This window comes from Streptomyces chlorus, assembly GCF_042655885.1.
Lineage (GTDB): Bacteria > Actinomycetota > Actinomycetes > Streptomycetales > Streptomycetaceae > Streptomyces > Streptomyces chlorus.
This window is the reverse complement of record NZ_JBHSOA010000139.1, coordinates 1-103,793: the sequence shown is the minus strand read 5'-3', so window position 1 is coordinate 103,793 and position 103,793 is coordinate 1. Positions and strand designations below refer to the sequence as shown.

At 70.6% G+C, this 103,793-nt stretch carries 84 protein-coding genes and 3 pseudogenes; 35 read left to right on the top strand and 52 right to left on the bottom strand.

Annotated features, from left to right (window positions below; all coding sequences use genetic code 11):
- Positions 1–138 precede the first annotated feature (138 nt).
- Entirely contained in the window at positions 139–672 is a 534-nt protein-coding gene (locus ACFPZI_RS36645; RefSeq protein ID WP_381371483.1) for an alkyl hydroperoxide reductase, read from the top strand.
- An 80-nt stretch (positions 673–752) separates the two neighbouring features.
- Here the strand turns inward: ACFPZI_RS36645 and ACFPZI_RS36640 are convergent, their stop codons facing one another.
- The 4 genes from ACFPZI_RS36640 to ACFPZI_RS36625 all read right to left on the bottom strand — a co-directional run bounded on the left by ACFPZI_RS36640 (position 753) and on the right by ACFPZI_RS36625 (position 6,060).
- Positions 753–2,279, bottom strand: a complete 1,527-nt coding sequence (locus tag ACFPZI_RS36640; protein ID WP_381371482.1) for an AI-2E family transporter — start codon at positions 2,277–2,279, stop codon at positions 753–755.
- A gap of 145 nt (positions 2,280–2,424) precedes the next feature.
- Positions 2,425–3,159 carry an aggregation-promoting factor C-terminal-like domain-containing protein gene (locus ACFPZI_RS36635; RefSeq protein WP_417801266.1) on the bottom strand — a complete coding sequence of 245 codons (735 nt, stop codon included), beginning with the start codon at positions 3,157–3,159 and terminating at the stop codon, positions 2,425–2,427.
- 448 nt (positions 3,160–3,607) lie between these two features.
- A complete protein-coding gene (locus ACFPZI_RS36630; RefSeq protein WP_381371480.1) occupies positions 3,608–4,933 on the bottom strand; it encodes a PhoH family protein in 1,326 nt (441 codons plus the stop codon).
- A gap of 353 nt (positions 4,934–5,286) precedes the next feature.
- Positions 5,287–6,060 (bottom strand): isoprenyl transferase, encoded by a 774-nt coding sequence (locus ACFPZI_RS36625; protein ID WP_381371479.1) that lies wholly within the window; start codon positions 6,058–6,060, stop codon positions 5,287–5,289.
- A 667-nt stretch (positions 6,061–6,727) separates the two neighbouring features.
- Between ACFPZI_RS36625 and ACFPZI_RS36620 the strand changes: the two are divergent.
- Positions 6,728–7,521 (top strand): annotated as a pseudogene (locus ACFPZI_RS36620) (DNA glycosylase AlkZ-like family protein); the annotation flags it as partial.
- Here the strand turns inward: ACFPZI_RS36620 and ACFPZI_RS36615 are convergent.
- From ACFPZI_RS36615 to ACFPZI_RS36605, 3 genes are all read right to left on the bottom strand, one after another.
- Positions 7,402–9,108: an alpha/beta hydrolase gene (locus ACFPZI_RS36615; RefSeq protein WP_381371478.1), complete on the bottom strand. Its 1,707-nt coding sequence runs from the start codon at positions 9,106–9,108 to the stop codon at positions 7,402–7,404. The pseudogene ACFPZI_RS36620 and the gene ACFPZI_RS36615 overlap by 120 nt on opposite strands.
- A gap of 295 nt (positions 9,109–9,403) precedes the next feature.
- Positions 9,404–10,438: a hypothetical protein gene (locus ACFPZI_RS36610; protein WP_381371477.1), complete on the bottom strand. Its 1,035-nt coding sequence runs from the start codon at positions 10,436–10,438 to the stop codon at positions 9,404–9,406.
- Positions 10,426–11,097: a hypothetical protein gene (locus ACFPZI_RS36605; RefSeq protein WP_381371476.1), complete on the bottom strand. Its 672-nt coding sequence runs from the start codon at positions 11,095–11,097 to the stop codon at positions 10,426–10,428. The genes ACFPZI_RS36610 and ACFPZI_RS36605 overlap by 13 nt, the downstream gene beginning before the upstream one ends.
- A gap of 304 nt (positions 11,098–11,401) precedes the next feature.
- Between ACFPZI_RS36605 and ACFPZI_RS36600 the strand changes: the two genes are divergently transcribed.
- Positions 11,402–12,943 carry an alpha-1,2-mannosidase gene (locus tag ACFPZI_RS36600; protein WP_381371475.1) on the top strand — a complete coding sequence of 514 codons (1,542 nt, stop codon included), beginning with the start codon at positions 11,402–11,404 and terminating at the stop codon, positions 12,941–12,943.
- Positions 12,944–12,979: 36 nt separating this feature from the next.
- Positions 12,980–13,396, top strand: a complete 417-nt coding sequence (locus tag ACFPZI_RS36595; protein WP_381371474.1) for a DUF192 domain-containing protein — start codon at positions 12,980–12,982, stop codon at positions 13,394–13,396.
- 57 nt (positions 13,397–13,453) lie between these two features.
- On the opposite strand, the gene ACFPZI_RS36590 is transcribed toward ACFPZI_RS36595, so the two are convergent.
- A complete protein-coding gene (locus ACFPZI_RS36590) occupies positions 13,454–13,969 on the bottom strand; it encodes an ATP-binding protein (RefSeq protein WP_381371473.1) in 516 nt (171 codons plus the stop codon).
- Between the two features lie 300 nt (positions 13,970–14,269).
- Between ACFPZI_RS36590 and ACFPZI_RS36585 the strand changes: the two genes are divergently transcribed.
- Positions 14,270–15,121, top strand: coding sequence for a helix-turn-helix domain-containing protein (locus ACFPZI_RS36585; protein ID WP_381371472.1), 852 nt, complete (start codon positions 14,270–14,272; stop codon positions 15,119–15,121).
- A gap of 10 nt (positions 15,122–15,131) precedes the next feature.
- Positions 15,132–15,323 (top strand): hypothetical protein, encoded by a 192-nt coding sequence (locus ACFPZI_RS36580; RefSeq protein WP_381371471.1) that lies wholly within the window; start codon positions 15,132–15,134, stop codon positions 15,321–15,323.
- Positions 15,324–15,546: 223 nt separating this feature from the next.
- Here the strand turns inward: ACFPZI_RS36580 and ACFPZI_RS36575 are convergent, their stop codons facing one another.
- Positions 15,547–17,001, bottom strand: a complete 1,455-nt coding sequence (locus tag ACFPZI_RS36575) for a hypothetical protein (RefSeq protein WP_381371470.1) — start codon at positions 16,999–17,001, stop codon at positions 15,547–15,549.
- Between the two features lie 340 nt (positions 17,002–17,341).
- Here ACFPZI_RS36575 and ACFPZI_RS36570 point away from each other — a divergent pair, with 340 nt between their 5' ends.
- A complete protein-coding gene (locus ACFPZI_RS36570) occupies positions 17,342–17,659 on the top strand; it encodes a transposase family protein (protein WP_381371469.1) in 318 nt (105 codons plus the stop codon).
- A gap of 156 nt (positions 17,660–17,815) precedes the next feature.
- Here ACFPZI_RS36570 and ACFPZI_RS36565 read toward each other — a convergent pair whose 3' ends face one another.
- The 14 genes from ACFPZI_RS36565 to ACFPZI_RS36500 form a co-directional block, all read right to left on the bottom strand.
- A complete protein-coding gene (locus tag ACFPZI_RS36565) occupies positions 17,816–18,421 on the bottom strand; it encodes an OmpA family protein (protein ID WP_381371468.1) in 606 nt (201 codons plus the stop codon).
- 50 nt (positions 18,422–18,471) lie between these two features.
- Entirely contained in the window at positions 18,472–19,053 is a 582-nt protein-coding gene (locus ACFPZI_RS36560; RefSeq protein ID WP_381371467.1) for a hypothetical protein, read from the bottom strand.
- Positions 19,054–19,087: 34 nt separating this feature from the next.
- Positions 19,088–19,687 (bottom strand): pilus assembly protein TadG-related protein, encoded by a 600-nt coding sequence (locus ACFPZI_RS36555; RefSeq protein WP_381371466.1) that lies wholly within the window; start codon positions 19,685–19,687, stop codon positions 19,088–19,090.
- Entirely contained in the window at positions 19,687–19,884 is a 198-nt protein-coding gene (locus ACFPZI_RS36550; RefSeq protein WP_381371465.1) for a Flp family type IVb pilin, read from the bottom strand. The genes ACFPZI_RS36555 and ACFPZI_RS36550 overlap by 1 nt, the downstream gene beginning before the upstream one ends.
- 160 nt (positions 19,885–20,044) lie before the next feature.
- On the bottom strand, positions 20,045–20,956 hold the full coding sequence (locus ACFPZI_RS36545) for a response regulator (protein WP_381371464.1): 912 nt from the start codon (positions 20,954–20,956) through the stop codon (positions 20,045–20,047).
- Positions 20,944–22,608, bottom strand: coding sequence for a sensor histidine kinase (locus ACFPZI_RS36540; protein WP_381371463.1), 1,665 nt, complete (start codon positions 22,606–22,608; stop codon positions 20,944–20,946). Before ACFPZI_RS36540 ends, ACFPZI_RS36545 begins: the two co-directional genes overlap by 13 nt.
- Before the next feature lie 25 nt (positions 22,609–22,633).
- Complete coding sequence (locus ACFPZI_RS36535) at positions 22,634–23,521, bottom strand: DUF5936 domain-containing protein (RefSeq protein WP_381371462.1); 888 nt, start codon at positions 23,519–23,521, stop codon at positions 22,634–22,636.
- Between the two features lie 54 nt (positions 23,522–23,575).
- Positions 23,576–24,520 carry a type II secretion system F family protein gene (locus ACFPZI_RS36530; protein ID WP_381371461.1) on the bottom strand — a complete coding sequence of 315 codons (945 nt, stop codon included), beginning with the start codon at positions 24,518–24,520 and terminating at the stop codon, positions 23,576–23,578.
- A gap of 10 nt (positions 24,521–24,530) precedes the next feature.
- The gene (locus ACFPZI_RS36525) at positions 24,531–25,868 is read right to left on the bottom strand and encodes a CpaF family protein (protein WP_381371460.1); all 1,338 of its coding nucleotides are present in this window, start codon (positions 25,866–25,868) and stop codon (positions 24,531–24,533) included.
- Between the two features lie 99 nt (positions 25,869–25,967).
- Complete coding sequence (locus ACFPZI_RS36520) at positions 25,968–26,288, bottom strand: TadE/TadG family type IV pilus assembly protein (RefSeq protein WP_381371490.1); 321 nt, start codon at positions 26,286–26,288, stop codon at positions 25,968–25,970.
- Positions 26,289–26,481: 193 nt separating this feature from the next.
- Positions 26,482–26,814, bottom strand: coding sequence for a pilus assembly protein (locus ACFPZI_RS36515; RefSeq protein ID WP_381371489.1), 333 nt, complete (start codon positions 26,812–26,814; stop codon positions 26,482–26,484).
- 115 nt (positions 26,815–26,929) lie between these two features.
- The gene (locus ACFPZI_RS36510; RefSeq protein WP_381371459.1) at positions 26,930–28,198 is read right to left on the bottom strand and encodes a CpaE/TadZ family protein; all 1,269 of its coding nucleotides are present in this window, start codon (positions 28,196–28,198) and stop codon (positions 26,930–26,932) included.
- Between the two features lie 9 nt (positions 28,199–28,207).
- Complete coding sequence (gene cpaB / locus ACFPZI_RS36505) at positions 28,208–28,915, bottom strand: Flp pilus assembly protein CpaB (RefSeq protein ID WP_381371458.1); 708 nt, start codon at positions 28,913–28,915, stop codon at positions 28,208–28,210.
- A 116-nt stretch (positions 28,916–29,031) separates the two neighbouring features.
- Positions 29,032–29,955 carry a hypothetical protein gene (locus ACFPZI_RS36500; RefSeq protein ID WP_381371457.1) on the bottom strand — a complete coding sequence of 308 codons (924 nt, stop codon included), beginning with the start codon at positions 29,953–29,955 and terminating at the stop codon, positions 29,032–29,034.
- Between the two features lie 481 nt (positions 29,956–30,436).
- On the opposite strand from ACFPZI_RS36500, the gene ACFPZI_RS36495 reads away from it, so the two are divergent.
- The 7 genes from ACFPZI_RS36495 to ACFPZI_RS36465 all read left to right on the top strand — a co-directional run bounded on the left by ACFPZI_RS36495 (position 30,437) and on the right by ACFPZI_RS36465 (position 36,150).
- Positions 30,437–32,164, top strand: coding sequence for a chitinase (locus tag ACFPZI_RS36495; RefSeq protein WP_381371456.1), 1,728 nt, complete (start codon positions 30,437–30,439; stop codon positions 32,162–32,164).
- Between the two features lie 227 nt (positions 32,165–32,391).
- Positions 32,392–32,652 carry a hypothetical protein gene (locus ACFPZI_RS36490; protein WP_381371455.1) on the top strand — a complete coding sequence of 87 codons (261 nt, stop codon included), beginning with the start codon at positions 32,392–32,394 and terminating at the stop codon, positions 32,650–32,652.
- A gap of 334 nt (positions 32,653–32,986) precedes the next feature.
- Positions 32,987–33,169, top strand: a complete 183-nt coding sequence (locus ACFPZI_RS36485; protein WP_381371454.1) for a hypothetical protein — start codon at positions 32,987–32,989, stop codon at positions 33,167–33,169.
- A gap of 9 nt (positions 33,170–33,178) precedes the next feature.
- Positions 33,179–33,370: a hypothetical protein gene (locus ACFPZI_RS36480; RefSeq protein WP_381371453.1), complete on the top strand. Its 192-nt coding sequence runs from the start codon at positions 33,179–33,181 to the stop codon at positions 33,368–33,370.
- Positions 33,371–33,457: 87 nt separating this feature from the next.
- Positions 33,458–34,231, top strand: coding sequence for an SDR family oxidoreductase (locus ACFPZI_RS36475; RefSeq protein ID WP_381371452.1), 774 nt, complete (start codon positions 33,458–33,460; stop codon positions 34,229–34,231).
- Positions 34,232–34,309: 78 nt separating this feature from the next.
- Complete coding sequence (locus ACFPZI_RS36470) at positions 34,310–34,819, top strand: SigE family RNA polymerase sigma factor (protein ID WP_381371451.1); 510 nt, start codon at positions 34,310–34,312, stop codon at positions 34,817–34,819.
- Positions 34,820–34,881: 62 nt separating this feature from the next.
- Entirely contained in the window at positions 34,882–36,150 is a 1,269-nt protein-coding gene (locus tag ACFPZI_RS36465; protein ID WP_381371450.1) for a hypothetical protein, read from the top strand.
- A 23-nt stretch (positions 36,151–36,173) separates the two neighbouring features.
- Here the strand turns inward: ACFPZI_RS36465 and ACFPZI_RS36460 are convergent, their stop codons facing one another.
- A complete protein-coding gene (locus ACFPZI_RS36460) occupies positions 36,174–37,511 on the bottom strand; it encodes an Nramp family divalent metal transporter (protein ID WP_381371449.1) in 1,338 nt (445 codons plus the stop codon).
- Positions 37,512–37,836: 325 nt separating this feature from the next.
- Between ACFPZI_RS36460 and ACFPZI_RS36455 the strand changes: the two genes are divergently transcribed.
- Entirely contained in the window at positions 37,837–39,057 is a 1,221-nt protein-coding gene (locus ACFPZI_RS36455; RefSeq protein ID WP_381371448.1) for an RNA-guided endonuclease InsQ/TnpB family protein, read from the top strand.
- A 172-nt stretch (positions 39,058–39,229) separates the two neighbouring features.
- On the top strand, positions 39,230–40,567 hold the full coding sequence (locus tag ACFPZI_RS36450; protein ID WP_381371447.1) for a M14 family metallopeptidase: 1,338 nt from the start codon (positions 39,230–39,232) through the stop codon (positions 40,565–40,567).
- Between the two features lie 57 nt (positions 40,568–40,624).
- On the opposite strand, the gene ACFPZI_RS36445 is transcribed toward ACFPZI_RS36450, so the two are convergent.
- From ACFPZI_RS36445 to ACFPZI_RS36425, 5 genes are all read right to left on the bottom strand, one after another.
- Positions 40,625–41,488 (bottom strand): hypothetical protein, encoded by an 864-nt coding sequence (locus ACFPZI_RS36445; RefSeq protein WP_381371446.1) that lies wholly within the window; start codon positions 41,486–41,488, stop codon positions 40,625–40,627.
- 128 nt (positions 41,489–41,616) lie between these two features.
- Positions 41,617–43,104: a GntP family permease gene (locus tag ACFPZI_RS36440; protein WP_381371445.1), complete on the bottom strand. Its 1,488-nt coding sequence runs from the start codon at positions 43,102–43,104 to the stop codon at positions 41,617–41,619.
- Positions 43,105–43,247: 143 nt separating this feature from the next.
- Positions 43,248–43,667 carry a RidA family protein gene (locus ACFPZI_RS36435; protein ID WP_381371444.1) on the bottom strand — a complete coding sequence of 140 codons (420 nt, stop codon included), beginning with the start codon at positions 43,665–43,667 and terminating at the stop codon, positions 43,248–43,250.
- 31 nt (positions 43,668–43,698) lie between these two features.
- Positions 43,699–44,457 carry an IclR family transcriptional regulator gene (locus tag ACFPZI_RS36430; RefSeq protein WP_381371443.1) on the bottom strand — a complete coding sequence of 253 codons (759 nt, stop codon included), beginning with the start codon at positions 44,455–44,457 and terminating at the stop codon, positions 43,699–43,701.
- The gene (locus ACFPZI_RS36425; protein ID WP_381371442.1) at positions 44,454–45,638 is read right to left on the bottom strand and encodes a sugar kinase; all 1,185 of its coding nucleotides are present in this window, start codon (positions 45,636–45,638) and stop codon (positions 44,454–44,456) included. The genes ACFPZI_RS36430 and ACFPZI_RS36425 overlap by 4 nt, the downstream gene beginning before the upstream one ends.
- Before the next feature lie 248 nt (positions 45,639–45,886).
- Here ACFPZI_RS36425 and ACFPZI_RS36420 point away from each other — a divergent pair, with 248 nt between their 5' ends.
- Positions 45,887–47,164: an amino acid deaminase gene (locus tag ACFPZI_RS36420; protein WP_381371441.1), complete on the top strand. Its 1,278-nt coding sequence runs from the start codon at positions 45,887–45,889 to the stop codon at positions 47,162–47,164.
- A gap of 180 nt (positions 47,165–47,344) precedes the next feature.
- Positions 47,345–48,955: an N-acyl-D-amino-acid deacylase family protein gene (locus ACFPZI_RS36415; protein ID WP_381371440.1), complete on the top strand. Its 1,611-nt coding sequence runs from the start codon at positions 47,345–47,347 to the stop codon at positions 48,953–48,955.
- 77 nt (positions 48,956–49,032) lie between these two features.
- On the opposite strand, the gene ACFPZI_RS36410 is transcribed toward ACFPZI_RS36415, so the two are convergent.
- Positions 49,033–49,989, bottom strand: a complete 957-nt coding sequence (locus ACFPZI_RS36410) for a S1 family peptidase (RefSeq protein WP_381371439.1) — start codon at positions 49,987–49,989, stop codon at positions 49,033–49,035.
- Between the two features lie 394 nt (positions 49,990–50,383).
- Here ACFPZI_RS36410 and ACFPZI_RS36405 point away from each other — a divergent pair, with 394 nt between their 5' ends.
- Positions 50,384–51,595, top strand: coding sequence for a pyridoxal phosphate-dependent aminotransferase (locus ACFPZI_RS36405; protein ID WP_381371438.1), 1,212 nt, complete (start codon positions 50,384–50,386; stop codon positions 51,593–51,595).
- A gap of 174 nt (positions 51,596–51,769) precedes the next feature.
- On the top strand, positions 51,770–52,192 hold the full coding sequence (locus ACFPZI_RS36400; RefSeq protein ID WP_381371437.1) for an SCO4983 family protein: 423 nt from the start codon (positions 51,770–51,772) through the stop codon (positions 52,190–52,192).
- A 163-nt stretch (positions 52,193–52,355) separates the two neighbouring features.
- Here the strand turns inward: ACFPZI_RS36400 and ACFPZI_RS36395 are convergent.
- Positions 52,356–52,883: pseudogene (locus ACFPZI_RS36395) on the bottom strand (peptidoglycan recognition protein family protein); the annotation flags it as partial.
- Positions 52,884–53,059: 176 nt separating this feature from the next.
- On the opposite strand from ACFPZI_RS36395, the gene ACFPZI_RS36390 reads away from it, so the two are divergent.
- Positions 53,060–54,460, top strand: coding sequence for an SMI1/KNR4 family protein (locus tag ACFPZI_RS36390; protein WP_381371436.1), 1,401 nt, complete (start codon positions 53,060–53,062; stop codon positions 54,458–54,460).
- A gap of 761 nt (positions 54,461–55,221) precedes the next feature.
- Here ACFPZI_RS36390 and ACFPZI_RS36385 read toward each other — a convergent pair.
- Positions 55,222–57,042 (bottom strand): phosphoenolpyruvate carboxykinase (GTP), encoded by a 1,821-nt coding sequence (locus tag ACFPZI_RS36385; RefSeq protein ID WP_381371435.1) that lies wholly within the window; start codon positions 57,040–57,042, stop codon positions 55,222–55,224.
- 407 nt (positions 57,043–57,449) lie between these two features.
- Here ACFPZI_RS36385 and trhA point away from each other — a divergent pair, with 407 nt between their 5' ends.
- Both trhA and ACFPZI_RS36375 read left to right on the top strand, forming a co-directional pair.
- Complete coding sequence (gene trhA / locus ACFPZI_RS36380) at positions 57,450–58,181, top strand: PAQR family membrane homeostasis protein TrhA (RefSeq protein WP_381371434.1); 732 nt, start codon at positions 57,450–57,452, stop codon at positions 58,179–58,181.
- 81 nt (positions 58,182–58,262) lie between these two features.
- Positions 58,263–58,994 (top strand): Mut7-C RNAse domain-containing protein, encoded by a 732-nt coding sequence (locus tag ACFPZI_RS36375; protein ID WP_381371433.1) that lies wholly within the window; start codon positions 58,263–58,265, stop codon positions 58,992–58,994.
- A gap of 39 nt (positions 58,995–59,033) precedes the next feature.
- Here ACFPZI_RS36375 and ACFPZI_RS36370 read toward each other — a convergent pair whose 3' ends face one another.
- From ACFPZI_RS36370 to ACFPZI_RS36350, 5 genes are all read right to left on the bottom strand, one after another.
- The gene (locus ACFPZI_RS36370; protein ID WP_381371432.1) at positions 59,034–61,484 is read right to left on the bottom strand and encodes a galactose oxidase-like domain-containing protein; all 2,451 of its coding nucleotides are present in this window, start codon (positions 61,482–61,484) and stop codon (positions 59,034–59,036) included.
- Positions 61,481–62,794 carry a glycosyltransferase gene (locus ACFPZI_RS36365; protein ID WP_381371431.1) on the bottom strand — a complete coding sequence of 438 codons (1,314 nt, stop codon included), beginning with the start codon at positions 62,792–62,794 and terminating at the stop codon, positions 61,481–61,483. Before ACFPZI_RS36365 ends, ACFPZI_RS36370 begins: the two co-directional genes overlap by 4 nt.
- The gene (locus tag ACFPZI_RS36360) at positions 62,791–64,680 is read right to left on the bottom strand and encodes a phospholipid carrier-dependent glycosyltransferase (RefSeq protein ID WP_381371430.1); all 1,890 of its coding nucleotides are present in this window, start codon (positions 64,678–64,680) and stop codon (positions 62,791–62,793) included. Before ACFPZI_RS36360 ends, ACFPZI_RS36365 begins: the two co-directional genes overlap by 4 nt.
- Complete coding sequence (locus ACFPZI_RS36355) at positions 64,677–65,945, bottom strand: glycosyltransferase (protein ID WP_381371429.1); 1,269 nt, start codon at positions 65,943–65,945, stop codon at positions 64,677–64,679. Before ACFPZI_RS36355 ends, ACFPZI_RS36360 begins: the two co-directional genes overlap by 4 nt.
- 266 nt (positions 65,946–66,211) lie before the next feature.
- The gene (locus tag ACFPZI_RS36350) at positions 66,212–68,254 is read right to left on the bottom strand and encodes a thioredoxin domain-containing protein (RefSeq protein WP_381371428.1); all 2,043 of its coding nucleotides are present in this window, start codon (positions 68,252–68,254) and stop codon (positions 66,212–66,214) included.
- Positions 68,255–68,534: 280 nt separating this feature from the next.
- Between ACFPZI_RS36350 and ACFPZI_RS36345 the strand changes: the two genes are divergently transcribed.
- Positions 68,535–71,753 (top strand): tetratricopeptide repeat protein, encoded by a 3,219-nt coding sequence (locus ACFPZI_RS36345; RefSeq protein ID WP_381371427.1) that lies wholly within the window; start codon positions 68,535–68,537, stop codon positions 71,751–71,753.
- Between the two features lie 401 nt (positions 71,754–72,154).
- Here ACFPZI_RS36345 and ACFPZI_RS36340 read toward each other — a convergent pair whose 3' ends face one another.
- Together ACFPZI_RS36340 and mca are read right to left on the bottom strand one after the other, a co-directional pair.
- Positions 72,155–72,415 carry a hypothetical protein gene (locus tag ACFPZI_RS36340; RefSeq protein WP_381371426.1) on the bottom strand — a complete coding sequence of 87 codons (261 nt, stop codon included), beginning with the start codon at positions 72,413–72,415 and terminating at the stop codon, positions 72,155–72,157.
- Positions 72,408–73,289: a mycothiol conjugate amidase Mca gene (gene mca, locus ACFPZI_RS36335; protein ID WP_381371425.1), complete on the bottom strand. Its 882-nt coding sequence runs from the start codon at positions 73,287–73,289 to the stop codon at positions 72,408–72,410. The genes ACFPZI_RS36340 and mca overlap by 8 nt, the downstream gene beginning before the upstream one ends.
- A gap of 207 nt (positions 73,290–73,496) precedes the next feature.
- Between mca and ACFPZI_RS36330 the strand changes: the two genes are divergently transcribed.
- Both ACFPZI_RS36330 and greA read left to right on the top strand, forming a co-directional pair.
- Entirely contained in the window at positions 73,497–73,895 is a 399-nt protein-coding gene (locus ACFPZI_RS36330) for a DUF4307 domain-containing protein (RefSeq protein WP_381371424.1), read from the top strand.
- Between the two features lie 184 nt (positions 73,896–74,079).
- A complete protein-coding gene (greA, locus tag ACFPZI_RS36325) occupies positions 74,080–74,577 on the top strand; it encodes a transcription elongation factor GreA (RefSeq protein ID WP_381371423.1) in 498 nt (165 codons plus the stop codon).
- An 84-nt stretch (positions 74,578–74,661) separates the two neighbouring features.
- Here greA and ACFPZI_RS36320 read toward each other — a convergent pair.
- Positions 74,662–74,910 (bottom strand): annotated as a pseudogene (locus ACFPZI_RS36320) (ABC transporter permease); the annotation flags it as partial.
- 169 nt (positions 74,911–75,079) lie between these two features.
- On the bottom strand, positions 75,080–76,309 hold the full coding sequence (gene ilvA / locus ACFPZI_RS36315) for a threonine ammonia-lyase (protein WP_381371422.1): 1,230 nt from the start codon (positions 76,307–76,309) through the stop codon (positions 75,080–75,082).
- Positions 76,310–76,494: 185 nt separating this feature from the next.
- Here ilvA and ACFPZI_RS36310 point away from each other — a divergent pair, with 185 nt between their 5' ends.
- On the top strand, positions 76,495–77,001 hold the full coding sequence (locus ACFPZI_RS36310; protein WP_381371487.1) for a MarR family winged helix-turn-helix transcriptional regulator: 507 nt from the start codon (positions 76,495–76,497) through the stop codon (positions 76,999–77,001).
- 164 nt (positions 77,002–77,165) lie between these two features.
- Here the strand turns inward: ACFPZI_RS36310 and ACFPZI_RS36305 are convergent, their stop codons facing one another.
- Positions 77,166–78,323, bottom strand: coding sequence for a cystathionine gamma-synthase (locus ACFPZI_RS36305; RefSeq protein WP_381371421.1), 1,158 nt, complete (start codon positions 78,321–78,323; stop codon positions 77,166–77,168).
- A 106-nt stretch (positions 78,324–78,429) separates the two neighbouring features.
- Here ACFPZI_RS36305 and ACFPZI_RS36300 point away from each other — a divergent pair, with 106 nt between their 5' ends.
- Positions 78,430–79,548: a hypothetical protein gene (locus tag ACFPZI_RS36300; RefSeq protein ID WP_381371420.1), complete on the top strand. Its 1,119-nt coding sequence runs from the start codon at positions 78,430–78,432 to the stop codon at positions 79,546–79,548.
- 82 nt (positions 79,549–79,630) lie between these two features.
- Here ACFPZI_RS36300 and ACFPZI_RS36295 read toward each other — a convergent pair whose 3' ends face one another.
- A complete protein-coding gene (locus tag ACFPZI_RS36295) occupies positions 79,631–82,942 on the bottom strand; it encodes a S8 family peptidase (RefSeq protein ID WP_381371486.1) in 3,312 nt (1,103 codons plus the stop codon).
- 420 nt (positions 82,943–83,362) lie between these two features.
- On the opposite strand from ACFPZI_RS36295, the gene ACFPZI_RS36290 reads away from it, so the two are divergent.
- The 5 genes from ACFPZI_RS36290 (at position 83,363) to ACFPZI_RS36270 (ending at position 91,087) form a co-directional block, all read left to right on the top strand.
- Complete coding sequence (locus ACFPZI_RS36290; protein ID WP_381371419.1) at positions 83,363–83,866, top strand: hypothetical protein; 504 nt, start codon at positions 83,363–83,365, stop codon at positions 83,864–83,866.
- Complete coding sequence (locus ACFPZI_RS36285; protein ID WP_381371418.1) at positions 83,836–85,260, top strand: hypothetical protein; 1,425 nt, start codon at positions 83,836–83,838, stop codon at positions 85,258–85,260. Before ACFPZI_RS36290 ends, ACFPZI_RS36285 begins: the two co-directional genes overlap by 31 nt.
- The gene (locus tag ACFPZI_RS36280; RefSeq protein WP_381371417.1) at positions 85,257–86,789 is read left to right on the top strand and encodes a vWA domain-containing protein; all 1,533 of its coding nucleotides are present in this window, start codon (positions 85,257–85,259) and stop codon (positions 86,787–86,789) included. Before ACFPZI_RS36285 ends, ACFPZI_RS36280 begins: the two co-directional genes overlap by 4 nt.
- A gap of 156 nt (positions 86,790–86,945) precedes the next feature.
- A complete protein-coding gene (locus tag ACFPZI_RS36275; RefSeq protein WP_381371416.1) occupies positions 86,946–88,067 on the top strand; it encodes an ATP-binding protein in 1,122 nt (373 codons plus the stop codon).
- Positions 88,064–91,087, top strand: coding sequence for a DUF5682 family protein (locus tag ACFPZI_RS36270; protein WP_381371415.1), 3,024 nt, complete (start codon positions 88,064–88,066; stop codon positions 91,085–91,087). Before ACFPZI_RS36275 ends, ACFPZI_RS36270 begins: the two co-directional genes overlap by 4 nt.
- A gap of 334 nt (positions 91,088–91,421) precedes the next feature.
- Here ACFPZI_RS36270 and ACFPZI_RS36265 read toward each other — a convergent pair whose 3' ends face one another.
- From ACFPZI_RS36265 to ACFPZI_RS36250, 4 genes are all read right to left on the bottom strand, one after another.
- Positions 91,422–92,105 (bottom strand): ABC transporter ATP-binding protein, encoded by a 684-nt coding sequence (locus ACFPZI_RS36265; RefSeq protein ID WP_381371414.1) that lies wholly within the window; start codon positions 92,103–92,105, stop codon positions 91,422–91,424.
- A gap of 53 nt (positions 92,106–92,158) precedes the next feature.
- A complete protein-coding gene (locus ACFPZI_RS36260; protein WP_381371413.1) occupies positions 92,159–93,649 on the bottom strand; it encodes an ABC transporter permease in 1,491 nt (496 codons plus the stop codon).
- A gap of 170 nt (positions 93,650–93,819) precedes the next feature.
- Complete coding sequence (locus ACFPZI_RS36255) at positions 93,820–95,076, bottom strand: L,D-transpeptidase (RefSeq protein WP_381371412.1); 1,257 nt, start codon at positions 95,074–95,076, stop codon at positions 93,820–93,822.
- Between the two features lie 356 nt (positions 95,077–95,432).
- Complete coding sequence (locus ACFPZI_RS36250) at positions 95,433–95,852, bottom strand: hypothetical protein (protein ID WP_381371411.1); 420 nt, start codon at positions 95,850–95,852, stop codon at positions 95,433–95,435.
- 109 nt (positions 95,853–95,961) lie between these two features.
- On the opposite strand from ACFPZI_RS36250, the gene ACFPZI_RS36245 reads away from it, so the two are divergent.
- Positions 95,962–96,300, top strand: a complete 339-nt coding sequence (locus ACFPZI_RS36245; protein ID WP_381371410.1) for an LPXTG cell wall anchor domain-containing protein — start codon at positions 95,962–95,964, stop codon at positions 96,298–96,300.
- A 58-nt stretch (positions 96,301–96,358) separates the two neighbouring features.
- Here the strand turns inward: ACFPZI_RS36245 and hutH are convergent, their stop codons facing one another.
- From hutH to ACFPZI_RS36230, 3 genes are all read right to left on the bottom strand, one after another.
- Positions 96,359–97,960 (bottom strand): histidine ammonia-lyase, encoded by a 1,602-nt coding sequence (gene hutH, locus ACFPZI_RS36240; RefSeq protein ID WP_381371485.1) that lies wholly within the window; start codon positions 97,958–97,960, stop codon positions 96,359–96,361.
- Between the two features lie 151 nt (positions 97,961–98,111).
- On the bottom strand, positions 98,112–99,263 hold the full coding sequence (locus ACFPZI_RS36235; RefSeq protein WP_381371409.1) for a GGDEF domain-containing protein: 1,152 nt from the start codon (positions 99,261–99,263) through the stop codon (positions 98,112–98,114).
- A gap of 153 nt (positions 99,264–99,416) precedes the next feature.
- Positions 99,417–100,217, bottom strand: coding sequence for an enoyl-CoA hydratase/isomerase family protein (locus tag ACFPZI_RS36230; protein ID WP_381371408.1), 801 nt, complete (start codon positions 100,215–100,217; stop codon positions 99,417–99,419).
- 218 nt (positions 100,218–100,435) lie between these two features.
- On the opposite strand from ACFPZI_RS36230, the gene ACFPZI_RS36225 reads away from it, so the two are divergent.
- On the top strand, positions 100,436–101,146 hold the full coding sequence (locus tag ACFPZI_RS36225) for a hypothetical protein (protein ID WP_381371407.1): 711 nt from the start codon (positions 100,436–100,438) through the stop codon (positions 101,144–101,146).
- Positions 101,147–101,180: 34 nt separating this feature from the next.
- Here the strand turns inward: ACFPZI_RS36225 and ACFPZI_RS36220 are convergent, their stop codons facing one another.
- A complete protein-coding gene (locus ACFPZI_RS36220; RefSeq protein WP_381371406.1) occupies positions 101,181–102,341 on the bottom strand; it encodes an adenylate/guanylate cyclase domain-containing protein in 1,161 nt (386 codons plus the stop codon).
- Positions 102,342–102,552: 211 nt separating this feature from the next.
- On the bottom strand, positions 102,553–103,461 hold the full coding sequence (locus ACFPZI_RS36215; protein WP_381371405.1) for a biotin--[acetyl-CoA-carboxylase] ligase: 909 nt from the start codon (positions 103,459–103,461) through the stop codon (positions 102,553–102,555).
- Positions 103,462–103,793: the final 332 nt, after the last annotated feature.

Sequence of the window (103,793 nt, the reverse complement as noted above, 5' to 3'; positions counted from 1 at the left end):
CGCCCCTGGCAGCATGGACCGCGTCCGGCCCACGGGAAGCACAGGGAGCACGGGGAGCACGGGGAGCACGGGAAAGCCTTGTGATCCGGAGGCCCTCGTGGTCCGGGAACCTTCCCCGCCAAGAGGAGCGTGTCCGCCATGTCGCTCGAGTCCCTCAAGTCCCGTATCCCCGACTACGCCGGGGACCTGACGCTCAATCTGGATGCGGCCATCGGCGCATCGGACCTGCCGGTCCAGCGGCTGTGGGGCACGGTGCTGTCGACGGCGATCGCCTCGCGCTCGGCCGTCGTGCTGCGTGAGCTGGAGCCGGAGGCGAAAGCGGTCCTGTCGCCCGAGGCGTACCGGGCGGCGAAGACCACCGCCTCGGTGATGGCGCTGAACAACGTCTTCTTCCGGACCCGCCACCTGTTGTCGGACAAGGAGTACGGCAGCCTGCGCGCGGGCCTGCGGATGAACGTCCTCGGCAACCCGGGCGTCGACCGGGTCGACTTCGAGTTCTGGGCGTTCGCGGTCTCCGCGGTCAACGGCTGCGGCCTGTGTCTCGACGCGCACGAGTCGGTCCTGCGCAGGGCGGGCGTCGAACGCGAGGTCGTCCAGGAGGCGTACAAGATCGCCGCGGTGATCCAGGCCGTCGCCACCACCCTGGACGCGGAGGAGGCCCTCGCGGAGTGACTCCCGAGCAGCTCACGAGCAACTTCCGAGCGATTCCGCGCGCGCCGTTCCACGGGCGATCGCCCCTCGATCTTCGCCCTTCACTCCACCGGTGGGGCCAACGGGACCGGCGGGGCCAACGGGACCGGCGGGGCCAGCGGGACCGGTGGGGCCAGCGGGACCGGTGGGGCGGGTGGAGCCGATGAGACGTGCGGAACTGGCGGCACGGGGTGGGTCGTGGCCGCCGACACCGCCGTGGCGCCCCGCGGCTTCGGGGCGAAACGCGCGGCCGGCTCCTGGGCGTACGCGCGGAGATACACCACGACGGTGTTGGTCACCGCGACCAGCGGTACGGCGACCACCGCACCGCCGATCCCCGCCACCATGCCGCCGGTGGCGACCGCCAGCACCACCGCGAGCGGGTGGACGCGGACCGCGCGGCCGAGGATGAACGGCTGGAGGATGTGGCCCTCGATCTGCTGCACCGCCAGAACCACCACCAGCGTCAGGACCGCCGTGAACACGCCCTGCGTGACCAGCCCGACGACCACCGCGAGCGCCCCGGACACCACCGCGCCGACGAGCGGGATGAAGGCGAACAGGAAGATGAAGACGGCGAGCGGCACCGCCATCGGCACATCCAGGAAGTAGATGCCGAGGCCGATGAAGACCGCGTCGATCAGTGCCACCACCACCGTGCCGCGCACATACGCCGTCAGCGTCCGCCACGCGGCCGGTCCGGCGCCGGCGACCCCCGGACGGGCGGCGGCGGGCACCAGCTTCAGCGTCCACTCCCAGATGCGCTTGCCGTCGTAGAGCAGGAACAGCGTCGAGAAGACCGCGAGCAGGACGCCGGTGAGTGCCTCGACGACGACCGTCACGCCCTCGAGTCCCGCCGAGGTGATCTGCTCGGTGTTGGCGCCGACCGCCTCACGCAGGTTCTTGGCGATGTCGTTGATCTGGTGGTCGGTGACGTGGAAGGGGCTGTTGAGCAGCCAGATGCGCAGCTCGTCGATGCCGTCCTGGATCTGGTCGGAGAGGGTGTCGATGTTCTCCATGACCTGCCAGGTCACGAACCAGCCTATGAGGCCGATGATGACGAACCCGAACAGCGCGGTCAGCGCCGTGGCCGGTCCGCGCGGCAGCCCGATCTTCCGCAGCCGGGTCACCGTCGGCTGGAGCATCGCCGTGATCAGCAGCGCGGAGACGAAGGCCAGCACCACGAGCTGCACGGCGCCGATGACCCGCATGAGCACCCAGACCGTGCCCGCGAGCACCAGCAGGCGCCAGCCGGCCTCGGCGGCGACCCGTACTCCCCAGGGCACGGCCTGCGCGGGGTCGGGGCGGGAGGGGACGACGGTGATCGGGGCGGGTGCGGTGCCCAAGGCCGTCGCGGGTGCGGGCGCGGCCGCGGGGGCGTGGTCGCCCGGCGGCACGGGCACCCGGTCGGCGGGCTCGGAGGCGGTGACATCGGGTGCGTCGGGTCCGGCGGCCGGGACGGGCGTCGCGCCGGGCTCGGGGCCGTCCCGGCTCTCCCGTTCCATCGCGGCGCGGCGTTCCTCCAACCGCCTGCTCGCCTCGGTCAGTCCGGCTCCGATCCGGCCGAGCCATCCTGGCACGTGCGACATGATGCGTCCTTTTCCCCCGGTTCTCCTCATCGCTCCCCCTACTTTCCCCGGGGTCGCCGATCAGACCGTACAGGGCGAAAGCCCCACACCGTAGGACGGTGCGGGGCTCTGCCGAGGTTGAGCGGGGCTGGTACCGAGCAGGGCTCTAGTACCAGTTGTTGGCCTGCCAGAACGACCAGGCGCCGCAGGGGCTGCCGTAGCGGTCGTCCATGTAGTTGAGGCCCCACTTGATCTGGGTGGCCGGGTTGGTCTGCCAGTCGGCACCGGCCGACGCCATCTTGGTTCCCGGCAGGGCCTGGACGAGACCGTAGGCGCCGGAGGAGGGGTTCACAGCCTTGTAGTTCCACGTGGACTCGTGGTTCACGATGTTGCTGAAGCACTGGAACTGGTCGGCCGGAATCATCTGCCGGGCCATCGCCTGGACCTCGGCGACGCTGTACGAGCTCTGGACCGCGAAGTCGGAGGCGGACGCGGCGGCCGTCTTGGAACGGCTGGCGGCCTTCTCGGCCTCCTCGCGCTCCTTGGCTTCCTCCGCCGCCTTGGCTTCCTTGGCCGCCTTGGCTTCCTGCTCGGCGGCTTCCTGCTTCTTGGCGATCGCGGTATCGGCGGCAGCCTTGCGGGCCGCTTCCTCCGCGTCCTTCTTGGCGCTCGTGTCCGCGGCGATGGCCATCGTTTCGGCCTGCTGCGTCAGGGAAGCGGTCTGCACCTCGACCTGCTGGCCCGCGGGGATGTCCGCGAGCAGCGTGGTGCCGGCTGCCGTCGCCTCAAAGTCGTTGTTGGTCTGCGCGGTACTGCCCGACGCAACGCCGATGACGCTTCCGACAGCGGTGACCGCCGTGGCCGAAGCCACTGCGAATCCCCGGACCGAAATCCGGCTCACACGGTTTCCTTCCAGCATCGACCGCTTCGATGACCCTCGCGGACGCAATCGTGCCCCTGGCACTGGCCTCCCCAACTCGGGTCACGGAAGGCACGGGCCCGGTGGGCAACTCCCGAACGGGAGCGCCGCGTGGTGCTCGGGCGACATACGACAACGCTATGGAGTTGATGCTGGTACTCATGTGGCGCCCCACCGCTGGGGGTAAGGCTGTGTCGTATGCGGGGCCTGACAGGAGTGAGACTCTGCCGTAATACGGAGCCGGGAGGCAATTCCCTCGCGGGTGTGAAAGCTCACATCCCGTTTGGCCCAGGCGAATACCGGAAAGCCGCACGCACGCCGACGCCGCCCGGCTAGGCTCTTCGCCTTTCCGGACGGCGCCAACTACCAGACAGGGCAGACCCCTCAGACCGCCTCGGACGTCTCGGATCACCCAGACGCCTCAGACGGCTCAGATCTGCCCGTCCTCCAGCATTTCGGTCACAAGGGCGGCAATCTGGGACCTTTCGGACCGGTTCAGGGTCACATGGGCGAAGAGCGGATGTCCCTTCAGTTTCTCGACGACGGCGACCACTCCGTCGTACCGGCCCACCCTGAGGTTGTCCCGCTGGGCGACATCGTGGGTCAGGACGACCCGCGAATTGGCGCCGATCCGGGACAGAACGGTCAGCAGTACGTTCCGTTCCAGCGACTGGGCCTCGTCCACGATCACGAACGCGTCGTGCAGCGAGCGGCCCCGGATGTGCGTGAGCGGCAGGACCTCCAGCATGCCGCGCGCGGTGACCTCCTCGATGACCTCACGGCTGGTGACCGCCGACAGCGTGTCGAAGACGGCCTGCGCCCAGGGGCTCATCTTCTCGGCCTCGCTGCCGGGAAGATAGCCGAGCTCCTGCCCGCCCACCGCGTACAACGGGCGGAAGACCATCACCTTCTGGTGCTGACGGCGCTCCAGTACCGCTTCCAGACCCGCGCACAGCGCCAGCGCAGACTTGCCGGTGCCGGCCCGGCCGCCGAGGGAGAGGATTCCCACGTCGGGGTCGAGCAGCAGGTCGAGCGCGATCCGCTGCTCGGCACTCCGGCCCTTGATGCCGAACGCCTCCCGGTCACCGCGCACCAGACGGACGTTACCCTCGGGGGTGACCCGGCCGAGCGCCTTGCCGCGCTCCGACTGGATGGTCAGCCCCGTGTGCACGGGCAGGTCGGCCGCTTCGGGCACGTAGACACGGCCCTCCTCGAAGAGGATGTCCACCTGCTCGCCGGGCAGGGTCAGTTCGGACATTCCGGTCCAGCCGGAGGCGTCCGTGACGGCGAGCTCGGCGCGGTACTCCTCGGCGAGGAGTCCCACGGAGGACGCCTTGATCCTGAGCGGGAGATCCTTCGACACGACGGTGACGTCGAATCCCTCGGCCTGCAGATTGCGGGCGACCGCGAGGATGCGGGTGTCGTTGTCCCCCAGGCGGTAGCCGCTGGGCAGCAGGCTGGGGTCCGAGTGATTGAGCTCGACACGCAGGGTTCCGCCGAGGTCCCCGATCGGGAGGGGAGCATCGAGACGGCCGTACCGCACCCGGAATTCGTCGAGCAGGCGCAGTGCCTGCCGGGCGAAGTAGCCGAGTTCGGGATGGTGCCGCTTGGCCTCCAATTCCGTCACCACGACGATGGGAAGCACGACCTCGTGCTCGTCGAAGCGGCTCAGGGCGTTGGGATCGGCCAGCAGGACGCTGGTGTCGATGACATAGGTGCGCCGGTCGGGCTTGTGGCGCTTGGTGCTGGTCACCACGGAAGGACGTACCCCCTCGGAAGAGGTCGGGGAGCGACGGAGCGGAGTTGGACCGGTTGACGGCGCCGATGCACGGGCCGAGAACCGGCCCTCCGCTGCTTCGTCCGTGCCGTGACCGCACGGTCGGGCTGGTGCAAAGGGCCTCCCGGGCGGACGGCCCCGGGCCGTCCGCTGAGATCCGACACCCGTGGTTCGGGTGTCGACCTGTCTGACTTATGCCCTCGAACCATCGCGCCCATGCCCGAGCGCTCGGCGGCGCCCGGATGAACTCCTCGCTACGTCCGTTCCTCCGAACGGCTCACCAACCCCACCCGGGCACCGCTCGGCCGCCGAACGGTGCCGCGGCCGTGACCTCAGCCGCCGAAACGCCGGTGGCGGGCCGCGTAGTCGCGCAGGGCGCGCAGGAAGTCGACCTTGCGGAAGGCCGGCCAGAAGACCTCGCAGAAGTAGTACTCCGAATGCGCGGTCTGCCACAGCATGAATCCGGACAACCGCTGCTCGCCACTCGTACGGATGACAAGGTCCGGGTCGGGCTGGGCGCGGGTGTAGAGATGACGTCCGATCATGTCGACGTCGACGGCCTCGGCGAGCGCCTCCATCGAGGTGCCCTTCTCGTGGGCGTCGAGAATCATGGAGCGCACCGCGTCGGCGATCTCCTGGCGACCGCCGTACCCGATGGCGACGTTGACCACTATGCCGTCGACCTGCGCGGTGGCCGTCTCGGCCTCCTTGAGGGTGGTCTGCATCCCGGCAGGCAGCAGGTCGGGGGTGCCGACGTGGTGCACCCGCCAGCGGCCGTCGGCCGCGAGACTGCGTACGACGTCCTCGATGATGCCGAGCAGCGGGACGAGTTCGGCCTTCGGCCGGTCGAAGTTGTCCGTCGACAGCAGCCACAGGGTGACCACCTTGACATCCGTCTCGGAGCACCAGCCGAGGAACTCACCGATCTTGTCCGCGCCGACCCGGTGGCCGTGGACGGTGCTGGAACCCGAGGCCTTCGCCCAACGGCGGTTGCCGTCCATGATGACGCCGATGTGCTTCGGCCCCTGAGCGTGGTCCAGGCGGCCTCCCACCCGGCGCGTGTACAGCCTGACCAACAGGCCGCGCAGCTTGTCGCGCAGGTTCACGTGATCGTCAGCCCCTCCGTACGGATCGGACAGGGACGGCACTCGCCACGGTCCACGCCGTGCGGCCCGGTACTCCTCGGCCGCGGGCGGACCCTGTCTCCCTGTGGCAGTCCCCGGGGGCGAAGCCTACCCCTGCGGGGGCGGGGGGCCTCAACGTCGGGGGGTGACCGGCGGCACGCTCGGGGCTCGCTCGAGGGTCTGCCCGGATGGACGCAGGGGGCGCCCCGGCTCCGGGCAGGGGCCCACCCGATGACCGCCTGAGGCTGGGACGGGGAGCCGCGGCCGGACCAGCGGACGCCGGCAAAGAAAAACGGGCCGGTCCGTGGGGGGGATACGGACCGGCCCGAGGGGGGGAGTTCCACCATAACCCTTCGTGAGTGATGCTGCGTACATCGGCGTGCCACAACTACTCTCCGAAATCGTCCGGCGACGCCCCGACGGCCACGGAAGCACGCATTCCGGGCATCCCGGTGGCCGAAATGCGACGGTTCTTCCCGGAGGAAACGGGAAATAGCAGGTTATCCCGCCCGCGGTGACGCGGCACACCCTCAACAGGACCCCGCCACGACCACCCTCCCGGCCGTCCCCCCGACGGGTGACCCGGCGAGGAACGTCCACTTGACCCGCAGCCGAGTCGGCGGCCGGGCGGCGGTTCGAGCGGCAGTTCCTGGCCTCTCCTGCGCCGGGGAGCACGCCGGTCGCCGAGGTGGTGGCCACGATGCTCGGCGCGCACGCCCAGGTGCTGTCGGCGGCCGAGGTGTCGGTGGGGTTGCGCAAGTCCGGCGCGACGCGGGCGGACGTACGGGCCGCGCTGTGGGAGGACCGCTCACTGGTGAAGACGTTCGGCCCCCGCGGGACGGTCCACCTCCTCCCCACCCACGAACTGTCCCTGTGGTGCGCCGCACTGAGCGCGGTACCGACGGGACCGAGCGCTTTCGCCCCCGGCGCCCGGCTCACCGAGGAGCAGGAGCGCCAGGTCGTGGCGGCGATCGGGGACGCGCTCGACGGCACCTGTCTGACGATGGACGAGCTGAGCGAGGAGGTCGTGGCCCGCAGCTGAGCGAGGAGGTCGTGGCCCGCACCGGCCCCTGGGCGGGCGATCTGATGATGCCCGCGTTCCAGGGCATGTGGCCGCGCTGGCGGCAGGTACTGCACCGGGCGGGCTGGGCAGGCACACTGAGCTTTGGACCCCACCGCGGCCGCAAGGTCACGTACACCCGCCCGCCGGCCGTCGACACCGTGACGCCCTCTGACCCCGACGAGGCACTGAGCACCCTCATACGCCGCTACCTGCACGCCTACGGCCCCTCGACCCCGCAGCACTTCGCCAAGTGGCTGGCCTCACCGACGGGTTGGGCGGTAAAGGCGTTCCGGGACCTGGCGGTCGGGGGCGCGATCGAGGAGGTCGGGTTCGAGGGCAAGCCCGGCTGGTGGGTGACGGCGGGCGATACGGACTTCCCGCAGGACCGGGGCGGGAAGCGGAACCAGCCCCCTCCCCGGCCCGCCGCCGCCGGTGGCGACGCCGCCGGTCGGCTTGGGTGCGGAGAAGGGAGGCGTGTCCGGTCGGCACGTCGTTCCGGCCGGCGGGAGGGTGCCGTCGACCAAGTAGCGGCCGGTGTACCTGTTGACGCAGCTGCTGGGGTTGAGCAGTGCGGTGTGCCCGTACCCGTTGTGGGTGAGCAGGCGGGCGTTGGCCAGTTCCTTGGCCATGGCCTGCGCGTTCGTGTAGGGGGTGGAGGGGTCGTAGGTGGTGCCGACCACCAGGACGGGGTGTGCCGTCGGCTTGTTCCACGGACCGCGGTAGCGGTCGGCGGCGACCGCGGGCCAGGTCGAACACCCCTCGGTGGCCCAGGTCCAGAAGCGTCCGGCGTCGCCCGCACGGGCGGCGGCGGCCTCCTCCAGGCCGTGGTAGACGTTCGGGTCGCGCGGATTGGGACTGTCGCCGCACAGGACCGCGGCGGCCTGTTCCTCGCCCAGGTACGGATTCGGATTCGGGACCGCGGGTGAGGGCGGGAGCGGGGACGGCTTCGCGACGCGTCCCTGCCACAGGTCCTGCAGCCTGCCGGCGAGGTCCGTCCATCCGGGGTGGACGACGTAGAGGCTGTTCACCACGTCGGCGACCGTGCCGGCATAGGTCCACGCGCCCACAGGATGTTTGCGGAGCTTCTGCATCAGCTGGTCGAACTTGTCCCGGGTCGCTTCCGGGCTGCCGGCGGAGAAGGCGCAGCGGGCGGTGCTGGTGGACCCGCACAGGGTGAGGAACTGGTCCAGGGTTGCCGCAGCGGTGCGGTCCGAACCCATGCGCAGGAAGGTCGTGAGCCGGGGGTCGTCGTCCGACGCGTGGTTCGTCCAGGCCTGCGGGTCGATGTTGCTGTCGAGGACCATGGCGCGGACCTTGTCGGGGAAGAGGTTGGCGTAGGTGGCGCCCAGGATCGTGCCGTAGGAGATCCCTTGGTAGGTGAGCTGTGACTCCCCCACCGCCTGGCGGAGCTGGTCGAGGTCCCGAGCGGTGTCGGTGGTCGACACGTGGCGCAGAAGCTCGGGGTCACGCTGCTCACAACGCCGGGCCAGATCCTTGTAAGCGGCGATGAAGGCCGCCCGCTCCTTTTCTCCCACCGGGAAGCCCGCCGCTTTGCTCGCACTCCAGTCAGCGGCTTCCTTGGGACTCGCGAAGCAGTTCACCGCGGTGCTGCTGCCGATCCCGCGGGGGTCCCAGCTGATGATGTCGAACCGCTCCCGCACCTCGCGCGGGGAGCGCTCGTAGTTCTGTGGCATCTGCACCGTTCCGGGCCCGCCGGGGCCGCCCGGGTTGAAGAAGAGGGTGCCGATGCGCCGGCCGGGGTCGGTGGCCTTCCGTTTGACGACTGCCAGCTCGAGGGTGCGACCACCTGGGTTGTTGTAGTCCAGCGGCACCTTCGCGGTCGCGCAGTCGAACTCGCTGCCCGGAACGCACGGGCTCCAGTCCAACTTCGGGGCGGGCACGGAAGGTGGGGGCATACCGTCGGCTGCGGCGAGGTCCTGCCCGGTCAGTGTCGTCGAACAGGTCACCAACGCTGTGATGACCGCGGTATGACGTCGGCGACCCGCTCTGAATCCGCGTATAAGAGGCATGGGCGTACTCCGTCCCTCTCGCACTTCGTCGCTGAACGCCCGAGGCCCCAACCAATGCCCTGGGCCTCGGCACGCGTCCGTGTCAACGACACAGCGATCCGGCAGTGCACGCGAGGCAGTGCGGCCGAACGAGCGAATTACCCCGGCCCGGCGATACGCCTGGTGATGACCAGTCCCACCGGCCCTGCCCCGGCAGTGCGGATCTGCGCGACGGTGAGGAGGAGGGTGTGGTTCAGCGGTTGATGGCCTGGATCTCCTGTACGACGACGTCCTGGGTGGCGCCGAAGGTGCCGTCGGGAAGGTCACCGCCCGCGCCGCCGGTGCCGGTCCACTCGATCTCCCAGGTGACCGTGGCCTGGAGCGGGAAGGCGCCCTCACCCGAGGACCGCAGGTACTTCACACCACAGGGCGGGTCCTGCTCCGCCTTGCCCCTGGCGTACGGCTCCCCGATGCGTCCGCCGTCGATCTCGCAGACACCGGACGCCGGAAACGTCTCCGCGTCGGGCGTACCCGGCTCGATCTCCAGCGACACCGGCACCGCCGTGGCCGTCGCCTCAATACCGATCACCGGCACGGACGCGGTGACCGAGACCGGCCTGAACTCCGCCCCGTCCAGCCACGCCCACGTCGGAAGATTCACCTTGGCCGCCCCGGCAGGAGCCAACGTCACCTCCGTACCCGGCACACGAATCTCGGCATAGGCAAGCTCCGCGAGAACCTCCGGAGTCACCGCATTCTCGATGCCGGCCGGCGGAGGATCGCCCTGGTCCACCCAGAAGTAGTCCTCGTCACAGGAATCCCAGCCCGGGGGGTAGCTGTCGTTGACGTAAGAACCCCACCAGTGCCCCTCACCCGTCTTGTCCTTGTTGAAATCCTTCTCGGGTTCGTCCGGGTCGAGATACTTCTTCCGCTGCTCGGCGTCCCATTCATGCCCCGTCGACCCGGCCTCCCAGATCGGCTCCAAATACTTCTGCAACTGCTCCGGCGTGTACTTGGGGGCATACCAACAGGGCGGCGGCGCCCACGACGTGGACGACCTCAACACCCCCGCAGAACCATCACGCCCATTCTTCGAACGATCGAACACCACCCCACCCACAGTGACCGAAACAGTGCCGTCACCACCGACTTCGGCACTCTGCTCCGACCCGTCGCGCGTGCCGTTCTCCCCACGCCCGCCGGCAAACGCCACAGGCGCCATGAGCATGGGAATGGAAACTAGTGCGGCAAGAGCCGCGACCCTTACTGCCTTCCCTACGGCTGGCACTCCTTGCTCCCCCGGTTCGACGCGACATCGGTGGTTTGCCAGACCCCATCAGCACGCTTTTCGAGCTTGGTGTTGTAGAGGACGTAGCTGTCTGCCGTCGTCGGCGTATCCTCGACTTTCCCGGTTTTCTTGTTCTTGATGAACGAATCGCTTTCGTCGGAGCAGTAGGTGACGTAGGCGCCGTTTTCCCCAGACAGGCTCACCTTGTAATCGAAGTACCGAGTCTCACCAACCCAGGTGTCGTCCTTCTTGACGTATCCGAGCACATAGGTGATCGAGCCGCTCAGAGCCTTCTCGGTGTTGTAAAAGCCGAGCGCCTCGGTGTCCGCACTTCCGACGAAGATCGCTTCATCGACAGAGTTGACGCTCAATGCGCTGTCCGCGAGAACCGCGTCCTTCACAGGATCGCCCGTCTCCTCGTACTCGAAAATGTTCTTCGCGTCCGAGGGAAAATCGATCTTCGGGCGCCCCTCGGCGGCCGGGGCCGGTGATGCGCTCGGCGGAGCCGACTTCCCGCCCCCCGTGTCCGCGCCCGCGATCTTGTCGCTGTCCTTGTCCTCGGCGGAGCTGCCTTCGTCACTGCTGCCGCAGGCGGAGAGCGTCAGGGCTGCGGTGGCGGTCAGCGCGAGCGCTGTGAGCAGGGTGGGGCGGCGGTTCACGGTCGGCTCCCGGTGGGGCGAGGCGTCTCTCGAGCGAACCAACGCTATCCAGCGATGCGTAACGACACCAGAGAGAAGAGTGACGACTTGCCGGGCACATCCGGCCAAACCCATCGCCACCCAGCCCACTTGGAACGGACCCGTTACGCAAGCCGGCACCACCGATGTTCCAGTCGTCACCGTCGGCCAAAGGCGTTGTCACAGGAGGGCGCTAGGTTCACTGCTCATGGGGCCGACCGTGGCGCACTCGTCGCCATCTTTCCCCGTATCAAAGAGTATTGACGCTTCGTCAGGAGTTGTTGCCATGAGCATGGAAGCCACCTTCGCGGACTTCTCCGTCCACCCGGCCCGGCTGGCCAACGCCGAGGTTCGGCACGAGGACGGCCGGTTCGCCGGGTCCCATCTGGCGCTCGGTGCGGGCGGGTCCGTGACCATGGAGTTCGAGGTGGAGGATCCGGCGGACATCGCTCAGGCAACGCTCACCATGACCGCCCTCGTCTCCAAGCTCGGCCCCGCGCCGGGTTACGCCCCCGTCGACGTCCTGCTCCAGGGGGAGGCGCTGGCCGAGGGACTCACCGTGCCCGGCGGCGGCGACCTTCCGCAGGACAACGTCTTCGCGGTGCCCGGACATCTGCTCAAGGCCGGTACCAACACTCTGGAGATACGCTCCTCCGCCAAGGCCCGCAGCATGTTCTGGCTCTACCGGATCACGCTGGACCCTGTCGGCGAGCGCGGCCGCTCCGAGCGTGCGCGGACCGCGCAGGCCGCTCAGGACTCGGTCTTCACGTACCGGACCGAACGCCGCTGCGCCCATGGTTCCTCGTCCCGCTCCTGGGAGGCGGCTCCCCGGCTGCTGTTCCACATCGACCGGGACGAGCACTCACTGCCCGCGCAGCTGGGCTGGCAGGGCGACGACGGGACCGAGGCGGCCATCAGTTTCCAGTCCAACATGTCGGACTTCCACGGCGTCCACCGCACCGCCGACGGTACTGCGTACGAGTACCGGGGCCGTCTCACCGGCAGGTGGCCGTACGCGGAGGGCATGCCGAACGCCCCGGTCTCCGGCTCACACCGCCTGCACCGCTTCCACACCGAGGAGGGCTGGGGCGGCGGCTGGCACCGTTCCCACGACCTGCGGCTCCTGGTCGACGACGGCGGCCCCGCCCCCGCAGAGCGGGTGACCTGGCGCGACCAGCGCGGCAACTCCGGCGTGGCCGTGCTGCACACGCTGTCGCACGAGGTCGAGGCAACCGGTGTCGAGGCGAGCGACGAGTTCGAGGAAGCGGGAGAGATCGCGGAGAACCTCATCGACGAGTCCCGGAACAAGTGGCTGGCCGGTGACGACGTCGCGCTACTCGACTTCACCCTCGCCCGTCCCGCCGCCCTCACCTCGTACACCCTGACGTCCGCGAACGACTGCGCCGAGCGTGACCCACGCGACTGGACCCTCCTCGGCTCCCACGACGGCGATGCCTGGACGCCCCTGGACGTGCGCATCGGCGAGCGGTTCACCGACCGCTTCGAGACGAGGGAGTTCTTCCTGCGCCCCCACGCCGACATGCCCGCCTTCCGGTTCTACCGCCTCGACATCACCCGCAACTCCGGTGGCAACGAGACCCAGCTCACCGGGGTCCGCTTCATCGAAGCCCCCGCAGGCAAGGGGTTCACCGGCTACTACCAGCGCTACAACGAGGGCCCCATCGGCTACCGGGGTACGCCGGTTCCCTCCGCGTCCGCCGGCCTTCCGGCGCCTCGTCTCGCCTCGGACCTGGACGCCGCCGTGGCGAGCCTGACCGAGACCGCCCAGTCCCTGGCCGCCCTTGCGGCCCGCCTCCGCAACAACTGACCATAGGGGGAAGAAACAGAAGGGGCGGGAGTGGTGATGGCGGCATGGCGGGACGGGCGTGGGGTGTTGGTCGTGCCGGGTGACGAGGGGCGGCCGGACGTGCGCGTGCCTCTGGAGATCGCCGCCTCCTACCGTGCCCGCACCAAAGGGCTGTTGGGGCGGGTCTCGCTCGACGGCGCGCTGCTCCTCTCCCCTGCCAACAGCATCCACACCTTCCGTATGCGCATGCCGATCGACGTCGCCTATCTCGACCGGCGTCTCCGCGTCATCGCCGTACGCACCATGCCGCCGGGGCGGCTCGGGCTGCCGAGGGTGCGGGCACGGCATGTCCTCGAGTCCGAGGCCGGGGCGATGGCGAAATGGGGGTTGCGGAGCGGAGTGCGGGTGACCGTGGTGACGAGCCCTCCCGACCCCGATACCGGGCAGGCGACGCCCGCCACGCCGCGCGCCTAGAGTCTTTCGTTTGAATCGGGCCGGATCAGGCCCTGGCCGCGGCAGCCGCCCGGCAGTTCACGAGCGGGAGCCTTGAGGGCCGCCGGCCGCGTACGCACGTGCGCCGCCCCTGGGGAGAACCGCCCACATCCGGGTCCCACCACCCGGCTCCCGCGCGTCCCCGAAGCCCCACTCCCCCGCACAGGCCTTGACCACGCAGGCCAGCACACGGAGCGCCGCCCGGCGTCGGGCGTCGCAGGCCGCGAGCAGCCGGGGATGCGTGTGGCGGGGGTGGGCGTCGTAGAGGACCACGCGGAGGGTTTCGTCCCGGTACCGCAGGGAGACGTACACCTCGGCCGAGGGCGCCAACCGGCATGAGCAAGCGGCCAGTTCACCCACCACCTGCACCGCCGCGTCCATCACGTCGTCCAGGCCGTGGGCCCGCAGGATCGTCCTCGTCGCCGAGCGGGCGATCGCGGGGCTCCGCGGGGCGGCGGGGAGCGTGAAGCTGTAGGCAAGGGTGTCGGGGGCAGGCGGGGCAGGCGGCCGGTCGACGGGCGCGGCGATCGGACAGAGGGACGAGGGTTCAGGCATGACAACTCCCGAGGACTGACGACTGATTGCTGCTTGCTGCTTGCTGCTTGCTGGTCTGTGACGCGGTCCGGCCGGTGGCCCGTCTCCCTGACGCGGGCACACCCCTCCCAGGGCAGGAGGGTGCGGGTGAGCTCGCGTAATGCACTTCCAAACGTCACGGATCGCGACTACTGCATCGCCGACAGTAGACGGCGGTAGTGGCAAATTGCCACTCATCAGCTGAATTTGCCACTCATCTGGGTGGACCTACCGAACCGACAAGGGGCAGACTGACGCCGCGACCATTGGAGGAAGTGACAGATGCCGCCGAGGGCAACGCCCACTCAACGCCAGCGACGACTGGGCGCGGAACTACGGAAGATGCGTCTCGCAGCAGAGGTGTCGACGGAGTACGCCGCCGGGCTGCTCGGCCTCGATCGGGCGAAGATCTCCAATATCGAGGCAGGGGTCCGGACCATCACTCCCGAACGTCTGCGGACCCTCGCGTGCAACTACGACTGCCGCGACGAGGAATACGTCGAGGCCCTCGCAGGCATGGCCGGCGACCGGACTCGGGGCTGGTGGGAGTCGTATCGCGGTCACCTCCCCGCAGCACTGCTGGACATCGCCGAGATGGAGTGGCGAGCCAGACGAGTCCGGGGCGGACTGACCCTGCATGTGCCGGGCCTGTTGCAGACCGACGCCTATGCACGCAGGCTGTTCGTCGCCGCCCTGCCACCGTTGTCACCGGCCGAGATCGAACTGCGAGTGGCGCATCGCATGCAGCGTCAGCAGGTCCTGCATCGGGAAGCCCCGATCACGTACGTCGGCTACGTGCACGAGGCCGCACTGCGCGTCGAGTTCGGTGGCACGAAGACCATGCGCGCGCAGCTCGACCACCTCTGCGACCTCTCGGAACTCGCGAACATCGACGTGCGGGTGATCCGCTTCAAGGCCGGAGCCTTCCCCGGAGCCGGCCAGGGTCTCACCTACGCAGAGGCGGCAGTACCTCAACTCGACACGGCGGAACTGGACTCGGCTCACGGACCCGAGTTCCTTCACGGCCAGTCCCAACTGGCCAAGTACCGCGCGCACCTGGACTGGATGGAAGAGGCGTCGCTCTCGCCAGCCGATTCACGCGATTTCATCCACACCATCGCCAGCGACCTCTGAGGAGCACCCCATGGCAGACATCACCTGGGAAGAACCCTTCTGCGCCGAGGGCGCCAACTGCTTCCGCATAGGCACCGACACCGACGGCAACGCCTACATCGCCGTCGCCGGCCAGGAGGACACCCCCCTCACCGACACCCGAGAAGCCCTCCGCAACCTCATCCTCGAGATCAAGGCCGGCAAGGCCGACCACCTTCTGTAGGCCGCTCGGATGGTGGGACCGGCAGAGGTCGGCGACCCCATCGGGCGGGTCGACAGCTTCGGTGGGCTCCACTTCCCAGCCGGGACAACCCATGTCGAAAGCGCGGGAGCGTCCCCGTCGACGGGGCCCACCAGAGCGGAGGCGGTGCCCAGGACCCGGCACACCGGCAACCTTCGCCACCGCGTTCCGATCTCGCACTGCCGGGCGCGGTAGTGCCTCCCGGTCACGCCGAGGACAGCTGTTCTGCTATCTCCTTGACCCAAGCGGCGGTCTTCGCCGGGTCGTTGAGAGAGTCCGCCCACTCGTCGGGGGTCAGCCGGTGGTGGGTGGGGCCTGCTTTGAGAGCGATGAGGAGGGCTCTGGCCGAGTCCCGCATTTCGGCTGCTGTGTCGCCGCTCCCCTGGATGTCAGCACCCGCCGCCAGTCCGTAGATTTTACGCGCCATGGCCTGGCGTTCACCGTTCTCCACCTTCTTCCAGAACTTCAGGCCCTCCTTCAGCGCATCCTCGCGGGAGGCGGGCTCCGCCGGGGTCTTTCCCTCCGCCGCCCAGCGTTCGGGGTGGCGGGCCCCGTCGTAGCGCTTCTTGCCCGCGCGACCCGCCCTGTAGGCGGCGACGCTGAAGATGAGGCCGGCCGCACCCGCGGCGAGGCCCCAGCCGACCGGGTTGCTCGCCAGCCCGGCTGCTCCCGCTGTGGCGGCGACCGCCGTCACGATGCCGCCCGCCGCTTTGGTGGTCTCGCCCACGGCGGTGAACGCCTGCTTGCCCATCTTGTTGCGCTGCTTGCCGAGCGCGTACGTGTGCACCGTCTTCATCGTGTTCACGTCGTCTTCGGCGCGCTGGAGGTCCCTGGCGGCGTCACGGGCCTCACCCATCGCTGCCAAGGCCGCATCGATGGCCTCGGAAACGCCCTCCAGCCGGTCCTCTCCCTCGTTGTCCCAGGAGCTGTCCAGCCCGACGTATGCCTCGGCCGCGGCCCAATTGGCGTCGATCCGCGCCTGGTTCAACCGGGCCAGTGCGTCCTCGGCGATGAGGTCGGGCTTGTCGAGCCCCTTCAGGGAACGGTATTTGCGGGCCGTCAGCCCAAAGCGGCTCGCGGCACGGCCGCCCTTCACCATGCCGACGACACTGGAGCCGATACCGCTCGCCTCGGCCGCTGTCATGGCGTGCGCCGCCTTCTGGGCCTTGGTTAGCTCCTTGGCGATACCGAGGACGTAGTTTCCCGCGCCGGCGGCACCGACGACCGCGTCGGTCGTTTTTGAGGTGGACTTCTTGTCCGCTGTGTGGAAAGCGGCCCCGTTCTTGTGCTTCTTGGCGTCCTTTCTGGCTTTGGCCGCCTCCATGCCACTGAGCACGGTGCCGGCGGTCTCCGTGACGAGGTTCTCCGACGCGGCGGCGGTCCCCGAGGAGCCGGTGGAGTGTTTGAGGCCGTCGTTGACTGTGGCGGAGGCCTGCTGGGAGAAGCCCGCGTTGGCGGGGGCATGGACGCCCTTGACGAAGGTGTCGATCAATTCGAGATTCTTCTTGAGCCTGTCGAGGATCGCGGCGATCCGGTCGCGATAACTCTTCGATCCGGCGGCCGCGTTGCCGTTCTCCGGTGCCTTCCCTTTCGCCGTGCCCCTGGCGCGCTGCACCGCCGCGGTCGCGGCTCGGTTACCGGCGCTGGACTGGATCTCCAAGAGGGCGCGCTCCGCCGAGTTTCCAGACGGATTCCCTGCCCGGCTCCGGTCCCGGCGCTGCAGGGTCGACGCCAGGGAAGCCGCGGACTGCCGAGGTGAGGTGCGGTGGACCGGGGTGCTCATGGACGTACCTCTCCTGTGCCGGACCGGGCGAGGGGAGAGTAACCAGGCATGGCCAACAGAAGGGGAGCAGCGGGGAAACGACGCGCGGATGGTGCGGAACGCGTTGTGGTGGATTCAATCGGTCGTCGCACCACCTGATCGTGGAGGTGTTGCGCGGGGCGACCGCCGGGCTGGGCGAGGACGTTGACGGGGCGTCCGGCGATGCATTCGCCAGATTGTGCGGCGTAGTCCTGAGGTCTGGCCTGGTGCACGGACTCACGGCATCATCGATGCCCTCGTCGGCATGGACGTGAAGTGCTGGGCGGACAAGGCATACCAAGGCGCCGGCCGCCCGGTCCGGGCGCCGTTCCGAGGCCGACGGCTCAAGCGGTGGAAGCCACGGCACAACAGCACCCACGCCAGGGTCCGCTGTCTCGGCGAGCAAACCATGACCACCCTGAAGGGCCGGCGCCTCCTGCGGAAATTCCGCTGCGGCACCAACCGGATCACCGACATCGTGAAGGCCATCGCCGCCCTTCATCACGCCCCAACCTGAGGTGGGAAACGCTCACCTGTCTCGCCCGACGCGCTCTCGACCTGCCGATGTCGCAGGAACCTGCAGGTGCGAGGCGGCAGACGTCGGCGGCCGTCACGCTTACCGATACCAGTCTTCTCCGTCGCTTTCCAGCGCACTGCGGAATAACTCAGGACATCAATTGTCCGTGCGGGGGAAGGTGATCTCGACCCTGCGGTTCTTCTTGCGGCCGGCCTCCGTGGAGTTGTCGGCGATCGGGTACTGCTCGCCGTAGCCGCGCACCTCGTAGGTGATGTTGGGGTCGTTCAGTTCCTGGCCCAGGATGGTGTGAACGGCGTTCGCGCGTTTGCGGGACAGGACGTCGCCGTGGGCCGAGGAGCCCAGGTTGTCCGTGAAGCCGAAGACGCGGATCCTCGTCGCGTTCTGCTTCTTGATCTCCTCGGCGATCGTGCCGATACGGGCCTTCGCCTGGGCGCTGAGCTTCGCGCTGTTCTTGCCGAACAGCACCTCGGCCTGCAGCGCGAACGTCACCTCCGTGTTGGTGTCCTCGCGGCGCTCGTCACCGCTCTGCTCCTCGACGACCTGCTTGATGTCCAGGACCTTCGCTTCGGCGAGGGTGGCGCCGTCGGGGAGCTTCAGGTCCGGGTCGTTGGGGTCGAGTTCGACCGGGGCGGAGGCGGTGGCTTCGGTGCCGGGGGGGACGCTGGGGTTGTCGGCGGCGGCAGCGCCGGAGACGCCGTAGAGGCTGGTGGCCAGCAGGACGGTGACGGTGGTGACAGCCATGGAGAACCTTGGCTGTACCGGACTCAGGTGGGTACGTGTCATGGTCTGCCTCACCCAGAGATCTGGATGGTGCCGCTGGCGAACGTCGGCAGTTGGAAGGTGACTTCGGATGCATCTGCGGGCGGCGCGGGGAACTGCATGAAGACGGAGAGGTTCTCACCGGCCCTGATTACCGAGAAGCCTGTTGTCGTCAGTGGGCGGCCCTCGGTGTCGCGCAGTACGTAGTAACGCTTCTTGCTCTTCGAGTCGACCAGAGTAGCTCCACCGAGCGACCGGCCGTTTCGCACAATCTCGGTTTCATTGCCACTCAGCACAGCGGGAACCGTGACGCTCTTGGCACCATCGTTCTTCAGGATCGCGTTCACAGTGACGAAGCCGCCGGCGTCACGTTGTGCAGAAGTGACCTGAAGAATCAGTCCATCTGACCCCCTCAGTTCGGCGATGGGGTCGTCCGCCTGTTCCTCCTGGGCACTCGGAGCGGAACCGTTGCCCTTGGAAGCGGAGGCCGTGGCCGCCGTCCCCTTGTCGTCGTCCCCACTCCCACCGCAACCGACCACACCGAGGGCCAGTCCGGCCGCAATGGTGAGCGCGACCATCCCCCTCCGGGCCGTCGTTGTGAACCGAATGCTCATGCCACTGCTTCCTTAGTCACTCGTCGTTCGTTGGTCAGTCGGCCAAGTGGACGTCGAAAAGGTCCTCAGGCTGCGGAAGGAGTTCTACTGGATCTTCCGGATCCAGTTCCCACTTTTCGCCCTTGCAGGTGAGCAGCGGCAGGGTGTCCTCGGGAGCGTCCTCCACCAGGGGATCGAAGGTGCAGCGAGGGTCGATCACCGCAGTGGCCGTTTCCCGCGACTTCATGTTCTCGGTACCGGGCACGATGGAGTCCCCCACGGTGTCGGTCGTCTCGACCTCAACCGTGTAGCCCAGCAGCCCGTCCAGCTCACACCCCAGGACAGCCGCGTCGTTCCGCGCCGCGAGTTGCTGTGCGCGCCAGCACGACTCGTCGAGCCCTTCGGTACTGCCGTCGAAGATCGCCTGCCACTCGGTCGGATCGAGAAGGTCCTCGACCCAGGCGCCCGCGAGTTGGTCACGCCTGTCCTGAGCCGCAGCGAGCGCGGCCGCGTCCGCGGCCGTCTGAGCACCGTTCCTGTTGGCCGCTGCCTGCCCGACCGCCAAGTACGCGAACGCGAGAAAGAGCAGGCCCCCCACCACCGTGATGTAAATAGGGAAAGCCTGCCCTGCGTCGCCGTGCTTGCGGAATCGCATTAGCCTCCGGTGACCTTGCCGATTTGGGTTGTGATCGCGTCGAAGATCGTCTGACCGATGCTCGTCCCCGTGATCGCCAGCACGATCGCCACCACCACCGCGATGATGCCCAGGTACTCCACCGCCGTCTGGCCCCTGTCGTTGCGGGCGGTGCGGGAGTGGAGGTAGGTGACCGTGGTGTGGATCCAGTTGCTCATGGTGTTCCCCTCCGGCTGACGCGGTTGCGGCTTCCTTCAGGGTGCCGCATTCGATATCAGCAACGTACGGCGAATTTCCCGGTCCGCCAGAGGGCCCCAGGGCCCAATCCCGGGCCCAGTTGCCGGGCCGCCGCTTCGTCCCCCCTGTCGTCACCGCAGGTCACCCCAGTTCTCGTGCGGAGTCCGGGGCCGTGCCGAGCCACTTCGCGGCGGCTTCGGAACGGCTGGTGCTGTGGAGCTTGGCGAAGATGCGGTTGATGTGGTTCTTGACCGTCTTCTCGCTGATGAAACAAGTGGCGGCGATCTGTCGGTTGTTCATGCCGGATGCGATGTGGTTCATGATCTCCGCCTCCCTGCTGCTCAGTGGGAACCTCGACCTGTCGGGAACGGCTGCCGGACGACCACTTGTCCACCCTGACGACAACTGTCCCACATGCGGTTGCAGTTGCGAAAGGTTTTGTGAAGAAATAGGCGAGGGCGCGGGTAGCGGTGCAACTAATTGCCCTGGCAGTACGGCCTGTTGGAGGTTCTCATGCGGCAGCTTCGTCATGGAAACTTCGTATGCAGTCGCATCCGTGCGGCCTCCCAGGTCTTCCGGCAGGGGCGGGCCCGAGGGCGTCTTGCGGAGCTGGGCCAGCAGTGCTCCCGCCGCCGTGGGGGTGAAGTGGGGGCGGCCGTGGCTGATGTCCCGTACCGCCGACACCAGTTGGTCCGCCGTGAACTCGCCGTGGACCAGGTATCCGCCCGCTCCCCTGCGCAGTGCCTCCTCGACGATCTCCGACTCCCCGCTGTACGTCAGCATCACCACCGGGGCGATCCGCACCAGGTACGGGAGTGCCGAGATGCCGTCCATGCCCGGCATCCGGACGTCGAGGAGAATGACGTCCGGGCGTTGGTCGCGGGCCGTCTCGCAGGCTTCTCTGCCGTCTGCCGCCTCCGCCACGACCCTTATCTCCCCTCGGCAGGAGAGCAGGGCCGTCAGGCCCGCGCGGACCACCGGGTTGTCGTCGGCGACGAGGACCCGCAGGGCCGCGGTGGTCGGGGGCGTCCGGTTCGGCATCATCCGCGCCATCGGGATGCCTCCTCTCGAGGTGTACGGGGGTACAGGGTCCATCGGGCCGCCTCCCCTGTCGCGAACGTGCCTGTGCGTGGCCTTGTGGGCGCCAAGGGGAGTTCCAGGCGGACCTCCGTGCCGCGCGGGTGGGTGCCTCGGCCGACGCGGATGCGGGCGCCGATCGCCGCCGCGCGCTCGACCATGCCGACCAGGCCGAAGTGACCGTCCCTGCGGAGTTGTTCTAGGTTCGTGCCGGGCGGGAGGCCGCGGCCGTCGTCGTGGACGATGATGCGGAGCAGGCCGTCGTGGACGCCCGCGCCGACGGCGACCCGGGTCGGGCAGGCATGGCGATGGGCGTTCTCCATGGCCTCTCCGACGATGGTGAGGATGTGGCGGGCCACCGGGAGGGAGACCGCGGCGGGGCGGTGCGACTGGCCCGCGTTGTCGCCCGTCCGGCCGAATGCCGCCGGGAGGCCGGTGCGGGCGCTGAAGTCGCGTGTGTGCAGTGCCAGTTCGGCCAGTAGGTCCACGCTCTGCCCCGCGCCCGTTCCCGCGCCTGTTCCCGCGCCCGTCCCCGCGCCCGTACTCTCGCCCGTACTCTCGCCCGCCCCCGTGCCCGCCGCCGTGCCCCGGGCCGGTTCGCCGCGCAGGTCCGTCAGGAGTTCGCGGGACTCGGCGGCGGCTCTGCGGGCCGAGCGGGCGACCAGTTCCGCCTGTTGTCGTACCAGCGCCATGTTCACGTGCCTGGCGCTCGCCGAGCCGGCCAGGCCGTCGGCGGCCAGGGCGACGCCGTACAGGGTCTTCGCCACCGAGTCGTGCATCTCGCGGGCCAGACGCGCGCGTTCCTCGCTGACCGCCTCCGTGGCGGCCAGGCGGGCCTGGACCGCGGTCAGGGCCCGGGTGGCCGTGCCGAAGCGGAGCAGGAGGTTGCGGAGGCTGGAGCCGACCGCGCCCGCGATGACGCAGAGGCCGGGCAGGAACAGGGTTTCCGTGAGGTTCGCGTGCGGGTCCGCCAGGGTCGCGTGGACCAGGAGCAGGACCAGGCCCTGGAGGGAGGCGAACGCAGCCGCTCCCCGCCAGCCGTAGACCAGACCGGCGAGGAGCGGGGTGCAGACGCCGGCGTGGGCGAGGAGGCTGTCGGGGCCGGCGGAGATGAGGAGGAGGGAGCCGAGGAGGGTGTCCACGGCGAGCAGGCTGGGGTGGCGCAGGAGGAGGGGGCCGAAGCGTTCCCAGTCCCGTACGAGGATGTAGGACGCCATGAAGGTGACCACGACCGCGCTACCGACCAGGCGCACTCCCCAGCCCGGCCCCGCGTTGAGGAGGGCGGCGGGAGCGGCGAGCGCGATCATCGCCAGCCGGAAGCCGAACACCTGCCGGCACAGGGCCTGGAGGGCGTTGATCTGGAGGTCGACGTCCGGTGCGGGTGGTTGGGGGGTGCCCCGGTCCCTCGCGGGGCGGCTGTCGTTCACCGGTGGCACCGGCGGCATTGGGGCGTCCGGCACGCTCCTGACGACATACTCCGGGAGGGCCGAATACTCCGAGAGGGCCGGGACGCCCGCCGAGGACCCGGTGATCCGGGGCGTCCGGGCGCGGCACCACAGCCCTCTTCGGCCCCTCCGTCGGCCCCTACGCCCTAGGCGCCGCCCGCTACGCTCCCCGGTCGTCGTCATCCCACCGTCCACCGTCCCCTGCCCCTCACTCGCCCGTGATCGAGCCGAAGTCGGTGCCGGAGCCCAGGATCAGGCCCGCGCCGAGGAGGATCATCGTGGCCGGGACCATGAACGTGGTGATCATCATGGTGGCCTTGGGGACCGCGCGGGCCGCCTTGCGGCGGGCGTTCTGCGCGTCCGTACGGCGCATGTCCTTCGCGAGGGCGACCAGCGTCTCCACGATGGGGGCGCCGAGTTCCTCGCCCTGCTGCAACGCGGTGACGAACATGGCGACCTGCTCGGAGTCGTTGCGTCGGCGCAGTTCCGTGAAGGCCTGGCGGCGGCTCATGCCGAGGTCCATCTGGCGGAGCGTGATGCGTAGTTCGTCCGCCCACGGGCCCTCGTACTTGGTGGCGACCCGGTCCAGGGCCTGCCGGAAGCCGAGGCCCGCGCTGACGACGACGGCGAGGACGTCCAGGAAGTCCGGCAGGGTCCGCTCGATCACGTCCCGGCGGATCCGGATCGCCGACCAGATGCCGACCTCCGTCCAGAACGCGCCGAAGGCGAGCAGCAGCAGGGCGACGAAGAACTGCCCGCGCATCAGGAAGACCAGGAAACCGATGCCGCCGAGGAAGCCGTAGACCGCGCGGCGGGCGGCGTAGCGGTCGATGGTGAGGCCGCCGGGGTTGCCCGCGAGGTCGATCCTGCGGCGGTACTGGGCGACCCGCTGGGGGCCCATGACGCGCAGGACGGCCGGGGCGTAGCGCATGCCCATGCGGTCGACGAGCGAGTCCACCGCGCCGGTGCGGGTGGCGCCGACCTCCAGGGCGAGGACCAGGTCGGCGGGGAGTTTCGCGTCGGCGCGGTACATGCGCACACCGGCGAAGACGCCCCATACGGCGACGGCCATGACCAGCGCCAGCAGAAGTCCCATGTCAGTCAGTCCCTCCTCTGCCAATTCACGATTGCCGATCCACGATCCGGCTGCTCAGACGTCGATGCGGGACAGGCGGCGGATCAGGATGAAGCCGATCGCGTACAGGCCGAAGGCGACGATCACGGCGCCCTGTCCGACCGGGGAGTCGGTCATGCGTTCCAGGGCGCCGTCCTTCACCCCGTTCATCAGGAACAACGAGCCGACCCCCAGGACGGGGACGGCGTACGACGTCATGCTCACCTGGGAGAGCTGGGTACGGACCTCGCGCCGGGTCTCCTTGCGTTCCTCCAGGGTGTCGGTGAGGTTCCGCAGGGCGCTCACCACCTGGCCGCCCGCCCGGTTGGACAGCACCAGCGTGGTGACCAGGACGACCAGTTCGCGGGACGGGAGCCGCTGGGCCAGCTCGCCCAGCGCGTCGTCCATCGAGGCGCCGAGAGCCAACTGGTTGTCCACCTTGGCCAGTTCCTCGCCGGCCGGGGCCTCCAGCTCCTCCGCCGCCATGCCGATCGCCGTCCGCAGGGCGAGGCCGGCCTGGGTGGCGTTGGCCAGGATGCGGGCGAGTTCGGGGAGTTGGTTGATGAACTTCTCGATGCGTTTCTGGCGTTGCCAGTCGAGGAACTGGAACGCCAGCCAGATCCCGAGCAGTCCGGCCAGCGGGCCGAAGAACGGGGCCAGGACGGCCTGGCCGGTGAGGAGGAGGCCCAGGCCCAGGGCGATCATGCCGGCGAAGAACTCGCCCGGGGTGATGTCGAGGCCGGTCGCGGTCAGGCGCAGTTCCAGTTTCCTGCCGAACGCGGTGCGGCGCAGCCTGCGGTCCAGGGTGGGGAAGTGGCGCCGGCGCCCGTTGACCGTGACCCGGCCGGTGTACGCCAACCGGTCCACCAGCGCCTGCCGCTGGGCCCTGCCCGCGGCGTACAGGTGCACGCCGACCACCGTGAGGACGCAGGTCAGCAGGGCGATGCCGGTGGTCAGCGTGATCAGGTTCTGCAGCTCCATGGCGGCGGTCCTACCTGGCTTCTCGGGTGGTGAGCTGGTCGAGGGAGCGGGCGATACCGAAGGCCTGCGGGACGGGCTGACTCGCCATGTAGAGGCGTTCGGCGGTCCGGCGCGGGATCGGGTGATGCTCGTACGCGCCGTAGATACGGCCGTCGGAGGCCATCGGCTGCGCGTTGAACCGGGAGACCGTGGCCAACCGGTACGGCTCGCCCCCGTGGCTCTCCAGCAGGGCGATCTCGGTGATGCGGCGGGCGCCGTCGGCGAAGCGGGTGAGCTGGACGAGGACGTCGACGGCGCTGTTGATCTGGTCGTGCAGCGCGACGAAGGGGATCTCCACCTCCGACATGGAGGCGAGGGTCTGGAGCCGCATCAACGCGTCCTCCGCGCTGTTGGCGTGGACGGTGGCGAGCGAGCCGTCGTGGCCCGTGGACATCGCCTGGAGCATGTCCAGGGACTCGCCGCCGCGGACCTCACCGACGACGATCCGGTCGGGACGCATGCGCAGCGAGTTGCGCACCAGGTCGCGAATGGTGATGCGGCCCTTGCCCTCGACGTTCGGCGGACGTGCCTCCAGGCGGATCACGTGCGGCTGCTGGAGCTGGAGTTCGGCGGAGTCCTCGATGGTGATGATGCGCTCGCCCTCGGGGATCAGGCCGGAGAGGGCGTTGAGGAGGGTCGTCTTCCCGGTGCCGGTGGCGCCCGACACGATCACGTTGAAGCGGGCCTGCACCAGGCCCGCCAGCAGGTACAGCATGTGCTCGTCGAGCGAGCCGAGGCCGATCAGCTCGTGGAGGGTGAAGGAGCGGGGGAAGCGGCGGATGGTGAGGGTGGCACCGGTCAGGGACAGCGGCGGGATGATGACATTGACGCGCTCGCCGGACGGCAGGCGCGCGTCGACCATCGGATTCGACTCGTCCACGCGGCGGTTGACCGTCGAGACGATGCGCTCGATGGTCTGCATCAGCTGGTCGTGGGAGGCGAAGCGCATCGGCAGCTGCTCGACCCGTCCGCCGCGCTCGACGAAGATCGCGTCGGGGCCGTTGACCATGATCTCCGTGATGGAGGGGTCCTCGAGGAGCGGTTCCAGGATGCCGAGGCCGAGCGCCTCGTCGACGACCCTGCGGATGAGCTGCGAGCGCTCCACGGTCGACAGGACCGGTCCCTCGCGGCTGATGATGTGCCCGAGCACCCGCTCCAGTCTCGCCCGGCGCTCGGCGGCGGCCAGCGAACTCATCTCCGCGAGGTCGATCTCCTCGAGGAGCTTGGCGCGGTAGGAGGCGACCAGATGGCCGTCCTCGCCCCGGCTGCCCTTCTCCTCGGGGGAGTTGATACGTGCCCGCAGACTCATGAGTCCGGCGCTCCTCGTTCCTGGCTCGTGGTTCGTGGTTCGTGGTTCCTACTGCTGTGGTCGGTTTCCGGCGGGTGGTGGGTGGCAGGTGGTGGGTGGTCAGTGGTCGACGGGCATGGTGGCGGTCTTCCGGGCCCGGCCGAAGTCCCAGCCCGGCACGATCGACGGGATGTCGATCGTCGCCGTGACGGTGACCTCGTCGCCGCCCCCGGACGCCCCGCAGTCGGTGCGGCCGGCCAGCCAGCCGCTGACCGCGACGGTGCAGGCCGGCCCCGCCGCCCCGTCGAGCGAGGCACTGCGCGCCCCCGCACGGGCCGCGGTGCCGGCCTGCTGGGCGGTGTACGCGATCAGGCCCAGCTGGACGGCGGCCATGGCGACGATGATCAGGACCGGCAGGAAGCCCAGGTACTCGATCGCCACCTGCCCGCGGTCCCGGTGTCGCGTGCGCTCGTCCCGCGAGCGGCCGTCGGTGCGCGCTTGCTCGTCCCGCGAGCGGTCGGTCCGCGTTTGCTCGTTCCGCGAGCGGTCGGTCCGCGTTTGCTCGCCCCGCGCGCGGTCGGTCCGCGTGCGGTCGGTCCGCGTGCGCTCGCCCCGCCTGTCGTCGTACGCCATGTCAGTCCCCCACCTCCTCCTCCACCGCGCCCGCGTGGCCTTTCACCTCGAAGGGGAAGTTGGCGGTGCCGGGGAAGAGGACAGGGACGCGCAGCGTCACGTCGGCGGTGACATAGCCGCCCCCGGTTCCGCAGGTCACCGTCGCCGCTCCCTCCCAGGCTCCGGGCAGCTTGTCCAGCCCTGCCGCCTGGCAGGCGCCTTGGCGCGCGCCCGGGTCCGCGGCGGTGGCCGCCCGTACCGCCTCGTCCGCAGCATTCCCCGCGAGGGTGAACGTGTATCCCAGCAGCACTAGTTGCCACAGCACCACGAGCGTCACGAGGATCGTCGGGATCATGCCGAGGAACTCGATGGTGACCTGGCCCCGGTCACGGCCCCGGCCTCCGTCCAGATCGCGGCCCCGGTCCGAGTGGGCGTGCTTCTCCTCCCCTTTCACCTCATCCCTCTTCACCTCATCCCCCTCCGTCCTTGCGTCGCCGGATGCTCACCGCTCCGCGGTCGCCGCGCAGCCGGTCTCCCCGCAGCCGGCCGGACTTGTGGGCGCCCTCGGCGGGTTTGACCAGGCCGAGTTCTCCGGCCAGGGTCCACAGGGCCTGCTTCACCGTGCTCTTGTTCTCCAGTTCGTGGACCCGGCCCGCGTCCACGACTTGCTGGAGTTCCTTGAAGTTGGCGGGGATCACGGTGGCCGCGACCGCGGTGCCGGTGATCTTCTGGATGAGCGGGGGCTGGATCTCCGTACTCCGGGTGTGGCGGTTGACGACGACCGTGGTCTCCTCCGCTTTGCGGATCTGGAGCCGGTCCCACATCCGTACCGTCCGTTTGGCACCCCGGACGGAGACCACGTCCGGGGTGGTGACCAGGAGCGCGGTGTCGGCGGTCTCGACGGCGGCCGCGCCGGCCCCGACGAGCTGGGCGCCGGTGTCGACGACCACGACCTCGTACCGGGAGCGCAGGGCGCCGACGATGTGGCGGGCGGCCCGGTCGGTGACCTCCTCGCCGCGTTCGCCCTCGGCGGGGGCGAGGAGCAAGGTGACACCGGTGTCGTGACGGAAGACGGCGTCGGCCAGGACGCGCGGGGAGATGTCGGTGATCGTCGCGAGGTCCACGACGGAGCGCCGGAACTGGACGTCCAGGAAGGAGGCGATGTCGCCGCTCTGGAGGTCCAGGTCGACCAGGGCGGTGCTGCGGCCGGACGCCTGGGCGGCGAGGGCGAGTTGGATGGCGGTCAGGGTCGCGCCCACGCCGCCCTTGGCGCCGCTGACGGTGACGACCGTGCCGCCGACGCCGGTGAACACGTCGCCGCCGGTGCCGAGATGGCGGCGCACGCCGGACGACCACTGGGCGACGGCGTGGACGCGGTTGGCGAGTTCCTCGTAGCTGAGCGGGAGGGCGACCAGGCCACGGGCTCCGTAGTCCATGGCGGCCTGGAACAGGCCGGGGCTTGCGTCGGAGGTGACGAGAATGACCCCGACAGCGGGGAAGCGCAGGGCCACTTCGCGGATCAGTTCCAGCGCGGGGACCGGGCCGATCCGCTCGTGCACGACCACGACCTCGGGCAGCTCGTCGATCGACTCGGCGGCCAGGCGCGCGAGGGTGTCGACGAGCTGGGTGGAGTCGACCACCGGGATCATCGGCTCGGCGTCCGGGAGCTGGCTGAGCAGCGTGGTGATGGACCGGACGGCGTCCGCGTCACCGACTGCCGGGAGGATCCTCGTGGGCATGCGGGCCTCTCACTTGTCCTTCGCGAGTTCGTACGTACGGTCCTGCTCGGGGACCGTGGTGTCGCCGCCGGGGGCGACGAGCGCGAGCCTGACCCGCTGGGCGAAGGACTCGGCATAGGTGATGCGCTGGGCGTCGATGGTGGACAGCGCGAAGGTGATGGGGACGGCGTCCGTGGGCTGCCGGCCGCGGTCGTTCTCGTCGGGCTCGAGGGCGGTGATCCGGCCGACGTCGAGGACCTTGGCATTGGTCACGATGATCTTGGATTGGGCGGCGGCGCCCTCGCGTTCCCCTTCGAAGGTGGCGTAGACGTTGACCGACGAGCCCGGCGTGATCTTTCCGGCGACGCCGGTGGCCGCGTCGATCATGATGGCGACCTCCTGCTGCCCCGGTTGCAGGGCGGGCTGGTTCACGATCATGTCGCTCTGCAGCAGGGAGCCCTCGCGCAGCGTGGTGACGGCGATCTTGCCCCGGATGTCGCCGAGGTCGGTGACCGCGTTCTCCGACAGCCAGCGCTCGGGCATCTCGATTTTCTCGAACTGGCCCGTGCTGAGGGGCGTATACGGTGCCACATTTGATTTCAGCCGGTACGCGCTGACCTCGGGACCGACCTTGGACTCCACGTCGTTGATGACGGAGAGCACGCCGGCGAACGCGGCGAGGGCGCACAGGATCGACAGGAGCAGGAGTATCACGCCGCGGCGCTGACGGGAGTTCATAGACCGGGCAACCTCATTGGGGGATGTGGGCCGAGCGGATCGAGTGGGACGGTCGGGCGGGACGGCCGGGACGGTGTGTCGGCGAGGGCGCCGTCCCGGCCGTCCGGCCGCCCGGGTCAGGTGCGCCGGGCGAGGGCTCTACTGGCGCTCCTGTCGCTGTTGCTGCTGCTGCTGTTGTTGTTGTTGCTGTTGCTGCTTCTGTTGCTGTTGTCGTGGGCGGGTACGGACGGTGGCGTGGCCGAACAGAACACGCACCGGTCGCCGATGACGTCGATGCCGCACCAGTGACAGATGCCGCGCCGCACACTCGTGACCAGCTGGTAGAGGACGGAGAGGTCGGGCAGGTAGCTGCAGAACTCGATGACCTTGCCGGTCCCCCACCAGCTCGGGGACTCGGCGGGAAGCGGCGCCTCGCGCAGCCCCTGCACCTTCCAGGACGGCGCCAGGGTGCCGGCGACCCAGTCGGACTGGAGCTGCCCCTTGGCGACGAGCATCCAGGTGCCGAACTCCGGTCCGTCCAGGGCGGCTTCGGGTCCGAGGCGAACGAGTTGCGGCTGCGGGTGGGCGAGGACGGCGAACTGGCTGCCGGGCATCCAGGACTTGGCGTGCTGCTTCAGGTTCACCGGGATCCGGTCGAGCCGGGTGACGGAGCCGAGCACGGCGCCGGAGTGGATGTAGTGGACCAGTAGCCGGCCTGCCGAGGCGAGCACGCCGGGGCTGAGATCGCAGGAGCCCAACTGCCGTAACTGGCGGGCCAGTACGGCGAGTCCGAGCGGGGGCAGATCGGGACTGAAGAGGGCGATCCGGTCGCTCTCCAGCAGGGAGCGCAAGGTGTGCAGCCGCCGCAGGACAGCGACGGGTGTCGCCTGGGAGCAGACCACGATGACGTGCCCGTGCTGCTCGATGAGCGTCTGGAGTTCGGTCAGGGCCTGTTCGAGCGGCAGGGTGGCGATGTCCCGCAGCACCACGGCGGGCAGGGTTCGTTCGTCCTGTGGTGGCAGCGCCAGGTCGGCACTGGTCACGGCAATGGCAGTTGGCACGCGCGGCTCCCCGTTCTCCCCATGCCCCTCGGTCCACCGGGGATCACTCCGGCGCACCCTGATGACTTCGCTGCGTGACTATGCGAGCACTGTAACCACGGCTCCATGGCCGGAGAGCAGCGTTTGTGTAGCTCGTAAGCAACTGGCGTTGCACAAGTTGCGCCAAAACGGGGCACGTTGAGCATCTTGCCGGTCTCGATATGACTCTCAGGGTGGAGATCCGGTGCACCGCCTTGACGCCGGAACCCCGACGTGGAGGCGACCGGTGGGTCCGGGAGCCGGACGACCGGAGGTGGCCCCGCTCCCCGAAGTTGGTCTGGACCCATTGACAACCCGATTGGTCTGGACCACCTTGTTGGTTCAGTGGCGACGCCCGTCATCCCCATGGCGCTCTCCCCTCCTGTTCTCTCCCCCCATACCTCTGTACCCCCGTATCCCGCCCCTTCCCCCACCGGAGGCTTCAGTGGACCGCGCACCAGCCATGACCGAAACCAGAGACAGAGGCACGGGCAGAAACCCGGCCGGCGGCAAGGGCCGCCTCTGGGCGGGCGCCCTCGTCTCGGCCCTCGCTCTCACCCTCCCCCTAGTGGGGGCGGGCCAGGCGTCCGCGGCGGACGTGAACAACGTCAAGAACGCCGGTTTCGAGTCGGGTCTGAGCAACTGGACCTGTTCGGCGAACAGCGGGACGACCGTCTCGTCCCCCGTGCACGGCGGCACGGCCGCGCTCAAGGCCACTCCGGCCGGCCAGGACCATGCCCGCTGCACGCAGACCGTCGCCGTGCGGCCCAACTCCACGTACTCGCTGAGCACCTGGGTGCAGGGCGGCTACGCCTACCTGGGCGTGACCGGCACCGGCACGACGGACGTCTCGACCTGGACCCCGGACTCCAGCACCTGGAAGCAACTGACGACGAGCTTCCGCACCGGCTCCGCGACCACGTCCGTCACGGTCTACACCCACGGCTGGTACGGGCAGCAGCCCTACTACACGGACGACCTGTCGGTCTTCGGCCCCGACGGAGGCGGAGGCGGTGACCCGGACCCGACCGTTCCAGGCACGCCGGGCGGCCTCAGCGTCTCGGGCACGACGTCGTCGACGGCGTCGCTGAGGTGGAACTCCGTTTCAGGCGCGACGGGTTACACCATCTACCGCGACGGTACGAGGATCACGGCGGTGACGGGCACGTCCGCGACGGTGACCGGCCTCGCGGCCTCCACCTCGTACTCCTTCCAGGTCGCGGCGACCAACGCGGCGGGCGAGTCCCCGAAGTCGACGGCGGTGACGGCCCGCACGACGGAGGGCAACGGCGGTGGCGGCGGTGGCCTGCCCCGGCACGCGGTGACCGGCTACTGGCAGAACTTCAACAACGGCGCGGCCGTCCAGCGCATTTCGGACGTGCCCGGCCAGTACGACATCATCGCGGTCGCCTTCGCGGATGCGACGGGCACACCGGGTGCGGTCACCTTCAACCTGGACTCGGCGGGCCTGAACGGTTACACCGTCGCCCAGTTCAAGGCGGACGTACGGGCGAAGCAGGCGGCCGGGAAGAAGGTCATCATCTCGGTGGGCGGCGAGAAGGGCACCGTCTCGGTGAACGACTCCGCCTCCGCGACGAACTTCGCGAACTCGGTGTACACGGTGATGCAGGAGTACGGCTTCGACGGCGTCGACATCGACCTGGAGAACGGTCTCAACACGACCTACATGACGCAGGCGCTGCGGTCGCTGTCCGCGAAGGCCGGCCCGGGCATGATCCTGACGATGGCTCCGCAGACCATCGACATGCAGTCCACGTCCAACTCCTACTTCCGGACCGCGCTGAACGTGAAGGACATCCTCACGGTCGTCAACATGCAGTACTACAACAGCGGTTCGATGCTGGGCTGCGACGGCAAGGTCTACAGCCAGGGCTCCGTGGACTTCCTGACCGCGTTGGCCTGCATCCAGCTGGAAGGCGGCCTCGACCCGTCCCAGGTGGGCCTCGGCCTCCCGGCCTCCACCCGTGGGGCGGGCAGCGGCTACGTCTCCCCGACCGTGGTGAACAACGCCCTGAACTGCCTGACGCGCGGCACCAACTGCGGCGCCTTCAAACCGTCCAGGACCTACCCGAGCCTGCGCGGCGCGATGACCTGGTCCACCAACTGGGACGCCACCGCCGGCAACGCCTGGTCCAACACGGTGGGCCCCCACGTCCACGCCCTGCCGTAAGGGGCCGCGTCCCAACCGATTGCGGAACGGGCGGATCGAACAGGATTCCCGCCGGAGCGATCTTCCCGTTGGGCGGGCATGAAGACAGGGCCTCTCGGTAGCTCGGGAATGCGACACCAAAGGGCTGACAAGCCCCTGACCTGCACGACATAGGGTGGGTGCCCGGCAGCGCAAAGCTCGCAGGGCACCCATCCGCACGTCGGCCCTGATCACAGACACGGGAAGCCATGCTCTTCGTCATCGCCCTCATAGGCATCGCCGTATTCGGCATCACCCTCTGGTGCGCAATAGCCGTCGCACGGATCCGCGACATCCCGACATGGCGCCGCTTCCTGCCGCTTGCGCTCCTTATCATCTCCAACGCCGCCAGCCTGCTGCGTGCCTTCGACATACCCCAGCCGGCGAATACGATCGCCTTCCCATTGAACGTCGCTGTGATCCTCCTCGGCTTGTGCGAAATCCGCGCCCACCGTCGGCGGCACGCGTAACCACCACCGTCGCGACGGGCGAGCCTCTCAGCGTTCAAAAGCCCCCACGGCCAAGTGGCGGGCGGGGTGTGCTTCGGTGTCTGCCCTGCGGACAGGTCACCTTGATGGCAGGGGTGCAGTGGCGTGTAGGAGGCCGTACGACCTCGCGCCCGCACTGGGCAGGGTGGCCCACATGCGGGTGCCACCGTCCGGCTCGCGCGCCTCGCCGAAGCCCCAGGTGCCGTCGCAGGCTCGGCAGACACAGGACAGGAAGCGCAGGGCCGCGCGACGACGCGTTTCACACGCAGTGACCAGGCGGGGATGTGCACGGGCGCAGCTCGAGCATGTGATCGCCATGTCCGAACGGCCCGCCGTACGGCTGCTGGTCGTGCCGTTCACCTCTGGCACGTTTCCCGGGTCCGGGCAGATCTTCACCTACCTGGAAGGGCCGGTCCCGCACCTGGACTGGATGGAGCGCATTGCCCTCTCGCCTCAAGCATCCCGCGACTTCATCCGGGACATCGCCAACAGCTTGTGAGGAGACAGCATGGACGACATCACCTGGGAAGCCCCCTTCTGCGGTGAGGGAGCCAGTTGCTTCCGCCTCGGTACCGATCAGGACGGCAACGGCTACATCGCCATAGCCGGCTCCGAGGACGACCACCTCACCGACAGCCGGGACGCCCTGCGGCGCATGATCCTCGACATCAAGGCGGGGAAAGCAGACCATCTGCTGTGAAGCCGGTGCCGGTGGGGTCGGCCGGGTCAGCGACACAGGGGATGTCATCCTCTGTGTCGCTGGTCATCTGTGCGCATCGTGGAAGACATGACTACGAACCCTGAAGCACCCGCACCCGCACCCGCATCCGCACCCGCTCGCGTCGCCGTCGTGACCGGCGGATCGCGCGGCATCGGCCGGGCGGTCTCCCTGAAACTCGCCCGGGACGGTCTGGCCGTCGTGGTGAACTACGCCGGCCATACGGCCGCCGCCGAAGAGACGGTCGAGGCGATCACCGCCGAGGGCGGTCGGGCGATCCCCGTACAGGCGGACGTGGCGGACGAGCATGCGGTCGCCGCGCTGTTCGATCGGGCGGAGGGCGAGTTCGGCGGCGTGGACGTCGTCGTGAACGCCGCCGGCCGGCTCGCGCTCTCCCCCATCGCCGACCTCGACCTGGCGGTGCTCGACGCCATGCACCGCACCAACATCCGCGGCACCTTCGTGGTCGCCCAGCAGGCCGCCCGGCGGCTGCGTGCGGGCGGCTCGTTCGTGGGTTTCTCGACCTCCGTGGTCGGTACGCAGCTCCCCGCCTACGGTGCGTACACGGCGAGCAAGGGCGCCGTCGAGGCGATCACGCTGATCCTCGCCCGCGAGCTGCGCGGGCGGGACGTCACCGTGAACACGGTCGCCCCCGGACCCACGGCCACCGACCTGTTCCTCGACGGCAAGACCCCTGAGCAGATCGCCGCGCTCGCCAAGGCCCCGGCGCTGGAGCGGCTCGGCACCCCGGAGGACATCGCCCAGGTGGTCGCCTTCCTCACCAGCCCGGAGGGCCACTGGGTGAACGGCCAGATCCTGCGGGCCAACGGAGGCCTGGTGTGACGTGGGGGTGAAACATTCCCCCGGGTCCGGCGCATCAATGAGGTGAGAGCCGTGGGATGAGCCGAGGGGGATGCGCGCATGGGGCAGGACGGTCGCGAGGGCGAGTACGGGGACTTCGCGGTGGCGCGGGCCGGACATCTGTACCGGTCCGCGTGTCTGCTCACGGCCGGGGACACGCACCTCGCCGAGGACCTCGTCCAGGAGACACTCGGGCGGGTGTACGTGCACTGGGGGCGGGTTTCCCGCATGGACAACCCCGCCGGGTACGCGCAGACCGTGCTCACCCGCGCGTTCCTCACCCACCGGCGGCGGCGCAGCAGTACCGAGCGCTCGACCGCCGTGTTCCCGGATCTGCCGGGCGCCGACGCCGACCCGTCCCTGCGGCTCACCCTGCTCGACGCCCTCGCCCGCATGCCCGCGAAGGACCGCGCGGTGATCGTCCTGCGGTACTGGGAGGACCGTTCGGTCCAGGAGACCGCCGACGCGATGAACGTCAGCTCGGCGGCGGTGCGCACGCGCAGCCTGCGCGCCCTGGCCCGGCTGCGGGAGCTGCTCGGCGAAAACCTCGGTGAGTACGCCCGGTCCTGACCGGACTCAGGCCGTCCCCTCCTCACTTCTCCATGTTCACCTCACGGAAGCGGTGGTTCGTCATGTCCGTCGACCAGCACAGCAACCCCTTCGAGGAGCGGCTCTCCGCCGCTCTGCACGACACCGGCAGCACCTTCGAGGCCGACCGGGGCGCCCTCACCGACGGGGGGCGGACCCGGGGAAGGCGGATGCGGGTGCGGCGGCGGGCCGCCGTCCTCGGGGGTGCGGCCGGGATCGCGCTCGTGGGGGTGGGCGGGGCACTGCTCCTGCCGGGCGAGGGCCGGGAGAACGAGCGCGCGACGGTGGCCTCGGGAGCCGAGGTCACCGCCACCGCCAAGGACACTCCGGCGCCCGTCTCCGGTGAGGAACTCATCCGCACGCTGAAGGAACTCCTCCCCGACGGGAAGTTCAGCGGGGAGCAGGGGCGCGGCACCGACTCGGTCCTCGGGCCGTTCGCCCAGGTCGTGTACGACGACGGCGAGGGGCCCGCAGCCGTCGGCATCGGTCTCCACCGCGTCGAGCCGGGAAGCTCCCAGGCCCGCGAGGCCACCCGGTGCCCGGACCAGGTGTTCACCCCGCACGACAGTTGTGCCACCAGCACTCTGGCGGACGGGTCGAAGCTGATGCTGTTCAAAGGGTACGAGTATCCGGACCGGCGCGTGGACACCAAGTGGTGGAACGCCGTACTTGTCACGCCCCGGGGACAGCAGATCAGCGTGAGTGAGTGGAACTCGGCCGCAGAGAAGGACGAGCTCATCAGCCGGCCCGCGCCCCCGCTGTCCGCCTCGCAGCTGAAGGAACTCGCCATGGCCCCGCAGTGGCGGGCGGCCGTCGACGCCATTCCGGAGAGGACCGGGACGCCGTCCGAGGCCCCCACTGCGCAGCCGCCGCGCGTCGACGGCCCGGCGGTCCGGGAGACACTCGCCAAGCTGGTCCCCGACCGTGTCGAGGTGGTGTCGAAGGGCGGTCAGGAGGAGGGGTACGCCTATCTCGTCGTCGACGACGGCAAGGGGAAGAGCTTCGTCCAGATCAACGTCCAGCGCCGCATGCTGGATGACGCGGGCCAACTCTACGGTTCCGCCGAGACGCTGGACGACGGAACCCGGGTCGCGACCCGGCAGGGGCCGGGTGAGAAGGGCGCCGCCGGTGTCGTCATGTGGACCGTCGACATCATGCGGGCCGACGGCAGGCGTGTGGTGATCAGCGCCTTCAACACCGGCGCCCAGCACGAGGACGCCACGCGTGAGGCCCCCGCGCTGAGCATGAAGGAACTCCGCGCGATCGCCCTCAGCCCCCGGTGGGACGACCTGAACCGGCCCGAACCGACATGACCTGACCCGACCCGACCCGACCGCTAGAAGAACTCCGACCAGGGCTGGTCCCAGACCTGCTTGACGCACAGGACCAGAAAGAGGAGGCCCGCGATGACGAGCATGCTGTTGCTGAGGGCCCCGTTGCGCCATTCGCGGGGTGTGCGGGCGGAGTTGAGGAGCCAGAGCAGGGTCAGGGCGAGGAAGGGCATGAAGGCGGCGCCCAGGACGCCGTAGATGATGATGAGGCGGAAGGGCTGGCCTTCGAACAGGAGGATCATGGGTGGGAAGGTCAGCCACAGCAGGTAGGCGCGGAACGGCCAGGACTTCTCCGGGCGGCCCGACGCGATGGCCTCGCCCGTCGACGCCTTCGCCTTCCTCCGTCCGCGCGTCACGAAGTCGGCGAACATCAGGCTCACCCCGTGCCACACGCCGATCAGCGACGTGAACGACGTGGCGAAGAAGCCGATCAGGAAGAACTTCGCCGTCGCGGCGCCGTACCTGTCCTCCAGGATGTCGCTCAGCTGCACCAGGCCCTTGTCCCCCTTCTCCAGCGCGAGCCCCGCCGAGTGCAGGAGCTCGGCGCCGACGAGGAGCATCGCGACGACGAAGATGCCGGTGGTGAGGTACGCGACGCGGTTGTCGAGGCGCATCACCTTCATCCACCCCGCGTTGGTCCAGCCCTTGGCGTTGACCCAGTAGCCGTACGCGGCCAGCGTGATCGTGCCGCCGACGCCGCCGATCAGGCCCAGGGTGTAGAGGACCGAGTCGTCCGCGTCGGGAAGGACCGGGAGCAGTCCGGCGAAGGCGTCCCCGAGGTTCGGGGCCACCCTGATCGCCAGGTAGACGGTCACCACGAACATGACGCCCACCAGGACCGTCATGACCTTCTCGAAGACCGCGTACCTGTTGAACCAGACGAAGGCCAGTCCCACCAGGGCGCAGGCGATGCCCCACCACTCGAGGTCCATCACGTCCGGGAAGAGGGCCTGCAGGGGCAACGCGCTCGACGACATCGCCGCCGCGCCGTAGACGAAACCCCAGATGACGACGTAGACGCCGAAGAAGTACGTCGTCCAGCGGCCCAGACTCGCCCAGCCGTCGAACAGGGTGCGGCCGGTGGCCAGATGCCAGCGGCCCGCCGCCTCGGCGAGGGAGATCTTCACCAGGCAGCCGAGGACCGCCGCCCAGAGGAGGGTGTAGCCGAAGTTGCTGCCGGCGATGAGGGTGGCGACCAGGTCGCCGGCCCCCACACCGGTCGCGGCGACGACGATGCCGGGGCCGATGTAGCGCCAACTGGACTTACGGGGCCGGGGGCCGGGGCCCTGGAGTGGCGCCCCGGTGTCCTGGATGCTTCCCGTGTTTCCCGTGGTGTCCGCCATAAAGGTCAAGAAAGCGGACGGGTACCGACGGGGCAAGGGGGCGTGCGGGGATCTTCACCTGTTTCTTGCGAGGAGGCCCCGGCGTTCACGTCGGGGAGGAATCGCATCCGGGTGTCGCGACGTGGAGCGTCGCCGCATCCGGTCCAGGGCGTGGAGCGCCCGTACTGCTGTCGCTGTCGCTGAGGTGACGCGAACGCGTGTGCCCGTGGTCGCCGGTGGGGGTGGTGACTGTGGGATCGGGGTGCGTCTGTGCGGCTGTCGTACGTATGGTCCTTCGGAGGGTTCGGGGGGACGGAGTGTCCCGGGCGGGGCCGTGAGGGGGCGAGTGGCGCAGGTGAGGGCGGATGCGGGGGCCGGGCATGCCCGGTACACCTACCGGTTGCGCGTGTCGTCCGCTGCCCGTACCGTCCTGGCGGCGGAGTGGGACCGGTGCCGCTGGGTGTGGAACGAATGCGTCGCCAAGTCCAGGGCCGTGCACCTGCGCAACAAGTCCACAGGCCGGAAGGCCACGTGCGGTCCGGCTCAGCTCGACAGGATGCTGACCGAAGCCCGTGCCCGTACGCCGTGGCTGCGTGCGGGCTCGTCGGTGCCCCAGCAGCAGGTCATCCGCGACTTCGGCCGCTCCCGCGCCAAGGCGCACAAGGACATCAAGGAGCGCCTGCCCAGGGCGCGCCGGGCCGGGATGCCGAAGTGGAAGACCAAACGCGAGGCACTGCCGACCCTCAACTACACGAAGCGCGGGTTCCGGTTGAAGGACGGCCGGCTGCACCTGGCGGGCGGCGTCGTCCTGGCGGTGGTCTGGTCGCGGGAACTGCCGGCCGAGCCGTCCTCGGTACGCCTGTACCAGGACAGCCTCGGGCACTGGTACTGCTCGTTCGTCGTCCCCGCCCAGGTCCAGCCCCTGCCGGAGACCGGCCGCGTCCTCGGCCTCGACTGGGGCGTGAGGGAGACCGCGACCACCACGTCCGACGCGCACGACCTGCCGCACGCCGAGCACGGCAGGAAGGCCCAAACGAAGCTGGCCCGGTACGACCGGATGACGGCCCGCCGCAGGCCGAAGAAAGGAAAGCCCGCATCGAAGGGCTACCGCGAGGCGAGGAAACTGCGGGCGAAGGCCCACAAGAAGGTCGCCCGGCAGCGGGCGAACACCGGGCGCAAGTGGGCCAAGAAAGTCGTCCGCGACCACGACGTCATCGCGGTCGAGAACTTCCGCCCGAAGTTCCTGGCCAAGACCACCATGGCCCGCAAGGCAGCCGACGCCGCCATCGGCGCCACCAAGGCCGCCCTGATCGAGATGGGCCGCAAGCACGGGCGGGACATTCGTCTCGTCCATCCCGCGCACACCACGATGGACTGCGCGCACTGCGATGCGAGAGCCAAGCACGCACTGCCGCTGGGTGAGCGCACCTACACCTGCACCGCCTGCGGAACCGTGTCCCCACGGGACAAGAACTCCGCACGCGTCATGCTCGTCCGGGCTGCTCTCCACCCGGCTGGTGCCGATGGCGGAAGACCTCCTGGAGCGCTGCTCCGGGAGGCGGCCTGAGCCAGGAATCCCCTTCCTTTCAGGGAGGGGAGGATTCAACGGATGCACCTGGTCGAATGACCGACCGACATGACGGTATTGACCTGATCATGTCATACGCGCAAAATTGCGGCACCGCACACCGCACCAGGCACGTCGCCATGGACAACCCCACCTCCCACAAGGAGACTTCATGCGACTTCGCACACGCGGCAGACGCTCCGCCGTGCTCGCCGCACTCCTCGCCCTCACCCTCGCCGCGCCCGTGTCGATGACGGCCACGGAGGCCGGCGCCGACAGCGGGAAACGGGCGGCGCCTTCGGCCGACGACATCCGTCAGTACGAGATCCATCAGCACACGACTCCCGTGACCCGTACGGCGATCCAGCGGGCCGGGGTCACCGTGGACGAGGCCGACGAGGAGACGGTGGTCGTCTCCGGCCGGGCGGAACAGATCCGCACACTGCGCCAACAGGGGTACGAGGTCACGCCGTTGGGCGCCGCCCCCGACCGTTCGTCGGCCGCCGACGATCTGCGTCTGTTCGACTTCCCCTCGGCCGACTCCCGCTACCACAACTACGCCGAGATGAACGCGGAGATCGACCAACGGCTGGCGGCGTACCCGAACATCATGAGCAAGCGGGTGATCGGCCGGTCCTACCAGGGCCGGGACATCGTCGCCATCAAGATCAGCGACAACGTGACGGCGGACGAGAACGAGCCCGAGGTCCTGTTCACCCACCACCAGCACGCGCGCGAGCACATGACCGTGGAGATGGCGCTGTATCTGCTGCGCGAACTCGGCGCGGGATACGGCAGCGACTCGCGGATCACCAACATGGTCAACGGCCGGGAGATCTGGATCGTCCCGGACCTCAACCCGGACGGCGGCGAGTACGACATCGCCACCGGCTCCTACCGCTCCTGGCGCAAGAACCGGCAGCCCAACTCCGGTTCGTCGAACGTCGGCACCGACCTGAACCGCAACTGGGACTACCGCTGGGGCTGCTGCGGCGGCTCCTCCGGCTCCACGTCCTCCGAGACCTACCGGGGTTCGGCTCCCGAGTCCGCGCCCGAGGTGAAGGTCGTCGCCGACTTCGTGCGCAGCCGGGTCGTGGGGGGCGTGCAGCAGATCAAAGCGGGCGTCGACTTCCACACGTACAGCGAGCTGGTGCTCTGGCCCTTCGGCTACACCTACTCCGACACCACGACCGGGATGACGGCCGACGACCAGGCCGCCTTCCGGACGGTCGGTCAGAAGATGGCGGCGAGCAACGGCTACACGGCCCAGCAGTCCAGCGATCTGTACATCACGGACGGGTCGATCGACGACTACCTGTGGGGCACCCACAAGATCTTCGGTTACACCTACGAGATGTATCCGCGGTCCTCGTCGAGCGGCGGTTTCTACCCGCCCGACGAGGTCATCGAGCGGGAGACGTCCCGCAACCGGGATGCCGTCCTGCAGCTCCTGGAGAACGCGGACTGCATGTATCGCTCCATCGGCAAGGCGGCGCAGTACTGCGGCTAGCGCGGCCTGACCGCGTAGCCGCGGAGCGGCGCCGCCCGCCGTGAGGAGGGGTGGCGCCTACTCCACTGAGGCGACGTCCGGCTTGGACTTGTCCTTGCCGGCGTCCGACTCGGGCTCGTCCTTGTCGGCGTCCGACTCGGGCTCGTCCGCGTCGTCGGACGAGTCCACTTCGGCGCCAGGCTTGGGCTTGTCCGTGCCTGCCTCCGGCTTGGACTCCCCGGCGTCGGCGCCCGCGTCAGACGCGTTCGCATCGGAAACGTCCGTATCGGAAACGTCCACGTCGGACGTCTCCGGCTCGGCTGCCCCGTCGTCGAAGTACGCGTCCAGGACCGCGTCCAGTTCCGTGTCCCACGTGGCGAAGCAGCCGCGGGACGTGGCCTCGATCTCCAGCGGGTACCAACGGCGTTCCGTGGTGTGGACGGTGACCGTGTACCGCTTGCCGAATCGGGCGGTCTCCGTCTCCACCGCACCGATCTCGTCCCAGCGGAACTCGCACGCCTGGTCGTCCAGCCGGAGCCGTACGCCGCTGTGATCGGCGACGATCTCGGCGCGACGGTCGGACGCCTCGAAGACGGGGCCGTCGGGGACGGGCTCCGCCTCGGAGGAGCCCGCAGCCTCGGACTTCTCCAGCGAGGGCGAGGTCGCCTTCGCGGACGCCGTCCCGGCCTCCGGCTCCTTCTTCGTCGCCGGTTCCTTCCCCGATTCCGTGGCCGGGTCCGCGTCCGTCTCGGGCGCCGCGTCCTCCGGCTCCGAGGCGGGCTCCGTGTCCTCGCGTTCCTCCTCGCCCTTCGCGTCCTTCACGTCCGCCTTGCGGTCGGAGGTGCCGGACACGGGTGCGGTGAGCCCGGGGATGAAGGCCGGGTCGAATCCGGCGCCTTCCAGGGGCTGGGGCTGGCTGCTCGAACCTATGCGCTGCTCCACACCGGATGAGTATGGTCGACGATCCTGTGTGGAGCACAGCCAGCCCCTCACTTCGTTATCAGACGCCTACATGCGCCCCACCGTTCGTACGAATCGGACGATGATCCGACAGGAGTCGCGGGCCGGCGTCAGACGAACAGGCTGAGTGCCGCCGCGACCACGAAGCCCGCGACCGACAGGACGCTCTCCAGCACCGTCCATGTCTTCAGCGTGTCCCGCTCGCTGATGCCGAAGTACTTGGCGACCATCCAGAAGCCGCCGTCGTTGACGTGCGAGGCGAAGATGGAGCCCGCCGAGATCGCCATGATGACCAGGGCCACGAACGCCTGCGAGTGGTCCCCCTCGGACAGCAGCGGGGCGACGATGCCCGCCGTCGTGACGATCGCCACCGTTGCCGAGCCCTGCGCGACCCTGAGCACCACGGAGATCAGGTACGACAGGACGATCACCGGCAGGCCGACGTCGTTGAACGTGTCGGACAGCGCCTGGGCGACACCGCTCCCCTTGAGGACCGCGCCGAAGACACCGCCGGCTCCGACGACCAGCAGGATGTTGCCGACCGGCTTCAGCGAGGACGTCGAGACGGTCTCCAGGGACTTGCGGGACCAGCCGCGCCGGATGCCGAGCAGGTAGTACGCCATGAACAGGGCGAGGGTGAGCGCGACGAACGGGTGGCCGAAGAACTCCACGACCGAGCGCAGTGTGGACTCGTCCAGGGCGATCGAGGAGAACGTCGAGGCGAGGATCAGGATGAGCGGCGTACCGATGATGCCGAGGACGGTGCCGAGCGGCACAGGCGTCTCACGCGGAGCCACGCCTGCGGCGCGCTGCTCGTCGAGGACGGCCTGACGGGACTCCTCGGCGGCCTCGACCATGTCCTGCGGTACGGCGACGAAGATCCGCTTGCCGATCCAGGCGGAGTAGACCCAGGCGGCGACGACGGCCGGGAGGCCGGTGACGACGCCCATGAGGATGACCCAGCCGAGGTCGACGTCGAGCAGTCCGGCGGCGGCCACCGGGCCGGGGTGCGGGGGCAGGAAGGCGTGGGTGACGGACAGGCCCGCGAGCAGGGGCAGGCAGTAGAGCAGGATCGACTTGCCGGAGCGTTTGGCGGCGGCGTACACGATCGGCGCGAGGACGAAGATGCCGACGTCGAAGAAGACCGGGATACCGAAGATCAGGCCGGTGAGGCCCATGGCGAGCGGGGCCCTCTTCTCGCCGAACAGGCCGAGCAGCCGCGATGCCAGTACCGCGGCGCCGCCGCTGACCTCGAGGATCGCGCCGAGCATGGTGCCGAGACCGATGATGATCGCGACATGGCCGAGGATGCCGCCCATGCCGGACTCGATGGTGGACACCGCGTCCGAGCGCTGGACCGTGCCGAAGAGTTCGGTGACCGACAGGCCGGCCATCAGGCCGACGGCTATGGAGACGCCGAGCAGGGCGACGAACGGCTGGAGCCGGACCTTGATGATCAGGAAGAGAAGCAGGGCGATACCGATGGCGGCGACGGTCAGCAGACCGGCGGTGCCGTCGATGAGAAGGAGCAGCCCGCCGGTGTGCGGGGGCGTCCCGGCCGCCGCGTCGGCGGCGAGCGAAAGGGATGGTGGGGACATTCGGGGGTCCTCTGCTTGAGCGCATAAAGCTTTCGGGCATGGGGGATCGCGGCACGGCGTCCCAGGGGTGGCGGACGCCGTGCCGTGGCATACGGGGTGCGGGGTGGTGACCGAAAAGGTGAGGGGTGAGGGGTGAGCGCGCGTCAGCCCAGTACGGCCAGGGCGTCGATCTCGATGAGGAGCCCTGCGGGCAGGCCGACGTAGACGGTCGTGCGCGCGGCGGGCGGCTGGGTGAGGCCCTGCTCCTCGAAGTAGGTGTTGTAGATGCCGTTCATCTCGGCGAAGTGGTCCACGTCGGTGAGGTAGACGCGGATCATCATCGCGTCGTCCCAGGTCGCGCCGCCCTCTTCGAGGATCGCCTTGACGTTGGCGAGGGTCTGGAGGGTCTGCTCGCGCAGGGTGGGGCCGGCGGGCGTGGGCGGCCTGCCCTCCTCGGCGGGCAGGAACCCGACCTGGCCGGCGACCTGGAGGATGTTGCCCTTGCGCACGCCGTGGGAGAACTTCGCGGGCGGGGTGGTGTGCGTGCTGGGGGTGAGGGCGACTTTCTCGGTTTTCTCGGTCATGCGGGGCGGTCCTTCGCTGGGGTCGTTGGAGTCACTGGAGTTCTGCCGGAGTCCGGCCGGAGTACTCGCCGCTGATCGCGTCCGCGGTGCGGCGGACCAGCGGGAGCAGGGTGAGGAGTTCGTCGGCGGTGACGACGACGTTCGGCGCGGAGACCGACATCGCTGCGACCACCCGGCCGTCGGCGCCGCGGATCGGCGCGGCGACGCAGTTGATGGACTCCTCGTGGCCGCCGAGGTCGGTGGCCCAGCCCTGTTCGCGCACCTTCTCCAGCTCGCGCAGGAACGCGGCCGGGCCCGGCGTCGAACGGGACGTGTACAGGGGGTAGTCGAGCTTCTCCGCGAGGGCGCGGCGCTCGTGTTCGGGCAGGTCGGCGAGGAGCAGCTTGGCCACGGCGGCGACGGTGATGGCGACGGGCTTGCCGATCCGCGAGTACATGCGGACCGGGTAGCGGCTCTCCACCTTGTCGATGTAGAGGACCTCGTTCTCCTCGTGGACGGCGAGGTGCACGGTGTGGCCGCACTGCTCGTTGAGGCGGACGAGGTGGGGGTGGGCGATCTCCCGGACGTCGAGGTTCTCCATCGCCTCCTGGGCGAGGGCGAAGAGGCGGGCGCCGAGCCGGTAGCGCTGGTCGGACTGGCGGTAGACGAGTCCGTGCCCGTGCAGGGTGCGCAGCAGCCGCAGGGCGGTGGACTTGTGCACGCCGAGCCGGTCGGCGACCTGCCCGAGGTCGGCGGGGCCTTCGGCGAGCAGCGGCAGGATGCTCAGTGCGCGGTCGACGGTCTGGCTCATGGGGTGCGTACCTCCTCCTCGGCCCGGTCCGCGCCCGCGTCCGTGTGCGCGCCCGCGGTGGCGGTCTCGGTCCAGCCGGGGCCGAGACGCAGTCTCCCCCACGCCGTGTCGTCCAGGGCGGCCAGCCGGTCGGCCAGGTCACGGGCGGGGGGTGTGGCGAGGTCGCCGGGGACGGTGAGGGCGGCGGCGGCCATGAGGTGGCCGTGCCGGAGCCGGTCCCGTACGGGCAGGGCGCGCAGGGTGGCGGAGAGAAATCCGGCGGCGAAGGCGTCGCCGGCGCCTACCGTTGCCACGATGTCGACGGTGAGGGCGGGGACGAAGGTGGCCGGTGCCGGTGCGGGCCGGGCGTGGGTCGCGCAGCCCCGCGCTGACGGGGTGCCGCCCGCACCCACCCTCCCCCCAGCGGCACGACTGCCCGCGGATGTGCGGTGGAAGGCCGTGGCTCCCCGTGCGTCTTGCTTGACCACCAGGACCTCCGGCTCGGGCAACGCCTCGCGGATCGACGACGGGCCGCCCTTGATGCCCCAGGCGGACTCGGCCTCGTCCTCTCCCACGAAGACGATGTCGGCCCCTCGGGCCAGTTCCAGCAGCACCTCGGGGCCGTGGGCGTCTCTGTCGCGCCACAGTCCGGGCCGGTGGTTGACGTCGAAGGAGACGAGCGGACGGCCGGGGCGACGGGCGGTCAGCTCCCGTACGAGGTCCAGGCAGCCGGCGGAGAGGGCGGCGGTGATACCGGACAGGTGCAGGACGCGGGCGGCGCGGGCGGCGGCCAGATCGACGGTGGCGGTGGTCATCGCGGAGGCCGCGGAGCCCGCCCGGTAGTAGGCGACCTCGTGGGCGTCGGTGCCGCGGTCGCCGGCGGTGCGGAAGTAGATGCCGGTGGGGCGGTGCGGGTCGCGGCGGACGGACGACACGTCGACGCCGTACTCCCCGATCGCCCGCAGGAGGTGGTCGCCGAAGCCGTCCTGGCCGACCGCGCTGATCCAGCGTGCCGAGTGGCCGGCCGCCGCGAGGACGCAGACGGTGTTGGACTCCGCGCCGCCGATGCCGCGGTCGAAGGAGGGGACATCGGCAAGGGGGCCCGGCCGGGAGGGCAGGAACGTCACCATGGACTCGCCCAGCGCGACCACATCGACGGTCTCCACGACGTCGGGGGCGGTGCGGGGTCCGGTGGCGGTCACGGTGGGGTGGCTCCTCGGTGCGACGGGGTCGGGCGATGCCGGTGGTGCGGGACGGGTGGCGCCGGTGGTGCGGGACGGGTGGCGCGGGGCCGGGTGGGTACGGATCGTCGGTGTCCGCCCGCATTGTCCTCGTCGGCCGCCGGGAACCGGTTCCATTGACCCCGTGTGGCCGAGATGTTAGACAGCGGTAAGCGATATACGCAACGGGTGTTGCAGAGGATGCAACATGCCAGATCAGGGAGGCTTTGATGGTCCTCGACCCCGGCTCCGACGCCTACACGCAGCTCACGGAGGAACGCGTCGACCACCGTTTCAAGGGCCTCCCGCCGGACGCCGACGGGCTGACCGTCGGCGAGCTGGCCGCCCAGCGCCGGAACCTGTTCACCGGAGGTTTCACCACCCCGGTGCTCGCACTGTCCGCCGAGCGCCTGGAGCACAACCTGAAGCTGATGGAGACGTACGCGGTCCGGCACGGCCTCGCCTTCGCCCCGCACGGCAAGACGTCCATGGCCCCGCAGCTCTTCCGGCGCCAGATCGAGCACGGCGCCTGGGGCATCACGCTCGCGGTGCCGCACCAGGTGCGGGTGGCGCGGGCGTTCGGCGTGCGGCGGGTGTTCCTCGCCAACGAGCTGGTGGACGCGGCGGCCCTGCGGTGGATCTCCGGTGAGCTGGACGCCGACCCCGGCTTCCGGTTCGTCTGCTACGTCGACTCCGTGCGCGGTGTCGAGCTGATGGACGCGGCCCTCGCCGGGTCCGCCCGCCCGGTGGACGTCGTGGTCGAACTCGCCGGGGGCGAGGGCGCGCGGACCGGGGTGCGGACGGAGGCGGAGTGCGCCGCCGTCGCCGACGCGGTGGCGGGTGCGCGCGGTCTGCGGCTGGTCGGGGTCGCCGGGTACGAGGGCGAGGTGCCGGACGCCGACCCGGAGCGGGTGCGGGCGTGGCTGCGGCGCCTGGCGGCCCTGGCGGTGGACTTCGACAAGGCCGGGCGGTTCGCGGGCCTCGACGAGATCGTGGTGAGCGCGGGCGGCAGCGCCTGGTTCGACGCGGTCGCCGACGTCTTCGCGGAGATCCCCGAACTCTCCCTGCCCGTACTGAAGTTGCTGCGCTCGGGGGCGTACGTCTCGCACGACGACGGGCACTACCGCAAGCTGACCCCGTTCAACCGGGTACCGGAGGAAGGCGCGTTGGAACCGGCGTTCCGGCTGTGGACGCAGATCGTGTCCCGGCCGTCCGCCGAGCAGGCCTTCGCCAACGCGGGCAAGCGGGACGCGGCCTACGACCTCGACCTGCCGTTCGCCCAGGTGGTCCGCCAAGGCGGCACGGAGCGCCCGGCGGCCGGGATCTCGGTCGTCTCCCTCTCCGACCAGCATGCCTGGCTGCGTACCGCCGCGGAGGCCGATCTGGAGGTCGGCGACTGGCTGGGCCTCGGGCTCTCCCACCCGTGCACCTCCTTCGACAAATGGGTACTCATTCCCGTGGCGGAGGCGGACGGCACGGTGGTCGACTACATCCGTACGTTCTTCTAGGCCCGCACTTCGCGGGTCACCCGTTAGTGAAGGCTCAGCGCATGATCACCGACCGGTTCCCGCCGCGATCGGTTGCCCGATGACCATCACGCCGCCGGGCCGACCGCCCGTGGACCGATCCCGATCACTTGATCTTCACGATCGAGGGACCCGCGAAGTACGGGTCTAGGAGGCCGTGGCATGGAAGAGCTCGTCATCCGGGATGCCGACGTCGTGGACGGCTCCGGCGACAGCGCGTACCGCGCGGATGTGGTCGTCGACGGCGGCCGTATCGTCTCGATCGTGAAGGAAGCGGCGGCAGCGGGCTGTCAGCGCCCGAAGGCCCGCCACGAACTGGACGCGGAGGGGCTGGTCCTCTCCCCCGGCTTCATCGACATGCACGCCCACAGCGATCTGGCGCTGCTGCGCGACCCCGACCACAGCGCCAAGGCCGCGCAGGGCGTCACCCTCGAGGTGCTGGGCCAGGACGGCCTGTCGTACGCGCCGGTCGACGACCGCACGCTCGGCGAGGTCCGCCGCGCGATCGCCGGGTGGAACGGCGGCGGGGACGACATCGACTTCGACTGGCGGTCGGTGGGCGAGTACCTGGACCGGCTCGACCGTGGCATCGCGGTCAACGCCGCGTACCTGATCCCGCAGGGCACGGTCCGCGCGCTCGTCGTCGGCTGGGAGGACCGGGAGGCCACCCCCGCCGAGCTGGACCGGATGCGCCAACTGGTCGCCGAGGGCATGGAGCAGGGCGCGGTCGGCATGTCGTCGGGGCTGACGTACACGCCCGGCATGTACGCCAAGGACGCCGAACTCACCGAACTGTGCCGGGTGGTGGCCCGGTACGGCGGCTACTACTGCCCGCACCACCGCTCCTACGGCGCGGGCGCGCTCCAGGCGTACGAGGAGATGGTGACGCTCACCCGGGAGGCGGGCTGCCCGCTGCACCTGGCGCACGCGACGATGAACTTCGGTGTGAACAAGGGCAGGGCGCCCGAGCTGCTGGCACTGCTGGACGACGCGCTCGCCGCCGGCGCCGACATCAGCCTCGACACATACCCGTACACGCCGGGCTGCACCACGCTGGTCGCCATGCTGCCGAGCTGGGCGGGCGAGGGCGGCCCGGAGGAGACCCTCAGGCGGCTCGCGGAGGACGCGACGGCCGAGCGGATCCGGCACCACCTGGAGGTCACCGGCTCGGACGGCTGCCACGGTGTGCCCATCGAGTGGGACACCATCGAGATCTCCGGGGTGGGCGACCCCGCGCTCGGCGAGTACGTGGGCCGCACGGTCCAGGAGTCGGCCGCGCTGCGCGGCGAGAGCCCGTGGGCCCTCGCCCGCGAGCTGCTGCTCAAGGACAGGCTGGCCCCCTCGATCCTCCAGCACGTCGGCCACGAGGAGAACGTACGGGAGATCATGCGGCACCGGGTGCACACCGGCGGCTCGGACGGCATCCTCCAGGGCGCCAAGCCGCACCCGCGCGCGTACGGCACCTTCCCGCAGTATCTCGGGCGGTACGTACGGGAGTTGGGCGTACTGTCGCTGGAGGAGTGCGTCGCGCGTCTGACGTCCCGGCCGGCCGCCCGGCTGCGGCTCGCGGACCGCGGGCTGGTCCGCGAGGGCTACCGGGCGGACCTGGTGCTCTTCGATCCGGAGACAGTGGCCGCCGGCTCCACCTTCGAGCAGCCCCGGACGCTGCCGACGGGCATCCCCTACGTGCTGGTCGACGGGCGGTTCGTGATCGAGGACGGGCGGCGCACCGACGTACTGGCGGGACGGGCGGTCCGCAGGTCACCCCGCTGACCTCCCGCCCGGTCCCGCTCGCGTCCGATCCGCCTCGCGCCCGGCCCACCTCGCGTCCGGTCCGGCCGGCCCTTCGCCTACGGCTTGGGCAGGGTGCAGCCGCTCGCGCCGAGGTCGAGCCTGCTGCCCGCGCCGAAGCACGCGGTGAACGGGTAGGTCTGCTGGGCGTAGTTGATTCCCTGGCGGACTGTGACGGCACCGTTCGCGTCGACCTCGCACGGGTTGTTGACCGTGCAGCGCGCGCCGTCCTCGTTGCCGGTGTTGTTGACGGCGACCACCTTGCCGGTGGCGACGTCGACGACCGGTGAGCCGGAGGTGCCGCCGATGGTGTCGCAGGCGGGGGTGTACCGGACCGAGTCCTTCCAGGTCCAGTTCCCCTCCTTCAGCCGGTAGGCGAATCCGTCGACGGAACAGGTGTAGATCCGCTTCCAGTACCCGGAGACCACGCTGATGGCGGTGCCGGCGGCCGGGCGGGCGCTGTCGAGGGTGAGCGGGTCGATGCCGTACGTGCTCTTGATCTGCGCGTAGCTGGTGCTGAGCCGGTAGACCGCCGCATCGGTGTCGGTCATGGTCGCGTAGACGAGCCGGTTGGCGCGCAGGGTGGCGACCCGGGTGCCGGCGGAGTTGAGCAGTCCGAAGGTACGGCTGGACGCCCGGTCGACGAGGACCTCGCCGGCCGCGGGGAAGCCGCTCTCCAGGCAGTGACCGTTGGTGAGCACCAGCGCGGGGTCGCTGCTCGCCGACTGGGGCAGGCGGACGACGGAGCCCGAGCAGTTGCTCAGCGAGACGGTGCCCGCGAAGTTCACCGCGGCGGCCTTCGGCCCGGTGAGACCGGACAGAGTGTCCGCCGCGGTGCCGGCGATGCCGTCGACGAGGTCGAGCACCGCGGTCGAACCCGAACCCGTGCCCGCACCGGTACCCGTGGCCGTGTCCGTGTCCGCGCCCGTGGGGGTGGGCGCGGCGGCGACCGCGGGGGTGACGCCCGCCCCGGCCAGGGCCAGGGCACAGAGCGCGACGACGAGAGATTTTCTCATGTGGGGGTCCCCTCCTGCGACGAATCCTGCGAAAGGCGGCGGATTCCTCCGGTCACCCACAGGATTGATTGACATGCACATTGTCAGTACGTCACAACCGGGGGACAAGACGCTGTTTCAGGCCTTCCGGCCGGAAGGTTCCGCCGCCCGGACCACCCTCCCCGCGCAGGCGGCAGGAGAGGCGCCCGCGACGGGGAGGCCCGGTGTGGAGGTGATGGAGGCGGCTTCCGCGGCGGCTTCAACGGCGACACCCGGGGCCGCTCCCAGGACAGCCTCCGGAACCACTTCCGGGACCACTTCCGGGGCGAGCCGCCGGACACACCACCCGAACCGGAGCACCCCACGTGGCGGATCACACGCCGCAAACGGCATTACCGGGCCGTAAACTCCCAGCATGCAGGTGATCCAGTCGACCAAGCTCGCCAACGTCTGTTACGAGATCCGGGGCCCGGTGCTCGAGGAGGCGATGCGGCTGGAGGCGGCCGGGCACCGCATCCTCAAGCTCAACACCGGCAATCCGGCCGCGTTCGGGTTCGAGTGCCCGCCCGAGATCCTGGAGGACGTCCTTCGCAACGTGTCGTCGGCGCACGGCTACGGCGACGCGAAGGGACTGCTGGCCGCACGCCGGGCGGTCGTGATGCACAACCAGACCCTCGGCATCGAGACCGACGTCGAGCACGTCTACATCGGCAACGGCGTCTCCGAGCTGATCGTGATGGCGATGCAGGCGCTGCTCGACGACGGGGACGAGGTACTGGTCCCTTCGCCGGACTATCCGCTGTGGACGGCGGCCGTCGCCCTGTCCGGCGGTACGGCGGTGCACTACCGCTGCGACGAGCAGTCCGACTGGATGCCGGACCTCGCCGACATCGAACGCAAGGTCACCGACCGCACCAAGGCGATCGTCATCATCAACCCGAACAACCCGACCGGCGCGGTCTACGACGAGGCGATGGTCAGGGGCCTGACCGACATCGCCCGCCGGCACAACCTGCTGGTCTGCTCGGACGAGATCTACGACAGGATCCTCTACGACGGCGCCACGCACACCCCCACCGCCTCGATCGCCCCCGACCTGCTCACCCTCACCTTCAACGGCATGTCGAAGGCGTACCGGGTGGCCGGATACCGGGTGGGCTGGATGGCGATCTCCGGGCCCCGCGCGCACGCCGACTCCTACCTCGAGGGCCTGACGATCCTGGCGAACATGCGCCTGTGCGCGAACATGCCGGGCCAGCACGGAGTGGTCGCGGCGCTCAGCGGACGCCAGACGATCAACGACCTGGTGCTACCGGGCGGCCGACTGCGCGAACAGCGGGACGTGGCGTACGAGCTGCTGACCCAGATCCCGGGCGTGACCTGTGTGAAGCCGAAGGGGGCGCTGTACCTCTTCCCGCGCCTCGACCCCAATGTCTTCAAGATCAAGGACGACCGGCAGATGGTCCTCGACCTGCTGCGCAGCGAGAAGATCATGGTCGTGCACGGCACGGGCTTCAACTGGTCCGAGCCCGACCACTTCCGGGTGGTGACCCTGCCGTCGGCCGACGACCTGAGGGACGCGGTGGGCCGGATCGCCCGCTTCCTGGACGGTTACCACCAGCCCTGACCGGCGCCCGGCCCGAAATCGCACGGACGCGATGCACCCCGTTCCCGTCGGCGCCGTGGACGGGCACATCGGCACCCTCACCCTGCGTGTTCACTCTGTCCGATTCTGTCAACCGCTCAACTTTAGACGAATTCTAAGCTAGGATGGGTTCCTGTTAGTTCTAGGAGGCCATCCATGTATGAACCGATCCGCACCAAGTCGGTCCACCGCACGATGGCCGGCACTCCTCACGACTTCCCCCGCCGCTCCCGCGAGGAAGAGCTGGACACTCAGCTCGCGGGCCATCTCGACGCACTGCTCGCCGTCACCGACGAGCTGCGTGTCGCGGCACCCTCGGCCGATCTGGACACCGCGGCCGAGCGGCTCGCCGAGCAGGTGACCCGCCTGCGGGGAGGACGTAAGCCGGCCCGCGCGTCGGCGACCACCAGCGGGAGCGCGCCCTGCGTCACCGCCCTGCACCGACAGGCGCACGCCCTCGCGGGCCGCGCCCTGGTCGTCGCCGCGTCCCGCGCCGACACGGTGGCCGCGATCCTGGCCGCCGAGCGGATGGACGCGCACACCGCGGCCCTCGAGTCACGCGAACTCGCGGCCCGCTGAGCCCCACCCCCGGGGCTCCCGCCAACGGCCCCGGTCCGCGTGCACCCACAGCGAGGCGCGGACCGGGCGCCTCGCACCGCCCCCAGCCGAAGGGGCACTCCGCGCAGTCCGCCCGAAGTGCCCCTTCGCCGTTTCCCCTCGGGATCAGCTCGCGTCCGCGGAATCAGCCCGCGTACTCCGACGCGCCCGCCGTGCGGCGGATCTCCGGCAGCGCCGAGTAGAGCGCGACGCCCGGACAGAGCGTGGCGAAGCCGTCGCGGTGGCCGGAAATCGTGTTCAGCGTGGCCTTGTCGCCGTTCTTCCAGACTCCGGTGTCAGCCGCGGCGGTGAGTGTCACCTTCGCCTCCGGGTCGACGCCGTACAGGCCGAGCTTCCAGGCGGAGAGGTCGGCGATCGCCTGCTTGGCCGCGGGGGTCGGCGTGCCGCCGTTCTCGTAGTCGCCGAGCAGCGAGATGCCCGACGAGTAGCCGTTGAAGCCGTAGGTGTGAGCGCCCCGGACGGGCTTGCCGGTGCCGCCCGCGCGGCCCTCGAAGACCGTTCCGCACTTGTCGACGAAGAAGTTGTAGCCGATGTCGCTCCAGCCGTTGGTCTCCACGTGGTACGTGAGAATCGCCCGGATGATGGCGGGCGAGTCGGCGCACTCGTAGCTGTTCGTCCCGGCGGTGTGGTGCACGAAGACCGCGTCGGCCTTGTCCACGATCAAGGGGAAGCTTCACTGACAGCCGATCGCAGCCCGGTCCAGCAGCTGCGCCGCCCACTGTCAGTGGCCAGCCCTAGGATCGCGCCAGATTCATGACCGAGGGGGGCGACTGAGCCGCCCCTCCGTGACCGACCGCTTCCCTGTCTTCAACCGACCGGAGAACACCGTTGTCCTCTCTACATGACTTCGCGACCTGGGAGCCGCTGCTGCGGCTCGTGCGGGCGTCCAACGCGGAGCAGCTTGCCGCGCCGAGTGGTTTCGTTACGGGTCATATCAGCCTCGGCAGTTGGAGCGTGCCGGTGCAACGGCCACGCCCTGTGCCGTGGCGTGCCTCCCAGGTGGAGGACGTGCAGGACGAGTTCACCGCCGTGGAGCGTGTGCAGGCCGCCCTCAAGGCCGACGGCGCGAACGGTGTCTCGTTCATGGTGGAGACGGCACCGGGCGGAAAGACCCTGCTCCATATCGTCGAGCCGGGCCCTGCCGTGGAGCCCGGCTTCATGAGCCCCTTCGTGGGTGCCCTGCTCCTGGTCGACGACGCCGTCCCCGAACCCTGGCGGCGCCTGCCCGAGATGGTGCCGGGCGCGGCGCCGGCCCCGTCGGCGGACCCGGCGCTGCTGGAGCGCACCCTCCGCGAGCGGCTCCCCGACGCCATCGGTGCCACCGAGACGGAGATCGCGGAGACGGAAGCCCGCCTCGGCATCCCACTGCCCGACGAACTCAAGGCGCTCTACCGCGTGACCCGGGCACGTTGGCAGGACTGGAGCGGCGACTACGAGACGGCGGAGCGCCATGGCGACGCGGTCGGCTGCGAGCTGTTCTCCCTGGACGGGCTGTACATCGCGGACGCGCGGTCCCGTCCGTGCCCCTGGCAGTTCGCCGCCACGGACGCGGTCGTCACCCCGTCGGACGCCGCCGTGCAGGGCCTGGTCGGCTCGCCCGGCTGGATCGTCTTCGGCGACAACGGCGGCGGCGACCGGCTGGCCCTCGACCTGACACCGGGCCCGGGTGGACACACCGGGCAGGTCATCGTGATCGACCACGAGCGGAACGTCGGCGCCGGACTGCGCGCAGACTCCCTCACCGACATGGTGCTCAACCGCCCCGACGGCTGGTACTCGGGCCGTGACGCGGACAGCCCGCCGGTGGTGGCCCGGGTGAACGTCCGCAGTCTGGACAGTGTGGAGGCCGCCGCCCATCCCGAGCTGGAGGTGCTCGGCATCGGCGTGTGGGAGGGCGAGCCGCTCAGCCTCGCCCCGGTCGTCGGGCTCCCCCGTCTGCGGACCCTCACCGTCTACCCGGGGACGCTGGCCGACCCCCTGGAGATCGCCGGGCTGACCGGTCTGGAGTACCTGAGCCTCGGCCCCGAGGAGTGGCGCGTGCTGCTCGACGCGGGCGCTGTGCCACGGAGCCTGTCGGCGGCCGCCATCGAGGTGTGGGGCGGACAGCACCCGCTTCCGTTCCTGGCCCTCGCGAACGAGCTCCTCGCCCTGTGGGACCGTCCCTTGATCACCCGGACCGTCCTCGAAGCCGGCCTGGACACCGGCCGGAGGGCTGGGGGCATCCGGTGAGCGACGGCGGAGTGGAGGAGATGTGGGCGGCGCTGCCCGCCTACAAGGTCGAGATCGGTACCGAGCCGCTGGACCGGCCGGCGCGGGACTCGTTGGGCGGGTGGCCTTTCCTCGACGACGACCAGGAGTGGCCGCGGTGCTTCTGCGGCGACCGGATGGCGTTGTTCTTCCAACTGGATCTGCCGGACGACGTCGAGTTCTTCGGCGGAGAACACCTGTCGGTCTTCCACTGCGCCCACCACAACGACGCGTCCGACCCGGTGACGGCCGACGACCGCCTCGTGCCGCGGTTCTGGGAGGTTCCGCAGCCGCCGTTCCCGGGCGCGTTCTGGCGGGTGCTGCTGCAGCGTGACCCGGGGGCCGGAAGCGGAGCCCGAACCGGCCGTACGCGCCCTGCCCCTGTCCCTGCGGCCCTTCGTGGACACCCCGGAGGGGCCGTTCAAAGCGCATTTCAAGGTGGGTGGTACGGCGTCCTGGGCGCAGTACCCCGAGTACTACCGGTGCGCGTGCGGCGTGGAGATGGCTTTCGTCTGCCAGATACCGGAGGGCTGGGAGTTCGGCGTCCGCCCCGGGGCCTACGGGCGCCATACGGGCGAAGGCCTGTCGTCGCCCTGTCCCGCCGGGGCGGGCGGGAGGGTGACGACAGGCCCAGGGCCCCGCACGCCGTTGTACGGGGCCTCGCCTGCCTGTCCCGCGGCCGGTCGTGACGATCGCTGGTCAGGGCATCCCATCCCAACCGGCCGCGGAGTCTTTGCGGGCGCTCAGCCCAGGCGCTGCACCAGGGCGCGGTACTGGTCCCACAGCTCGGTGGGTGTGTGGTCGCCGAAGGTGTTGAGGTGATCGGGGACCAGGGCGGCCTCCTCGCGCCACACCTCCTTGTCGACGCTGAGCAGGAAGTCCAGGTCCGCGTCGGCCAGTTCGAGGCCGTCCGTGTCGAGGGCCTCCCGGGTCGGCAGGACGCCGATCGGGGTCTCGACGCCGTCCGCCTTGCCCGTCAGGCGCTCCACGATCCACTTCAGGACGCGGCTGTTCTCGCCGAAGCCGGGCCAGACGAACATGCCCTCGTCGTTCTTGCGGAACCAGTTGACGTAGTAGATCTTCGGCAGCTTGGACTGGTCCTTGTCCTTCGCCACGTCGATCCAGTGGCCCATGTAGTCGCCCATGTTGTAGCCGCAGAACGGCAGCATGGCGAAGGGGTCGCGGCGCAGCTCACCGACCTTGCCCTCGGCGGCGGCGGTCTTCTCGGAGGCCACGTTGGCGCCGAGGAAGACGCCGTGGTTCCAGTCGAAGGACTCCGTGACCAGCGGTACGGCGGTGGCGCGGCGGCCGCCGAAGAGGATCGCGGAGATCGGCACGCCCTTGGGGTCCTCCCACTCGGGCGCGATGATCGGGCACTGCGCGGCAGGCGTGGTGAAGCGGGCGTTGGGGTGGGCGGCGGGCGTGCCGGACTCGGGCGTCCAGTCGTTGCCCTTCCAGTCGGTCAGGTGGGCCGGGGTCTCCTCCGTCATGCCCTCCCACCACACGTCGCCGTCGTCGGTGAGAGCGACGTTGGTGAAGATGGAGTTGCCCCACAGGGTCTTCATCGCGTTGGCGTTGGTGTGCTCGCCGGTGCCGGGCGCGACGCCGAAGAAGCCGGCCTCGGGGTTGATCGCGTAGAGGCGGCCGTCCTCGCCGAACCGCATCCAGGCGATGTCGTCGCCGATCGTCTCGACGGTCCAGCCGGAGACCGTGGGCTCCAGCATGGCGAGGTTGGTCTTGCCGCAGGCGCTGGGGAAGGCCGCGGCGACGTACTTGGATTCACCGGTGGGCGGGGTGAGCTTGAGGATCAGCATGTGCTCGGCGAGCCAGCCCTCGTCGCGGGCCATGACGGAGGCGATGCGCAGGGCGTAGCACTTCTTGCCGAGCAGGGCGTTGCCGCCGTAGCCGGAGCCGTAGGACCAGATCTCGCGGTCCTCGGGGAAGTGCGAGATGTACTTGGTCCGGTTGCAGGGCCAGGGCACGTCCTCCTGGCCGGGCTCCAGGGGAGCGCCGACGGAGTGCACGGCCTTGACGAAGAAGCCGTCGTCGCCGAGTTCGTCCAGGACGTCCTGGCCCATGCGGGTCATGGTGCGCATGGAGACGGCGACGTACGCGGAGTCGGTGATCTCGACACCGATCGCGGACAGCGGTGAGCCGAGGGGGCCCATGCAGAAGGGCACCACGTACAGGGTGCGGCCCTTCATGGAGCCGCGGAAGACGCCCTTCTCACCGGTGAAGATCTCCCTCATCTCGCCGGGGGCCTTCCAGTGGTTGGTGGGCCCGGCGTCCTCCTCCTTCTCGGAGCAGATGAAGGTGCGGTCCTCGACGCGGGCGACGTCGCTGGGGTCGGAGGCCGCGTAGTAGGAGTTGGGGCGCTTGATCGGGTCGAGTTTGCGGAACGTGCCCTTGTCGACCAGTTCCTCGCTCAGCCGCTGGTACTCGGCCTCGGAACCGTCGCACCAGACCACATGGTCCGGCTGGGTCAGCTCGGCGATCTCGTTGACCCAGGAGATGAGTCCCTGGTGGGTGGTGGGGACGCTGGGAGCCGCGATGTCGCGCGCCACGATTGCTCCTAAGTGAGGGTTCTTTGTCTGGAGGGCCCCGTGGGGGCTGCGGCCCGGATACTTCACGGTGGAATCCTGGGCGCTCATCCGGTGCCGACCGCACTCATTTGATCCTCTGATGCGAGTGCCCATCTGTCCAGGGGGTCTCACATGTGAGCAGAGTGATGATGGCCACTGTCTCCCGGAAGGGCGTGTGTGCCCGCCGGGTCTCTTTGCGGGCACATTGCGTTCGTCCGACCATCTCTTCACCGCCTTGTCCACGACTCCCTCGCGGCTCCCCTGCGCGGCCACGGGATGCGCCAGGGGGCGTACTGGCGAGTACCCCACGTGAGAGGATGGCAACTTCGGCAGGGTCGATTCCGGTGCACCGACCTGTAACTTACGGTTCCGTAGGTACGATGGCGGTCATGACAGCGTTCGCCTCCGACGCCCCCGACGCGCCTGACACACCCGCGGGACAGCCGGCCGAAGGCCGCGGCCCGGTCCCGCTCGACCTCCCGTACCCGGTCAAACCCAAGCTCCGCGGCTGGCTGCACCTGGGCATGTTCCCCGCCGTCCTGGTCGCCGGGCTGGTGCTCGTCGCCCTCGCCGACTCGACCCGGGGCCGTGTCGCCTGCGCGGTCTTCGCGCTGACGGCCTGCCTGCTGTTCGGCGTGAGCGCCCTGTACCACCGGGGCGACTGGAGTCCGCGCATGGACGGCGTGCTCCGGCGCCTCGATCACGCCAACATCTTCCTGATCATCGCCGGCACCTACACCCCGCTCACCCTGCTGCTCCTGCCGGAGGCCAAGGGCCAGTGGCTGCTGTGGGGCATCTGGGCGGCCGCCCTGGCCGGGATCGCCTTCCGGGTGTTCTGGGTGGGCGCCCCGCGGTGGCTCTACACCCCGTGCTACATCGCGATGGGCTGGGCCGCCGTCTTCTACCTCCCCGACTTCATGCGCACCGGCGGCATCGCCGTCCTGGTCCTGGTGATCGCCGGCGGCTTGCTCTACAGCGCGGGCGGGGTGATCTACGGGATCAAGAAGCCCAACCCGTCGCCGCGCTGGTTCGGCTTCCACGAGGTCTTCCACTCCCTCACCCTGGCCGCCTTCATCGCCCACTACGTGGGCATCTCCCTGGTGGCCTACCAGCACGGATGAGCCGAGGGGCGCCCCGCGGCCCCGGGCCGGTGCACCCGGAAATCCCGGGGCCGCGGGCCGCGCACATGACATCCTGACCCGGTGAACGGTCCCGAGATCCACGTCGAGTTCGCCCCCGAACTGCTCGTCTTCGTCCCCCGGGCACGCACCACCGGCGGCGCGGTGGCCCCGACCGACGGCGTCTCCACCCTCGGTCACGTCGTCGAGTCCCTCGGCGTCCCGCTGACCGAGGTCGGCGCGCTGTTCGTGGACGGCCGGGCGGTGCCCGTCTCGCACCTCCCGGCCGCGGGCGAGTCGGTCACCGTCCGCCCCGTCGCCCACCCCCAGCGCGTACCCGGCGCCCCGCTCCGCTTCCTCCTCGACGTCCACCTCGGCACGCTGGCCCGCCGGCTGCGGCTGCTGGGCGTGGACACGGCGTACGAGTCGACGGACATCGGCGACCCCGCCCTGGCCGCCCGGTCCGCGTCCGAGAAGCGGGTGATGCTCAGCCGCGACCGCGGGCTGCTGCGTCGCCGGGAACTGTGGGCCGGCGCGTTCGTCTACAGCACCGGGCCCGACGAGCAGCTCCCGTACGTCCTGGACCGGTTCCGGCCCGAGCTGCGCCCCTGGACCCGCTGTACCGCCTGCAACGGGCTGCTCCGTGCCGCCACCAAGGACGAGGTCGCCGACCAGCTGAAGGGCGGCACGCACCGCTCGTACGACGTGTTCGCCCAGTGCGCCGACTGCGGCCGCGCCTACTGGCGGGGCGCGCACCACGACCAGCTGGAGGCAATCGTGGAACGCGCGCTGAGCCGGGTCGCCCAGGGGAACTGAGCGACCCGGCCGGCCGGGGTTCCGCCGTGCGGCCCGTACTCAGCCGCGCCGGACGTCGCCCTTGCCGCAGGCGACGCCGTCGCGGTCCCGGTCCAGCCGCAGCGGGTCGTCCTTGCCGTTGACCTCGAGCGTGCCGTACTCGTTCTGCTTCAGCCAGGCGCAGCGGGCGGCGGCCGTCGCCCCGACCTCGGCCGGGAAGGCGGTCGGTACGCAGACGTTGGCCGAGCCGTAGTGCCGGTCGCAGCCCGAAACGGTCGCCGGGACCGGCTCCGCGGCGCGCTTCCTCCCGGGCCCGGTGACCTTGCCCCGGGGGGCCTCGGCGAAGTCGTGCACATGGGCGCCGGCGTCCTTGGCGGTCAGCGCCGCCGGACCCTGCAGATGCACCCACTCGGCGACCGAGGGCACGCCATGGGCGTCCACCGCGAACAGCATGTACCAGCCGGGCGGCGCCAGGTCGGGATTGCTCGTCACGTTCAGGTCGACGGTGGTCCCGTCGTTCCCGTCGTTCCCGTCGACGGACAGGGGCAGATCCACGAACCGCTGGTTCGGGTCGGAGGAGTGGGTGACGGCCGCCGGGCGGATCAGCTCGGCCTTGGCGATGGGCCGGTCGACGGTGATCCGCTGGGTGTCACCGTAGGTCCACTCGCTGTCGATCAGCGAGGTGATCACCGGCCGCTCGCCCTTGAACAGGTAGGGCGGGCTGTAGACCGACACGTTGTGGTTCCAGCTGCCGTTGCCCGGGTTGTCTCCCGTGGTCATGACCCGGCCGTCGGGCAGCAGGAACGCCGAGGAGTGGTAGCCGCGCGCCTCCGGATCGACCGCCACCGGATCGAAGGTCTCCGACGCCGGGTCGAAGACCGACGTCTCGAAGACCGGGTCGGCCCGGTTGTGCAGCGCGCCGCCGGTCTCCAGCACCTTGCCGTCGGGCAGCAGGACCGCGGAGACGTACATCTTGCCCTGGTCGCCGGTCTGCGGCACCGGGCCGTCACCGTGGTCGACCGTGCCCTGCGGGATCGGCGGCCCGGCGACGTAGGAGGGGTTCACCTCCTTGAGGTCGATGATGTCGGTCAGCCTGTTCGCGTCCGGGTTGGAGTCGATGTTGCCACCGCCCAGGGTGAGCACCTTCTGGTCCTGCGCCGGGGGCAGCAGCACACTCGCCGACTGGTCCCGCTCGTCCTTGTTCCGCAGGCCCGGGACCTCGGTGACCGTGTTGGCGTCGTAGTCGTAGATCGCGGAGCCGGTGCCCGGGATGTTGTTGCCGAAGACATGGCTGCCCGAGTAGAACAGGCGTCCGTCCTGCATGAGGATCATCGACGGGTACAGGCCCCAGTACGACCAGGTCTGGTTGACCTGGTTCATCGGCAGCCACCGCTGCTCGGCGTCGGACCAGAGGTCGGCGGTGACCGAACCGGTGGAGTCCTCGCGCAGACCGCCGAAGCTGATCACGTCACCGTTGCCGAGGATCGTCGCCGACGGGTACCAGTGGCCGTCGTTCATGTCGTTGGTCCTGGTGTAGGTCTCGGTCTCCGGGTCGAAGACGTACGAGTCCTTGTAACCCTGGTAGCCGATCGTGCCGTCGGCGGACGGATAGCCCTTGTTGCCGCTCATCACCAGCACCCGGCCGTCCTGGAGCTGCACGTGCCCGGCACAGAACATGTCGTCCGGTGTGGGGATGACCTCGTAGGTGCCGTCCTCGGGGTCGTAGACGGCGCTGGTGAAGGTGCCGGCCTCGAACAGCTCCTCGCTGTTGCCGGAGCCCGCGATCAGCAGCACCTTGCCGTTGTGCAGCACCACGGAGTGCATCGAACGGACCGGGTTCTGCGTGGGCAGCACCTCCCACGTGCCGTCGGCGCACTCCCGGGCGGTGCCGGTGCAGCCCGGGTCCGGGACCGGCTCGGCGACCTGCTCCATCGTGTAGTCGTCGGTGGTGGCCGCGCCGGTGCCGTAGACGGAGACGCCCCAGGAGATGCGGTCGGTGCCGGCCGGGACCTCCGGGGTGCGGACGGTGGCCTCGGTCCAGGCGGCGGGCCGCATGTCCAGCGTCTTCAGGTCGGTCCAGTACTGCCAGCCGGCCGTCTCGTCGTGGCGGAACAGGGTGAGCGAGGCGTCCGGGGTCGTCGTCTTGTACCAGAGGCCCAGGTCGTACTGCTTGCCCGGCGTCACGACCGGCGCGCACTCGGCGGACTCGGTGATCAGCGCCTTGCGGTCGCCCTCGGTGCGGCGGGTCAGCTCGACCTTCATCGCCCTGTCGCCGGAGTGGGCGTCGGAGGTGGTGGTGAAGGAGAAGTCGTTGTCGCCCCAGCCGGACTTCTCCCAGCAGTGCGGCATGTCGTCCGCGCCGGCGGTCTCGAACCCGGGGTTCGTGATCAGGTTGGCGGCCGAGGCGGGCTGCGGGGAGGTGAGGAGAAGACCGGTGGTCAGGGCGCCGACGGCCAGCAGGGCGGTACGGCGTCCGGCTCGCACAGGCGTTCTCGTACGGTGCGTTCTCATACGGTGCTCCTTGCGGTGCGGCTCTCTTCGGTGCGGCTCTCTTCGGTGCGGCTCTCTTCGGTGCGGCTCTCTTCGGTGCGGTTCTCTTCTGAACGACGCCTTGCGGTGCGGCTCTTGGCTGTGCGGCTCTTCCGGGTGCGGCTCTTCCGGGGCAGGTACACCAGCGCCTCGGTGGCGGCGAAGCGCAGGACGAAGGTGGTGACGAGGGCCAGCGCGGTGGCCGGCAGCACGGCCATCCCGAACCGGCCGACCAGCAGGGCGATCAGCGGCAGCCGCAGCAGCAGATCGGCGTTGGCCAGCAGCGCGAACCGCGCCGTGCGGTCGGCCCAGTGCCGGTGCCGCCGCCGTTCGCGGAACAGCAGTGTCTCGATCAGCAGGAAGTTCCAGGCCACACCGAACTGGTTGGCGGCGATCTCGGCCGGCAGGTAGTGCAGGCCCGCCCCGGTCAGCGCCCACAGCGCCAGCAGGTTGGGCACGAAGCCGGTCAGCCCGATCAGCCCGAAGGCGATCATGCGGGCCGGCGAGGACTCCATGCGCAGCCCGGCGAGGTGCCGCAGGAAGCGCAGCCCTTCCTTGGCGGTCGACTTGGACTCCCCGGCGAACCGGTCCCGGAAGACGAAGGGCACCTCGCCGACCGTGCGGGGGCGGCTGCGGACGGCCAGTTCGAGGAGGATCTTGTAGCCGAGGGGTTTGAGGACGTCGGCCGTGACGGCGCTGCGGCGGATGGCGAAGAAGCCGCTCATCGGGTCGCTGATGCCGTGCAGCCGCCGCGGGAACAGGGACTTGGTCAGCCAGGTCGCCCCGCGCGAGACGGCCACCCGGTAGCTTCCGGCCAGTCCGGCGCGGCTGCCTCCCTCGATGTACCGGGAGGCGACGACCAGTTGGGCCTGCGCCCGCTCCCCCGTCGCCACCAGCTCCGGTACCAGGGAGGGCGGGTGCTGGCAGTCGCCGTCCATGACGACGACCCAGTCCGAGGAAGCCGCCCCGATGCCCTCCACGACGGCACCGCCGAGGCCGCCCACCGCCTCCTCCCGGTGCAGCACGGTCACCGGAAAGGGACAGTCGCGGGCCGCCTCGCGGACGACGTCAGGGGTGTCGTCGGTGGAGTCGTCCACGAAGAGGACCTCGCAGGGCAGCCGGGCCGGCACCGACTCGGTGATCAGCCGCAGCAACTGCCGTACGTTCGCCGACTCGTTGAACGTCGGCACGACGATCGTGACCGCGCCGGGCTCCGGCACGCCCGCGGTGGCCGGGGCGGCGTCGAGGACCTGGGCCTCCAGCTCGCCGGGGGCCGTGGACTCCTGGCTCATCGGGTACCTCCGGTGGCGATGACCTGACGGATCTCGATACGGTCCGCGCCCGTGCCGAACACGGCGACCGGCTCCGAGTGCTTGATGGCCGCCTTGACATTGGGCAGGTCCACCGCGTCGCGCCGTACGGTCGGCGAGGCGACCACGTAGTCGATGTCCCGCCAGCCGCGCGGCATCGTCTTCGTCACCGCCGGGTCCAGGTCGGCCTTGTAGAACCAGATGACGCCGAGCCCCGGCCGGTACCCGGCGTGCACCAGGTCCAGCCACATCGCGTCGTCCACCAGCACCCGGGTACCGCCCGGGTCGGCCACCTCGGTGGCCATCCAGTGCGACGCGGCCTCGTAGGGGGCGTTGACGTCGGCGGTGACCGCGGTGCGGGCACCGTCGTACCAGCGGGGCACGACGTAGGCGCAGGCGGCGAGGGCGAGGGCTACGGCAAGCGCGTACCGGGCGTACCCGACGGACCGGCGCTCGGCGCCGGACCGCCATCGGCGCAGTACGGCGTGGGCGACGCTCGCGGTGCCGCCGGCGAGGACGAGCGCGAGGAACGGCAGCGCCTGGATCACGTACATGGCGGGCAGATAGCCGCTCGGACGCAGGGCGAGCGCGGCGAGGACCGCCACGGTGAGCGCCGGTCCGGCGAGCGCGCGGGCGGTGACCGACCAGCGCCAGGTGGCGAGCAGCAGCAGCGCCCCGGCCAGGCCGCCCAGCGGCAGCACCCGGTCGTAGTACAGCCAGGACTGCAGGACGCCCCACGAGCCGGAGCCCTGGTCGAGGATGAATCCCGAACCGGGTCTGGTCAGCTGGTACTGGACGCCCTCCCACAGGGAGACGTGCCCGCCGCCCGGGAACAGCTCTCCCTTGAGCAGGGCGAACAGCGGATACGAGAACCCGATCAGCGCGCAGGCCGTGACGGCGCCGGTCAGCGCGAACTTGCGGGTGTCCCGGTGGCTGTGCAGCCACGCGGTGACGAACAGGGCGGGCAGGACGACGAGCATCGTCTCCTTGGTGAGCACCGCCGTGGCGGCGGCGATCCCGGCGCCGAAGTGGTGCCAGAGGTGACGGCTCGGGGAGGCGGCGAGGGTGAACGCGAGCAGCGTCCACATCACCGCGAGGTTGTCGAGGAAGATCTCGCGCTGGAGCACCACCGACAGCGGGGACAGTCCGAACAGGACCATGCCGAGGCCGGCCGCCCAGCGGGGCAGCCCGAACCGCCGCCCGAGGACGTGGACGAGGACCGCGCTGATACCGCTGATCAGCAGCATCACGGCACGCATGGTGCCGACGGTCATCGACTCGGGGCTGATCATCGCGGGGATCCAGGTCAGCACGGCGAGCTGGATCCAGCCGAAGGGCGGGTGGTCGTACCAGTAGGTGTAGTGGGCGAGGCCCCTGCCCTCCTGGACGGCCCAGGCCTGGGCGAGATAGGTGCCCTCGTCGTCGCTGAGGGTCGGATAGGAGCCGATGTTCCAGCCCTGGACGACGAGGATCGCCACCAGGAGGACACCGCACAGGAGGAGGTCGGAGCGGGAGGAGCGCAGGCGGCTCGGCTGTTCCGTCCGCCGGCGGGTGCGGGTGGGGCCGGCCCCGGGCGCGGTGCCGCGCTGGGCGGGGACCTTCGGGGCGGTGACGACGGTCCCGGGGGCCTCTGGAGTCCCGGTGGCCCCGATGGCCCCGGTGGCCCCGATGGCCCCGGTGGCCCCGATGGCCCCGGGGATCTCGGTGGCCCCGGGGATCTCGGTGGCCCCGGGGGTCCCGAGGGTCCCGGGGATCTCGGGGATCTCGGGAGTCTCAGTGGTCTCGAGGGTCTCGGCAGTCCCGGCGGTCCGGTTTCGGGCAGCGGTCATCGCTTCCGCGGCGTTCGCCGCGGGGAGGGCGGAGGTCACGCGAGAACGTCCTCTCGGGTCACGTCGTCCGCAGCGAGGTGTGCGCCGACATGCGTGGTCAACTCCCAGTCGTTGCGCCCGCGTTGCTCGCGCCAGACGGCACGGATCGCGGCGCCGGCGAGGAGCACCTGGTAGAAGGGGCCGCCGACGACGAGCTTGAGGTAGTGCACGAAGCGGACCCGGAGGCCGTACTGCTTGCCGAAGTCGTGCAGACCGACCACCTCGAACACGAAGGTGACCAGGGCGGTGACGGCCGGCAGGAAGGTGACGAAGGCGATGCCGACGGGCACGTCGAGGAACAGCGCGATCGCCACGTTCAGCGGGATGATCAGTCCGGTGAACGCCTGCAGGAACGGCGTCATCAGGGTGTAGCGGGCCAGCATCCGCTGCCCGAGCGTGGGCAGTTGCTTCCAGTCCTTCTTCCGGTACACCTGAAGGAAACCCTGGTTCCAGCGGGTGCGCTGTTTCAGCAGCGACATCAGTGAGCCGGGTGTCTCCTCCCGGGTCACCATGTCGGAGTCGTACGCGACGACGACCCGCTTCCCCGCACTGGAGAGCCGGACGCCGAGGTCGCAGTCCTCGGCGAGGCAGTCGGGATCCCAGCCGTCCGCCGCCCGCAGCACGTCGGTGCGGACGAAGACGGTGTTGCCGCCCAGCGGAATGAAACCTTTCTGCGCATGCAGATGGAGCCGCGAGCGGAACCAGAAGAAGTACTCCAGGCAGTTGCGCAGGCTGTACCAGCTGGAGTGGAAGTTGATCAGCTGCACCCCTCCCTGGACGACGTCCGCGCCCGTGGAGCGGAAGGCGTGGTCGACATGGGCGAGCAGCTCCGGGTGGACCTGGTCCTCGGCGTCGAAGACCCCGACGACATCGCCGCGGCAGTGCGGCAGCGCCGTGTTCATGGCCTTCGGTTTGTTCTTCTTCTCGTGCGTGTCGACGACGACCCGGACGCGTGGGTCGCGGTCGGCCGCCGCCTCGGCGACCGCGGCGGTCTCCGGGTCGTCGTGGCCGACGATCACGATGATCTCGAAGTCGGTGTGGCTCGATTCCAGCAGTCGCTGGATGGTGTGGTCGAGCACCGCCTGCTCGTGCCGGGCAGGCAACAGCAGCGAGAAGGACCGGTGCTCCCCGCCGTCCGGGCTGCTGAACCGGGTGGAGGCCAGCACTTCCGGCGTGCGCCAGGCGTGCATCTGCCACCACAGAGTGAACGCGGCCATCCAAAACAAGGCCAGCGAAACGACAGAGATGAACACAGACGTGAGCAAACAGATCCCCCCAGATCCCAGATCCCCCGGCACATGACGGCGCACCACTCACACGGCGACACGCCCGTCACGTCACCGTGCAGACATTAGGGGGGAGTTGTGAAATCTGGGAGGTGTTCGGATAAAGAACCTGTTGCTTGTCGTTACTCAAAGCCACCGGTTGTATCCGAATCAAGCCATTCTGCGACCGGTCTCCCTGATGTCCGGTCACATCGGCGGCCAGGAGGCCTGGTGGGACCCAGCCGCCGCCTGCCCACTTCGCCGCCTCAGCCGCCCAGGGCCGCGCTCAACCGATCGGGATCGGTCGTCGGCACGTCACAGGTGAAGTTGCGGCAGACGTACGCGGCCGGTTCACCGCCCACCAGGGGCCGGTCGGCCAGCAGCGGGAACTCGTCGCTCTCCGGCGTCCCGACGGCGACCACCGCCCCCGGGGTGGTGCCCAGAAGTGCCGTACGGTGCAAAACCGTTGTGGCCGGGTCGTCGAGCGCCGGGCCGACCACCGCGATCTCCCGCGGGCCGTCCAGCGCCGCCTCGGCGACCGCGAGCCCCCAGCCGACGAACCGCGGCACCCGCGGACCGAGCGCCTTCACCACGCCCAACGCCCTTTCCGCAGCGGTGCGATGAGCCGCGGAGCCGGTCTGCGCCGCATACCCGAGCAGCGCGCCGGCGGCGGCCGTCCAGCCGGACGGGACGGCGTTGTCCGTCGGGTCCTGCGGGCGCCGGATGAGCCGCTCGGCGTCGGACGCCGTGTCGTACAGGGCACCCGACTCGGGGTCGGCGAAGCGGGCCAGCACGTGGTCGAGCAGCAGCCCGGCGAATTCCAGCCACACCCCCTCCCCGGTCACCGAGGCCAGCGCGAGGAAGCCCTCGGCGGCGTCGGCGTAGTCCTCCAGGACCCCGGCGTTGCCGCCGACGCGGCCGTCCTTGCTGGTCCGGGCGATCCGGGCGTGGTCGTCGAAGTGCACCCGGACCAGCAGATCGGCGGCGGTGACGGCGGCCTCGGTCAGGTCCGGCCGGTCGAAGTAGGCACCGGTCTCGGCGAGCGCGGCGATGGCCAGCCCGTTCCAGGCGGCGACGACCTTGTCGTCCCGGCCGGGAGCGGGACGGACGCCGCGCGCCGCCAGCAGCCGCTCCCTGATCCCGCCGGGGCCGGCGATCCGGTCGGCGTCGAACACCTCGTCCTGTTGGGGCAGTTGAAGTACGGAGGCGCCTTCCTCGAAGGTGCCCTCCTCCGTCACCCCGAAGTACCGCACGGCGAGTTCGGCGTCCTGCTCGCCGAGCACCTCCCGCAACTGCGCGGGCGTCCAGACGTAGTACGCCCCCTCGACGTGCCGCCCCGTGCCGTCGTCACTGTCGGCATCGAGCGCGGACGCGAACCCGCCCTCCGGTGTGCGCAGTTCGCGGACCATGAAGTCGGCCGTCTCCAGCGCGACCCGGCGCGCGAGCTCCGACCCGGTGGACCGCCAGAGGTGGGCGTAGACGCGGCACAGCAGGGCGTTGTCGTAGAGCATCTTCTCGAAGTGCGGCACCGTCCAGTCCCGGTCGACGGAGTAGCGGGCGAAGCCGCCGCCGAGCTGGTCGTAGATCCCGCCGCGGGCCATCTGCTCGGCGGTGTCCCGCGCCATCTGCAGGGCGCCCTCGGCGCCGGTGCGGGCGTGGTGCCTGAGCAGGAACTCCATCACCATGGACGGCGGGAACTTCGGCGCCCCGCCGAATCCGCCGCGCTGCGGGTCGTACTCCCTGGTCAGGCCGAGCAGCGCCTGCGCCTGTTGCTCCTCGCCGGGCAGCTGCGCGTCGCCGTAGGAGATCTCCCGTCCGGCCAGGTCCCGCACGATCTTCCCGGCGACCTCGGCGACCTCGTCCCGGCGCTCGTCCCAGGCCTGGTGCACGCCTTGGAGCAGCTGCCGGAAGGACGGCATGCCCTGGCGGGGCTCGGGCGGGAAGTAGGTGCCGAAGTAGAACGGCTCGGCGTCCGGGGTGAGGAACACGGTCATCGGCCAGCCGCCCTGCCCGGTCGCCGCCTGCACGGCCTCCATGTAGACCGCGTCCACGTCGGGACGCTCCTCCCGGTCCACCTTGACGCTCACGAAGTGCGCGTTCAGGTAGTCGGCGGTGTCCTGGTCCTCGAACGACTCGTGCGCCATCACATGACACCAGTGGCAGCTCGCGTACCCGACGCTCAGCAGGACGGGCACGTTCCGCTCGCGCGCCTCCGCGAAGGCCTCGTCCGACCAGGGCCACCAGTCGACGGGGTTGTCGGCGTGCTGAAGGAGGTAGGGGGACGTCTCGTGGGCCAGTCGGTTCGACATGGGTCCATCCTGCCCCAGTACCGGCACGGCACCGCTGTGCCCAGGCGCCCGGCCGCTGTCCGTTACCCGGATGTCCGCTCGGGCCTCCGCCCGGATGTCCGCCCGGATCTCTCCTCGGACGACTCCTCCGACGGCACCTTGTCCCCCTTCCCCGAGATATGGCGTGTACAGGACACTTAGCCCACGCATAACCGGAGAGGGTCTCGGGGAGGGGACGGGAGGGGCCCGAGGACAGCCGGGCACACCGGGTGCGACCCGGGGCCGCCGGAGGGGGCGTGACATGCGGGACAGTCATCGTGCGGACGCCGAGCGGCTGTTGGCACGGGCTGTGGAGGAAGAGGTGCGCCGGTCGGGCGGGCGCACCGACGGAAAGGTGCTGCTGTCCCGGGTGCGCGGCGCGCTGGACGCGATGGCGCGGACGGCGGCCGAGGAGTACGAGGCGTACACCCGTGCCCTGGACGACGCGGCGGCCGGGCAGCTCACCTTTCGCCAGCGGTACGCCCGCGAGGGCGCCGGGACGCCGTTGCTCGTGGCCGGGGTGGCGGGGGCGGCGGCCGTGGCCGCCGACCTCGTCCTCGGCACCGGGACCGGGACGGCGCTCGGCGCGGGCGTGGCCGTCGGGGTGGCCGGGGCGGCGGCGACCGTGGTGAAGGTCGTGGGCGCGCATGTGCCCGCCGCCCACCACCGGGCCGGCGCGGTGAGCCAGCCGGGCGGGCCCGAGCAGCTGCGGCTGCAGTGGCTGACGGCGCTGGAGGTGCGCGGCATCCGGCCGTTCCTGGACCAGCAGCGGATGCTCGCCGCGTCCACCGGCCCCAAGCAGACGGGACCGCGGCTGCGCGGCGCCGACAAGAGCGCGGCGGCCCGCGGGCGCAGTGTCCTCGAGCAGTCGTTCGGGCAACTGCCCGAGCCGGTGGGGGCGTTCGCGGGGCGGCGGCGGGAGATGGCGCAGATCCGGCAGTGGGTGCAGGCCGCGCGTGCGACCACTCGGACGCTGCCGACCGTGGTGGTGCTGCACGGGGCGTCCGGCAGCGGCCGGACCACGCTCGCGGTGCGCGCCACGCACGACCTGAAGGACTACTTCCGCGGTGCCTGCGTGGTCGATCTGCGCGCCGACAGCCCCGGCGAGGCGCCCCTGCCCACCCGGGACGCGCTGCTGCATCTGCTGAACCGGCTGGGGGCGCCCCGCGAGCAGTTGCTGTTCCGTGAGCGGTCCTCGCCCGACCAGCAGGTCAGACGGCTGAGCGAGCTGTACCACCAGCATGTGACGGGCATGCCGGTGACGGTCGTCCTCGACGACGCCGCGGACCCGCAGCAGGTCCGCACCCTGCTGCCGGAGCGTTCCGACAGCCTGGTCCTGGTGACCTCCCGCGCGCCGCTCGGCCTGCCCGACGATCTGCCTGCCCGGGTGCACCAGCTGCACGTGGAGGCACTGGACCCGGCGGGTTCGGAGGAGCTGCTGGCCGACGCCGCGCAGGACTCGTCCGAACCCTACGACGCCGAGTCCGCCGACCGGATCCGGGAGCTGTGCGGCGGGCTGCCGCTGGCGCTGCGGATCGCCGGTTCGTCGCTGGGTGCGCGCTCGCCGCGTGCGCTGGCCTCGGACCTGAGCGCCTACGGCCCGGTCGACCCGGTCGAGCGCGCCCTGTGGCTGCGCTACACCGACCAGCCTCAGACGCTGCGGCGGCTGCTGCGGCGGCTGGCGCTGGCGGGCCGGGTCTCGCTGGGCGCGGCCGCGGCGGCCGCGGTGCTCGGGACCGACGAGGCCGAGGCGCGGCGGCATCTGGAGGCGCTGTCCCGGGCCGGTCTGATCACCCCGGTGCGGCAGGGCCGCTACCGGCTGCACGACCTCGTCCGCGCCTTCGCGCTGGCCCGTCTCCTCGACGAGGAGGACCCGGCCGAGCGGGCGGCGGCGCAGGAGCGGCTGATCGTGAACTACGCCGAGCTGGCCGACTCGGTGCTGCGGCTGGTCGACGGGAACATGTCGACCCGCTCGGACCGCTTCGGCCCGTACGGCTTCACGTCACTGGACGAGGCGCTGCGCTGGCTGGACGACGAGTCGAGCTTCATCACGGCGGCGCTGCGGCACGCGGAGGGCGTCGACCGGGGGGCGGTGCTGAACCTCCTCGGCGCCCTGTGCGACTACTGCCTGCTGCGCGGCGACCTGTACCGGCTCGGGGAGATCAGTGAGCTGGCGCAGGACGTGGACGAAGGGCTGCTGGTGCGTTCGGTGCAGTGGCGCACCGGTATCGCGGCCCGACAGCTGGGCGAGCTGGACAAGGCGCGGACGACCCTGACGTCGGTGGTCGACCTGTACCGGGAGGCACATCACGACGCGGGGGCCGCGCGGGCCCTGACCTCGCTGGGCATCACGCTGCACCACCAGGGCAATCTGACGGAGGCGTCGGCACGGCTGCGGGAGGCGATGGACCTGCAGTCCGCGCCCCAGCTGGCCACCGACCGGGCGTGGACGATGCACGCGCTGGCCGCGGTGGAACGCGACCGGTCCCGGCTGTCCGAGGCCCTGGACCTGCTCACCGAGTCGCTGGTGCTGCACCGGGCGGGCGAGTCCGTGCACGGCCAGGCGTGGGCGCACTTCCAGCTCGGGCAGCTGAACCTGCGGATGGGCGACGTCCCGCGCGCCGAGACGGAGCTGCGCACCGCGCTCGAGCTGTACGGCCGTACCCACGACGCCCGCGGCGAGGCGTGGGCGCTGACCCAGCTGGCCCGTGCCCGGCTGATCGAGGGGGACGCCTCACCGGCGGTGGAGGACCTGCGGCAGGCCGCCGCCCGGCACCGGGACAACGAGGACGCGCGCGGGGAGGCGTGGACGCTGTACTACCTGGGCCAGGCGCTGGAGGAGACCGGGGACCTGGACCGGGCGGTGCGCGAACTGGAGCGGTCCCGCACCATGTTCTCCCGGATGCGGGACGTGTACGGGCTGGCCTGCGCCCGGCACCACTCGGCCCGCGTCACCCGCGACCAGCGGGCCGCGCAGACCGGTTCGCTGCGCAACTCCGGCTTCGCCCGTCAGCTGCTGGTCGACGCCCGCGCGGACTTCCATCGCATCGGGGTGGCCCACGGCGAGGCGTGGACCTGCCTGGAGCTGGCGGTCGTCGACGCGGGCAACGCCCGGACCCAGCAGGCGCTGGCCCTGTGCGACGAGGCGGCGACGCTGTTCGCGTCCTACGGGGACCGGCGCGGCGAGGACTGGGCCCGGTTCCTGCGCTGCACCCTGCTCCCGTACGCGGCCCCGGGCGGCACGGAGGTCGGTACGGCGGTGGCCCAGGAGGAGCTGGCCCAGCTCGGCCGGACCACGCACGCCGCCCGCGACGAGAAGCTGGGCGACTACGTGGACGCCTACCAGCTGCTGCTGGAGCGGGGGGCGAGCCTGGAGGCGGGCTGGCAGGCCTGGCGCCTGGGCATGGTCCCCAGCCGCCAGGCGCGCGAGGTGATGGGGGTGGCCATGGGGTCGCCTACGCAGGGCGGCCCGGTGGGGTGACGCCGGTGTGCTCCAGGACCTTGTGGTCGGCGTGCGCGACCGGCGCCGCCGAAACCTCTGGTGGCTGCTGTTGCCGACCGCTGTTCGCCGGCTGCGGTGCGGGCCGGTGGCGGAAGACGTCCTGGACCGGCCTCCCGGAGCAGGCCGACGAGATCCTGCTGCGGGCCCGCGTCGACTGGCTGCGCGGCAGCGCGGCGACGCGACAGCCCGGCGGCCCGGCAGCGCGAGCGGCCCGGCGACGCGGCCAGGCGGGCGCCGCTGTGACGCGGGCGACCCCGCGGTGTGCTGCCCCGCGGTGTGCTGCCCCGCGGTGTGCTGCCCCGCGGTGTGCTGCCGCGCGGTGTGCTGCCGCGCGGTGTGCTGCCGCGTAGCCTTCCGGGGCCATCGGAAGGCTACGCGGATCAGCCCTGCTTCTTCTTCCCTGCCTCGTCTGCGGCCGGCTGCCCGGCGTTCTCGGCTTCCGCCGTCCGGGACCCAGGCTCGGCGAAGTCGACCCGGGTCATGTGCCGGTTCATCGACTTCATCAGACCCCAGACCGCCAGGGCCATCACCGCGAACACGATGAAGCCGAGGACACCGGGGGTGACCTTGTCCTCGTCGAGCTCGGCGAGGGTGACCAGGTGGCTCATTGCCAGGTTTGCGCTTGCGCTCATATCAGGCATTGTCGCGGATGCCCGCGAAGAGGTCGTCCTCGGGGAGGGAGGTATCCACGAAGGACTTCGCCAGCTCGTACTCCTCGGTGGGCCAGACCTCCTTCTGGATCTCCATCGGGATCCGGAACCAGCCCCCGTCGGGGTCGATCTGTGTGGCGTGCGCGATCAGGGCCTTGTCACGGATCTCGAAGAAGTCCGCACACGGAATGTGCGTGGTGAGCGTGCGCTCCTTGCGTTCGAACTCCGCCCAGCGCTTGAGCCAGTCCCCGTACGGCGACTCCAGGCCGCGGTCCAGCAGCGCCTGGTGCAGCGTCTCGGTGCGGGGGCGGTTGAAACCCTGGTTGTAATAGACCTTCAGCGGCTGGAAGGCCGGGCCGAACTCGTCCTCCGGGTACGTCCCGGTGTCCGTCGCGCCCTCGAACGCCACCATCGTGATCTTGTGGGTCATGATGTGGTCGGGGTGCGGGTAGCCGCCGTTCTCGTCGTAAGTGGTGATCACCTGGGGACGGAACGCGCGGATCCTCCGCACCAGCTCCCCGGCCGCCTTGTCCACGTCCTCCAGGGCGAAGCAGCCCTCGGGCAGCGGGGGCAGCGGGTCGCCCTCGGGCAGACCGGAGTCGACGAAGCCGAGCCATTCCTGCTTCACCCCGAGGATCTCCCGGGCCTCGTCCATCTCCTTCCTGCGTACCTCGTGGATGTTCTCCTCGATGTACGGATCACCCTGCAGTCTGGGGTTGAGAATGGAGCCGCGCTCCCCGCCCGTGCAGGTCACGACCAGCACGTCCACCCCCTCGGACACGTACTTCGCCATGGTGGCCGCGCCCTTGCTCGACTCGTCGTCGGGGTGGGCGTGCACGGCCATCAGTCGCAACTGGTCAGTCAAGACTCATTCCTCAAGTCGGTAGGCGCCCCGCGCACCCGGCACGCGCTCCCGTCGGCGGCTGTCCTGTAGGACGTCGCGGTGGGGTGGCGAGCGGGCGGTGGGCGGAAGGCTTCTATAGTGACCGAAGCCAGGGATGAATAATTCCGGGAGCCCGGTTCCGGGCCTCCCCGGGGGGGCACGCGTCCCGTTCCTGCCGAGGAGACGATCATGAGCACGGCGAGCACGCGACCGCCCGAGGGCCGTTACGGCCGCTCTTCGGACGAACGTGCGGACCGTACTCTCAAGATCGTCGGCGCGGGCCTGGCCGTGATCATGCTCACCCTGTTCGGCTGGTTCGGCTACCACTACGTCGCCAAGAACGAGATCAGCGGTGAACTGATCGGTTTCGACCTCTCGAAGACAGCGGTGCAGGTGCGCCTGGAGGTGCACAAGGACGCCGGGGTCGAGGGCTACTGCACGGTGCGGTCCCAGGCCAAGGACGGCGCCGAGGTGGGCCGCGCCGACTTCCGCTTCGGCGGGGACGACACCCGCATCGACAAGGTCGTCACGCTCCGCACGACCTCTCCGGGCACCTCGGCCGAGCTGCTCGGCTGCCACGCCGACTGAACCCGGCCGGTCCAGGCACTGCGGGAAATACAGGGCTACTGACCTGCGGAAACATGATTCTGACAGCTTATGTCCTCCCCCTTCCCTCGCTGAATTGTTAGGCTCGTGGTTTCGCCCATCCGTGGAGGAACATCCTTCAGGGAGGGCGATGCTTTGTATTCCCACGTACCTACGAGGAGCACCAGTGACCCAGACCAGCGAGAACGCCACCTGGCTGACCCAGGTGGCGTACAACAAGCTCAAGGGCGAGCTTGAGTACCTTACTGGTCCCGCGCGTACGGAGATCTCCGCCAAGATCGCCGCCGCGCGCGAGGAGGGCGACCTGCGGGAGAACGGCGGGTACCACGCGGCCAAGGAGGAGCAGGGCAAGCAGGAGCTGCGCGTGCGGCAGCTCACCCAGCTCCTCGAAAGCGCCAAGGTCGGTGAGGCGCCGGCGGCCGACGGTACGGTGGCGCCCGGCATGGTCGTCACGATCGCCTTCGACGGCGACGAGGACGACACGCTGACCTTCCTCCTCGCCTCGCGCGAATACGCGAGCGCGGACATCGAGACGTACTCACCGCAGTCCCCGCTGGGTTCCGGCGTCAGCGGCCACCGGGTCGGCGAGGAAGCGGAATACGAGCTACCGAACGGCAAGAAGGCCTCGGTGAAGATCCTCAAGGCCGAGCCGTACAAGGGCTGACTCCGCTCCCTGCGACGTGACACCTGCGAAGTCCCGGACCGAGTTCCTGGCAGCTTCCTGTACAGGAGGCTGCCAGGGGCCCCGTCATGCCGTCGCCGAACGGTACTTGCGCACGGCGAGCGTCCCGAAGACCAGGATGATCACGACCGACCAGATCAGTGAGGCCCCCACCGGGTGCTGCATGGGCCAGGCGTCCGGCACCGGATAGCCCGCCGGGAGGTTGCCGAAGAGCTGGCGGCAGGCCTGCACGGTGGCGCTGAACGGGTTCCAGTTCGCGATGGCCTGCAGGAACGACGGCATGTTCTCCGACGGCACGAACGCGTTCGAGATGAGTCTCCACGTCATCGGGGATTCTTCTGCAAGCCTAGGAATATGCGCTGTGCCTTGCCTCGCTCGACCACCCCTGCCATGCCGGGGCGGAACGCGTGACACACGCCATAACGCGATGTATCGCGTCTCTCCATGCATTGGCACGACCGAGTGGCGAAGGGTGACCGCGAGGTCAGTCGATGGCCGTGTAGCCCGCGTCGCGCAGGATCTGGTTGACCTCGGCGCGGTGTGCCGGGCCCTTCGTCTCGAGGTGCACTTCGACCTCCACCTCCGTGAGCCCGAGCCGGGGGTCGGTCCGCACATGGCTCACGTCGAGGACATTGGCGTCGGCCACTGACAGTGCCCCGAGGAGCGTCGCGAGGGCGCCCGGCCGGTCCGTCAGACGCAGCCGTACGGCCAGGTAGCGGCCCTGCGCCGCCATCCCGTGCCGCAGCACCCGCTCCATCAGCACCGGGTCGATGTTGCCGCCGGACAGCACCGCGACGACCGGCCCCTCGAAGGAGTCGGGACGGCTCAGCAGCGCCGCGACCGGGCTCGCCCCGGCCGGTTCCACGACCAGCTTGGCCCGCTCCAGGCACAGCAGCAGCGCGGCCGACAGCTCGCCCTCGGTGACGGTACGGACCTCGTCCACCAGCTCGTCGACGATCCCGAACGGCACGTCGCCGGGCCGCCCCACCTTGATGCCGTCGGCCATCGTCGCCGGGTTGCGCACCGACACCGGGTACCCGGCCGCCAGCGAGGGCGGATACGCGGCCGCGCCCTCCGCCTGCACCCCGATGATCCGTACGTCCGGCCGCAGTGCCTTCACCGCGACCGCGATCCCGGCGACCAGCCCGCCGCCGCCGATACCGACGACGATCGTGCGCACCTCCGGGCACTGCTCCAGGATCTCCAGGCCCACGGTGCCCTGGCCCGCGATGATGTCGGGGTGGTCGAAGGGATGGATGAGCACGGCGCTCGTCCCGGCCGCGTACTCCTCCGCGGCGGCCAGTGCCTCGTCGACCACCTGGCCGTGCAGGCGCACCTCGGCGCCGTACTCCCGGGTGGCGCTGATCTTCGGCAGCGGGGCGCCCTTCGGCATGAACACCGTCGAGTCCACCCCGAGCAGTGAGGATGCGAGCGCGACGCCCTGCGCGTGGTTTCCGGCGCTCGCGGCGACGACACCGGCGGCGCGCTGCTCCGGCAGCAGCCCGGCGATCCGGACGTACGCGCCGCGCAGCTTGAACGACCCCGTCCGCTGGAGGTTCTCGCACTTCAGGTGCACCGGGGTGCCCACCGTGCGGGACAGGTACCTGCTGCTCTCCATCGCGGTCACCCGCGCGACACCCTGAAGCATCTTCCGGGCACCGCGCACATCGTCGAGGGTGACGGTGCGCAAGGAGCCAGCCGTGCCGTAGCTCATGACTCCAGCATCGCAGTCCACGGACGCGGGCGTGCGCGGTGACCAGCGGGCGGACCCGGCTTTGCGCAGCGGGCGGACCCGGCTTTGCGCAGCGCCGGTACGGCCCGCCTCCCAGCCGCGTACCCTGTCCCCCAATTAGCAGCCCTTCACGAAGTGAGCCTCCGGCCATGCCCACAACACCTGACATGTCGATGGACACGACGACCGTCGGTGACACCGGCCTCCTCGACACGCTGCAGCACGAGGTGGCGCTGTTCGCCCGCCGCGCCGAACAGACCCGGCTCGGCGGCGTCGGCCAGGTGCGCACCTTTATGGACCGCGCAGCCTATCTGCTGCTCAACCGCCTCGACGACGAGGGCCCGATGGGGGTCAAGGCGCTCGCCGCGAGCATGGGCATCGACTCGTCGACGGTCACCCGTCAGGTGGCCCCGCTGGTCGACACCGGTCTGGTGAAACGCACCTCGCACCCCGAGGACGGCCGGGCGGTGGTGCTCCAGCTGTCTCCGCGCGGGCACTCACGCCTGGAGGAAGTCCGTTCCTCACGGCGTCAGTTGATGGCCGAACTGACACAGGACTGGGAGCAGGAGGAGCGCGAGGCGTTCTGCGCGCTCCTCACGCGCTTCAACGGCGCGCTGTCCGCACGGATGTCGGCACAGGACGTACCGGGGCAGGAGGAGCCGCCCGCCTCCTGAACCGAGCCGGGTACGCCTGGGCGCCACCCTTTGAGCCGAGCCGGGTACGGCCCTCCGCGCCCGTACCCGGCAGGCGCGGGCGCGCGTCTCGGGGGCGGAGCCGCCGCTGTCGGGTACGGCTCCACCCCGTTCGTACGGGCTTCGACGGCCCTTGGGGGCCCGTCCTAACGGGCGAGCGCCTGCTGGAGGTCCTCGAGCAGGTCTTCGATGTTCTCGATGCCGACGGAGAGGCGGACCAGGTCCGCGGGGACCTCCAGGGCGGAGCCCACCACGGACGCGTGCGTCATGCGTCCGGGGTGCTCGATCAGCGACTCGACGCCCCCCAGGGACTCGCCGAGCGTGAACACCTTGGCCCGGTTGCAGACCTCGACGGCCGCCTCCTCGCCGCCCTCCACGCGGAAGGACACCATGCCGCCGAAGGACCGCATCTGCTTGGCGGCGACCTCGTGGCCGGGGTGCTCGGGCAGCCCCGGGTAGAGGACGCTCGTCACGCGCGCGTGCCGGCCGAGCATGTCGGCGACCTTGGTGGCGTTCTCGCTGTGCCGGTCCATGCGCACGGAGAGCGTCTTGGCGCCGCGCAGCACCAGCCAGGAGTCGAACGGCCCGGCGACCGCGCCCATCGCGTTCTGGTGGTAGGCCAGCTCCTCCCCGAGTTCCGCGTCACCCGTGACCAGGGCGCCGCCGACGACGTCCGAGTGGCCGCCCATGTACTTGGTCAGGGAGTGCACGACGACGTCCGCGCCGAGCCCGAGCGGCTGCTGGAGGTACGGGGTGGCGAAGGTGTTGTCGACGACGAGTCGGGCGCCCGCGTCCCGGGCGACCTGGGCGACGGCGGCGATGTCGGTGATGCCGAGCAGCGGGTTGGAGGGGGTCTCCACCCACACCGCCTTGGTCTTCGGGGTGAGGGCGGCCCGGACGGCGGCCGGGTCGCTGGTGTCGGCCACCGACCACTCCACGCCCCAGCGGGCGACGACCTTGGCGAACAGGCGGAACGTGCCGCCGTACGCGTCGTTCGGGATCACCACGTGGTCGCCGGGGGCGAGCAGCGTACGCAGCAGGCAGTCCTCGGCCGCCAGCCCGGACGCGAACGCGAGGCCGCGGCGGCCGCCCTCCAGGGCCGCGAGGTTCTCCTCCAGCGCGGTCCTGGTCGGGTTGGCGCTGCGGCTGTACTCGTAGCCGCCGCGCAGGCCGCCGACGCCGTCCTGCTTGTACGTGGACACCTGGTAGATCGGCGGCACGACCGCGCCGGTGAGGGGGTCGGCCGTGTTGCCCGCGTGAATCGCGAGCGTCTCGAAGTGCTGGCTGATGTGCGTGTCGCTCATGTGCACCGAGGGTAGTCCGCCCGCGCTCCCGATGGCAGCAGCCGAGTTGTCCACAGGCCCGGCACCATGTTGGCCAATTGCCGGCGCGATCTGGTTCGCTTGAGACATGGAGATTCTCTTGGTCCTGCTCGGGGTGGTCATGATCGGCTTCGTGGTGCTGCCGTTCCTGAGGCGCGGGCGCGGCGGGATCACGCAGGTGCCGCCCGGCCATCCCGACGCGGCGGACCCGGCCGGCTACGGCTTCGCCCTCGAGGAGGAGCTGGACGTCCGTATGCCCGGCACCGACCAGGACCTGCTGGACGTCCTGGACCTGGTGCAGCGCACCCAGGACTACCGCGGGGCCCAGCAGCTGCTGGCCGGCACCGACGCGACGAGCGAGCTGCGCTGGCAGCGCGTGCAGGCCTTCGCGGGCGCCGCCTCGCTGGAGCTCGCCGCGCGACCCGGCGGGGCCGGTGAGTCCCCGGGCGGGCAGTGGCTGCGGGTGTGGCGTGCGGAGGTGCCCAAGGACGCGGGCGGCGCGGCGGTGCACGCCGAGTTCCTGGTGCAGCAGGCGTGGCGTACGGCGACGCCCGGGACGGACGAGTTCCGGATCATCATGGAGGAGGCGAGGGCGGCGTGCGGCGCGGCGGCGCTGCTGGCCCCCGGTGACCCGATCCCGTACATCGTGGAGCTCTCGGTGGCCCGTGGACTGGTCTACGAGCGGAAGGACTTCGAGCAGGTCTGGCTGAAGATCCTGGACCGTGCGCCGGCCCACATGGGCGCGCATCTGGCCGCGCTGCACTACTGGTGCGAGAAGTGGCACGGCTCGCGGGAGCTGGCGAACTCGTTCGCGGAGGCCGCGGCCGCGCGGGCACCGCAGGGTTCGCTGCTGGCCGCGATGCCGCTGTTCGCGGTGTTCGAGCACCTGCCGGAGGTGAACCTGGTCAGCGGTTTCTACCAGAGCCAGGTGGTGACGAAGGCGGTCCACGGCGCGCTGCACGCGGTGCACGCGGCCCGCCCCGACGACCCGATGGCGGCGCACGTGAGGCATCTGCTGGTCTTCTTCCTGGTCCGCGGTGAGCGCTGGGCGGAGGCCATGACCCAGCTGACGCACATCGACGGCCATGTCGGCGCGCTCCCCTGGACCCTGTCCCCCGATCCCGCCGCGGAGTTCGCGGTCTACCGGGCCCTGGCGGTCGCGGGCTACGAGGCCAACGGCGGCAGCCCGGCGACGCTGCCGCACTGAGGGACGGTACGCGCAGGGCCCGCCGGAAGCATGGCTTCCGGCGGGCCCTCACCCGGTGCTCAGCAGTGGGCCGGCGGTCGGCTCACTTGCCGTAGTAGGCGTTGTAGATCGAGATCGTCGACGTGTTGCCCTTCTTGTCGGTGATCTTGGCGCGGAAGGAGATCGCCTTCTTCTTCGCGGGGTTCTTGACGGTGATCTTGCCCTTCTTGACGTCGGTCTTCTTCCAGGTCTTTCCGGAGTCGTAGGAGACCCACGCCGCGAGCGACTTGAGGTTCTTGCCCTTGGCGGCGCCCTCGACGGTGACCGGGAAGGTGGCCTTCTTGCCCGCCGTGACCTTGCTGTCCAGTCCGGTGACCGCCTGGAAGCGGGCCGAGGAGGCGGGCAGCTGCTTCAGGCCGGTGGCCTTCTTGGAGCGGAAGGTCCAGCTCGCGTCGATGCGGGTGGACGCGGCGGCGACCTTGGCGCTGCGCTTGACCGAGGTCGTCAGCCGGTAGGAGGCGTCGGCGGAGGGCACCTTGAACTCTTTTTCACCGAACAGCGGGTCGTCGTGGGAGCCGACCTTGGTGCCGTTGCGGTACAGGCTGGTGGTGACCGAGGTGAACTTCGAGGAGCCGGGGTTGCCCTTGCCGTCGGCGAACAGCGGGAGGAAGCCGAAGATGTCGTTGCCGTCGCGGAAGAGGCCGTAGTCCGAGGTGAGACGCGGCCCGAAGACGGCCGTGTTCACGGTCTTGGAGTACTTCTTGCCGGCCTTGAAGGTGAGGGAGTCGCCGAGGGTGTAGCCGGCTTCACCGATCGGCCAGCCTTCGGCGTCGACGCCGCCCTGCTGCTCGAAGTCGAGGTCCCACTTCACCCCGTTCTTGGTGGACAGGTACAGGGTGCGGGTGCTGGGCAGGGTCTGCGGGATGCCGACCGAGGAGGCGGAGTAGCTGCCCGGCAGGAAGCCCATGGCGCTGACCGCGCCCTTCTTGCCGCTCGCCGCGGCGCCCATGGCGACCTTCACCGTGGCCAGTTCGGCGGCCTTGTAGGCGCGGGTGTAGCCGGTGGCGAGCTGCTTGACCTTGCCGCCGGCGACGGTGCTGTACTGCGCCTTGCTGCCCTTGCGCCAGTGGGTGTCCCACTGCTGGCTCAGCGAGCCGTCGGTGATCTGCGGGCCGAGGTGGGCGGAACGGAAGTTGTCGTACGACTCCAGCCACCAGCCGAAGCCGTGGACGCCGTTCTTCGTCTCCACGGTGTAGTCGGCCGAGGCGAACTCCGGCTTGGCCGCCTTGTCCGGCACGGTGATCTTCACCGGCTTGGCCTTGCGGGCGTCCAGGGTGACCGTCGTCTTCTTGGTGACGCTCAGCTTCGGCTGGGAGAGCCAGTCGGCGCCTTCGAACTTCTGCGGGTCGGAGCCGGCGAACACCGCGGTGTCCACGACGTAGTCGCCCTTGGGTACCCGGAGGGTGACGGTGCCGTCGGCGTCGTAGGGCAGGAACCACTCGCCGGCCGCCGCGCCGGAGAGGCCGTCCAGGCTGGCCTGGTAGTCGGCGGTCGCCTTGCCGTCGCGGCCGAGGACCTTGAGCGTCACGTCGTAGGACTCGGCCTCGCGCTCCACGCCCGCGGCCGTGCGGACGTTCTGGCCGCCGCCGGTCGCGACCACGTACGCCGAGTACGCGCCGTCGGTGGTGCCGCCGAGCTTGGTGTTGACGGTGAAGTCGACGGAGGCCGTGCCGCCCGCGGGGACCGTCACCGTGGTGGCGCCCAGGGTGAAGAAGCCGGCCGGGGCCGCCTTGCCCTTGGGGTTGGTGGCGGTGGACGTCAGCTTCAGGGTGACGTCCTTGGTACCGAGGTTGCGGTAGGTCAGCGGCTTGGTGACCGGCTTGTCGTCGGTGTGCGGCCACTGCTGGACGCCGAAGCTCACCGAGACCGGGTCGGCGATCACCGTCTGCTGGATGGCCTTGTCGACCTGGACCCGCCCGGAGCCCTGCTCGAACGGCGTGTACGCGCCGCCCTTGGTGGAGCCGGTGAGCGCGCCCTTCAGCTCCGTGTAGGCCCAGTTGGGGTGCTGCTGCTTCAGGAGCGCGGCCGCGCCCGCGACATGGGGGGTCGCCATCGACGTGCCCGAGATGGACATGTAGCCGGCCGGCTTCTCGCCGACCTCCTTGGCGATCTCGTTCCCCTTCGCCGAGGCGGCCGTGATGTCGACGCCGGGCGCGGTGACATCCGGCTTGACGGCGCCGTCGCCGACGCGGGGACCGGTGGAGGAGAAGTCGGCGAGCTTGTCCTTGTCGTCGACGGCGCCCACGGTGAGGGCGGCATCGGCGCTGCCGGGCGAACCGATCGACTTGGGACCGGAGTTGCCCGCGGCGATGGCGAACAGGATGCCCTTGTCCGCGGAGAGCTTGTTGACCGCCGCCTCCAGCGGGTCGATCTCGGCCGTGTCCCAGCCGCCCAGGCTCATGTTGACGACGTCGGCGCCCTGCGCGGCCGCCCACTCCATGCCTGCCAGGATGCCGGAGTCGTCACCGAAGCCGAAGTCGTCGAGGACCTTGCCGTTGAGGATCTTGGCACCGGGGGCGACACCCTTGTACTTACCGCCTGCCTTGGCGCCGGTACCGGCCGCGATGGAGGCGACGTGGGTGCCGTGGCCGACCTTGTCACCGGTGTTCGGCGCGGTGGTGAAGTTCTTGGACGCCGTCACCTGGCCCTTCAGGTCCGGGTGGGTCGCGTCGACACCGGTGTCCAGGACGGCGATCTTCACGCCCTTGCCGTCGTAGCCGGCGGCCCACGCCTTGGGGGTGCCGATCTGCGCGACGGACTTGTCGAGGGCCGCCTTGCGGACACCGTCGAGCCAGACGTGGGCGATGCCGGACGCGGTCCGGTCGCCGTCGGTGACCGCCTTCCACAGGTCGGGCGTGTCCTCGTGCGAGGTCTGCACGGCGTCCGCGTTCAGGGCGCCGAGGGTCCGGCGGAGCGTGCCCGCGTCGCGGACGTCGGACTTCGCGGCGGCGGCGCGGCCCTGGTACCCGACGATGACCTTCAGACCGCGCTGCTGGGAGCGTCGGATGGAGTCCTTGCCGAGTTCGGTGATGTCGAAGAGCCGCCGGTCGAGCCGGCCGCTCGCGATCAGCCGGGCGGCGTCCGCCGGCAGTACGTGGGTGTGGCCGCCGGACCTGCGGATCTGGACGGGTATGTGTTCCCGGCCCTTGGCCCGCTCCAGACCGACGACGCGGCCCTTGGCGTCCACGGCGACCCGGTCGCCGGTGATGAGGGTGATGCGGTGCTTGGCCTTCAGCGAGGACGACGTCTGTGCGGCGATACCGGCTGCGGTGTCCGCGGCCGTCCGTTCCCCGTTCGCCGACGCCGGGCCGGTCATGCCCGCCACCAGCGCCACGGCGGCTGCCGTGGCGACCATCGCCGCGCCCGTCGCGCGCGCTCTCTTGACTTGTCTGCGCAAGGTTCCCCCTAGCGGATGTGCCGGGCTGATTCCCCATCACCCGGCCGGGGGTGGTCTCGTACGCATGTGCGTAACCCCCCGGGTGATGCAGTATGCCGAGCCGTGTTCAAGTGCCTCAAGGGGCTGCGGGGGAGAACCCCAAGTCGACGGGAATCTGTGACACCACCGCCGGGCTTCCGTTACGGGATCGACGAATTGGGAGCGCGCGGACGGGCGCGTGGGATCCGCGTCCGGCTGCCGGGGCCCGAGCCCCGAGCCCCGAGCCCCGCCTCCCGGGACCTGCGCACCACTCTCGATGTCAGTGGTCGGGGATAGCTTCGATCGTGTTGCGCCGAGGTGGCGTGGACATCTGCTTTCGCATGCAGGGGAGATGGTGCGTTGTCCGTCTGGGAGAAGTCGAGCACGGCGCGGGTGGTGCCGCCCGCGAGGCCGCGGAAGCTGTCCAAGGTGCCGTTCGTCGAGCTGGCGGACGGCCGGCTGCAGGGGGTGGTCTCCAGCGGGTCGGACATCGGGCGCGTGTACGTGTCGTCCGTCGCCGCCGGGACCTACGCGTTCGCGTGCAGCACCAACAACAACCGCCCCTGCGGCGGCGCGCGCGGGTGGTTCTGCAACCACATCCGGGCACTGGTCGACGAGGCCGTGCTGCAGTACGGCGCCGAGCGCGTGGCCCGGTACCTGAAGGTCGAGGTGGCGGACGGCGAGCTCGACGCGGACTCCGTCACCACCGCCATGACGCGCACGCGGCCCGCGCAGGGCGACACCTCGGCCGCGGCGCCCGTGTTCAGCCGGTTCCTGCGGCACCTGGCGTACCTGGAGCTCGCTCCGAGTACCGCGCCGCTGCCCGAGATGCAGTGGTTCCCGACGACGAGGGCGGTGGCCTGATGCGTGCCGATCTGCTGTTCGACCCCGTCGACGGTCTCGACGAGGCCCTCGCGGCCGTGGACGCCTTCGACGCGGCGCTCGTCGCCGGTCTGCTCCGGCCGCAGCCCGACCAGGCCGCCGGTGTGGTGGAACTGGCCGACGCCGTCGCCGGAACCCCGCTCGCCGCGCGCGTCGCCGAGGCGGCCGACAAGACGGTGGCCGGGGCCGCGGGCGAGGACCACTTCGTCGCGCTCGCCGCGGCCCGAGCCGCCCTGCTCGGCTCGGTGCACGACGCACTGACCGCCCGCGTGACGGAGGCCGTCGGCCGGCCCGTCGCCGAGGAGGCCGCCCCGGGCGGGGCCGGCGGCGCGGACCACGCCGCGAACCTCCTGGCCGCCGCCCGCAGTTGGCTGAGCGACCTCGCGCGCGCCGGCTGGCAGGGCATCGACCACGAGCTGGTCGGCGGCGCCGCGCCCGTCGTCACGGCGATGCTGCCCGACCCGGCGCTGCGCCGACAGGCCACGCTGCTGGACGGGTTCGCCGCCGAACTCGCCGCGTCCTGCCCGGGGGCCACCCTGGAGCGGATCCCGGTGCGCCGGTGGGCGGACCTGTGGTCGCGCTCTCTGCTCCTGACGCTGCCGGGTGCGACCGGCGCCCCCGCGGTGGACACGGCCACCGGCCGCCTGCTGCCGCTCGGGATCGACGTGCAGGAGCACGCGACCGCCGTACAGGCCCAGGTCCACGCGGTGTTCGAGCCCGCCGACGGCGGCGCGCCCCGGCTGGTGCGGGCCGCCGCGTCCGCCCCGAAGCCCGACACCGTCGTCGGGGCGGGCCTGTGGCAGCTGCTGCGCCCGCACCTGTCCCTGCTGACCGCGGTGAGCGAGGGCCGTGCGATGGACCTCGACGCGATGCCCGTCACCGCCGAAGGCGACCTGATCTGGGACGACGCGCGCGCCCGCACGGGTGAGCCGGCCGACTCCCTCGCCACCGCGCGCGTCGCCCTGCCCACCGCCACCGCGGCGGCCACCGCGCCGCTGGACCGGCACCCGGCCCGGATCTCCGTCCCCGTCCTGCTGGAGGGGTACGAGGCGGAGCAGGACGACGACGGGGTCGCGTTCCGGATCACCGGGCGCCGCCTGGCCGTCGACACCGACCGGATACCGGCCGCCGGACCGCTCACCGCCGAGGCCGTCGTCGCGTCCGGCGCGTGCATCGCGCTGCTCCGGTGGGACGCCGGGGAGTTCCACGTCCAGCCGCTGGCCGTGGAGAAGACCGTGCGGAAGAAGGCCGTCGCGGTGCACGCCGGGGCGTGGGCCGGAGGCACCACCGACAAGGGCGGTGTCCGCGCGGAGAAGGCTGCCACCGGCGCCGTCGACGCGCTCCGCGAACGAGCCGGAAGGCTGTTGCGGAAATGACCCACCCCACCACCGCACCGGCCGCCGTGCCCGGTCCGGCACAGCCCTCCGCACCCGCGGAGTCGACCGCGCCCGCCGCGCCCGCCGCGCCCGACCCGAACGACAACCGGCGCCAGGTGCTCTACTGGCGGCTGCTGGCCCGGCTGTTCGACCCCGAGGAGCATGCCTCACTGGAGTCGGCGAGCCTGGCCGTGGTCGAGGACATCGGGCTGCCGTCCGCGCTGCTCGACCCGGGCGCCTCCGTCGACTCCGTGGTGCAGCGGCACCCGGAGCTGGCCGCCGAGTTCGACGGGCTGATGGCCCCCGAGCCGGAGGAGGACGACGCCCGCGACCGGGCCGCCGAGGTGCGGCGCGCGGCCCTCGTCTCCAAGGTCCTGCTGAACGTCTTCTCCACCGGCTCCGGCGCCGTCACCGCCGAGCAGCTGGCCCGCTGGCAGTCCGACGCGGGCTGGCTGGAGCGGGCGCTCGGCTGCCGGCCCGGCGACCTGCGGGGCGGACGCGCCGGCGCGGGGGGCGTCGGGGCGAATGGTGTCGGCGCGGGTAGTGCAGGCGTGGGTGGTACCGGCGCGGGCGGCCAGGGTGTCAGCCCCACCGGTACCGGCGGGGGCGGGCGCACACCCGACCTCAGCCGGCTGATCCCCGCCATCGGCCCGGAACTCGGCTCCATCGAGGCCGGCCTGGTCAAGCGGATGCGGCTGCGCGAGGTGCTGGCCGACCCGCGGCTGGCTTCGCAGCTGACCCCGAGCATGTCCCTGATCGAGCAGCTGCTGCGGGACAAGAACAACCTCTCGGGTGTGGCCCTGGCGAACGCCAAGTCGCTGATCCGCCGTTACGTGGACGAGGTCTCCGCGGTCCTGCGCACCCAGGTGGAGAAGGCCACGGTCGGCGACATCGACCGGTCCGTCCCACCGAAGCGGGTCTTCCGCAACCTCGACATCGACCGCACCATCTGGAAGAACCTCACCAACTGGAGCCCGGAGGAGGAGCGGCTCTACGTCGACCGCCTCTACTACCGGCACACCAGCCGCAAGACGACACCGCAGCGGCTGATCGTCGTCGTGGACCAGTCGGGCTCCATGGTCGACTCGATGGTCAACTGCACCATCCTGGCCTCCATTTTCGCCGGGCTGCCGAAGGTGGACGTCCATCTGATCGCCTACGACACCCAGGCGCTGGACCTCACGCCCTGGGCGCACGACCCGTTCGAGACCCTGCTGCGCACCAAGCTCGGCGGCGGCACGGACGGCACCGTGGCCATGGCGCTCGCCCAGCCGAAGATCGCCGAGCCGCGCAACACCGTCGTGGTGTGGATCTCCGACTTCTACGAATGGCGCACCGACGAGCTGTTCGAGAGCATGTCCGCCATCCACCGCTCGGGTGCGAAGTTCATCCCGGTCGGTTCGGTGACCAGCGCCGGGCGCGGCAGCGTCAACCCGTGGTTCCGGGAGCGCTTCAAGGACCTCGGCACGCCGGTGATCTCCGGCCACATCAAGAAGCTCGTGCACGAGCTCAAGACGTTTCTCACCTGATCCGTCCGCCGGCTCCCTCGCCCGAAGCTCTCCGAACCTCTCCGAGCTTCTCCGAGCTTCTCCGAGCTCATCTCAACACCCCGGACTTCCACGCACTTCCACGAACGTCTCTTCCTCGAGCCCTTCTCGAGCCCTGAACGGAAAGGCCCTCACCTGATGTCCGACCTGCTGCGCGCGCCCGCCGAGATCAAGTACGCCGAGGAACTGGACTGGCTGGAGTCGGTCGACGACGGCCCCAAGCCGTTCTCCTGGCGGCTGTCGCCGAAGATGGTCCGGCTGTTCGTTCTCGGCTCCGAGCGCTCCGACGGCCTGGACCGGGAGATCTACCAGAAGTGGTTCGGCGACCGGAGCTTCGTCGAGCGTTCCATCGTGACCCTCGCCTCCGACCGCGGCCTGCTCCTGATCGGCGACCCCGGCACCGGAAAGAGCTGGCTGGCCGAGCTGCTGTCCGCCGCGATCAGCCGCAACTCCACCCTCGTGGTGCAGGGCACGGCCGGCACCACCGAGGACCACATCAAGTACTCCTGGAACGTGTCCATGGTCATCGCCAAGGGCCAGTCCAGGGAGTCGATGATCCCGTCGCCGATCATGACCGCGATGGAGACCGGGTCGATCGGCCGTTTCGAGGAGCTGACGCGTTCCACCAGCGATGTCCAGGACGCGCTGATCTCCCTCCTCTCCGAGAAGTACGTCTCGGTGCCGGAGCTGGAGAGCGGCGGCAGCGACAACATCGTCTTCGCCAAGCCCGGCTTCTCGATCATCGCCACCGCCAACAGCCGCGACCGCGGGGTCAACGACCTCTCGTCCGCGCTGAAGCGCCGCTTCAACTTCGTCCGCATCCCGGTCATGACGAACAAGAAGAGCGAGGCCGAGATCGTCCGCTTCCGCACCGAGGAACTGCTGCGCCGTCACTCGATAGAGCTGGAGGTGCCGCCGACCCTGCTCGACGTGCTGCTCCAGAGCTTCGCCGACCTGCGCGCCTCCGCCGCCGCGGCCGGCAGCGACGACGAGAAGCTGGAGTCCGCGCTGTCGACGGCCGAGCAGATCGGTGTGCTGGAGGACGCGGTCCTGCACAGCAACTTCTTCGGTGAGCGCACACTGACCGCCCGTTCCCTCGCCTCCTCGCTCGTCGGCTCCCTCGCCCGCCGTGAGCCGGAGGACCTGGCCATCCTCAACAAGTACCTGCACGGCGTCGTCGAGCCGCGCAGCAAGGAGCAGGGCGGCTCATGGCCCGAGTTCCTGGAGGGCGGCCGGGACGCGATCGCGACGCTGTCATGAGCGCCGCACCCGAGAGCGCGCCCGTCGTGCGGGAGAGCACGCGCGCGGCGCGGGAGAGCACGTTCGCGGGGCTCCGCGGCCAACTCCACGAGGCAGCGGCCACGTTCGCCGGCGGGCCGGACGCTCTGGAGGGCATCCTCCTCGGCATGGTCAACGACGTGGACCGCGCGGTGCGCGAGCCGCTGGAGATCTTCCCCGTCTGCCACCACTCGCCCGCCTCCGCCCTCGCGATGGCCCGCCGGCTGCGCGAGAAGCAGCCCAAGGTGGTGTACCTGGAGCTGTGCGAGGACATGGCGCCGCTCCTCACCGAGCTGCGCAACTGCCGCCTGCCGGTGGCCGTCCAGGCGTTCGCGAGCGAGGTGGACGGCTTCCCGCCCGAGTGGGCACCGCTGTCGGTGGTCGCGCCGATCACCGAGGCGTCCGCCGAGTACCAGGCGATCGCGTACGCGCTGGACACCCCCGGCGTCGAACTGGTCCTCGTCGACCGGTCCTCCGACCACGTCTTCCAATGGGACAGCCGCGGGCAGTGCACCCCACAGGGGGCCGAGGACGGGACGGACAAGCACGGGACGACCGGGCACGGGACAGCCGGGCCCGACGGACGGACCTCGGCCGAGGACGCGACGGAGACCGCGCTGCACGGCGAGGCCGTCGGCGTGGGGATCGGCGACCTGCGGCCGCGCTTCGCCGAACTGGAGGAGCACCTGCTGCGGCACGGCAAGGTGCGGCACTGGTCGGAGTGGTGGCACCAGTACGTCGAGCTGCCGCTCGGCGACGGCGACCACGACACCTACCGCCAGGTCATGCTCCTCATCGGCAGCCTGTTCCGGCGGCTCGCCCCCGGCGACCCGTCGCGGGTGCGGATCGACGAGGACCGCGAGCGGTACATGTGGACCCGGATGCGGGAGCACCTGGCCGCGACCGGCACCGACCCCGAGGACTGCCTGTACGTCTGCGGCGCGTTCCACGCGGCCAGCAGGGTGGAGGAGTTCGGCGTGGCCGGCTCCGACACGTACGAGATCTCGCCGCGCTCCGCCACCACCTGGCAGCACGGGCTCATTCCGTCCAGTCACGCGGCGGTCGAGGCGCAGTTCGGTCTCGCCGCCGGCTCGGTGTCCATCGCGGCGACCGAGTGGGCGAAGAGCCTCAAGCGCACCCGGGTCCGGCCGTACCGGCTGGCGGGTCAGGCCGGTACGAAGAAGTCCCGGGCGAAGCAGACCGCAGCACCGGCGGCGGGGGCGGCGCGGCCCGCCGCGACGGACAAGCTGTCCGGGTTCCTGGGCCGGCCGCCGGTCCTGGACTCGCTGGACGAGGCCGAACTGCTCGGCTGGTCCGTGGACATCGTGAGCGCGGCCCGGCGAAGCGGCTATCTCGCCTCCACCGCCGACGCGATCGCCGTCTTCGAGACGTCGATCCTGCTCGCCGGGATGCGGGACCGGGCCAAGCCCACGCCGTACGACTTCCAGGACGCGGCGGTCACCTGCATCGAGAAGGACGCGGTGCCGGGGCGGCGGGACGTGCGGCGGCTCGTCGAGATCATGATGGGCGGCGACCGGGTCGGCCAGGTCGGCTACGACTCACTGCCGCCCCTCGCGCGCGACGTGCACGACCGGCTGGAGCCACTGGGGCTGAAACTCCAGCAGCGGGGCGTGCGGCGGGCCCTGCTGGACATGGCGTCCCAGCCGGAGCTGCGGGACTGCTCCGACGTGCTGTGGATGCTGCGCCGGCTGCTGCCGCAGGGCGCGGCCCGGCCCATCATGGGCGAGCGCGCGCTGGGCGAGCGGTCGATCCAGGAGTCGTGGGACCTGGCGCTCGGCACCCACCAGCGGGCCCTCATCGAGCTCGGCTACGAGGGCGTCAGCATCGAGCAGGTCCTGGAACAGCGCCTGCGCCGCGCCGCCTACGCGCCGCAGGCGACGGCGGCGACGGTGCTGGAAGCCGTCGAGGACGCGGCGCTGTACCTGGGCGGCAGCCGGCGTCTCGCCGACGAGCTGGGCACGCGCGCGCTGGCGGTCCTGACGTCCGAACGCAGTGTCGACGGCGCGCCGGAGGTGCTGCGCCGGGTGCGCCGGCTGCTCGCGTACTACCGGACGAGCGAGCCGGTCCTGCCGCCGTGGATCGGGTCCTTCGTCAAGGCCGGTTACGCGCACTACTGCACCCTGCTGCCGACCGCGTTCACGGACGAGGACGCGACGGTGGGTCAGGTCGCGGCGATGCTGGGCTTCCTGTTCAGCATGGAGAGCCTGGCGCTGTCGCTGGGCTGCGACAGGGCGCAGCTGGAGCTGGCGGTCGCGCAGTCCCACCCCGCGGACCCGTCGAAGACGGCCCTGCTGTGGGCGGCGCAGGTGCAGCTCGGCACGCTCTCCCGCGAGCGGTTGCGGGCGCGGTGCGACGAGCTGCTGGCCAACCCGCTGGTGGTGCCCGCGTATCCGCGCTACCTGAGCGGCTTCGTCCACGCGTTGGAGCCGGTGCCGGGCCTGGCGGACGTGGTCGTGGAGGCGGTGTCGAACGCGTTCGGGCGGCTGCCCGACGCGGTGCTGCTGCCGTGGCTCCCGACGCTGATCAGCACGCTGCGGGCGGGCGCGGCGGACCTCGCCCCGCTGCTGATCCGCGAGGCCGGGCGGATCTTCCCGAGCCGGCTCGCGGCACTGGACGCGTGGGTGCCGCCCTGGCGCGCACCGGCCCCGGCTCCCGTACGCCGCGCGGCACGGGCGGCAGGGCGGGCGGCCGACGTCCGCCGGGGCGCCGCACTGGCACCGGCGCATCCCGCCGCGTTCGACGCGCTGGCGGACCTGCTCGGCTGCACGGAAGGCTGGGCCCCGGCCACCGCCCCGGCGGGCATGGCGGGCATGGCGCTGCTGACCACGCACCCCGCAACCTGCGACGCGCTGGCGGACCTGCTCGGCTGCACGGAGGGCTGGGCCCCGCCCAGCCCTCCGACGGCTCCGGCAGGCGCAGCCCTGACCGCCCGCCATCCAGACTCGGCAACGGCGCTGGAGTCCCTCCTCGCCGGCAACTGACCGGCGACGCGCTCCCGGCCACGGGATTCCACTCCCGCCGGGCTCGCACGCCGGGCACCCGGCGTGCGAGCCCGTGCACTCGGCCCCTCCCCGTGCGCGGCCCGCCGTGTCCGACGCGGTCAGGGACCGCACACACAGAGCTCAGCAGTCGTGCCGGGAGGCGCGGACCTGTCGGTCCTCCACCCGAACGCCACCACCGTGAACCAGCATCTCCGCGCTGCGAACCGACGGTCGGCCACGCGCTTTTCCACCAGGGGGCTCACAGCCCGGACCGGGAGCCGGCATCGTCCCCACGTCTTCCGCGCACGGACACACTTCTGCGCGACGGGTGCGGTCAGGCGCCCGGGTTCTCCTTGACCGTGATGCAGCCCTTGCGGATGGTCGCCACGCGCGGGGCCTGCTTCGCCAGGGTCGAGTCGTGGGTGACCATGACGAAGGTGAGCCCGAGCTCCTTCCACATCCGGACCAGGACCTCCATGATCTCGTCGCGCATCGACTCGTCGAGGTTTCCGGTGGGTTCGTCGGCGAGCAGCACCTTCGGTTCCTTCACCAGCGCCCGCGCGATGGCCACCCGCTGCTGCTGACCGCCGGACATCTCGGCGGGCAGATGCCCGAGCCGTTCGCCGAGTCCGACCGCGGCCAGCGCCTCGGCGGCCTTCTCGCGCCGCTCCTTCGTCTTCACCCCGAGCGGGACGAGCGCGGTCTCGACGTTCTCCTGCGCGGTGAGGGTCGGGATCAGGTTGAAGGACTGGAAGACGAAGCCGATGCTCTCGCTGCGCACCCGGGTGAGCCGGGCCTCGGGCAGCTTGGCCAGGTCGGTGCCGTCGAGGAGGATTTCGCCGGAACTGGGACGGTCGAGTCCGCCGAGCATCTGCAGCAGGGTGGACTTGCCGCCGCCGGTGGGGCCCTGGATGACGAGCCGGTCGCCGTCGGGGATCGTCAGGTCGATGCCGTCGAGGGCGCGGACGGTTTCCTTGCCCCGGGTGTAGCGCCGGGTGACGCCTTTGAGTTCGTACATGGGTCAACTCCTGGATTGCATACGAGGGTGGGGCCGCCGGCGACGGGGCGGCGCTACGCGACGCGGCGCAGCGCGTCCGCCGGGCGGAGCCGGGAGGCACGCCAGCCGCCGAAGGCACCGGCGACGAGACCGCCGGCCACCGCGAGGCCGACCGCGAGGGCGACGGTGGTGAGGCTGACCGGCGCGGTGAGGGCGACGTCGAGGGTCTTGGCGGCCGTCTGCCGTACGGGACCGGCCATGCCACCGCCACCGGGGCCACCCCCGGGGCCGCCCGCGCCGCCTCCTCCGCCGCCGAGCTGGGCCTGCAGGGTGGGGCTGATCGCGGTGACGGCATACGCGCCCGTCAGGCCGAGTGCGATGCCGAGGACCCCGCCGATCAGCCCGTGCACGACCGCCTCGCCGACGACCTGTCGGGTCACCCGGCCCGATGTCCAGCCCAGCGCCTTCAGCGTGCCGAACTCGCGCACCCGGCGGGAGACCGCCGAGGAGGTGAGCAGCCCGGCGACGAGGAACGCGGCCACGAGCACCGCGATCGACAGCCACTTGCCGACGCCGGTGGCGAGGGAGGAGGCGGTGGACAGCGAGCCGGAGACGGTGTCCGCGAGGTCGGCGGAGGTGGTGACCGTCGTCCCCGCCACGTTCTTCTGGATACCCGACTTGACGGCGTCGAGCTGCTGGGAGTCGGTCGCCCTGACGTAGATCGTGGTGACCTTGTCCTTGGCTCCGGCGAGGGTCTGAGCCTGCTTCAGCGGGATGTAAAGGTTGGCGGCGGCGTCCCCGCTGTCGGCGGTGGCGATCCCGATGATCTTGTACTTGGTGCCCTTGACCGTGACCGTGTCACCGGTCTCGAGCTTCTTCTCCTTGGCGTGGGCGGAGTCGGCGACGGCCACCTTCGCGTCGGTCTCGCTCGCCTTGAAGGTACGGCCGCTGGTGATCCGGGAGGAGGTCAGCGGGCCGAGTTCCGGCTCGGTGACGTCGGTGCCGTAAACGGAGTAGCTGTTGACGTCGAAGTCGGCGCCGCCGCCCTGCACGCGTCCCTCGGGGGCCGGCTGGGCTCCGCCCGGCCCTCCCTCCTGGCCGCTCTTGCCGTCCTGGCTTCCCTGACCGTCCTGGCTGCCGTCCTGCTGGAACCGACCGCGTGTGAACTCGCCGCTGACCTTGACGACCTGGAGGTTCAGACCGCCCACCGCGTCGGCGACACCGCTCTGTTCGCCGACCTTGCGCACGGTGGAGCTCGCCAGGGTCTGGAAGCCCTGCACCATGACATGGTCGGTGCTCTGCTCATCGCCGGAAGCATCGTCCTGGGCGTCGAAGCGGAAGCGTGGCCGTTCCTGGGCCGTGGCGGACTCGGCGGCCTTGGTGACCGTCATGTCCGTGCCCAGTCCGTACAGCGACTGCAGGACCTTCTCCTGCGCCTTGCCCATGCCGGAGGACACGGAGTTGACCACGATGACCAGCGCGATGCCGAGTGCGAGACCGGAGGCGACGACGAGGGCCGCCTTTCTGCGGCGGCGCAGTTCGCGCCTCAGGTAGGTGAAGAACATGAGGGCACGCTAGGAGCGGCCCGTGATGAAGTGTTGAGCCCTCGATAAGAGCCGCATGAGAAGACCGATGCCGCGTCCGCCCTTCCGGGGGCGGACGCGGCATCGGTCAAGTGGACGAGCGGTTGGACTGTTGGCTGCCGAGTTGTGGAGCGGTGGGTGGCCGACAGGTGTCAGACCGCCGAGCCCGCCTTCCACTGGGCCCAGTCCATGTTCCAGCCGTTGAGGCCGTTGTCCGGGGCGACGGTCTTGTCGCCGGTGTTCTTCACGACGACGACGTCACCGACGATCGAGTTGTCGTAGAACCAGGCGCCCGGCGTGTTCGGGTCGTCGGCGCCCTGGGTGTCGGACAGGCCGATGCAGCCGTGGCTGGTGTTGGCGCTGCCGAAGATGGACTTGGCGCCCCAGTAGTTGCCGTGGAGGAAGGTGCCGGAGTTGCTCAGGCGCATGGCGTGCGGTACGTCCTTGATGTCGTACTCGCCCTTGCCGTCGTCGTCGGTGAAGCCGACGGTCGCGCCGTCCATCCGGGTCTCCTTGAACTTCTCGGAGATGACCATCTGGCCCTCCCACGTCTTGTTCTCGGGGGAGCCGGCGGAGATCGGGATCGTCCGGACGGTCTTGCCGTCCTGCGTGACCTTCATCTGCTTGGTCTCGGCGTCGACGATCGAGACCTGGTTGCGGCCGATCTTGAAGTTGACCGTCTTCTGCTGAACGCCGAAGACACCCTCGGCACCCTCGACCCCGTCGAGCGCCAGCTTCAGGGTGACGGTGGAGTTCTCCTGCCAGTAGTCCTCGGGACGGCAGTCCATGCGGTTCGCGTTGAACCAGTGGCAGGCGACCTCCTGGCCGCTGCTGGTGGAGACGGTGATGCCCTTCTGGACCTCGGCCTTGTTGGCGATCGCCTTGTCGAAGTTGATCGACACCGGCATGCCGACGCCCACGGTCGAGCCGTCGTCCGGGGTGAAGTTGCCTATGAAGCTGTTGTCCGGGGAGACCGTGGTGAACGAGGCGTTCTCGTGGGCGGCGCGTCCCTTGGAGTCCTCGGCGGTGGCCGCCAGCTTGTAGGCGGTGGCGCGCTCCAGCTGGACGCTGGGCCTCCAGCTCTTCTTGTCCGCGGCGATCTCACCCTCGACGACGGTGCCGTCGGTGGCCGTCATCGTGACCTCGGTGAGCGTGCCCTTGGCCACGGTGACCGCGGCGGAGTTGTTGATGGAGGCATTGCTCGAGCCGCCCTTCGGCGTGATCTTGATCTGGGCCTCGGAGGTCTTCTTGGCCGCCGCCTCGTCGACCTGGGCCTGCGACGTGCCCTTGCCGTTGTCCCCACCGGAGCCGGCGTCCTCGCCGCCACCGGAACACGCCGAGAGCACCATCACTCCACCGAGCAGAGCGGACGCAGCCATCAGGCCCCTGCGCCGCTTACCTTCCGTCATCACACGCTTCTCCATCGTCGCCGCTTCCCCGAACCCCGCGGGCCCCCGCACCCGAAGCTGAGAGTCCCCGTCAAACACTTCAACGCTACGACCGGTAGGTCCCGTTCCACATGGTCCGCGAATGTGGGGCTCACCACGTCCGTCGCGGCCGGGCAGGCGGTGTTCGACCCGTGCGTCACCTGAGACGTCAGAGCCCGGGCGGCGGTTGCCGCCCGGGGTCACGATTTCCCCAAACCGCGCCGGTCAGTCACCTCCGCCCGACGTAACCCACCCTCCACGCACCCCACTTACGGTAATTGCCACATATTTCACACTTCATCACTCTTGGATGTTTTGTGGACAATGCCCGTGTTGCCCTATCTGTCACTTTTGACCGAAACGTCATCCGTATCGCCGTCTGACGCGTCATCGAACCCGTCGTCATCGAACCCGTCGCCATCGAACCCGTCGCCGTAGACCTCGTCGTCGCCGTCGTCGTCGAGGTCCCACTCGGGCGAGTCCGGGTCGTAGTCGATCCGCTCACTGCTCCACGAGGCCTGCTGGAGTTCCACCCCCGGCACGTCGCCGACCAGACCGAACGGGTTGACGAGGTACGCGAGCGCCTCGGCCGTGTCGCCGGCCACCGCGTCCCGAGCGGGCGCCCGCTCCTCGGCAGACAGGTCGCCGTCGTCCGCGATCCTGGCCAGCGCGGCGCCGGTCACGGCGTCCACGTCGTCGACCTCGAGAACGAGGTCGACGCGAAGCCGTACAAACCGCGATGTCTCTGGAGTGCTCATGCCCCGGAGCGTACGACTCCGGCTCCCGTGACTTTCCTGTGACCCGCGATTTTCACTAACATCAGTCCACACGGCCAACTCGCCAGCGCCACAAGGGGATCGATATTCCGTGTCATCCGCTCTCCGTCCGTTGCTGACCGCCACCGCCGCAGGCACCCTCCTGTGCGCCCTGTGGTTCGTCCCGTCCGCCAACGCGACCTCTGACACCCCGACTCAAGGAACCACCCCGGCAAGCCCGTCTCCGCAGGTCACAGAGCAGGCGAGGGTCATATCCAGCACCTCGACCAACGCTTCGACCGCGTCGTACGACGGCACCGCCGGCGAGGTCCGGCTCGCCGACACCGGCAGCTTCAACAGCACGCCGTACGTCGTCGGCGGCACCGCCTGCCTCACCCTCGGCGCGGGCTTCGTCGTCTACTCGGTACGCCGGGAACGCCTCGACTTTTAACTCGCTTGACGTTCCCTTGAGATGACCTTGACCGCGGCCTCCGCGCACCCGCGGCTCGTCACCGCAGCGGGCCTGTGATCTTTTCCACCGCGGTCAGCAGCCGTCCGTCGCGTACGAACGCCTCCGCCGCGGCGAGTTCGGGCGCGAGATGACGGTCGGGGCCGGGACCGCCCACACCGGCCTGTCGCGCGGCCTCGACGACGGCCCGGGTCGCGGGCGCCGGGGTGAGCCCCTCGCGCAACTCCACCGCACGCGCGGCGGTGTACAGCTCGACGGCGATGACCCTGGCGAGGCTGTCGACCGAAGTACGCAGCTTGCGCGCGGCCGACCAGCCCATCGAGACGTGGTCCTCCTGCATCGCGGAGGACGGGATCGAGTCCGCCGACGCCGGTACGGCCAGCCGCTTCAGCTCGCTCACCAACGCGGCCTGCGTGTACTGAGCGATCATCAGACCGGAGTCGACACCGGGGTCGTCGGCGAGGAACGGCGGCAGCCCGTGACTGCGGTTCTTGTCCAGCAGCCGGTCGGTACGGCGCTCGGCGATGGAGCCGAGATCGGCGACGGCGATGGCGAGGAAGTCCAGCACATAGGCCACCGGGGCGCCGTGGAAGTTGCCGTTGGACTCCACCCGTCCACCCCCGGAGCCGAACGCCCCCGAACCGGTGCCGCCCGGACCCGTGCCGCCGGCACCCGTGTCGCCGGGCAGCACCACCGGATTGTCGATGGCGGCGGCGAGTTCGCGCTCGGCGACCAGTCGGGCGTGCGCGATCGTGTCCCGTCCGGCGCCCGCGACCTGCGGGGCGCAGCGCACCGAGTAGGCGTCCTGGACGCGCGGGGCGTCGTCCTGATGATGCCCCGTCAGTCCCGAACCGGCGAGCACCGCAAGCATGTTGGCGGCGCTGGCGGCCTGGCCCGGGTGCGGGCGGATGGCGTGCAGTTCGGGGGCGAGCACCTTGTCGGTGCCAAGCAGTGCCTCCAGACTCATCGCGGCCGTGACGTCGACGGACCGGTACAGGGTGTCGAGGTCGGCGAGGGCCATGATCAGCATGCCGAGCATGCCGTCGGTGCCGTTGAGGAGGGCGAGCCCTTCCTTCTCGCGCAGTTCGACGGGCCGGATCCCGTGCTCGGCGAGCAGGTCGCCGGCGGCCCGCAGGGTCCCGTCGGGCCCCTCGGCCTCCCCTTCGCCCATCAGGGCGAGCGCACAGTGGGACAGCGGGGCCAGGTCGCCGGAACAGCCGAGCGAGCCGTATTCGTGCACCACGGGGGTGATCCCGGCGTTCAGCACGTCGGCGATCGCCTGCGCGACCTTGGGGCGTACGCCGGTGTGCCCGGAACAGAGGGTCTTCAGCCGCAGGAACATCAGGGCGCGGACGACCTCGCGCTCGACGTGGGGCCCCATGCCGGCGGCGTGCGAGCGGACGATGTTGCGCTGCAACTGGGCACGCAGCTCCGGGCCGATGTGCCGGGTCGCCAAAGCACCGAAGCCGGTGCTCACCCCGTACACGGGGTCCGGCTCGGCGGCCAGGGCGTCCACGATCTCGCGGGACGCGGCGAGGGCGGCCAGCGCCTCGCCGGAGAGCTCGATGCGGGCACCGCCGCGCGCCACGGCGAGCACATCGGACGCGGTGACGCCGGACGGTCCCACCACCACAGTGCGCATATTCATATTCAGGAGCGTACGCAGTGAATTCGACGATGTCACCACTGGGACCCGCGGTCACCCCTTACCGATACGCCCGCCCCCTCGCCACGCCCCTGAGTCCGCCGGACCAGTACATCCCGGGTGCCCGGACCCCCCTCGCACCCCTCCCCTACGGCGAGTGCCGCCCCCGGAACCGGCGCCGCTCCCCGTCCGGCTTCCGTACCGGCTCGTCCACCAGGCACACGACCGGGTCACCCGGACCCTCGCGCCCGGCGACGACGGGGCGGGTGGCCCGCTCGGCCTTGGCACGGTACTGCGCCGCGTCGGCCAGCCGGAAGAGCCGCCGGGCGGAGTGCACCGGCCCGATGGGGTCCCCGGTGGACGCCACCCCGCAGGCCACACCGTCCCCGATCTCCAGCACCACGGCGCGGCGGCACACTTCGTCGGCCGTCCTGACGGCCTCGTCGGCGGGCGGCCCCACCGCCAGCAGACAGAACTCGTCCCCGCCGAGCCGCGCCGCCAGGGCACCGGGCAGCATGGCCCCGCACAGGGACAGCACGGTCCCGAACCGCTCGAGCAGCCGGTCGCCAACGGCGTGCCCCAGCGTGTCGTTGACCCGCTTGAGCCCGTTCAGATCGCACACGACGAGGCTGACGACGGTCCCGTCCCGGCGGTGCCGCTCGATCGCCTCGTCGAGCCGCACGTCCACGGCACGGCGGTTGGCCAGCCCGGTGAGCGCGTCCGTGTACGCCAGCCGCCGCGCCTCCTCCAGCCGCTCGGACTGCGCGATCCCGGCGGCGACGACGGCGGCCAGGACCGTCGCGAAGTCGGCGTCGCCCCGCTCGAAGACGGGCGCGCCGACCGGCCGGGCGACGTACAGCTCGCCCCATGCCCGCCCGTGGAGCACGATCGGGGCGACCACGCAGCAGCCGCGCCCGCGGCGGCGCAGGGCCGTCACCCTCTGATGGGTGTAGCCGGGCCGCCCCGCCGTCGGCCCCTGGGCGGTCTCCACCCAGGCGTCCGGCTCGCCGCCACCGGCCGCCCACCGCTCGTGCAGGAACTCGGTGATCTCGGCGAACTGGTGCACGGGGTAGGCCTCGCGCTCCGGGAACTCCTCCTCGCCCTCGGCCAGTTCGCCGACGTTCACCAGGACCCGCAGCCGCCCCAGCTCGCGCTCCCACACCGACAGCGCCGCGAAACTCCCACCGAGCGCCCGGCCGGCCCCGAGAGCCGCGGCCCGCCAGACCTCCCGCGAACTGTGCGCGGCGGCCATGCCCTGCGCCAACGCCACCACGGCCGCCAGCCGGCTGTCCTCACCCATCCCTCCAGGCTAGGGACGTTCGACGCGAAGAGGGAGATTTAAGGAGCAAACGGAAGTTCCGTCATGCCCCCAGGCCCCGCCGCTCCCCTCCCCGGGCCGGCGTCGCGCCCCACCAGTAACGGGTGCTCCACTCCCCGCCGACCCGGCGCCGCTCTACTCCCCCGGCCAGTCCGGCTTGCGCTTCTCGTTGAAGGCGGCCACGCCCTCCGCGCGGTCGCCCGAGAACGCCACCGTCCGCCAGGCGGCGTCCTCCACCTCGAGGCCGGCGGGCAGATCCAGCCCCTGCCCGAGCCGCAGCGCCCGCTTGGCCGCCCGCAGCCCCACCGGCGAGTTGGCGGCGATGCGGGCGGCCAGGGCCAGCGCCTCCTCGCGGTCCCGCCCCGCCTCCACCAGCTCGTCGACCAGCCCCAGCTCCCGGGCCTCGGCGGCCTCCACCCGGCGCGCCGTGAAGATCAGCTCGGCGGCCCGCGCCGCGCCCACCCGCCGGGGCAGCAACTGCGTACCGCCGCCGCCGGGAATCACCCCGACGGACACCTCGGGCAGCCCCACCACGGCCGTACGGTCGGCGACGATCACATCGCAGGACAGGGCCAGCTCGAATCCGCCGCCCAGCGCGAACCCGTGCACCGCCGCCACCGTCGGCACCGGCAGCTCCAGCACGCCGGTGTACGCCCCGCGCGCCACCGGCCGCTGGCGCACCAGATCGGCGTCGCTGAAGGAGTTGCGCTCCTTCAGATCGGCGCCGACGCAGAAGGCCCGCTCGTGCGACGAGGTCAGCACCACCACCCGTACGGCCGGGTCCTTCCCCAGTGCCGCGCAGGCCCCGGCGAGGGACCGGGCCATCTCGGTGGAGACGGCGTTCATGGCCTTGGGCCGGTCGAGGACCAGCTCCGCGACATGCCCCTGCTCATGCCGCCGCACCAGCACGAACTCCCCGAACCGTTCCTCACTCATGACACCCTCCGGTTAACGCGGGTTAACATCCGTCGTCCCGATCATCGCAGCCGGCACCGCCCGGTGAAAGGGCGTGCGTCCAGTTCCCTCGTCACCCCCCGTCCACCCGTTCGAGTGACATCCCGCCCACTCCGGCCCGGCCCCCTACGGGAACGCCTAGCGTGCAACGCACCGCGGCGCGTGGGGGGCGCGTACGCAGGGCAGGGGGAGGAATCATCATGCCGACGAACACGCCGACCAGACCGACCGAACCACGGTCCACCGGACCGGAGACGGCCGAGGGCACACCGGCGCACACCGGATTCGCCCTCTTCGGCGCGCGTTTCCGGGGCCGCCACCGCAAACCCCGCCCCCGGAAACTCCTGCTGGCCGGCGGCGGACTGGCGCTGACCGCGGGCGCCCTGAGCCTCGTACGCCTGGCGTCCGACCCGGGCCCCGCGGACATCGGCGCCGGGGCCGGCCCCCGCCCGGTCGTCCCGGACCCCACGACCGCCACGAGCCCCGGCACGGACGGCACGGGCGGTACCACTGCTCCGGCCGCCCCGGCCCCGGGGGCCGGTCCCTCCTCGCCCACCGCCCTGGGCGGTCAGAGCACGCCGCTGCTCACACCGGCCGCCCCGGGCAGCACCGCCGCACCGACCGCCGTGACCTCGCCCCTCACCACTCCGGACACCCCGAGCACCCCGAGCACACCGGGTGCCCCGGGTGCCCCGGGTGCCCCGAAGCCGCCGGTCCCCACCGGCGCCCCACCGGACGCCCCCACTCCCCCGCCGACGCCTCCGGACCGCACACCGCCGCGGCCTCAGCCCCCGGACCGGCAGGCACCACCCCCGCCACCGGACCGGCCGAGCGAACCGGACGACGGCCCCGTCCTCTGCGTACCGATCATCGGCCTGTGCGTGGGCGGCGGCCCCGGTCTCAAGGACTGAACCACCGGAGGCCGTCGGAGAACTCTCAGAACCTCTAGGGATTGTCCCGGCGTGTGAGCAGCCACGGCTCCACCACGCCCAGACCACGCACGGGTCGCTGCCACATAGGCTGCAGTCCGAAGCGGTACGTCGGCGGCTCCTCGCCCTCCTTCTCCGCCGCAGCCGCCGCCTCGGCAACGGCGGCCTCGGAGGCGGGCGCGTCACCGGTGCGGATCAGTTCCTCGGCGAAGGCGGTGTCGACGAGTACGGCGTCCCGAGGCGCTATCGAGGTGAGCCGGGAGGCCAGGTTCACCGTCGTCCCGAAGACATCGCCCATCCGGGTGGTGACGGTGCCGAACGCCATGCCGACCCGCAGCTCCGGCATCGTCTCGTCGTTCGCCATGGTCTCGATCAGCCGCAAGGCGATCTCCGCGGCCGTTCCCGCGTCGTCGGCGGCGTAGAGCACCTCGTCACCGAGGGTCTTGATGAGCCGCCCGCCGCGCGCGGCCACCAGGTCGGCGGCGGTCGTCTCGAAGGCCTCGACGAGCTCGCCGAGCTCCTCCTCCTCCATCCGCCGGGTCAGCCGCGTGAACCCGACGAGGTCGGCGAACGCGACGGCGAGCCGCCGGTCCACCATCTCCTCGTCGTCGGCGGCCTGGAGCACCCGCCCGGCCGAGGCGGCGAGCTGTCGCCGCCACACGTAGACGAGGAACTCCTCCAGTTCGGGCAGGAGCAGCTCGACGATGGGATACGTGACCTCGGTGCGTGTCATGCCCAGCTCGGGCGGCTCGGTCAGCCCTTCCAGGAAGGAGTCGATCTGCCACTCGGCCAGTCGCGCGGTGGTCTGTCCCGTGGACCGCGCCACCTGCACGGCCATGGCCTCGCTCAGCAGCCCCGCCTCCACCAGACCGGCCAGTCGCCGCAGCGCCAGGACGTCGGCCTCGGTGAACGCCTTGGCCTGTCCGACGTCGGCGAATCCCATGGCCCGCCAGAACCGCGTGGCCAGCTCCACCGTGACGCTGGCACTGCGGGCCGCCTGAAACGGGGTGTAACGGCGCTCGGCACCCAGAATGAGCTGCTCGAGACGCAGAGCGAGCGGGTCCTCGCCGTTGTCGGCGGGACGGGGGTCGTCCCCCCGCTCGCGCGAGGCCGAGGGTGGCGGAGGCTCCGCGCGGCCCTGCGCTTCCGTTCCGGAGCCCGAGTCGTCGACGGTCACGCGTTGCTGCCCTTCCGATCTGCCACGGCCATGTCTCGACCGGCCTCAACTCTACGGCAGGTGTGCGCCAGCTCACTCCGTTCGGTTGCGCCGACGGGTGGCACGACCGGCGCACCCGGCATCGGGGTACCCACCGTACGCACCGGCACCCGTGCCCGCGTGCGCCCCTCACCCGCCCCCCGGGCCGACAGGGCCTACGGGACTACGGGGCCTACGGGACGACGGGGCGTACGTGCACGATGTCGCCCGCTCCCACCGGTTCCTGCACCCCCTCCTCCGTGGCCAGCACCAGGCGTCCGTCCCCGTCGACGGCGACCGCCTCGCCCAGCAGCACCCGGTCGCCCGGCAGCTCGGCCCGCACCACCCGCCCGAGGGTCGCGCACCCCGCCGCGTACGTCTCCTGCAGGCCGCTCGCGGCCGGGTCGCCGCCTGCCTCCCGCCAGCGCCCGTACCAGTTCTCCAGCGACCGCAGTACGCCCCGCAGCAGGGGGTCCCGGTCCGTGGTCACCGCGCCCGCCAGCGCCAGGGACCCGGCGGTGGGCACCGGCAGTTCGTCGGCGCGCAGGCTGACATTGATGCCGACGCCGATCACCACCCCGTCGTCCCCGGCCCGCTCCGCGAGGATTCCGGCGGCCTTGCGCTCCTCGCCGCCGACGGTGACGAGGAGGTCGTTGGGCCACTTCAGGGCCGTGTCGACGCCCGCCGTCCGGGACAGGCCGGTGGCCACCGCGACGCCGGTGAGCAACGGCAGCCAGCCCCAGCGGGCCACCGGCACCTCGGCGGGCCTGAGCAGGACGGAGAAGAAGAGGCCGGAGCGGGCCGGGGCCGTCCACTGCCGGTCCAGGCGGCCCCGCGCGGCGGTCTGCTCCTCCGCGACGAGCACGGACCCCTCGTCGGCCGTCCCCGCGGCGGCGCGGGCCACCAGGTCGGAGTTGGTGGAGCCGGTGCGCTGCACCACGTCGATCTGCCGCCACAGCCCGCCGTCGCGCACCAGGCCTCTGCGCAGGCCGACGACGTTCAGCGGCGGGCGGTCGAGGTCGGTCCAGCGTCCCGACCCGCCTCCCGACCTCGGCGGGAGGTCCGGGCCGGTCGTGCCATCGTCATCCGGTGACTTCGTCATGCCGCCAGACTAGGTACGACTTCCTCCGCCCCGCAGCGGGGACAGATCATGAGAACAGATCATCAGGGCGGACCCGGGGACGGATCACGAGGGCGGATCAGGGTCGGGCCCGAGCCCTTTCCCCGGTCTGTGAAGGGGAAAGCAGTGTGGGAAACACCGCACTGCCGATCCACAGGGCCCCCACTACGCTGCGGATGAGCAACCGTCCCCCTTTTGAGCAGGCAGGGAGCCGTATCCCGATGTCCGAGCCGGAAGTGCAGCAGCCCGATATTCATACGACCGCGGGCAAGCTCGCGGATCTCCAGCGTCGCATTCACGAGGCGACGCACGCC

Excerpts from the sequence above, each read along its gene's own strand:
- ACFPZI_RS36645 (WP_381371483.1), top strand. The coding sequence starts at position 139 with ATGTCGCTCGAGTCCCTCAAGTCCCGTATCCCCGACTACGCCGGGGAC.
- ACFPZI_RS36640 (WP_381371482.1), bottom strand. The coding sequence starts at position 2,279 with ATGTCGCACGTGCCAGGATGGCTCGGCCGGATCGGAGCCGGACTGACC.
- ACFPZI_RS36600 (WP_381371475.1), top strand. The coding sequence starts at position 11,402 with ATGAGCATGGAAGCCACCTTCGCGGACTTCTCCGTCCACCCGGCCCGG.
- ACFPZI_RS36595 (WP_381371474.1), top strand. The coding sequence starts at position 12,980 with ATGGCGGCATGGCGGGACGGGCGTGGGGTGTTGGTCGTGCCGGGTGAC.
- ACFPZI_RS36590 (WP_381371473.1), bottom strand. The coding sequence starts at position 13,969 with ATGCCTGAACCCTCGTCCCTCTGTCCGATCGCCGCGCCCGTCGACCGG.
- ACFPZI_RS36585 (WP_381371472.1), top strand. The coding sequence starts at position 14,270 with ATGCCGCCGAGGGCAACGCCCACTCAACGCCAGCGACGACTGGGCGCG.
- ACFPZI_RS36580 (WP_381371471.1), top strand. The coding sequence starts at position 15,132 with ATGGCAGACATCACCTGGGAAGAACCCTTCTGCGCCGAGGGCGCCAAC.
- ACFPZI_RS36565 (WP_381371468.1), bottom strand. The coding sequence starts at position 18,421 with ATGGCTGTCACCACCGTCACCGTCCTGCTGGCCACCAGCCTCTACGGC.
- ACFPZI_RS36560 (WP_381371467.1), bottom strand. The coding sequence starts at position 19,053 with ATGAGCATTCGGTTCACAACGACGGCCCGGAGGGGGATGGTCGCGCTC.
- ACFPZI_RS36555 (WP_381371466.1), bottom strand. The coding sequence starts at position 19,687 with ATGCGATTCCGCAAGCACGGCGACGCAGGGCAGGCTTTCCCTATTTAC.
- ACFPZI_RS36550 (WP_381371465.1), bottom strand. The coding sequence starts at position 19,884 with ATGAGCAACTGGATCCACACCACGGTCACCTACCTCCACTCCCGCACC.
- ACFPZI_RS36545 (WP_381371464.1), bottom strand. The coding sequence starts at position 20,956 with ATGGCGCGGATGATGCCGAACCGGACGCCCCCGACCACCGCGGCCCTG.
- ACFPZI_RS36540 (WP_381371463.1), bottom strand. The coding sequence starts at position 22,608 with ATGACGACGACCGGGGAGCGTAGCGGGCGGCGCCTAGGGCGTAGGGGC.
- ACFPZI_RS36535 (WP_381371462.1), bottom strand. The coding sequence starts at position 23,521 with ATGGGACTTCTGCTGGCGCTGGTCATGGCCGTCGCCGTATGGGGCGTC.
- ACFPZI_RS36530 (WP_381371461.1), bottom strand. The coding sequence starts at position 24,520 with ATGGAGCTGCAGAACCTGATCACGCTGACCACCGGCATCGCCCTGCTG.
- ACFPZI_RS36525 (WP_381371460.1), bottom strand. The coding sequence starts at position 25,868 with ATGAGTCTGCGGGCACGTATCAACTCCCCCGAGGAGAAGGGCAGCCGG.
- ACFPZI_RS36515 (WP_381371489.1), bottom strand. The coding sequence starts at position 26,814 with ATGATCCCGACGATCCTCGTGACGCTCGTGGTGCTGTGGCAACTAGTG.
- ACFPZI_RS36510 (WP_381371459.1), bottom strand. The coding sequence starts at position 28,198 with ATGCCCACGAGGATCCTCCCGGCAGTCGGTGACGCGGACGCCGTCCGG.
- cpaB (WP_381371458.1), bottom strand. The coding sequence starts at position 28,915 with ATGAACTCCCGTCAGCGCCGCGGCGTGATACTCCTGCTCCTGTCGATC.
- ACFPZI_RS36495 (WP_381371456.1), top strand. The coding sequence starts at position 30,437 with ATGACCGAAACCAGAGACAGAGGCACGGGCAGAAACCCGGCCGGCGGC.
- ACFPZI_RS36490 (WP_381371455.1), top strand. The coding sequence starts at position 32,392 with ATGCTCTTCGTCATCGCCCTCATAGGCATCGCCGTATTCGGCATCACC.
- ACFPZI_RS36485 (WP_381371454.1), top strand. The coding sequence starts at position 32,987 with ATGTCCGAACGGCCCGCCGTACGGCTGCTGGTCGTGCCGTTCACCTCT.
- ACFPZI_RS36480 (WP_381371453.1), top strand. The coding sequence starts at position 33,179 with ATGGACGACATCACCTGGGAAGCCCCCTTCTGCGGTGAGGGAGCCAGT.
- ACFPZI_RS36475 (WP_381371452.1), top strand. The coding sequence starts at position 33,458 with ATGACTACGAACCCTGAAGCACCCGCACCCGCACCCGCATCCGCACCC.
- ACFPZI_RS36470 (WP_381371451.1), top strand. The coding sequence starts at position 34,310 with ATGGGGCAGGACGGTCGCGAGGGCGAGTACGGGGACTTCGCGGTGGCG.
- ACFPZI_RS36465 (WP_381371450.1), top strand. The coding sequence starts at position 34,882 with ATGTCCGTCGACCAGCACAGCAACCCCTTCGAGGAGCGGCTCTCCGCC.
- ACFPZI_RS36460 (WP_381371449.1), bottom strand. The coding sequence starts at position 37,511 with ATGGCGGACACCACGGGAAACACGGGAAGCATCCAGGACACCGGGGCG.
- ACFPZI_RS36450 (WP_381371447.1), top strand. The coding sequence starts at position 39,230 with ATGCGACTTCGCACACGCGGCAGACGCTCCGCCGTGCTCGCCGCACTC.
- ACFPZI_RS36440 (WP_381371445.1), bottom strand. The coding sequence starts at position 43,104 with ATGTCCCCACCATCCCTTTCGCTCGCCGCCGACGCGGCGGCCGGGACG.
- ACFPZI_RS36435 (WP_381371444.1), bottom strand. The coding sequence starts at position 43,667 with ATGACCGAGAAAACCGAGAAAGTCGCCCTCACCCCCAGCACGCACACC.
- ACFPZI_RS36430 (WP_381371443.1), bottom strand. The coding sequence starts at position 44,457 with ATGAGCCAGACCGTCGACCGCGCACTGAGCATCCTGCCGCTGCTCGCC.
- ACFPZI_RS36420 (WP_381371441.1), top strand. The coding sequence starts at position 45,887 with ATGGTCCTCGACCCCGGCTCCGACGCCTACACGCAGCTCACGGAGGAA.
- ACFPZI_RS36415 (WP_381371440.1), top strand. The coding sequence starts at position 47,345 with ATGGAAGAGCTCGTCATCCGGGATGCCGACGTCGTGGACGGCTCCGGC.
- ACFPZI_RS36410 (WP_381371439.1), bottom strand. The coding sequence starts at position 49,989 with ATGAGAAAATCTCTCGTCGTCGCGCTCTGTGCCCTGGCCCTGGCCGGG.
- ACFPZI_RS36405 (WP_381371438.1), top strand. The coding sequence starts at position 50,384 with ATGCAGGTGATCCAGTCGACCAAGCTCGCCAACGTCTGTTACGAGATC.
- ACFPZI_RS36400 (WP_381371437.1), top strand. The coding sequence starts at position 51,770 with ATGTATGAACCGATCCGCACCAAGTCGGTCCACCGCACGATGGCCGGC.
- trhA (WP_381371434.1), top strand. The coding sequence starts at position 57,450 with ATGACAGCGTTCGCCTCCGACGCCCCCGACGCGCCTGACACACCCGCG.
- ACFPZI_RS36370 (WP_381371432.1), bottom strand. The coding sequence starts at position 61,484 with ATGAGAACGCACCGTACGAGAACGCCTGTGCGAGCCGGACGCCGTACC.
- ACFPZI_RS36365 (WP_381371431.1), bottom strand. The coding sequence starts at position 62,794 with ATGAGCCAGGAGTCCACGGCCCCCGGCGAGCTGGAGGCCCAGGTCCTC.
- ACFPZI_RS36350 (WP_381371428.1), bottom strand. The coding sequence starts at position 68,254 with ATGTCGAACCGACTGGCCCACGAGACGTCCCCCTACCTCCTTCAGCAC.
- ACFPZI_RS36345 (WP_381371427.1), top strand. The coding sequence starts at position 68,535 with ATGCGGGACAGTCATCGTGCGGACGCCGAGCGGCTGTTGGCACGGGCT.
- ACFPZI_RS36340 (WP_381371426.1), bottom strand. The coding sequence starts at position 72,415 with ATGCCTGATATGAGCGCAAGCGCAAACCTGGCAATGAGCCACCTGGTC.
- ACFPZI_RS36330 (WP_381371424.1), top strand. The coding sequence starts at position 73,497 with ATGAGCACGGCGAGCACGCGACCGCCCGAGGGCCGTTACGGCCGCTCT.
- ilvA (WP_381371422.1), bottom strand. The coding sequence starts at position 76,309 with ATGAGCTACGGCACGGCTGGCTCCTTGCGCACCGTCACCCTCGACGAT.
- ACFPZI_RS36310 (WP_381371487.1), top strand. The coding sequence starts at position 76,495 with ATGTCGATGGACACGACGACCGTCGGTGACACCGGCCTCCTCGACACG.
- ACFPZI_RS36305 (WP_381371421.1), bottom strand. The coding sequence starts at position 78,323 with ATGAGCGACACGCACATCAGCCAGCACTTCGAGACGCTCGCGATTCAC.
- ACFPZI_RS36300 (WP_381371420.1), top strand. The coding sequence starts at position 78,430 with ATGGAGATTCTCTTGGTCCTGCTCGGGGTGGTCATGATCGGCTTCGTG.
- ACFPZI_RS36295 (WP_381371486.1), bottom strand. The coding sequence starts at position 82,942 with ATGGTCGCCACGGCAGCCGCCGTGGCGCTGGTGGCGGGCATGACCGGC.
- ACFPZI_RS36280 (WP_381371417.1), top strand. The coding sequence starts at position 85,257 with ATGACCCACCCCACCACCGCACCGGCCGCCGTGCCCGGTCCGGCACAG.
- ACFPZI_RS36275 (WP_381371416.1), top strand. The coding sequence starts at position 86,946 with ATGTCCGACCTGCTGCGCGCGCCCGCCGAGATCAAGTACGCCGAGGAA.
- ACFPZI_RS36270 (WP_381371415.1), top strand. The coding sequence starts at position 88,064 with ATGAGCGCCGCACCCGAGAGCGCGCCCGTCGTGCGGGAGAGCACGCGC.
- ACFPZI_RS36265 (WP_381371414.1), bottom strand. The coding sequence starts at position 92,105 with ATGTACGAACTCAAAGGCGTCACCCGGCGCTACACCCGGGGCAAGGAA.
- ACFPZI_RS36260 (WP_381371413.1), bottom strand. The coding sequence starts at position 93,649 with ATGTTCTTCACCTACCTGAGGCGCGAACTGCGCCGCCGCAGAAAGGCG.
- ACFPZI_RS36255 (WP_381371412.1), bottom strand. The coding sequence starts at position 95,076 with ATGACGGAAGGTAAGCGGCGCAGGGGCCTGATGGCTGCGTCCGCTCTG.
- ACFPZI_RS36250 (WP_381371411.1), bottom strand. The coding sequence starts at position 95,852 with ATGAGCACTCCAGAGACATCGCGGTTTGTACGGCTTCGCGTCGACCTC.
- hutH (WP_381371485.1), bottom strand. The coding sequence starts at position 97,960 with ATGCGCACTGTGGTGGTGGGACCGTCCGGCGTCACCGCGTCCGATGTG.
- ACFPZI_RS36235 (WP_381371409.1), bottom strand. The coding sequence starts at position 99,263 with ATGGGTGAGGACAGCCGGCTGGCGGCCGTGGTGGCGTTGGCGCAGGGC.
- ACFPZI_RS36230 (WP_381371408.1), bottom strand. The coding sequence starts at position 100,217 with ATGAGTGAGGAACGGTTCGGGGAGTTCGTGCTGGTGCGGCGGCATGAG.
- ACFPZI_RS36225 (WP_381371407.1), top strand. The coding sequence starts at position 100,436 with ATGCCGACGAACACGCCGACCAGACCGACCGAACCACGGTCCACCGGA.
- ACFPZI_RS36215 (WP_381371405.1), bottom strand. The coding sequence starts at position 103,461 with ATGACGAAGTCACCGGATGACGATGGCACGACCGGCCCGGACCTCCCG.